Origin of the sequence: Mycobacterium colombiense (assembly GCF_003284935.1) — a bacterium.
Lineage (GTDB): Bacteria > Actinomycetota > Actinomycetes > Mycobacteriales > Mycobacteriaceae > Mycobacterium > Mycobacterium arosiense_A.
Window position 1 is genome coordinate 55,059 of record NZ_QMEV01000001.1, and the last position, 115,343, is coordinate 170,401.

103 protein-coding genes (2 of these 103 cut by a window edge) are annotated in these 115,343 nt (G+C 64.4%); 68 read left to right on the forward strand and 35 right to left on the reverse strand.

Features of this window, described 5'->3' with window-relative positions:
- The 28 genes from DQP57_RS00325 to DQP57_RS00445 all read left to right on the forward strand — a co-directional run.
- Nucleotides 1-313: the final stretch of a phage portal protein gene (locus tag DQP57_RS00325; RefSeq protein WP_205868992.1), read on the forward strand. The gene continues 1,217 nt to the left of window position 1, outside the view; the window shows 313 of its 1,530 coding nt (coding positions 1,218-1,530); the start codon falls outside the window, past its left edge; it ends in the stop codon at nucleotides 311-313.
- 2 nt (nucleotides 314-315) lie between these two features.
- Nucleotides 316-1,518, forward strand: a complete 1,203-nt coding sequence (locus DQP57_RS00330; RefSeq protein ID WP_112630632.1) for a hypothetical protein — start codon at nucleotides 316-318, stop codon at nucleotides 1,516-1,518.
- 20 nt (nucleotides 1,519-1,538) lie between these two features.
- Complete coding sequence (locus DQP57_RS00335; protein ID WP_112630634.1) at nucleotides 1,539-3,071, forward strand: phage major capsid protein; 1,533 nt, start codon at nucleotides 1,539-1,541, stop codon at nucleotides 3,069-3,071.
- 344 nt (nucleotides 3,072-3,415) lie between these two features.
- Nucleotides 3,416-3,652 (forward strand): hypothetical protein, encoded by a 237-nt coding sequence (locus tag DQP57_RS00340; RefSeq protein WP_112630636.1) that lies wholly within the window; start codon nucleotides 3,416-3,418, stop codon nucleotides 3,650-3,652.
- Entirely contained in the window at nucleotides 3,649-4,257 is a 609-nt protein-coding gene (locus tag DQP57_RS00345) for a hypothetical protein (protein WP_205868993.1), read from the forward strand. The genes DQP57_RS00340 and DQP57_RS00345 overlap by 4 nt, the downstream gene beginning before the upstream one ends.
- 120 nt (nucleotides 4,258-4,377) lie before the next feature.
- On the forward strand, nucleotides 4,378-4,722 hold the full coding sequence (locus DQP57_RS00350) for a phage head completion protein (RefSeq protein WP_112630638.1): 345 nt from the start codon (nucleotides 4,378-4,380) through the stop codon (nucleotides 4,720-4,722).
- 53 nt (nucleotides 4,723-4,775) lie between these two features.
- Nucleotides 4,776-5,180, forward strand: a complete 405-nt coding sequence (locus DQP57_RS00355; protein WP_133259200.1) for a hypothetical protein — start codon at nucleotides 4,776-4,778, stop codon at nucleotides 5,178-5,180.
- Entirely contained in the window at nucleotides 5,177-5,572 is a 396-nt protein-coding gene (locus DQP57_RS26525) for a hypothetical protein (RefSeq protein ID WP_133259201.1), read from the forward strand. Before DQP57_RS00355 ends, DQP57_RS26525 begins: the two co-directional genes overlap by 4 nt.
- A gap of 29 nt (nucleotides 5,573-5,601) precedes the next feature.
- Nucleotides 5,602-6,609, forward strand: coding sequence for a hypothetical protein (locus tag DQP57_RS00360; protein WP_133259202.1), 1,008 nt, complete (start codon nucleotides 5,602-5,604; stop codon nucleotides 6,607-6,609).
- Nucleotides 6,610-6,702: 93 nt separating this feature from the next.
- The gene (locus tag DQP57_RS00365; protein WP_133259203.1) at nucleotides 6,703-7,119 is read left to right on the forward strand and encodes a hypothetical protein; all 417 of its coding nucleotides are present in this window, start codon (nucleotides 6,703-6,705) and stop codon (nucleotides 7,117-7,119) included.
- A 17-nt stretch (nucleotides 7,120-7,136) separates the two neighbouring features.
- Nucleotides 7,137-7,505, forward strand: a complete 369-nt coding sequence (locus DQP57_RS00370) for a hypothetical protein (RefSeq protein WP_112630646.1) — start codon at nucleotides 7,137-7,139, stop codon at nucleotides 7,503-7,505.
- A gap of 9 nt (nucleotides 7,506-7,514) precedes the next feature.
- Nucleotides 7,515-11,945 carry a phage tail tape measure protein gene (locus DQP57_RS00375; protein WP_112630648.1) on the forward strand — a complete coding sequence of 1,477 codons (4,431 nt, stop codon included), beginning with the start codon at nucleotides 7,515-7,517 and terminating at the stop codon, nucleotides 11,943-11,945.
- Between the two features lie 820 nt (nucleotides 11,946-12,765).
- The gene (locus DQP57_RS00380; protein WP_133259204.1) at nucleotides 12,766-14,445 is read left to right on the forward strand and encodes a DUF7257 domain-containing protein; all 1,680 of its coding nucleotides are present in this window, start codon (nucleotides 12,766-12,768) and stop codon (nucleotides 14,443-14,445) included.
- Between the two features lie 128 nt (nucleotides 14,446-14,573).
- The gene (locus DQP57_RS00385; RefSeq protein ID WP_205868994.1) at nucleotides 14,574-16,184 is read left to right on the forward strand and encodes a hypothetical protein; all 1,611 of its coding nucleotides are present in this window, start codon (nucleotides 14,574-14,576) and stop codon (nucleotides 16,182-16,184) included.
- A 20-nt stretch (nucleotides 16,185-16,204) separates the two neighbouring features.
- Complete coding sequence (locus DQP57_RS00390) at nucleotides 16,205-17,053, forward strand: hypothetical protein (RefSeq protein ID WP_133259205.1); 849 nt, start codon at nucleotides 16,205-16,207, stop codon at nucleotides 17,051-17,053.
- Entirely contained in the window at nucleotides 17,050-22,854 is a 5,805-nt protein-coding gene (locus DQP57_RS00395) for a serine hydrolase domain-containing protein (RefSeq protein WP_112630656.1), read from the forward strand. The genes DQP57_RS00390 and DQP57_RS00395 overlap by 4 nt, the downstream gene beginning before the upstream one ends.
- Complete coding sequence (locus DQP57_RS00400; RefSeq protein ID WP_112630658.1) at nucleotides 22,851-23,231, forward strand: hypothetical protein; 381 nt, start codon at nucleotides 22,851-22,853, stop codon at nucleotides 23,229-23,231. The genes DQP57_RS00395 and DQP57_RS00400 overlap by 4 nt, the downstream gene beginning before the upstream one ends.
- Before the next feature lie 24 nt (nucleotides 23,232-23,255).
- Entirely contained in the window at nucleotides 23,256-23,756 is a 501-nt protein-coding gene (locus DQP57_RS00405) for a hypothetical protein (protein ID WP_112630660.1), read from the forward strand.
- Between the two features lie 927 nt (nucleotides 23,757-24,683).
- Complete coding sequence (locus tag DQP57_RS26530) at nucleotides 24,684-25,355, forward strand: hypothetical protein (protein WP_133259206.1); 672 nt, start codon at nucleotides 24,684-24,686, stop codon at nucleotides 25,353-25,355.
- Nucleotides 25,355-25,666 carry a hypothetical protein gene (locus DQP57_RS00410; protein WP_133259207.1) on the forward strand — a complete coding sequence of 104 codons (312 nt, stop codon included), beginning with the start codon at nucleotides 25,355-25,357 and terminating at the stop codon, nucleotides 25,664-25,666. The genes DQP57_RS26530 and DQP57_RS00410 overlap by 1 nt, the downstream gene beginning before the upstream one ends.
- A gap of 99 nt (nucleotides 25,667-25,765) precedes the next feature.
- Nucleotides 25,766-26,578 carry a hypothetical protein gene (locus tag DQP57_RS00415; protein ID WP_112630664.1) on the forward strand — a complete coding sequence of 271 codons (813 nt, stop codon included), beginning with the start codon at nucleotides 25,766-25,768 and terminating at the stop codon, nucleotides 26,576-26,578.
- Nucleotides 26,578-26,892, forward strand: coding sequence for a hypothetical protein (locus DQP57_RS26755; protein WP_165821718.1), 315 nt, complete (start codon nucleotides 26,578-26,580; stop codon nucleotides 26,890-26,892). Before DQP57_RS00415 ends, DQP57_RS26755 begins: the two co-directional genes overlap by 1 nt.
- Nucleotides 26,889-28,409: a GH25 family lysozyme gene (locus DQP57_RS00420; RefSeq protein ID WP_165821719.1), complete on the forward strand. Its 1,521-nt coding sequence runs from the start codon at nucleotides 26,889-26,891 to the stop codon at nucleotides 28,407-28,409. The genes DQP57_RS26755 and DQP57_RS00420 overlap by 4 nt, the downstream gene beginning before the upstream one ends.
- Nucleotides 28,406-28,759 (forward strand): hypothetical protein, encoded by a 354-nt coding sequence (locus DQP57_RS00425; RefSeq protein ID WP_112630668.1) that lies wholly within the window; start codon nucleotides 28,406-28,408, stop codon nucleotides 28,757-28,759. The genes DQP57_RS00420 and DQP57_RS00425 overlap by 4 nt, the downstream gene beginning before the upstream one ends.
- Nucleotides 28,756-29,274 (forward strand): NUMOD4 motif-containing HNH endonuclease, encoded by a 519-nt coding sequence (locus tag DQP57_RS27575; protein WP_112630670.1) that lies wholly within the window; start codon nucleotides 28,756-28,758, stop codon nucleotides 29,272-29,274. The genes DQP57_RS00425 and DQP57_RS27575 overlap by 4 nt, the downstream gene beginning before the upstream one ends.
- A complete protein-coding gene (locus DQP57_RS00435; protein WP_133259208.1) occupies nucleotides 29,271-30,170 on the forward strand; it encodes a hypothetical protein in 900 nt (299 codons plus the stop codon). Before DQP57_RS27575 ends, DQP57_RS00435 begins: the two co-directional genes overlap by 4 nt.
- A 62-nt stretch (nucleotides 30,171-30,232) precedes the next feature.
- Nucleotides 30,233-30,562, forward strand: coding sequence for a hypothetical protein (locus DQP57_RS00440; protein ID WP_112630674.1), 330 nt, complete (start codon nucleotides 30,233-30,235; stop codon nucleotides 30,560-30,562).
- The gene (locus DQP57_RS00445; RefSeq protein WP_205868995.1) at nucleotides 30,559-30,837 is read left to right on the forward strand and encodes a glutaredoxin family protein; all 279 of its coding nucleotides are present in this window, start codon (nucleotides 30,559-30,561) and stop codon (nucleotides 30,835-30,837) included. Before DQP57_RS00440 ends, DQP57_RS00445 begins: the two co-directional genes overlap by 4 nt.
- A gap of 662 nt (nucleotides 30,838-31,499) precedes the next feature.
- Here the strand turns inward: DQP57_RS00445 and DQP57_RS26535 are convergent.
- From DQP57_RS26535 to DQP57_RS00460, 4 genes are all read right to left on the reverse strand, one after another.
- Entirely contained in the window at nucleotides 31,500-31,745 is a 246-nt protein-coding gene (locus DQP57_RS26535; protein WP_133259209.1) for a hypothetical protein, read from the reverse strand.
- Between the two features lie 2 nt (nucleotides 31,746-31,747).
- A complete protein-coding gene (locus DQP57_RS00450) occupies nucleotides 31,748-32,122 on the reverse strand; it encodes a histone-like nucleoid-structuring protein Lsr2 (RefSeq protein WP_112630677.1) in 375 nt (124 codons plus the stop codon).
- Nucleotides 32,123-32,950: 828 nt separating this feature from the next.
- Entirely contained in the window at nucleotides 32,951-33,769 is an 819-nt protein-coding gene (locus DQP57_RS00455; protein WP_133259210.1) for a hypothetical protein, read from the reverse strand.
- Nucleotides 33,770-33,908: 139 nt separating this feature from the next.
- Complete coding sequence (locus DQP57_RS00460; protein WP_112630681.1) at nucleotides 33,909-34,307, reverse strand: hypothetical protein; 399 nt, start codon at nucleotides 34,305-34,307, stop codon at nucleotides 33,909-33,911.
- Between the two features lie 249 nt (nucleotides 34,308-34,556).
- Here DQP57_RS00460 and DQP57_RS00465 point away from each other — a divergent pair, with 249 nt between their 5' ends.
- The 21 genes from DQP57_RS00465 to DQP57_RS26545 all read left to right on the forward strand — a co-directional run bounded on the left by DQP57_RS00465 (nucleotide 34,557) and on the right by DQP57_RS26545 (nucleotide 46,733).
- Nucleotides 34,557-35,588: an alpha/beta hydrolase gene (locus DQP57_RS00465; RefSeq protein WP_112630683.1), complete on the forward strand. Its 1,032-nt coding sequence runs from the start codon at nucleotides 34,557-34,559 to the stop codon at nucleotides 35,586-35,588.
- 240 nt (nucleotides 35,589-35,828) lie between these two features.
- Nucleotides 35,829-36,029, forward strand: a complete 201-nt coding sequence (locus tag DQP57_RS00470) for a hypothetical protein (protein WP_133259211.1) — start codon at nucleotides 35,829-35,831, stop codon at nucleotides 36,027-36,029.
- 13 nt (nucleotides 36,030-36,042) lie between these two features.
- Nucleotides 36,043-36,420, forward strand: a complete 378-nt coding sequence (locus DQP57_RS00475) for a hypothetical protein (RefSeq protein ID WP_112630687.1) — start codon at nucleotides 36,043-36,045, stop codon at nucleotides 36,418-36,420.
- Nucleotides 36,421-37,413 carry a recombinase RecA gene (recA, locus tag DQP57_RS00480; protein WP_112630689.1) on the forward strand — a complete coding sequence of 331 codons (993 nt, stop codon included), beginning with the start codon at nucleotides 36,421-36,423 and terminating at the stop codon, nucleotides 37,411-37,413.
- A 348-nt stretch (nucleotides 37,414-37,761) separates the two neighbouring features.
- Complete coding sequence (locus DQP57_RS00485) at nucleotides 37,762-38,172, forward strand: hypothetical protein (protein WP_112630691.1); 411 nt, start codon at nucleotides 37,762-37,764, stop codon at nucleotides 38,170-38,172.
- Nucleotides 38,173-38,240: 68 nt separating this feature from the next.
- On the forward strand, nucleotides 38,241-38,552 hold the full coding sequence (locus tag DQP57_RS26540) for a hypothetical protein (RefSeq protein WP_133259212.1): 312 nt from the start codon (nucleotides 38,241-38,243) through the stop codon (nucleotides 38,550-38,552).
- Entirely contained in the window at nucleotides 38,549-38,716 is a 168-nt protein-coding gene (locus DQP57_RS26760; RefSeq protein WP_165821720.1) for a hypothetical protein, read from the forward strand. Before DQP57_RS26540 ends, DQP57_RS26760 begins: the two co-directional genes overlap by 4 nt.
- A 44-nt stretch (nucleotides 38,717-38,760) precedes the next feature.
- Nucleotides 38,761-39,681, forward strand: coding sequence for a hypothetical protein (locus tag DQP57_RS00490; RefSeq protein WP_205868996.1), 921 nt, complete (start codon nucleotides 38,761-38,763; stop codon nucleotides 39,679-39,681).
- Nucleotides 39,681-40,244, forward strand: coding sequence for a hypothetical protein (locus DQP57_RS00495; protein WP_112630695.1), 564 nt, complete (start codon nucleotides 39,681-39,683; stop codon nucleotides 40,242-40,244). Before DQP57_RS00490 ends, DQP57_RS00495 begins: the two co-directional genes overlap by 1 nt.
- Nucleotides 40,241-40,543 (forward strand): hypothetical protein, encoded by a 303-nt coding sequence (locus DQP57_RS00500; protein WP_112630697.1) that lies wholly within the window; start codon nucleotides 40,241-40,243, stop codon nucleotides 40,541-40,543. Before DQP57_RS00495 ends, DQP57_RS00500 begins: the two co-directional genes overlap by 4 nt.
- 148 nt (nucleotides 40,544-40,691) lie before the next feature.
- A complete protein-coding gene (locus DQP57_RS00505; protein ID WP_112630699.1) occupies nucleotides 40,692-41,045 on the forward strand; it encodes a hypothetical protein in 354 nt (117 codons plus the stop codon).
- A 543-nt stretch (nucleotides 41,046-41,588) separates the two neighbouring features.
- A complete protein-coding gene (locus tag DQP57_RS00520) occupies nucleotides 41,589-41,783 on the forward strand; it encodes a hypothetical protein (RefSeq protein ID WP_112630703.1) in 195 nt (64 codons plus the stop codon).
- Nucleotides 41,780-43,018 carry a replicative DNA helicase gene (locus tag DQP57_RS00525; protein WP_112630705.1) on the forward strand — a complete coding sequence of 413 codons (1,239 nt, stop codon included), beginning with the start codon at nucleotides 41,780-41,782 and terminating at the stop codon, nucleotides 43,016-43,018. The genes DQP57_RS00520 and DQP57_RS00525 overlap by 4 nt, the downstream gene beginning before the upstream one ends.
- A gap of 80 nt (nucleotides 43,019-43,098) precedes the next feature.
- Nucleotides 43,099-43,284 (forward strand): hypothetical protein, encoded by a 186-nt coding sequence (locus DQP57_RS27580; protein WP_430917515.1) that lies wholly within the window; start codon nucleotides 43,099-43,101, stop codon nucleotides 43,282-43,284.
- Entirely contained in the window at nucleotides 43,281-43,892 is a 612-nt protein-coding gene (locus tag DQP57_RS00535) for a hypothetical protein (protein WP_133259213.1), read from the forward strand. The genes DQP57_RS27580 and DQP57_RS00535 overlap by 4 nt, the downstream gene beginning before the upstream one ends.
- On the forward strand, nucleotides 43,892-44,125 hold the full coding sequence (locus tag DQP57_RS00540) for a DUF2829 domain-containing protein (protein ID WP_112630711.1): 234 nt from the start codon (nucleotides 43,892-43,894) through the stop codon (nucleotides 44,123-44,125). Before DQP57_RS00535 ends, DQP57_RS00540 begins: the two co-directional genes overlap by 1 nt.
- Nucleotides 44,125-44,343 carry a hypothetical protein gene (locus tag DQP57_RS00545; RefSeq protein WP_112630713.1) on the forward strand — a complete coding sequence of 73 codons (219 nt, stop codon included), beginning with the start codon at nucleotides 44,125-44,127 and terminating at the stop codon, nucleotides 44,341-44,343. The genes DQP57_RS00540 and DQP57_RS00545 overlap by 1 nt, the downstream gene beginning before the upstream one ends.
- On the forward strand, nucleotides 44,333-44,692 hold the full coding sequence (locus DQP57_RS00550; RefSeq protein ID WP_112630714.1) for a hypothetical protein: 360 nt from the start codon (nucleotides 44,333-44,335) through the stop codon (nucleotides 44,690-44,692). The genes DQP57_RS00545 and DQP57_RS00550 overlap by 11 nt, the downstream gene beginning before the upstream one ends.
- A 301-nt stretch (nucleotides 44,693-44,993) precedes the next feature.
- Entirely contained in the window at nucleotides 44,994-45,887 is an 894-nt protein-coding gene (locus tag DQP57_RS00555) for an AAA family ATPase (RefSeq protein WP_112630872.1), read from the forward strand.
- A gap of 203 nt (nucleotides 45,888-46,090) precedes the next feature.
- A complete protein-coding gene (locus DQP57_RS00560) occupies nucleotides 46,091-46,480 on the forward strand; it encodes a hypothetical protein (protein ID WP_112630716.1) in 390 nt (129 codons plus the stop codon).
- The gene (locus DQP57_RS26545; RefSeq protein ID WP_133259214.1) at nucleotides 46,473-46,733 is read left to right on the forward strand and encodes a hypothetical protein; all 261 of its coding nucleotides are present in this window, start codon (nucleotides 46,473-46,475) and stop codon (nucleotides 46,731-46,733) included. The genes DQP57_RS00560 and DQP57_RS26545 overlap by 8 nt, the downstream gene beginning before the upstream one ends.
- A 460-nt stretch (nucleotides 46,734-47,193) precedes the next feature.
- Here DQP57_RS26545 and DQP57_RS00570 read toward each other — a convergent pair whose 3' ends face one another.
- A complete protein-coding gene (locus tag DQP57_RS00570; RefSeq protein ID WP_112630719.1) occupies nucleotides 47,194-48,282 on the reverse strand; it encodes a tyrosine-type recombinase/integrase in 1,089 nt (362 codons plus the stop codon).
- A gap of 276 nt (nucleotides 48,283-48,558) precedes the next feature.
- On the opposite strand from DQP57_RS00570, the gene DQP57_RS00575 reads away from it, so the two are divergent.
- Nucleotides 48,559-49,161, forward strand: coding sequence for a type II toxin-antitoxin system PemK/MazF family toxin (locus DQP57_RS00575; protein WP_112630721.1), 603 nt, complete (start codon nucleotides 48,559-48,561; stop codon nucleotides 49,159-49,161).
- Nucleotides 49,162-49,251: 90 nt separating this feature from the next.
- On the opposite strand, the gene DQP57_RS00580 is transcribed toward DQP57_RS00575, so the two are convergent.
- Nucleotides 49,252-49,680 (reverse strand): CBS domain-containing protein, encoded by a 429-nt coding sequence (locus DQP57_RS00580; protein WP_112630874.1) that lies wholly within the window; start codon nucleotides 49,678-49,680, stop codon nucleotides 49,252-49,254.
- A gap of 168 nt (nucleotides 49,681-49,848) precedes the next feature.
- On the opposite strand from DQP57_RS00580, the gene DQP57_RS00585 reads away from it, so the two are divergent.
- Entirely contained in the window at nucleotides 49,849-50,691 is an 843-nt protein-coding gene (locus DQP57_RS00585) for a ribonuclease Z (RefSeq protein WP_112630723.1), read from the forward strand.
- Between the two features lie 17 nt (nucleotides 50,692-50,708).
- Here DQP57_RS00585 and DQP57_RS00590 read toward each other — a convergent pair whose 3' ends face one another.
- The 4 genes from DQP57_RS00590 to DQP57_RS00605 are packed head-to-tail and all read right to left on the reverse strand — an operon-like array spanning nucleotide 50,709 to nucleotide 54,946.
- The gene (locus DQP57_RS00590; RefSeq protein WP_112630724.1) at nucleotides 50,709-51,413 is read right to left on the reverse strand and encodes a hypothetical protein; all 705 of its coding nucleotides are present in this window, start codon (nucleotides 51,411-51,413) and stop codon (nucleotides 50,709-50,711) included.
- Between the two features lie 41 nt (nucleotides 51,414-51,454).
- The gene (locus DQP57_RS00595; protein WP_112630726.1) at nucleotides 51,455-52,294 is read right to left on the reverse strand and encodes a transglutaminase family protein; all 840 of its coding nucleotides are present in this window, start codon (nucleotides 52,292-52,294) and stop codon (nucleotides 51,455-51,457) included.
- Nucleotides 52,294-53,271 (reverse strand): alpha-E domain-containing protein, encoded by a 978-nt coding sequence (locus DQP57_RS00600; protein ID WP_112630728.1) that lies wholly within the window; start codon nucleotides 53,269-53,271, stop codon nucleotides 52,294-52,296. Before DQP57_RS00600 ends, DQP57_RS00595 begins: the two co-directional genes overlap by 1 nt.
- Nucleotides 53,258-54,946: a circularly permuted type 2 ATP-grasp protein gene (locus tag DQP57_RS00605; RefSeq protein WP_112630730.1), complete on the reverse strand. Its 1,689-nt coding sequence runs from the start codon at nucleotides 54,944-54,946 to the stop codon at nucleotides 53,258-53,260. The genes DQP57_RS00600 and DQP57_RS00605 overlap by 14 nt, the downstream gene beginning before the upstream one ends.
- A 145-nt stretch (nucleotides 54,947-55,091) precedes the next feature.
- Between DQP57_RS00605 and rpsT the strand changes: the two genes are divergently transcribed.
- Nucleotides 55,092-55,352, forward strand: a complete 261-nt coding sequence (gene rpsT, locus DQP57_RS00610) for a 30S ribosomal protein S20 (RefSeq protein ID WP_112630732.1) — start codon at nucleotides 55,092-55,094, stop codon at nucleotides 55,350-55,352.
- 23 nt (nucleotides 55,353-55,375) lie between these two features.
- Here the strand turns inward: rpsT and holA are convergent, their stop codons facing one another.
- The 3 genes from holA to DQP57_RS00625 are packed head-to-tail and all read right to left on the reverse strand — an operon-like array spanning nucleotide 55,376 to nucleotide 58,812.
- The gene (holA, locus tag DQP57_RS26980) at nucleotides 55,376-56,344 is read right to left on the reverse strand and encodes a DNA polymerase III subunit delta (protein WP_276310808.1); all 969 of its coding nucleotides are present in this window, start codon (nucleotides 56,342-56,344) and stop codon (nucleotides 55,376-55,378) included.
- A gap of 51 nt (nucleotides 56,345-56,395) precedes the next feature.
- A complete protein-coding gene (locus DQP57_RS26985; RefSeq protein ID WP_112630878.1) occupies nucleotides 56,396-57,892 on the reverse strand; it encodes a ComEC/Rec2 family competence protein in 1,497 nt (498 codons plus the stop codon).
- Between the two features lie 50 nt (nucleotides 57,893-57,942).
- Entirely contained in the window at nucleotides 57,943-58,812 is an 870-nt protein-coding gene (locus DQP57_RS00625) for a ComEA family DNA-binding protein (RefSeq protein WP_112630734.1), read from the reverse strand.
- A gap of 190 nt (nucleotides 58,813-59,002) precedes the next feature.
- Between DQP57_RS00625 and DQP57_RS00630 the strand changes: the two genes are divergently transcribed.
- Genes DQP57_RS00630 through DQP57_RS00640 form a run of 3 tightly spaced genes read left to right on the forward strand, consistent with a single transcriptional unit; the run spans nucleotide 59,003 to nucleotide 61,703 of the window.
- Nucleotides 59,003-60,163 (forward strand): acyl-CoA dehydrogenase family protein, encoded by a 1,161-nt coding sequence (locus tag DQP57_RS00630; RefSeq protein ID WP_112630736.1) that lies wholly within the window; start codon nucleotides 59,003-59,005, stop codon nucleotides 60,161-60,163.
- Between the two features lie 7 nt (nucleotides 60,164-60,170).
- A complete protein-coding gene (locus DQP57_RS00635; protein ID WP_112630738.1) occupies nucleotides 60,171-61,277 on the forward strand; it encodes an acyl-CoA dehydrogenase family protein in 1,107 nt (368 codons plus the stop codon).
- A 3-nt stretch (nucleotides 61,278-61,280) separates the two neighbouring features.
- Nucleotides 61,281-61,703, forward strand: a complete 423-nt coding sequence (locus DQP57_RS00640) for a PPOX class F420-dependent oxidoreductase (RefSeq protein ID WP_112630740.1) — start codon at nucleotides 61,281-61,283, stop codon at nucleotides 61,701-61,703.
- A gap of 2 nt (nucleotides 61,704-61,705) precedes the next feature.
- Here DQP57_RS00640 and DQP57_RS00645 read toward each other — a convergent pair whose 3' ends face one another.
- Nucleotides 61,706-72,727: a type I polyketide synthase gene (locus DQP57_RS00645; RefSeq protein WP_112630742.1), complete on the reverse strand. Its 11,022-nt coding sequence runs from the start codon at nucleotides 72,725-72,727 to the stop codon at nucleotides 61,706-61,708.
- Nucleotides 72,728-73,021: 294 nt separating this feature from the next.
- Between DQP57_RS00645 and DQP57_RS00655 the strand changes: the two genes are divergently transcribed.
- From DQP57_RS00655 to DQP57_RS00690, 8 genes are all read left to right on the forward strand, one after another.
- A complete protein-coding gene (locus DQP57_RS00655) occupies nucleotides 73,022-74,443 on the forward strand; it encodes a condensation domain-containing protein (protein WP_112630744.1) in 1,422 nt (473 codons plus the stop codon).
- Nucleotides 74,444-74,561: 118 nt separating this feature from the next.
- Nucleotides 74,562-77,585, forward strand: coding sequence for an RND family transporter (locus tag DQP57_RS00660; protein ID WP_112630746.1), 3,024 nt, complete (start codon nucleotides 74,562-74,564; stop codon nucleotides 77,583-77,585).
- Nucleotides 77,586-77,642: 57 nt separating this feature from the next.
- Nucleotides 77,643-78,755: an acyltransferase PE gene (gene pe / locus DQP57_RS00665; protein WP_112630748.1), complete on the forward strand. Its 1,113-nt coding sequence runs from the start codon at nucleotides 77,643-77,645 to the stop codon at nucleotides 78,753-78,755.
- 11 nt (nucleotides 78,756-78,766) lie between these two features.
- Nucleotides 78,767-80,503, forward strand: a complete 1,737-nt coding sequence (locus DQP57_RS00670) for an AMP-binding protein (protein ID WP_112630750.1) — start codon at nucleotides 78,767-78,769, stop codon at nucleotides 80,501-80,503.
- Between the two features lie 30 nt (nucleotides 80,504-80,533).
- A complete protein-coding gene (locus DQP57_RS00675; protein ID WP_112630880.1) occupies nucleotides 80,534-81,184 on the forward strand; it encodes a GAP family protein in 651 nt (216 codons plus the stop codon).
- A 70-nt stretch (nucleotides 81,185-81,254) separates the two neighbouring features.
- Nucleotides 81,255-82,313 (forward strand): NAD(P)H-dependent amine dehydrogenase family protein, encoded by a 1,059-nt coding sequence (locus tag DQP57_RS00680; protein WP_112630752.1) that lies wholly within the window; start codon nucleotides 81,255-81,257, stop codon nucleotides 82,311-82,313.
- A gap of 185 nt (nucleotides 82,314-82,498) precedes the next feature.
- Complete coding sequence (locus tag DQP57_RS00685; RefSeq protein ID WP_112630882.1) at nucleotides 82,499-82,918, forward strand: MmpS family transport accessory protein; 420 nt, start codon at nucleotides 82,499-82,501, stop codon at nucleotides 82,916-82,918.
- Nucleotides 82,915-85,815: an RND family transporter gene (locus tag DQP57_RS00690; protein WP_112630754.1), complete on the forward strand. Its 2,901-nt coding sequence runs from the start codon at nucleotides 82,915-82,917 to the stop codon at nucleotides 85,813-85,815. The genes DQP57_RS00685 and DQP57_RS00690 overlap by 4 nt, the downstream gene beginning before the upstream one ends.
- A 106-nt stretch (nucleotides 85,816-85,921) precedes the next feature.
- Here the strand turns inward: DQP57_RS00690 and DQP57_RS00695 are convergent, their stop codons facing one another.
- The 10 genes from DQP57_RS00695 to DQP57_RS00740 all read right to left on the reverse strand — a co-directional run bounded on the left by DQP57_RS00695 (nucleotide 85,922) and on the right by DQP57_RS00740 (nucleotide 96,765).
- Nucleotides 85,922-86,755 carry a DegV family protein gene (locus DQP57_RS00695; protein WP_112630756.1) on the reverse strand — a complete coding sequence of 278 codons (834 nt, stop codon included), beginning with the start codon at nucleotides 86,753-86,755 and terminating at the stop codon, nucleotides 85,922-85,924.
- Nucleotides 86,756-86,760: 5 nt separating this feature from the next.
- Nucleotides 86,761-87,561: a diglucosylglycerate octanoyltransferase gene (gene octT / locus DQP57_RS00700; protein ID WP_112630758.1), complete on the reverse strand. Its 801-nt coding sequence runs from the start codon at nucleotides 87,559-87,561 to the stop codon at nucleotides 86,761-86,763.
- Nucleotides 87,551-88,225, reverse strand: a complete 675-nt coding sequence (gpgP, locus tag DQP57_RS00705; protein WP_112630760.1) for a glucosyl-3-phosphoglycerate phosphatase — start codon at nucleotides 88,223-88,225, stop codon at nucleotides 87,551-87,553. The genes octT and gpgP overlap by 11 nt, the downstream gene beginning before the upstream one ends.
- Nucleotides 88,222-88,614 (reverse strand): ribosome silencing factor, encoded by a 393-nt coding sequence (gene rsfS / locus DQP57_RS00710; RefSeq protein ID WP_112630761.1) that lies wholly within the window; start codon nucleotides 88,612-88,614, stop codon nucleotides 88,222-88,224. The genes gpgP and rsfS overlap by 4 nt, the downstream gene beginning before the upstream one ends.
- Nucleotides 88,611-89,279 carry a nicotinate-nucleotide adenylyltransferase gene (gene nadD / locus DQP57_RS00715; RefSeq protein ID WP_112630763.1) on the reverse strand — a complete coding sequence of 223 codons (669 nt, stop codon included), beginning with the start codon at nucleotides 89,277-89,279 and terminating at the stop codon, nucleotides 88,611-88,613. The genes rsfS and nadD overlap by 4 nt, the downstream gene beginning before the upstream one ends.
- 140 nt (nucleotides 89,280-89,419) lie before the next feature.
- Nucleotides 89,420-90,868: a vWA domain-containing protein gene (locus tag DQP57_RS00720; protein ID WP_112630765.1), complete on the reverse strand. Its 1,449-nt coding sequence runs from the start codon at nucleotides 90,866-90,868 to the stop codon at nucleotides 89,420-89,422.
- Between the two features lie 10 nt (nucleotides 90,869-90,878).
- Nucleotides 90,879-91,766: an AAA family ATPase gene (locus tag DQP57_RS00725; protein WP_112630767.1), complete on the reverse strand. Its 888-nt coding sequence runs from the start codon at nucleotides 91,764-91,766 to the stop codon at nucleotides 90,879-90,881.
- A gap of 36 nt (nucleotides 91,767-91,802) precedes the next feature.
- Nucleotides 91,803-93,062, reverse strand: a complete 1,260-nt coding sequence (locus DQP57_RS00730; RefSeq protein ID WP_165821721.1) for a glutamate-5-semialdehyde dehydrogenase — start codon at nucleotides 93,060-93,062, stop codon at nucleotides 91,803-91,805.
- A 107-nt stretch (nucleotides 93,063-93,169) separates the two neighbouring features.
- Nucleotides 93,170-94,573 (reverse strand): mechanosensitive ion channel family protein, encoded by a 1,404-nt coding sequence (locus DQP57_RS00735; protein ID WP_112630771.1) that lies wholly within the window; start codon nucleotides 94,571-94,573, stop codon nucleotides 93,170-93,172.
- On the reverse strand, nucleotides 94,573-96,765 hold the full coding sequence (locus DQP57_RS00740; RefSeq protein ID WP_112630773.1) for an adenylate/guanylate cyclase domain-containing protein: 2,193 nt from the start codon (nucleotides 96,763-96,765) through the stop codon (nucleotides 94,573-94,575). The genes DQP57_RS00735 and DQP57_RS00740 overlap by 1 nt, the downstream gene beginning before the upstream one ends.
- A gap of 156 nt (nucleotides 96,766-96,921) precedes the next feature.
- Between DQP57_RS00740 and DQP57_RS00745 the strand changes: the two genes are divergently transcribed.
- Both DQP57_RS00745 and DQP57_RS00750 read left to right on the forward strand, forming a co-directional pair.
- The gene (locus DQP57_RS00745; RefSeq protein WP_112630775.1) at nucleotides 96,922-97,800 is read left to right on the forward strand and encodes a ribokinase; all 879 of its coding nucleotides are present in this window, start codon (nucleotides 96,922-96,924) and stop codon (nucleotides 97,798-97,800) included.
- A gap of 131 nt (nucleotides 97,801-97,931) precedes the next feature.
- Nucleotides 97,932-98,339: a hypothetical protein gene (locus DQP57_RS00750; protein ID WP_112630777.1), complete on the forward strand. Its 408-nt coding sequence runs from the start codon at nucleotides 97,932-97,934 to the stop codon at nucleotides 98,337-98,339.
- 54 nt (nucleotides 98,340-98,393) lie between these two features.
- Here the strand turns inward: DQP57_RS00750 and DQP57_RS00755 are convergent, their stop codons facing one another.
- A complete protein-coding gene (locus DQP57_RS00755; protein ID WP_112630779.1) occupies nucleotides 98,394-100,436 on the reverse strand; it encodes an NAD(+) synthase in 2,043 nt (680 codons plus the stop codon).
- A gap of 59 nt (nucleotides 100,437-100,495) precedes the next feature.
- Between DQP57_RS00755 and DQP57_RS00760 the strand changes: the two genes are divergently transcribed.
- Together DQP57_RS00760 and DQP57_RS00765 are read left to right on the forward strand one after the other, a co-directional pair.
- A complete protein-coding gene (locus DQP57_RS00760; protein ID WP_112630781.1) occupies nucleotides 100,496-101,041 on the forward strand; it encodes a cysteine hydrolase family protein in 546 nt (181 codons plus the stop codon).
- Between the two features lie 55 nt (nucleotides 101,042-101,096).
- The gene (locus DQP57_RS00765; protein WP_112630783.1) at nucleotides 101,097-101,945 is read left to right on the forward strand and encodes an SIR2 family NAD-dependent protein deacylase; all 849 of its coding nucleotides are present in this window, start codon (nucleotides 101,097-101,099) and stop codon (nucleotides 101,943-101,945) included.
- Here DQP57_RS00765 and DQP57_RS00770 read toward each other — a convergent pair.
- Nucleotides 101,942-103,219 carry a cytochrome P450 gene (locus DQP57_RS00770; RefSeq protein ID WP_112630784.1) on the reverse strand — a complete coding sequence of 426 codons (1,278 nt, stop codon included), beginning with the start codon at nucleotides 103,217-103,219 and terminating at the stop codon, nucleotides 101,942-101,944. The genes DQP57_RS00765 and DQP57_RS00770 overlap by 4 nt on opposite strands.
- A 106-nt stretch (nucleotides 103,220-103,325) precedes the next feature.
- Between DQP57_RS00770 and DQP57_RS00775 the strand changes: the two genes are divergently transcribed.
- Nucleotides 103,326-103,976 (forward strand): TetR/AcrR family transcriptional regulator, encoded by a 651-nt coding sequence (locus DQP57_RS00775; protein WP_112630786.1) that lies wholly within the window; start codon nucleotides 103,326-103,328, stop codon nucleotides 103,974-103,976.
- A 30-nt stretch (nucleotides 103,977-104,006) separates the two neighbouring features.
- Here the strand turns inward: DQP57_RS00775 and proB are convergent, their stop codons facing one another.
- The 9 genes from proB to DQP57_RS00820 form a co-directional block, all read right to left on the reverse strand.
- Nucleotides 104,007-105,110: a glutamate 5-kinase gene (gene proB / locus DQP57_RS00780; RefSeq protein ID WP_112630788.1), complete on the reverse strand. Its 1,104-nt coding sequence runs from the start codon at nucleotides 105,108-105,110 to the stop codon at nucleotides 104,007-104,009.
- Nucleotides 105,107-106,555 carry a GTPase ObgE gene (gene obgE / locus DQP57_RS00785; RefSeq protein ID WP_112630790.1) on the reverse strand — a complete coding sequence of 483 codons (1,449 nt, stop codon included), beginning with the start codon at nucleotides 106,553-106,555 and terminating at the stop codon, nucleotides 105,107-105,109. Before obgE ends, proB begins: the two co-directional genes overlap by 4 nt.
- Nucleotides 106,556-106,617: 62 nt before the next feature.
- Nucleotides 106,618-106,884, reverse strand: coding sequence for a 50S ribosomal protein L27 (gene rpmA / locus DQP57_RS00790; protein ID WP_007769830.1), 267 nt, complete (start codon nucleotides 106,882-106,884; stop codon nucleotides 106,618-106,620).
- A 15-nt stretch (nucleotides 106,885-106,899) separates the two neighbouring features.
- Nucleotides 106,900-107,211 (reverse strand): 50S ribosomal protein L21, encoded by a 312-nt coding sequence (gene rplU, locus DQP57_RS00795; RefSeq protein ID WP_007769829.1) that lies wholly within the window; start codon nucleotides 107,209-107,211, stop codon nucleotides 106,900-106,902.
- 202 nt (nucleotides 107,212-107,413) lie between these two features.
- Complete coding sequence (locus DQP57_RS00800) at nucleotides 107,414-110,293, reverse strand: Rne/Rng family ribonuclease (protein WP_112630792.1); 2,880 nt, start codon at nucleotides 110,291-110,293, stop codon at nucleotides 107,414-107,416.
- 343 nt (nucleotides 110,294-110,636) lie between these two features.
- Nucleotides 110,637-111,047 carry a nucleoside-diphosphate kinase gene (gene ndk / locus DQP57_RS00805; RefSeq protein WP_112630794.1) on the reverse strand — a complete coding sequence of 137 codons (411 nt, stop codon included), beginning with the start codon at nucleotides 111,045-111,047 and terminating at the stop codon, nucleotides 110,637-110,639.
- 75 nt (nucleotides 111,048-111,122) lie between these two features.
- On the reverse strand, nucleotides 111,123-111,503 hold the full coding sequence (locus tag DQP57_RS00810; protein WP_112630796.1) for a DUF4233 domain-containing protein: 381 nt from the start codon (nucleotides 111,501-111,503) through the stop codon (nucleotides 111,123-111,125).
- Nucleotides 111,500-112,951, reverse strand: coding sequence for a bifunctional tetrahydrofolate synthase/dihydrofolate synthase (gene folC / locus DQP57_RS00815; protein ID WP_112630798.1), 1,452 nt, complete (start codon nucleotides 112,949-112,951; stop codon nucleotides 111,500-111,502). The genes DQP57_RS00810 and folC overlap by 4 nt, the downstream gene beginning before the upstream one ends.
- A 6-nt stretch (nucleotides 112,952-112,957) precedes the next feature.
- Nucleotides 112,958-115,343: the 3' portion of a valine--tRNA ligase gene (locus DQP57_RS00820; RefSeq protein ID WP_112630800.1), read on the reverse strand. The gene runs 275 nt beyond the window's last position; only the last 2,386 of its 2,661 coding nucleotides appear in the window; its start codon lies off the right edge, out of view; its stop codon occupies nucleotides 112,958-112,960.

Here is a 115,343-nt window from a genome sequence, read left to right on the forward strand (position 1 = left end):
CCCCGTGCCAGCCCTCGCTCAGGGCAACAGCAGCAAGCCAGGCAAGCCACACTCGATACCCAAGAAGCCACCGACGCCCATTCCGGCCGGTGGTCAATCGGGTGGGCCGCAGCCAAGAAACCAGAACCCCTCATCCACACGCCCCAAGCACTTCCGCGAAGTGAACGCCCAAGTGGGCCGTGGCAGAACCCCCGAAGAACTCAAGGCTTTCGCCCTTGATCTGGCGGGCAAGTACCCCGACGAACTTGAGGACATTCTCGAATCGGTGCGTATGGCTATCGCCGAGCGCGATAAGAAAGGCAAGACAACTTAATAATGCAGGTCTACAGCAAGGCCTTCGCCTCTATCGAAGAGGTTGCAGAGAAGGACTACGGTCCTAACGGCGGTTTCACTGCCATTCTCTCCACCCCCTCCGAGGACCGCGACGGCGACGAACTGTTCCAGGAGGAGTGGAAGGACTTTACGTTCGACCGCTACCCGCTGGACATGGACCACGGCATGTCCGTGGCCGAGACTGTCGGCTCCTTCACGCCGTACTTCGACGGCCAGAAGATGATGATGGACGCCTACTTTTCGTCCATCCCGCGGGCCCAAGAGGTCCGCACCCTCGTGGACGAGGGTCACATCCGCACCGTCTCTGTGGCTTTCATGGTCGACAAGACGAAGAAGAGCGGTGAGAAGAAGCGCGAACTGCTGAATGCCGGCATTGTTGCGATCCCTTCCAACCGGGATGCGGTAATCCTCGCATCCAAGGCCGCCAGCGCCCTCAAGGACGCGTTTTCTGACGCCACCGAGGGTGATGTGCCCGACGAGGTCAAGAAGGCCGTCCTGGACGCTCTGGGCGTCAAAGAGGCTGCGGCTCCCAAGGACTCCGAGGGTGAAGCCAAGGCCGCTGTCTACGTTGACGTTCTCCCCCGAATCGATATGGATCAGTGGGAGAAGTCCATCAACGAGGCCGTCACCAAGGCCGGCGCCACCGCAAGTGGCATCGGCAGCGACGGCGCCCTCGTGCAGGCCATCCACGACGCATCCAGCCACCTGGGTGCCGCATGCCCGGTGATCGAGGTCGCCGACCCCGGCACGGGCGCCAGCGATGGTGCCAACAAGAGCACCGACGACGTCGAGACCAAGGATGTCGACGCCCACCAGGTCGTCGCTGGCCTGGACGCCATTATCGATGAGGCCGTTGACCTTTCGGCCACGGCTGACCGCTCCACGCTGCCCGAGCCCGTTGGGCAGGCACTGGACCTGTTGGTTGGGGCGAAGGAGGCTGTCGCCTCGCTCATGGAAATGCTCGGCATTTTCGACCCAGACGGAGACAAGTCCGTCGATCCCGCAGAGGCTTTCGCGAAAGCCCTGGATGAAGTTTTAACGCCAGACGAATCACCCGCCGAGGCCGCTGCCGCTTCCGATAAGGAACCCGCACCCGCCGATGACGCCGCTGAGACCAAGAAGGCGCAACGAGAAAGAACCGCGCAGCGATACGAACTGCTTGCGCGCACCAAAATCAATTCCTAATAGAAGGACCATAAAAGAATATGCCTACTAAGGCAGAACTGGACCACAAGGGTCGGGAACTCACCGACCGCTTGAAGAATTTCGCCACCGAATTTGAGGCGAATGACTCCATTACCGAGGACGAGAAGGAAACCGCGTGGAAGGCCCTTGAGGGCGAGTTCAAGGCGTGGGAATCCAACATGTCTCGTTGCGAATCCGCTTCGGAGATGGCCGCGAAGCTGGCCAACTGCGGTGAGGCTCTGGACGCCAAGTCCGGCAAGAGCGTTACCAAGTTTGAGGTCGCCAGCCCGATGAGCCGCGCCGGCATCAAGGCCCTGGCGCGCGAGGCCGCGAGCCACGAAGAGTTCGCCGAGGTCTTCGGCTTCAAGGACGGCTTCCGCAAGAAGCTGGACGTCAACGTCATGCTGGGCATGAAGAGCCTGTCGAACGACGCCACCGAGGCCCACAACCTGATGGGTGAAGGCCTGGACGGTAACGCTGGCATCGCCGCGGCTGCCGCGGGTCAGACCCCGTTCCTGGGCGGTACTTTCGGTCAGGGCATTCAGCCCGACTGGCGCCCGGGCATTGTGGAGCAACTGTTCTACCAGTTGACCATTCCGGACCTGATCAGCTCGTTCGCGACGACCGCTCCGAACATCTCGTACCTGACTGAGTCTTCGGACAACATGCAGGCCACGAGCGTGGCTGAGGGTGGGACCTTCCCGTTCTCCAGCATCGAAATCGCTCGCGAGTACGCGCAGATCGGCAAGATTGCCAACGCTCTGACGATCACCGACGAGGCCGTGTCCGACGCGGCCACCCTGTACAACTTCGTCCAGGGTCGCCTGCTGCTGGGCCTGCAGCGTCAGGAAGAGGTTCAGATCCTGGCTGGTACCGGTTACCCCGGTGTCGGCGGTCTGCTGAGCTTCGCTTCGAACTTCACCAAGTCTTCGGCTGGTTCGATCTACGGCGACACCCACGCGACGGCTGGTTCCGCTCTCGTGTTCCCGCCGGCTGGCACCTACGGTGCTGGCGCGCAGGCGATCTCGCTTTCGAGCCTGCCGCTGGGTCGCGTCGTGACCGGTGCGGCCGGCACCTCGGGCGACACCGCGGGCAAGTACCCCGACCCGCTGACGGTGTCGCTGAACCTGAAGGACGTTGCGGTCGATATCGAGTTGGCCGTCTTCCAGTCCCCGACCGCGCACATCATGAACCCGCGCGACTGGCAGTTGCTGGAAACTGCTCAGGACAATAACGGTCAGTTCATGAACACCTCGTACTTCGGTAACGTTTACGGTGTTTCGCGTACCCCGGTCAAGAGCCTGTGGAACATTCCCGTCGTGACGACCCCGCTTATGCCGAAGGGTCTGATCCTGACCGGTTGGTTCGACGCGCAGTCCGTCCAGACGGCTCGCCGTCAGGGCGTTCAGATGCAGATGACGAACTCGAACGAGTCTGACTTCATCGAAGGCAAGATCACCGTTCGTGCTGACGAGCGTCTGGGTCTGCTCTGCTACCGTCCGACCGCCTTCCAGTTGACGCAACTGGTCAAGGGCGCTAACTACAGCGGTTAGTCAATTGGCCCCCGGATGCCCACTTTATTTGGCGTATACCAACTTTGGTGGGCTCCGGGGCCACCGAAAGGAGAGCATTTACCCAAAATGATTACCATAGGCACTACCGCTACCACCCTTGTCACGGCCAGCACCGGCCTGCCGATTATCGTTCGAAATAATGGCCCGTTCACCATCTTCATCGGGGCATCCACAGTCACGGCGGATAATTCGCCCACTGGGGGGTTCCAGCTTCATCCCGGAGAGAGTTACCAGACACCCGTGGTACAAACACCATTCTCGCTGTACGCGGTGACGGCCACCGGGAACTCTTACGCCTCCACCCTGGACGGAGATTCCCTAGCATGAGCTACCCCATCACCCGCGTAGTGGTGAAGGATAACCCGCCACCGAAACGGCCGGTTATCTCGGTTGGGCGTATCTACCCCACCGTAATCAGCCCCGAGCCCGAGACCGTTTTCAGCACCGTGCGCCGCGAAGAGGACAGCGAGGCCGAGAAGTCGGCTGAGACTGAGACCAAGGTGGTTCGTGGTCGGCGTCGGCCGGCGCCGAAGGCTAACGAGGCCGCGGAGTCTAAGTGACGTTCGCAACCCAACTCGCTGAGGCGTTCACCCCCATCGGCGGTGTCTACGACGAGGCCAGCATTTCGCAGGCACTGAGTTGGGCGCAGTCCTTCATTGAGGAGTACTGCAACCGCGGCGACAACGGATTCGATGTAGTCGAGGACGATACCGTCTTCATTGACCCCAAGCCGTATCGCCAGGCGCTCCTGCCCGAGATCCCGGTTGTAAACGTCAGTGAAGTCCAGGCGCTCCTGCCGAGCCAGACTGGTGGCGGAATGGTGTGGACAACCCTCACCAATTACGCCTATGTCAATGACACCGGATTGATCTACGACACCACCGGAGAACCCGGTGTGATGCAGAGTTTCGGACCCACCTGGCCTTGGCTTCCCGGCAGCCTGAAAGTCACCTACGACCACGGCTATGAAACCGTCCCGAAGTCCCTCATCAACGCTGCCGTGCGCTTTGCGCAACAGTACCTGGAGAACCCAACCCTGAAGCTGCAGCGCAGCATTGGTGACGTTAACGACCGCTTCGCCGGCAACACTGGCGGCGTCGGCATCGTGATCGATGCGTTCGATGAGCGCATCCTGGACCGCTACACGCTGATATCTATCGCGTGAGCGAGGTGTTCTTCTGCGACGTGTGTGGGATCAGCTACGAGAAGGACTATCCACACGACCACCGCACTCTCGGGACCTTGAGTCCTGAAGAGGCGCTTGCGTATTGGAATGGGAGAAAGAATGCCCCAGAATCCCGGCGCACTCGCGATCACGTTTAACCCCCCCGGCGATTTCGTCGTAGACAAGTACCACACCGTGCCGGCGTCCGAAGGCGCATCCCCCTTTACCCAGGTGGGTTGCACCAAGCAGCCCATCTCGGTGAGGGACAAGATCGACAACACCGCGTACTCCGAGGCCACACACAAGATCTACACGCCGTACAACACCAATACGGCCCAGATCTCGGCTGAGTGGACGGCGGTCTACAACGGTATCTCCTACCGCGTCATGGGCATTGAGATCACCCCGGATGACTGGGGCCGGATCGACTTCTGCCGATTCATCTGCAAACAGCAGGAGGGCTAATGGCTACACAGCCACGCGATGACCGCGGGCGCTTCATGTCCAAGGCGGCTTTCATGGCCGAACTGGAAGCTTGTGGAGTTCACGCGGCCGACCTTGAGGGCTGGATCGTTGCATCCGCAATCGTGCAGGCCGCCAAGAGGGCCAAGGCCGAAGAGGTCAAGGAATACTGGAAGTCCATCGCCCCCGAGCGCGGCGACAAACCCACACACGGACGCGACGACGGACCAACGGCCTATGGGACGAACTGGCCCGAGGACTACCTCGAATCCATTCAGGTCCATGAGGATCCAGACGGTGTGATCACCGTTGGCTCAGACCTCATCCCGCTAGCCGACTGGCTGGAATACGGATCCATCCACAACCCCGAGCACGGGTATGGAATCCGAGTGCTACAGCACTTTGGAGGTGGCCCCGTTGACGAAGGCGCCCGCATCACCAATGCGTTGTTTATTGGATGATCGCCGCCGACGCTGAGGAACTTGTAGTCGCCTATCTCGCCCAATCATTTGCGAACGTCGGCCTAGACATGCCTAATACGCCCCCGCTGCCCTTCTATCTAGTGAACCGCCTCCCCAGTCCCAGTGACTGGATCACGGATCATGCATTGATATCGGTACACGCCTTCGCGGCCACCCGTACCGCAGCGGCCGAGGCGGCAAGGCAACTGGACGCCGTGATGAACCCTTGGGTGCTTACCCCCAAGCTGTCGTTCAATTTGAGCAATGGCCCAGCCTCCATAGACCGCATGTGCGTCTTGGAGCGGCCGGCTTGGCACAACTACGAGAACCCTAATCTTCAACGATACTGCGGTCGTTACCGCATCGAACTGAGGATGAATCAATCCTCTTGATAACTTAATATTTAAGGACACAACTTAATATGACCACAGGTGAATTGTGGACAGCATTTAATGAGGTCGACAGCAACAACATTCGTAAGTGGCTGTATGGCTCTGTGCTGGTCCGCGACTGGGACCCCTCAGGTACCACCTCCCTAGAGGGCTTCACGCCCTTCGAAACTGACGGCAGCCTGAAGTCGACCCTGTTCGACGCTGACAACCCCGGCGGCCCCTGGTTCGACATCGGCGCCATTGACGTCAACGGTGTGGACTTCACGCCGCGATACAAGACGTCCGACACTGACATCTGGCAGAACCGTTTCCCGCAGCGTACTGACGTTGACAGCGACGGTGAAGACATCCAGGTCGTCTGCGCCGAGACCAACGAGGTTGCGCTGGCGCTGTACAACAACCTGCCCCTGGTGGACGTGCCCGGTACCGGTGCCAAGTCCATCCTGAGTTCGGTTGGTGCCGCGGACTTCCGCGCCACCTACTCGCTCATTCCGCAGATCATCTACCGCCAGATGCTGATCCTCGGTGTCGACGGTGAGCTGTCCAACCCGATCTATGTTGCCGAGCTTCGCCCGCGCATCTCAATCACCAAGCTGGACAAGCGTCAGTTCAACGCCAAGAAGGCGGATGAATTCGGTCTTTCGTTCGGCACCTACCCTGACCCCGCCTCGGGCTTCGTCAAGGACGCCGTCTATGGCGGGCCGGCCTGGCTGGCGCTGGGTGGTCCGGTGACCCTTCCGACCGTCAAGACCGTTACGGCTACCGCCGTTGCGGGTGGCAAGGCGACCCTGGTGTTCGCTCAGCCGACGTCGAAGAACTCGCCCTTCACCTACTCGGTGAGCCAGACCACCAGCTCCACGACGACCGCAGTGTCGGATTCGGATCTGACCACGTCGGTTGCTTCTGACGGGACGGTCACCCTGACCGTTTCCGGTCTGACCGCCACCGATGAATACACCTTCACGGTGACCGCGACTGGCGCCAACCTGACGACCGCCGAATACACGGTGTCGAACAGCGTTACCGCCCTTTCGTAACAACCCATGAGAAAGGCCCCGCAATGTGTGCGGAACCGTATCAACGGAAGAGCACACACCGGGGCCTTTCTTCTATCCACATAGGAGAACTACATGGCCGAACGGCCGCAGAATTCACTTGCAGAACGTCGCCAAATGGGCCTGGAAGAGTTTCGACAGCAAGTCATCGAAGCTCAATCACAGCTCGCCTCCATTCGCTTGGAAATGCCCAATGAAGAGGTGTTCGAAATCCCCCACCCCATGCTGATCTCTGACGACGCGCAGAAGCGCCTGGAGATCGTGCAGTCCTTCCAGGATCTGGATAGGGACCGTAAGAATCAGATTGTGGACCCTCCACAGATCGATGGAAAGCCCGCTGAGCCGTTGCAGATCCGCATCGCCAGGGCACTCCTGGGTGAGGAACAGCACGAGAAGTTCATCGCGGCCGGCGGTCACTCCAATGATGTGACCCTCGCCTGGCAGTACCTGTCCCAGGAGCACCGGGCAAGGGCTGAAGCTGACCCAAAATAGTCGAAGCCGTTATCTACATGCGGCACTTCCCCCGAGAGATTGAGGCAGACTTACTCTTTCGGGGGATCGACATCTTCGACTGGCATCAAGGCCGGATGTCCAGTCGCCGGCTCCTGGTGCTTATCCGCGCACTGGAAGCCGATCACAAATCCACCTATTGGCGTGAACGCAACGATTGGGACTGGAACGAGGAGGAATACCTCCGCGCAGCCATTGTCAATGAGATAAGACTGCTGCGAGCCGATCAGGCTGCCATCCATGCCCAGCATGACATGAAAATCGACATGGTTTCCTCACCCGCTCAGAGGAAGGCCGAAATGGACCTGGCTGAGCGCACGCGTCAAGTTCGCGAACACATCATGAAACAACTGAATCCAACTAAATAAGGAGCGCCGATGGCCGAGGGCGGCATCTTTCTTGACATTTTGGCCAGACTCAACATGGCCTCTGTCGACCGCGTCCTCGCTGATGTCAGAACCATCATGCGCGACGCAGGTGCCAAAAGTGCCCGCGCCTTCGAAGAGGGTTTCAGGCTAGACGCGGCCACCAGCCAGTTCAAGGAACTAAGCGCTGCAGCCGATTTGGCTTATCGGGATATGCAGCGTGGCCTAGCCGATCTGCAGATCCAAGAAGCCCGAGTCAACGAGCTTCGCGCCCGTAACTTCAAGGCCAGCACTGACGCCATGATCTCGGCCCAGCGGGACCTGGATGCTGCCATTGCCAACTCGATGAAGCTCATGGAGACGGCGAATGCCCGTGCTGCAGAGCAGCGAGCGGCGGCGGTGACAGCGGTTCCGACCCGCGGGCGCTCCGGTGAAGAACCTGAACGCCGCGGGCGTAGTCAGGCCATCCCAATGTCGCGTGGTGCCAACATTATTGGTGCCGGCGCGGCGATTGGTACGGCAGTGGGCGTGGCCGAGGGTGCCCGGGTCTCTGCAGACACCTCACGGAATATGCAGCAGGTCAGGGCATTCCACCAGGACCCCACCCACACCCAGGACTACATAAACCGACAAACCCAGTCGATCTACCAGATGTCCACCCAGGTGCCGTATTCGCCGCAGGAGTTGTCGAAGGTCTATCAGGACATCGAGAACCACGGCTACACCGGCCAGGCCGCCCTGGACCTTTTGAGTACGGCGGCGAAAACCGCTGTGTCCACCCAGGCGGATCTAAAGGACACGACGGACGGTTTGATGACCACCGTCAAGGACTTCGGGGTACAGGCGCAACTTCAGAGCACCAATCTGGATGAGTACAAGAAGGGCCTGGAAGACCTGAACCAGATGGCCGGCCAGCTTGTCGGTACATTCGGTCAGCTCAAGGGTGTCAACCCCGATGAGTTCTTCCGGTCACTCGGTAGTGTTGAGCCGACAGCCATGAAGTACATGGCGAACCTGTCGGGCCCCGCGGCTTCCGCTCAGGTGAACTCGGCACTATCCCTCTTGGCTCAGGTCGGTATCGGCCCAGAGCAGGGCTCCCACAACGTTTCTCGGATCATGGCCCAGTTGGGATCCATCCCTCCGGGTAGCAAGATTTACAACATGCTCGGGCAGTTGGGCGTCAAGCCCGAGGATATCGTCACCACCACTCGTGATAAGGGTATCTTCGCCCCGCTGCAGATGATTCAGGGTGCCATCGCGTCCAGAACTAACGACGCTGGCATGGTCAACATCGGCTGGCGGTACAACAACCAGCAGGTGTCTGAGCTGGAGCAGCAGGGCTACCAGAACCTGAGCCCCGAGGGTAAGGCGTTTGTCGACTCCCACCCGGAGATCAGGCAGGGCCTGGCATCGAAGATGTCACTGCGCAAGGCGCTCAAGGGTACAGACCTTGGTGCCGGCGAAATCGGCGATATCTCCACCCTGGCCCAGTGGTACTCAATGTCCAACGGCCCCAACAAGTTCACCAAGCAGGGTGAGCCCACCGAGGTCACCCCAGGGCAGGTCTACCAGATTCTGTTCGGTACCGGTGACATCGCCCGTACCGGTGCGATCCTGGGTAACAGTGCCCAGGAAGGCCAGCAGGTCGCAGACCAGCTCACCAAGACTGGTTCAGATGCCCTGAAGAACGCCTTCAAGGACATGATGTCCCAGCTTCCCGAGCAGTGGAAGCAGTTGGGGGCGTCGCTACAGTCCCTGGCGGGTCAGATGGGTCAACACCTGCTGCCGGCCCTCACTCGCTTTGTGGGTGATCTGAACGGCGTTGCCGACTGGCTGGATCGCCACAAGACGGCCGAGGAAGCCCTAGTGGGCACCGTGGGTGCCATCGCGACGGCGTGGGGCGCAGCGAAGATCGTCAATATCTTCAGCGACCTGGCCGGTCCACTCGGCAAGCTTAAAGATGCCGCGAACACACTCGGCGGGATCATGAGTGACCGTCTGCCGACCCAAGTCGGGGGCCTGGGTACCGCCGCCGAGACGACGGCGGGCGAAATCAGAAAATCCGGCATCGGCTCTGCCCTGAGGGGCGCCGCCGCTAACGTCTCCGCCGCCTTCTCAAGGGGTGCATTGACGTTGGCGATTGCCCAGACTGTTGGTGGCGCTCTTGATGCCTCTGGCCTCCCTACGCCCGGTGAAATAACCCAACACCATCCCGGTGCGTCTACTAACCCTGTCCCATCGTGGCTTCAGGACCCCAAGTGGCTGCAGGGAATTGGAAAGTTTTTCGGAATGTATGACGGTCAGGGCGGCAAGGCACACGGCGGCATCGTCGGCTTCGATGACGGCGGTGTAACCAATCCCTACTCACAGCCGCTAATGAGCGTGCCCGACAAGGGTATTGACACAGTTCTCGGCATGTTGCCCAACGGAACCCCGGTCGGGTTGCGCGGTGGGGAGGGCATCCTCACCCCAGAGGCCGTGAATAAGCTCGGCGGCAAGGGTGCCATCGATGCGCTCAACAACCCTTGGGCCGACCCACTCAAGGTGGGTGCGACCTTCTACGGTTCATTCGCCAAGGGTGTGGCCAAGTACTCCCCATTCGGTAAGTACCTCACGGCCACGAGTCAGACCATTGACTCCCTAGTTGATGAGTTTGAGAAATCCAACGAGGCTCACGAGGCTGGCCACGGCCGTCACCACCGCAAGGGGCTGCCGAGCGAAATCGAGGGACTATTGTCCTCTGGGCTGTCGCCCGAGGAAGTTATGCAAAAGCTCGGCGTCAAGGCCGGAAAGCGCGGTGGGCTTGAGCTTCCAAGCGGACAGTACCTGTCCAACGAGGACCGTGCGCTATTGGGGCTCCCCGCGGCGAAGAGTCGCGGTGGCGGTGGCCCATCCTCGGGCGGCTTGATACCCGCCCTGCGGAGGGCCGGCATTGACCCGAGCATGTACCCGCTGCTTCAGGGGTTCGCAAAAACGGAGGGGGATAACCCCTCTGGCGTACCCACCCTGGGCTTCACCGACTCCCAGGCCGGCAGCTCGTTGGATGAGCATGCGCAAGCTTTGGCAAATCAGATCCGCAATCGTCAGTCAGTGGCGGGACCGTTCCCGGCCAATGGCAGCCCTCAGGAGCAAGCGTCCTGGATGGCTACTGTCGTGGGCCAGAACGGAGTGCAGAGCGACTGGCAGGGCAATGCCCAACCTTCCCGGCAGGATTACGTCAACCGTGTTGCGAGCGGTTTTGGCCCCAAGTATTGGTTCTCCCAGGGTGGCCAAATTCCCACCGGGGATCTCGGCCCCCTTTATGGGACCAGCCCTGGCCCCACGCCGGGTGGCCCTGGTAGTCAACTGTATCCAGGACCGGGTAGCGGTGGGATTAACAGCACCTGGGTTCCAGACTGGTGGAATAAGGCATTACGCAAAGGCTCTGGCCAGCATCCGTGGTGGCAGGCGCCCTATAACGGAAGTCCTCCCCCGCCAGCGAATGATCAGGGACCGCATCGACCGCCCGTTGATGATAATACGGAGCCGTTCGGATATTCGACCGGTGGCATTGTCGGTTTCGACGGCGGCGGCTTCGTGCCCACACCAAGCCAGCCCGGTGTTGGTGCAGCACAGGCATCTACAAACATCACCACCGCAGCACAGGCTCGGGGTATTGCACCCCAGGATGGCGGAAAGGCGCCCGATATCGCGCCTAAGGACATGCCGAATCATGTTCCGGCCCCCGGTAACACAAGCACCCCACCGCAACAGCTAAAGAATCAACCGCCACCCCCGGCCACACCCGACAGACGGCCTCCGGGCTCGGACAAGGGGCCCGACAAGGCCAAGATGCCACAGTTCACCGCCCCTGGCGGCAAGCCGGGTGACTACACAACTCCGGAAGACACCCGCAACCTGAACAACAACCCATCACGCGAGCCGGGTATCAACAACACCTCTAAGGGATTTGGGGTCAGTGGCGGCTTAATTGGCACGGCCGAGGGCGCTGCGGAGATGGCGGCGTCAACAGCCGCTAACGCATTCGCTCCCGGCTCTGGGGCTGCGGCCAGTCAGGCGATGAACATCGGGTTCCAGTTGGCCAACCGTGCGATGGGCTATGCAGGCCAATTGGCCGGCATCGGCATCGAAGGCATCATGGAAACCTTCCTGCCAAACGACTCAGCGCTGGGTGACCCGACCAACAACATCCTAGGCAAGATGGCCATGGGTATTGCTGGTGCCCACCCAAGTCCCAAGAACACCGCGGGTAATTCAGCAATGAAGCTGGACCCGAAGGAGAACTTGGACGCGGGTGCGATGGCTGGAAAGCAGCAGGCGCCGATCCATATCGAGAATGTTCATAATCATGGCCAACAGAGCTGGGAGGGCTTAGAGGCCGCTCAAAAGAAGGCGGTCTTCCAGGGGACCATGGGTAATTTAAATGGGGCTAGTTACCGCTAGTTGATGGGTTCGGGTACGGCGTCGAAGGGGATCTTTGCCCAAGTCTTCGAGTCGCCACCACACCCGCTGCCCTCCACCGTATTGGTCTGCATGCCGGCAAACGTTCCATCGGGTCGCGGGGTGAACACCCACTTAATGGTGAACTCCCCCGTAGTCCCATCCCCACAGTCGACAGACAGGTGGGGCGGAATGTTCTGCCACCCCCCATCAATGAATTGCAGTGTCGTATTAGTTGGACCCTTCGGAGCGTTCAGCGGCAGTGGATGGTCGGGGTCGGTCACTGCGGTCCCCACTGCGGTGCATACCCCATTGTCCGAGCAGGACGAATGAAATTCCCAGAGCCCGGATGTATCTGAGAGTCCCAGCGGGTTATTGCCATCACTGGTCGTCTCGCGACTGAAGTGCATCTGCAGTCGATAGACGCCATTGAAGGTGGGCCAATGCGGAGCTGGCGGGGACGGCCGCACAGTTGAGGGCGGTGGCGCTGGTGTCGGTGTTGACGTGGGAGCTGGGGCTGTGCGCCCCCCGTGCCACAGGACCCAGGAAAGCCAGCCCACTGCCGCCAAGGCCGCCACCAGCGCTATAGCGACGGGGATCCACCACATACCGCGAGGGCTCGACTCTGCCCACGCCTGCGTATCCGGCTCCTCCCGGGACCAGGCCAGTGCGGGCTCGATGGCCACCCCGGTCGGGGGATAGTCCTCCACTATCACCTCAGTGGGGAACACGAGCCCCATCTCCGTGGGTGGCAATTCTTCGGCTACAGCAGCCGTATCCCGTAACTCAGCCATACGCAAACAATAGCCCAAGGAAGGCTTCTTTGACCAGTCCCTTTGTCTATCCACCGGGCCAGATTTCTCAGTGGGGTATAAACCAGGCTCTCACTAACGAGAATACCTGGATCTCCTATATCGGCGCCGATGGAACGATCTTCTATCTCGCCGGCCCACTAGCCCCCGTAGCAGGGGCCCAGGATGGCGTGGTCCTCCTTAAGCACATGGGCTTGATGTCTCCGTTCCAGAACCTGGATCAGAGAGGCGCACGGCAAGACGGCGCCACCTGGAATGCGACCGTCTACGACCCGGGCGAGATCATGCTCGGTGTTGAGGCCTCTGGCCTTGCGCCGCAGAACATTCGGGATGTCATCCGGCACTGGATTAGCGCCTGGAAGCCGCGGGCCACCGGCATCTTCTCCGTCTTCACTCCCGACATGGGTGAGTGGTGGTGCCCGGTGCGCCTCGGTAAGCACATCAGCGACGAGTTCACCAAGGACTACACCTACTCGGGGCGCCAGGTCTTCACCTGGGAGGCCATCAACTATGACGCCTTTTGGTACTCCGTGGATTCGGTGTCTTCTTTCGGCGCCAACATCGTCACTAACACGGTTAATTTCACCCAGTTGCCCAATGCAACGACACTGCCCAACACCTTCACCAGTTTCATCACCCCAAGTACAGACGACGGAACTCAGGGAATCCAGAACGGCGCTGCCGTACTAATCCCCACCAACGGCCAGGTCTTTGAGGCCCAGAACATCTACAACACGGCGACGGACACTGATGACCAAATCGTCTCCATCACTTTTGCCGGCGCGACGCTGGCACACCTCTTCGATGTCTACGACCCGTTCTGCTATGTCGACGTCTGGGCCCGCTGCAGCAGTGACGGTAAGAACGGGATCCGCCTGCGCCTCTCAATGCTGACGCATGAGATCGCCGCGTTTGTCGACGGGGCGATGGTTTGGGAAGAAGTCCTAATCAACGTCGAACCGCCGCTATGGGGTGAGACTTTCACCCTTATCGCTGGTACCTCCACAAGCCCATACAACATCATGGCGCTTCGCGATGGCTTCACCTACTTCAATGTGCAGGACAACGCTCATCTATCCGCACTGGGTGAGGATTATCGACTCACCGGCTTCGGTATGACGTCGTCCATCTATCTGGGCCTCTACTTCAATCCTCAGCCCATCGCCGTGTTCTCCATGGGGGACAACACGACAATCACCCAGTCGGGCACCGTGCCCCTGACGAACATCGGTGATGAGGACGCGTGGCCAAGGTATTTGGTATACGGCCCAGGCACTTTCAGCTTCTCTAACGGCCCCGGTAGCCAGAGCATGATCACCTTCGGGCCACTTGAGGCGGGGCAGGTAGCCCTTGTGTGTACCGACCCGATGTTACGAACGATCACCGACCTAACACCCGGGCAGCCACCGCCTCCGACCGCGGCTCAGCAGAGCCTACTCACGGCCCTGCTCTCCTTCGCCCAAAACAACAACACCCCACCCTTCCTTGCGCAGTATCAGTCCGTCTTTGGCGCTGTCCCGCCGCAGGGAAACCTCTCCGCACTGGTCAGTGGCAGATTCACCAATCCGCTTCCAGGGGCGGTGTATGGCATCGCACCCAAGGAGCAGCACTTCAACGTGACTATCACTAATGGTGGACCCACAAGCAAGGTGGTGGCGGCTGTCACGCCCATGCGGCGATGGCCACTCTAAGCCGAGCAGAAGACTGGACTAACCCAACAAACTTACTTCCCGCACTTACATCTGGATCCCCAGAGCTGGCTTCGGCCGCATCATGGACCGCGGCGCTGGCCAATCAAGAGCCGGCCACGGATATCAGCGTGACGTTCTACACGTACACGTATGAATTCCTGGCGACCTGTGATTCCTATATCTCGCTGGAAGTCGAGTCTAAACGCAATGATATGGGCACGGCCACCCTTGTTCTCAAGGCCGATGACCCCTGCGTACAGATTGCCATGCAATGCACGACCACCGTCGTGCCAGTGGTTATCCAGTTAAATAACATCCGGTGGAGTGGACGCGTCAATTCGTACTCCAATGCGCTAAACAATCGCCTGCGTACATGCACCATTGAACTAATCGATGACTTCGCTTGGTTCTCCAGGATGCTCGTGTGGCCGAACTTTGAATTGCCCATTGAGATCCAGGTGCCTTCGAATGCCGTGTACGTTGGCCCCGCCATTAGCTGCGTCCTTACCATGATCGCCGAGCAGGCTTTTCGCCTGCAGTCGGGCATTTGGAACTTCATCAACGATCCCATTGTCTCGGTGTTGTCGCTTCCTGTCGCATGGCAGGACTTCTTGCAGAGATGGAATATGGCCGGCGGCAACCTGCTGCAATACTTGGCCGCCCCCATTTGCGTCATGTTCCAGAACCCGATATTCGACACCTCTCCGTGGGTGGCGCTTACCGGGCGCATGGACAAGATCTACGACCTGATCAAAGACACGCTGATGGATTATGGCCTGGCACTGCAGATCAACCTGTGGCTGCCCGGTGACCCACAGCCCGGTACCGAGGCACTGATGGCCTCCATGCTGCCGCTGGTGACCGAACTTACCGGCCCTACGCTGGTGGTTACCTGTGTCGACCGCCGTGGCGTGACGGGGCCCACGGGCACGTTTATCGACGGCCTCGTGGAGGACGTTGTCGACCTGGAGCACAGCCTCCTGGGCAACACCCTTTCTCCATTCCTGAATCCCAACAACGAGTACTACCCAGCCAACCTCGGTATCAATATTGCGCCGACATTGGGTGTGAACTTCGTGCCGTCCTGGGTCCTATTCAATGGCGACGATCCTAAATTCAGCGGACTCGATTCATTCAAGCTGACTGGTTATCACCCCCTCGCGCACACCGTGGTGGGCGGCGGCAAGAGCCCTAAGTGGTTAGATGACCTAATTAACGCTACTCTGGAATTTCTCATCGATGCCATCGAAATTACGGTGGGCTTCACTGGTATTCCGGACACGTTGCTGAATGGAACCTTTGACGACATCCTCTTGGCATTCCAGGAGCAGATCAACTACGAGCGCCGGCTTCAGCTAGGGCCATTCGGATTCCCCGAATACTTCATGAAAACCGGGGCATCTGCATACACCCTGGACGAATGGTTCGCCTTGATGCAGGGGATGTTTGATAGTCAAGGCTATACCTGTATTCAGCTTACTTGGCAGGATGGACGACCGTACGAGATTGGTCGGGATGTATTCCTGGGCGGACTTGTCTCTTTTGTGCTGGACGGTCTTCTCTACACGGACTATGTCTACTCCTTCAAGATTAAAGATGATCGTAAGACTCGCGCTCTAGTCGAAATCGTTGTCGGCGATGGAAAGCGTGAAGTTAACCCAATCCTGCGCGTGGTTCGCATGCTCACCGGTCTTGAACAAGTCGTGAACGTGGTGACGATGAGTCCCGCTGGCAACTAATTAAATAGGGAATTTATCAAGTGGCAATTACTGTCGACGGCAATAACCTCGTCTTTGAGGGTACTGTCACAATCACCAATTTCAATGCAACTCCAACCACTGGTGTTTGCACGCTGACCCTTACCCCCAGCGGCGGGGTGGGGTCTTTCCCGGCGTTGGCACCGGGCCTCCCCGGCATGGCGCCAATTCTGACCAAAGGCACCGTCACCACCCTGGCCGCGGGACAGCAGGCCACTTTCGACCTCGTTCAGACCAGCCCCGGCGGTGCCGGTGTGGCGTCGGAGTACACAGTCAATCTGGGCCTGCCCCAGGGCGCTGACGGAACCTCCGGAACCACCACGATTGGCACGGCCAGTGACGTCAGTGGCACGCCGGCCGCAGGTGATTTCATCTCGGTGTCGGGGGTTAATGGCGGCACTCCGTCATTCGAGTATGTCTCCTTCCCGTGGGGAAACGTCTACAACGCAACGTCATTCGACACGGTCAGCGAGAGCGGAAATACGCAGGGCACCCTGGGGACGATCAATATTCCGGCGCAGACGGCCGACTACTACCCAATCGTTTACGCGACGGCCATCGTCAATGGCACCGCCAACACCGTGGTGGAACTCCTAGCCTTGATTAATAGTCCGACCACGGGCCAGGTCGTGGCGCAGGTTCCGGGCTTGTCTGGCACTGCAAATCAGCGCCTGGTGATGATCCCCGGGTTTGGTGCGCTCATTGGTGCGTCCGGCTATGGCAAGGTGTCCGCGGGCGAGACTGTCGAGATCTACCTGGTGGCCCGTCAGACGGCCAGCGTTTCTGATAGCTGGGCGATTGAGGCCTCGACGGTCACGTTCACAGTCGAAACGCGCCCGGTGGCTTCGTGACGTCCCCAATCACGCCAGACCCCTCAATCCACAACGACCCCACCACCCCGCAGCAGCTCCCCAGCTTCAACCTTCAGCCACTGCTGAAGATGTTCGCCGACATCCCAGCCGAGATTATCGAGCTGATTGTCAACGCAGTCCTCAGCGCCTTTGGCCTAGGCAGGATTACAGGCTCGGTCGATGACCTAGTCAATCAACTGGAGAACGCCCTGCTGGATATCCCGCAGGGCAACATTGCGGGCCTAGTCGAGGCTTTGGCGCAGGCTGGCAGCGACATCATTGACGCCATCGTGGGCGCCCTTGGGGGTCCGACTTCAGGCAACGGGATTGCCGACCTCATCAAGTATGTCTCAGCGCTGCCCGAGGACATCTTCAACACCATCACCAGCATCCTGCAGGGAATTCCGGTTGTCGGGAATCTCATCACCTTTGGTGAATCCCTGATCGGTGGCCTGGTGAGCTGGGTGGCCAGTCTCCTCGGCTTGTTGGGGCATCCCATTATGACGTCGGGTGGCTCTGGTGCCACCACGAGCACTGGCGAGACACTGACGCAGAGTCAGGCCCTGAGCACGCTGTTGGGCCTGCTGCCTACCAACCAGCCCGTCCCCACCAATGTGTGGGCGGCACTGGCGCCGGCAGCAAGTCCGAACATCTACACCAGCCCAGCGTCTCAGTTCCTCAGCGGCGCTGGAATTCAGGGCCAAGGGCTTTGGATGTGGGATGGCTGGGTCGGTACGGGTGCCCCCAACGGGCCCATGGGCTCAATCGCTACCAGACGCCCCGGTCTGATCACCGTCTATGTCGCCCCCGGCACGCCTGGTGGCATCTTCACGCCAGCGTTCAAGTCTGGCGTGTTCATGGACTATCTACAGGACCCCGACACGGCCCACCTAGCCCTCGGATACCTCTTCAATCAGCTTGACCCTGAGTACTTCGAAGTCGTCTACGTTCCGTATCCCACCACGGGAACGATGTCCACTGCCGTTCAGCAGGGCATCAACTGGATGATCAACACGATAAACACGACTCCCGGTCCTTTCATTCTGGTTGGGCAGGGGCAGGGCACGCTCATCATGTCGGGCGTCTATGACCAAATCCGTTATGGGCAACTGACATCGAGGGACAATGACCTGCTGGCTGGTGTCATGTTCGGCAACATGCGCCGCGAGGAGGGTGCCGGCTTCCCTGGCTACACTCCCCCGGTTGGCACCTCGGGTGCTGTCGTGGATTGTGCAGCCATTGGGCCCTACGCGAATCAGGGCGACCCGACCAACCCGGCCGGCGGAAACCTGATCGACACCGAGCCGCGGTGGTGGGAGATGGCCGCTCCTGGTGACTATCTCAGTTGCTGCCCCGTCAAGGGAAGTGCCACGCAGGTCGGCATGCCGTTTGATCTCGCGAACGCGCCGGGGCCGGATCAGCCCATGTCTCCCGAACTCACTGGTGTTATCGATGCGATTGTCGAGCTGGGTCTGCTCATCGAGCCCACACCTGGCTTTACCCTTGGTATCTCGGGTCCCATGGGCTACTACTACAAGTCCTACGGATCTGGTGTAACCCTGGATGGTTTCCAGCGATTAGGTTCTGTCACTAAGGGATTCACCGCCACGGCAATCCTTATTGCAGTGGACGAGGGGCTCCTGACCCTGGACGACACCCTGGACACCTACGTCTCGGGCGTCGCCAACGGTGACAAGATCACCATTCGCCAGATGCTAATGCAGACCTCTGGTGTCTATGACACTGAGCAGGACGCGCTGGCATCGATTGGCTTCCTTATCAATCCCGCAGAGGGCATTGACGAGTACACCATGCTGGGGATCATCCGCGGCGGGACACCCAATTCGGAGCCGGGAACCGTTTGGTACTACACGGAATCCAACTTCATCCTACTGGGATTCATTCTTGAGGCGATCTACCCCGGGAAGACCGCAGGCGAAGTCATCACTGAGAAGGTGTGTGAGCCACTGGGTCTTACGGCCGAATTCCTCAAGGGTGTCGCAGCCGTCCCCTCGCCCGCCAACACCACCTATGTCCCGGTAATCCTTGACTACCTCGGCCTGCCCTTCGGCGACCAGGTGCAGGGCGCCGTGAATATGGACTACTGGTGGACCGCTGGTGCCATGGCCGGAACCATCTACGACCTGGTCAAGTTCGCAACCGCCTCTGGCGCGGGAACACTGCTCAGCGCGGAGACGCAGCTAGAACGGTTGAATACGTTCACTTCACCAACTGTTACTCCCATGGAAGTGTGGGCGGGGGCTACGGGCTCGGCCACCTATCAGGAGTGGGGACTGGGCTGGTTCCAGGTCGGCTCTTGGGTTGGCAACGACGGCTCCATCCCCGGCAACGACTGCTGCTGCATGTACGAGCCGGTGACTGGTACCACCATCGCCGCGATGGAGAACGTTGAGACCACCGCGCCGTATGTCCTTGCGGCCCTTAGTCTTCATTGGTACAACATCGCGTCCTACCTACTCCCCGGTTCCACCAACCAGCCCGGCTACTCCCCCGGGTCGCAAGAGGGATCTCTGAATCTTGTTGACGGTGGACAGTTCCGAAACTTCTTCCACTGGGTCATGCAGACCTATGCGGGCGGAACGCTAGGGGCGCCAGCCGGCGATACCCAATCTCTGACGCTAGAGAACTATTACATCGGCAATGTCGATAGCCCGCAGAGCGCCTACTTTCTCGGCCAGCCGTTGCTCGGGAAGGGTGATGGACGGTCCTACGCCCAGATTGCGGTGGACTACATCAACTCCTTTGCGGGTGGGGCGCATCCAGATGGCACGCCAATCACGGCACCGCCAGTCGAGGGGATTCGGCATCAGTTAATCCCCGGCCAGCCCGTCGCAGCCAAGCCCGGGCAGGTGATTCGTGCCGGTGCTTCGGTGATATGGAACAACATTGGGACGAACGGCGCATCAATCATTGTGGCCGTTAATGCCTACGATATCGACGGCAATCTCATCGGAACCATCACCGCCCCGCAGGCCACGCTGAGCGTTAGCTCACCGTCGAGTGGCTGGCTCTGGAAAGAGCTAGAAGCCGACTTCGTAATGCCCCCTGGTACATACAATGCCTGCCTGGTATTCGACGTCGAGGACTTGGCGATGACCACCGGCAAGGTGTGGTTCGCAGCGCCGATATTCGAAGTCACCAACCTGATTGATGGAAGCCTGATTGACCAGACCACCATCAACCAACTATCCGGCCTCCAGGTCACTGGTCCGCAAGGCATCGCCGACGTGGCGACAGCCTTCCAGAACATGTTTGACTCTATCGCGTCTGGAACGACTCAAACCGACCAGACGGGAACGGATTACGCCGCTGCCATGCAGGCCTTGGCGCAGTCGGTTATGCAGGCCCAGTTGGGTTATAACCTCGGCGTCGCCAACAACACCGTCCTGAGTAACCCGGCCACACAGCCTGGCTACAACGCCATCTCCCCGAGCGCGCAAGCCACCTTCCCCTACACGAGCCTGACGACGGGGACGCTGAATAAGATCACGGTTACGGCCGGCACAAGCGTTGTCGGGCATATCAACTGCAATCAGGCGCTGACCCTTGGCTTCGTCAGATTCGTAGCCACCGCAAGCGCGACAGTGAGCGGTGTTTATGTCAACGTCTACACGCTGGATTCCACCGGCACGTACACCAATAAGTGGTCATCTGGCGACATCGGGTCTTCCATCCCTGATGGATTTGAGGGCTGGGTCAGCGTCAATATCCCTGGCACAAGCCAGTTCGACATTGTCGCTGGCCAGTGGATCGCCATAGAGGTTGTTTCAGCCACCAACAACATCAGCATCATCGGGGAGACCTGGACCGTACCTAACCAACTCGGTTCTGTTCCGACCAACCTGGGTGCGGTACGCACACTGTCCAATACTGGTGGAAACACTCCCGCGACACTGACGGAATCGGACCTGACCTACAGTGGTCAGCTCGCCTACCTGTCATTCGACGTCTCCACGCTGCCGCCGGACTACCAGGCCCCACAGGGATGGAGTAAGACCTCCCACGGGACCTACACCTACACAATCCCCGAGTGGGTGCAGGACGGCGACTTCCTCGACGTCGTCTTGTGTGGAAGTGGCGGTTCGGGTGGTGACGCTGATGGGACGCTGTCCATCTTTGGCACCTACACCTCGGGTGGCAACGGACAGGGTGCAACCGGTGGTATTTGGCAAGCGCAAACATTCACCTATGGAACCGACATTCCGGACGGCACGACGAGCCTGACCGTCATCGTCGCTCCTGGCCCTCAGGCCATTAGCGCTGACGGCGCTACCTCCACGGTGGGTACCGGATTTGCTTCGGCACCCCTGTTCGACGCCAAGGGTATCGGAGCGTCGGGAGCGGGGACGTCCCTCACGGACAATATCACCGTCGCCGACAAGGCTTGTGTGATCGCCGCAGTCAATACCGGCTATGGCACGTTCAATGTCACCTGCGGTGGCAAGACTATGCATCCGCTTGGCCTTGTCTACAACGGCAATGCCGGATCCGGTGGCGCTACCGCACTCTACTGGTTGAATAACGTTTCCGCGGGTGACGTGGAGGTGGTGGCTACCTTCGCCACATCTACCTACGCCACCCTGGAAACGATCAGCTTCACTGGAGTTTCCTCGGCCGGATTGGTCACCTCAGTCTATGGCGTTTCCAACTCCCTGTCGCAGGAAGTTGTATGCGGCGAGAACCAGGTCATTGTCCAGTGTTTCGGTGCGCTATCAGCTCAGTTGGGTGAGTTCAGTGGTGGAACCAAAGAACTCTACGACTACACGCAGATCGCCTCTGGCGGCACGACGCAATTCCGTCAAGGGTTGTCGGTGTCCTACGCAACTGAGACCACAACGTTTAGTGCCACGGCGAACGTGGCCGACGACTGGGGTGGCATCTCTGTCGCGCTGAATGGTGCGCTCACCCCGCTGCTTGCTGCAGCCGGCGGTGCGGCCGGCGGCCCGGGTGGTGCTGGAAACTTCAACCCCGCCAACACTAACCAGACGTCGACAGGCAAGGGCCCAGGCAATATTGTCTGGCAGGGCCAGCTCCATGTGGGCGGACCCGACACTATATCGCTAGACCTTCCCGGCAACGCGCCCGGTGGTGGTAGCGCTGGTGGGGATTCCTCTGCTCCTACGCCGCAGTTTGGTGCTGATGGTGCAGCGTATATCACTGCCCGACAGGGGATTAAGTCCTCTGGCGGCGCTGCGGTGCAACCACCCGTGGTGGCCACCTATGAAACACCGGGAACTTACACATACGAGATCCCGGATTGGGCGGTGTATCTGGACTTCATTCTGCTGGGTGGCGCCTCTGGTGGCACTCCCGGTAGCAACGTTCAGGGTAATACCGGCAGTGGCGTTGGTGGTGTTCCCGGCTCATGGACGACGGCCACTATATCCACAACCTCTGGATGGCCCTCCGGTGGAACTATCACCGTCACGGTGGGATCTGGTGGTGCTCAATCCAATACCCAGGGTGTGAATAACAACGGCGCTGCCTCGACTGTTTCATCTCCTGGGATGACTACTTATACCGGCGCTGCCGGTGTGGGTGTTAATACTGGCACCGCCGATGGCGTCGGCCCTGGGGATCGGTCGTATAACGGATTCACCTTCGATGGCGGGGCTACAGTGCCTGCGCCCCCGCCGCCAACAAGCACCTCAAGCAATGCTCAAATCGATGGCAATGCCCCTGGTGGTGCCGGCGCGGGTGGTACATCCGATGGTGCCTTTTATTACTTCGGTGGTGCTGGCGCCGCTGGCGCTGTCTGGATCATAGCGAGGGCATCGTGATACTCACTACTGCTGGGCCTGCTGCGGCCGGAATCAACTGGCAGGCCGTCATTCTCACCAAGATGGGGCTCTTGGTTGAGCCGGATATCGTGATCAGAAATGATCCCCAAACCGGCTTCAACCTCGGCCTCCCCCCCAGCATTCAGATGCTGCCGCCGCAGGGCATGAGCCTGCAGCTTTCCTCTGGCATCAAGATGGTGTTCGGGACGGTTGGGACTGCCGGCTTCAACGTCGACGCCCCAATTTCTATTGGTGTCAACACCATTCCGAAAACCGCTCTCGATGTCCGCATTGAGCTTGGCATGTCCATGGAAGCGGTTCCGATCACTCCAGGGCGTCAGAACAATACCGCGGTTCAGCGAGCATCTACTTTCTAAAGCGTTTAGGAGAAACAACAAAATATGTCAGCCAGGCTTTATGTCGCCTATAACGCCGTTACCACGGCGCTGACCGCCCCCATGGCTGCGACTGCCACATCCGCCAGTACTAGCACTCCGAAGACCATCCTTCAGATCGCCCCCGGGTCACACATCCAGGTTATCGAGGCGGGTTACATGTTCACCTCGGTGCCATCAGCCCCGGTGACCATGGAGTTAATCGAGACGGGTTCGGTCTTTGCCACCGTTACGGCGGGAAGTATCTCGAATTACAACGCCCCTACAGGTCAAGCCTCCGCGGCGACCACGGGCACTTCGGCAACGGGTTTCAACGCAACAAATGAGGGGAGCATCACCGCCACGCGCCTCCTGGCCATGACGGTGGATCAGTCGTTCTATCAGAAGCAACAGTTCCCGCTGGATCGGGAGCCAGAGGTGGAGAGCGGCAAGTCACTTCGCATCAGGGCTACCCCCGGCAGCGCTGCCGCCGTAAACGTCATTTGCTACGTCATCTGGGCTGAGTAAATGGGGGCCCGTTCGGGACGTGCTTATCCCTTGCCGTTATTGAGGCCGATACCCGTACCCCCGGTCGCCTATAACGCAAAGGGGACAGGTGCCACAACTGGGGTTGCCACCAGCATCAGTTGGTCACATACCGCAACCGCAGGGGCATACGTGCTCGCCGCTTTCGTGAGCACCACCGCCGGGTCAACGCTATCTAATGTCAAATACGGCACCGCGAACATGGCGCTGGTCGGCAGCCAGAATATGGGCACCAACGGTCCGCTCTACATCTACGGGCTAGCGAACGCACCATCGGGTGCCCAAACCATCTCGGCCACTGCATCCACCAGCACAGTCATGAACGGATGCTCAGTGTCTTACCTTAATGTATCGGCCATTGGAACGCCAGTCGTTACATCGGGCAGTAACGCATCACCGTCGCAATCCGCGACAGGACCGCTTAACGGCATCGTATTCCAAGCATTCGGCTGCTATAACGCCTCGGTGACCAGCTACTCGGGAGGAACCCCGAGGTATAACGCGATAGATTCCACTGGATTCGCAGCACTCGCTATTCAGGATTCAGCAGCCAATAACCCATCGTTCAGTGCAGTCCTCAGTGGTTCCACCCCCTGGGCTGGTGTGGCTGTTCCGCTACTACCAATCTGACCACTTCGAAGACTCGCGGTGGGCGGTTTAGCCCGTAGCGCATCCGTCGCAGCGCACACCGTCGCCCTGCAATCTCCATCCCGGCGGCAGGCACTCCCGGATGCGCCTATCCGAATCGACGGGGTGGGACTTATCGGTGGCGCCGCAATTATCGCAACGCCACATCAGCAAAGCGCTCATGCCAGCGCATTCTAGCCGCTCACGAAAGGGAAGCCAACCCCCAGTTAGGCCGCGCTTCACCATCCGCTCAAAAGTTTTAAAAGGAAACAACAACTAAATATGGGTATTCCAAACACAACTCATCAAGTGGCGTCCAATGCCATTGCTGCCGAGGGTAACTGGATCTCCCTCCACCAAGGTGCAGGTGCTGGTACCACGGGCGCTAATGAAGCCTCGGGTGGCGGGTATAACCGTGTGCAAACCACATGGGCTCCTGATGGCGTAGGTGACAATAACGGCTCGCAGGTCAACATTCCTTGCGCCGCAGGCACTTACACCGAGGGTGGCATCTTCTCCACCCAGATCCTGACGCTTCTTCCCGCACCCTCCGGTCTTACCATTTCCGCCGCTAGTGGCGGAAGCCTAGTATCTGGGACCACTTACTACGTCACCGTCACTGCCGTTAACTTTGCCGGCGAGACGACCGTGAGCAATGAGCAGTCGATCACGCCGAGTGGAAGCAACCTATCGGCGTCCATCCACTGGTCGGCAGTCACGGGGGCGGCCTCTTACAACGTCTACCTGGGAACATCCGCTGGCGGCGAAAACGTCCGCATAGCCAACGTAACTGGCACCAGCTACACAATTTCTGCCACCACCGGCACCTCGGCCACCCCGCCCAACTCCAACACGGCATCCACCTTTGTGGGGTCCGCGGCCTTTACCGGCGGTTCGGTGACCGTCACCGGAACTGGTGCCTCAATCAACGTCACTCCATCCATTACGGCTTAATGAGAATCAAGGAACTAAAAGTAGAAGCAGACGCGCAGGACTATCAGATAGTCATCAACGGCCTTGAGCGCATGGTCCTCATCAATAACAGGACCGGGCGAGCCGAAGCGGTAGCCGAACGAACCGGTGGACACACGTGGGTTGTCCAGTCCGTCAATGGCGACCAACCTTCTGTCACCACCGCCGACCGCTCCGACGCGGTCACAGCCATCAATGACATGGCTACCGCCAACGCCGGCCGTGGCGTCGCCATCTGGGAACCGATCATCAAGTTCAACGATGAGCTAACCCCATTGCGCCAGTTGCCGTGAGCCATGCCCGGATTCAATCGGAGAAACGCCCTTAAGTTTCTCGGCCTGGCTACCGCGCTGGGCCTGATGACGAAAACCCCAACTTCACAGGGAGAAACATTGAACTACCGGCTCGGTAAGCACCCGGCGACTCCACACTACGGCCTGAAGCTGAGCGATTATGTGCGCCACTCCGACCTGCCATCGCTGCCGGAAGAGTTCGGTCACGGAAACCTGGTCTCCGACTGGGGAATGCTGGGAAACGACACTGTCGGTGACTGCGCAATCGCGGGGCCCTTCCACGCCGAAATGTTGTGGTGTACCGAGGGTGACAAGCCATTCAAGATCAACACCGAATGCACGCTTGAGATGTATTCGGCGATCACCGGATACGATCCGTCTGCCTATAACTGGTGGACCAACTCCAATCCCACGGACAACGGGTCCAACGTCCAGGACGTCGCCGAGTACTGGCGCACGACCGGACTGAAGGACGCTGCAGGAAACATCCACAAGATCCAGTGCTACATGGCGCTGGAGCCCGGTAATGTCGAGCAGCTTTTCCAGGCCATCTACCTGTTCGGCGCCGTAGGCATCGGGGTAGAGCTACCCGCCGAGTTCCAAGATGCGTTCAACCGCGGCGAGGTCTGGGATGCGTTGGAAGACCCGCATATTGAAGGTGGTCACTACATCCTCGGGGTGGGCAAGCGCGCCGGAAACATCGAGATCGTCACCTGGGGTCAAACCTGCCAGCTCACCCCTGCTGCATACGAGCAGTTCAATGACGAGACGTTCGTCTATTTCAACGAGGAAATGCTCGTCAAGGGCAAGAGTCTTGAAGGCTTCGACGCTGACCAGCTCATGGCCGACCTGGCCGACATCCACAACGAGACCGGTGGTGAGGATCCCGCGCCACAGTTATGCGGCAAGTGATGTCGGACAGATTGCTTGATCGATTCGCGGCCTGGTTCGCATCAGCCAGGGGCGTGTGGCAGACCCTAGTCGTCACACTGGCTGTCGTTGCCTTCGAGGTGATCCACCCCACTGCGGATCCCCAGATGCTCATCCTGATGGCGATATTGACCATCTACTCCGCGATCACCCAGCCAGCCCTGGCCTACGTCGGATGGCAGGCGGGTGTGCGAACAGACGCACTCCTCAACGAGGAATTGAAACTCATCAAAGAAGAACTACAACTATTGCGCCAGCTCACTGGCGACGACGAGGTGGAGGTGGGAAAAGAATGACTGTCCTCCAAAGCAGTATCAACTGGGTAATCACCAATTTCGAAGAGCGCCTTGGGGATCCGTATGTGTACGGCGGGGTGTACTCCAATGGCAATGTCAGGCAGGGCTGTGACTGTTCAGGTTGCGCCGGCTGGGTGCTAGAAGCCCTCACCAAGACCCCCGCGAATATGAGCTGGGCCCATAACGTTTCGACCGAGAGCTGGCCCTACGACTACAATACCAACACGCCGGCAGCGCCTGGCACCGTTGGTCCGTACGGGACCATCTCTGTGGGATCCAACCCGGCCGCACTGCCGGCCGATGCCGCCCTGTGGGTGAACATCATGCACGGCGGCGGTGGCGAAGACTCGCACATGAACACCATGCTGCCCAATGGATTCATCATGGAATCCAACGGGGACGACGGCACATGCACCAATGGCACTGGCGGGGCGGATCAGAACAACCCCGAGTGGACCGACCACTGGTACCTCCCTGGCCCGGTCACTGCAGATGTTACCCCGGTCACCCCGGTCACACCGCCTCCGGTTACCCCGGTCCTGTTTGGAATCGACATATCCAACAACAACTTTGGTGGACCCACCAGCCCCAACCTTGGGGCCATTCCAGGGTTCGTGGCCGAGGTTGTCAAAGAGGGCTTCTCGTGGATCGAGGCCAAGGCCAGTGAGGGCAGCACCTTCGCTGACCCCACCTTCCCCGCGATCTACCAAGCCTGCCTCGCTAACGACATCCCCGTAGTGGCATACCACTACGTGGACACCAGCAATCCCGATTCCCAGGCCAGTAACTGCAAGGCCGCACTCAATGGGGCCGACGTCGGAATCATGCTCGACTGGGAAACCAACGGCGGTGACTTCAGCAATTACGAAGCCGTCTGGCATGCCTTCACCAACGCCGGCTTGACCATCGTCCTGGAATACATCCCCCAGTGGTACTGGGAGAGTCAGGGCTCACCCGACCTGTCGGCGGTGAGCGTCAAGGGCATGGTCTCGTCCAACTGGGTCAACGGATCCGGCTACGCCTACAACCTTTACCCGGGTGATTCCTGGGGCGGTTGGGCGTCTTATGGCGGGGTCACCCCGGTGATCCTGCAATTCACGAGCCAGGCCCAGGTAGCCGGCATGTCCCTGGACGCCGACGCCTTCCGCGGCTCACTGGCCGACCTCAAGGCACTTCTCGGAACTACACCATCACAAGGAGATGACCCTCTCATGGCACTTTCATCGGCGCAGCAGGAGGACATGTACAACATGCTTCTGTTCCTGACGCAGAGCGTGACCGGAGACCTTAATCCGTCGATTACCCAGTTCCTACTGCCGGGTTCACCTACCCCGGTGGGCGCCGACTGGGGCACGCAGCCAAACGTGGGCGATCAAATCGCAACCGTCGCTAAGGCTGTCGCCGATCTGACCACTGCAGTCACCGCTTTGAGTGCTGACTTCGCGACTACGTCCACCGGCCTGGCCGTGCTCCAGAAGCTGGCCGACCTCAATTCGATCCTTCAAGGAACCAAATGACAGATCCCAATGTAAACGCGACCGCAGAATCGGTTTCGGACAAGATCGACGGCATTGACGGCGATGGCAACCAGCTCTCGTACCGCAAGGTGGCGATGTTCTATGACTCGCACCTGTTCGGTCGGGCTGTTGATTACGCCTTTCCGGAGGGCGCCAACGTGTCATCGTCTATGTGTGACCACGCCGCCAGTGAGGCGAAGCTGTGGACCAGAACGCGAAAGATGAGCGACGGAAACGATTACGACGCCCATGATGCGCTGTATACGTTGCTCAAGATCGCGCTCCAGGCCAACCCGCACATCAATGACGACGAGCCGCTGAGCGTCAACTACAAAGCCCCGGCGACGTGACGGAGCAGTGGCGAGCCGTCATCGGATACGAGGGCTCCTATGAGGTGTCTGATCTAGGCAACGTTAGATCAAGAAGGCGTGTTGTGCACTGCGCAGATGAGACCATTCGGATAGTGCCCGAGCGCCAACTCAAGCCAATAACGGCAGCACCCTCTGGCTACAAGTCCGTAGTTCTAGCTAAGGGTGGACGTACAAAAATGTTTCGCGTCCATCGTCTAGTGCTAGAGGCGTTCGTTGGGGGACGCCCTGAAGGCATGGAATGCCGCCACTTAAATGACATTCCCTGTGACAACCGACTAGAAAATCTGGCGTGGGGAACCTCATCTGAGAACAAATTGGACATTGTCCGTAATGGTAATCACCACTACGCCAAGCGCACCCACTGCGCCAAGGGGCATGAGTTCACGGTCGAAAACACCTTAGCCCGCAACGAAGTGCCTAGTGGTCGACGTTGCCGTACGTGCAAGAACGAGCGGGAACGGATCCGCTATCACAGGGAGAAGGCGTCCGCATGACAAGGCCGGTAATCATAACTTGCAATGGCACAGGTGATCCGGACCCCGCGGATACCACCGGATTTGCCGGAATGCTGGGCGCGATGGTCGGCGGGGTCAACCCCTGGCAGATCGTCGCCGACAAGCTGGATGGGCTAATACCCTCGCAGCCCCCGTGGCGCTGGCAGCCCATCGGCTATCCGGCCGCGGTGTTCCCGATGACCCCGAGCGTGCAGAATGCCCGCAAGCAGATCATTGCAGCGTTGGGTGGGCCGGCGTTTCCGGACTACCAGGCCCCGGTCTACGACTCTGGGCCGTTCTCCCTGGCGGGTTATTCGCAGGGCGCCTTGGCCACTGACATTGTCTGGGTCAATGACATCCTCGCCGAGGACGGTGTGCTGCATCACCGGCTGCCAGATTGCTATGCGGTGGTGAACTTCGGTGACCCGATGCGTACCCCTGGAATCTCCAATGGCAATACCTACCAAGGAATTCCAGTACCCGGGACGCAGGATGGTGAGGTCACTGGCGGTATCGCTGGCGCGCAGGATCTCACCGAGGAACAAACCAACTACCCCAATCCCCTGGGGAAGCCCACGGTGATGTCCTTCAACCTGCCTGGCGATCTCTACGGCAGTGCTCCGGTCGGTCCCCACCCTCAAACGGATGAGGCCGGCCCGGGCAAGATCGGCACCGCGATATACGACTTCGTGGAATCCGGATCCATCGTGGACTTCTTGAAGATTCCGGTGTCATGGTTCCGGCTAATCTCGGCGTTTGAAGAGGGCTGGAATGCCGCATCATTCTTCGCCGCCGGCACTAACGCAGCTCACTGGCAGTACGCCAACCAGGGCTGTGTAGCCGCGGCCGCGAGTTACCTGCTTGACATCGCCAACGCCCTGGGGGTGGCAGCATGACCCCAGGGCCCTCGGATGGCACCTTCTGGTCGCACGTCCCCCACTGGATGTGGCCTATTCTCATGGCCGGCGTGCTGGGTCTGTTCCTCTATGAGCTGATCAAGACGTCGGAAACGGTGGCCCGCATCTTCGGTAAGGCCGGCCGTGCTGTCTATGACCGTGTGAACGCACCGCGGCGCACGCTTCGGCGCGTCGAGCACATCGAAGAGCTTCTATCCCAGACCAGCGACAAGCTGGAGTGCGCCACCACCTACCTGGTGATTGATGCCGACTATCACCACCAGGAGGACATCATCCTTGCCGAGAATTGCCCCGGCGTCTTTCGACTACTGCCCAAGCGAATTCCCTTCACGGAGTTCTCGCGTAAATGGCAGGAGGGATGGCGCCCTTGATCGTCAAGCTCTACAGCCTGCCGGGGTCACAGTGCCCCGGATGTAAGGCCACCAAGCGGGAGTTCTCCCACCCGAAGAAACGCCATATCCCCTATGAGGAGATCCGCCTCGACACGACGCCGGGGGCGGTGGACTACGTGAAGTCCCTAGGCTATGTCCAGTCACCCGTTGTGGTGGTCGATTATGGCGACGGCGTCACCCTGAGCTGGTCAGGCCACCAGCCTACGAAGATCGATCAACTGAGAGCGACGCTGAGCGAGACGCTGAGCGATTAACGCTAGCTGGGTAGGGTAACTACACCCGAGAGGCCAGTTCTTCGCTCTACGATCCACACACACATGAAAAAGCCCGATACCTCAATTCCTGGGGTGTCGGGCTTTTTCGGTTTTCAGGGAGTTGGACGCGTCCCCACGGGGGTTGACGGGGATGTGCAGCGCCCCCGCGGGAACGTGATGCCTACCGTACCGGTACGAGATTACGTTGGCAAGCGCCGATAGGGCGCCTTGCGTAAGCCCGACTTCAGCCAAGGGGCTTCGTGCAAGTTTCCGGCGCAACAGTAGTGTATGGGGCAGCGTGAGCCAGTAGCAAAGCCAGTAATACCAGGGCCATTCGTCCATGGCGCTTTTGTGATGGGGTTTCATTTCCGCCCTTCCGATGCGCATTTTGTACAGCGGACAACGACCCAGAGTCGGCGAACGCCGCCTTCGTTCATGGTTGTGATTGGGTAGATCAGCAGTGATGGGAGTTGGCAGGTATCGCACCATCCCGCCGTGGGTGTTCCGTGATCTATTGTGAGGATCACTGGCACCTTCCTTTCGCCGATACGACCGCCAGAATGGGCGAGAGCCGGGACCGCTGTCGACAATTTGGGGCGCGATCCCGGCTCTCCTACCAACCCTCACAATGGAAGGTGAGGTCAGCATAGCACCCCTATATATCACTTGCCAAGGTTTACCAGCCAGGAAACAATCGTCGCCCTTTTATGCCTCGGACCAGTACGTTCCTGCAATTTCACATCGGTGATCTTCTGGAAGGTATATCGCCGGCCCTCTTCAATTGTCCCATCACGGCGGTAATCGATAGCAACCATGTGCTGACCACACACCAAGGTGTCCCGTCGAAACTCCTGATGGCAATCCCAATGGAACATCTGGGCGTGCTCGCGAATACCGACCGTGCTCACTGCTACCTCCCAGCACCCTCTTCAAAGGCCTGCAGAATAGCCAAGGGGATCCTTCCCCTGTCCGACACCTCATGGCCGTTACGTCGGGCCCATGACCGAATCTCGGCCAACTGCTCGGAGCTGTATCCAGATGACATAGGAGTCTGGACGCTGGGTGAGCGCGGCTTACGTGTCACGCGCCTGTTCCCACTATCAATCAAGCGGGCGTGCTCAATCCACGGCTTCAACTGACCGTCGAGCTTGGTGGCATTCTTCTTGCAAAGGTCGATCTCGTACTGTCGTCCCTGATAGCCGAAGATAACCGTGCCGGCGTCGGCCTCGATCTCTTCACCCTCTGCCATGTCATCGAACAGTAGATGGATAGTCTTTCTACTCACTGTGCTCTCCCGATCTCATGATTCTTGAGTATTGATATATTAGCAGAATACATAGCCAAAGCTATGCCGCGGTCGCTCGTAGTGGCTTCCGATAGGCCCATGTATCTGACAATCCTACGTCCGCACCCGACTCATCTTCACCGGTTATGTGGCCAGCTCCGTATATGGCACGCAACTTGTCACATATATTAGCGATAGGTGGGGAGCTTAACGCCAAGCCGCGGTGACGACACTCTTCAGTATGCCGAGATCCATGACAGCATGAGAGAATTGGCACATTTTCAAGCCTGTTATAGATCGGATGCTCACGGTTGATGGCACGAGACTCGGCAACCTCGGCCTGCCGGCGCGTACGGAACATATTATCCACTGACACAAAGCTCACATCACCCCACCACTTGCGGTGCCGATGACCGAGGGTGCACCGAAGACGCAAGTCCTTGGTGACACCAACATAGAGGAGCGATCCATCGCAACTAAAGAACCGATACACGACATGACCGGTGGTGTGCTTGCTGAAGTTTGTGATCGGCCGGCCACTAAAGTGTGACAGGACTGGAAGATCTAATCCGCACAGGTGGTGCACTGTCCATGTCGCATCCCTGCTGTTTGATGAGTTTGCAATGGACAAGATCACTGATTTACTCAGGTTCAGTACCCTCCCGGTTTTGGATATACCTATCTCACGGCAGGAGAACGCATGTTGAAAGCGCTGTATTGACGTCCCCAGATGTTGAATCGCGTACCCTGACGGCTGGGGGGAGATACAGAGGCTGAATCAACACTCCCTGGAAGATACTACTGGCGAGTGATGGGACCGTCTACCATTTACCCTGATTTATTTTTGTCACGATCACCATTTGGCGGGTCAGACCACGAAAGGCCCCCTGACCAGGTCACATGCTTGGTGAAGCTGCGCAGTCGAGTAATCCAGGAGAGGCCGGCCGCGTAGGCGAAAGTACAGATTGCGACCCCGGCAGGTATGGCCATGAGTGTCAGTACAGTAGGGGTATCCCACTGGGGTATGACCGCGGTAAGTATTCGCATGCCTAGACAGATCACCGCCGAGTAGCAACCCGCCAGATAGAGGTTGCACAACAAGCGTGTCTCGTCGTCTTTCAGGTCATGGAAAGCGCGTATCCCATGGTAAAGTAGATAAATCAGCATCAAGCTGAGCACGATCCAGTAGGCCGTCAGGTATGGATACCGGCCGTCGCTGGGATACGTGCCGAGGTTATACATGGGGTGCCTGTTAGCATCGCTGTTTGCGAAGAGGGCGGTGATGATGAGGGTGCCGATTGCGGTGGGGGTCTGGATCCATTTGAAGAACCATGAGTGAAACGTTTCGGTGCTGTGTCGGCGCGGTCGATCCAGCTTGGATACCGCGTTGTAGACGACAGCGCACATTGCACCCAGGGCGCAGAGATGCCCCAGCCAAAATTGGAGATTCCACACATGGGTGATGTGGTGGAGCTTGCACCCGACGAATGTACTTACGGGCGTCGAGGAGAGCATCAACACCGCGACAGCTAGAAGGCAGATACTGGTAGTACTGGCCGTTTCCCACTTGACACGCCAGGTATGACGCCTGGTCCAGAGCGCCCACGCGAGCACCCCCGCCGTTATTAACGAGATCGTGAAAGCCATCACTGTGTCGACTACATCCGTTTACGTTCCGGTGCTGGAGCGGAACCTTCGGGATGCACCCCCCTTTCTCCGACCGACCTGTTGTCAACTTTAAGGCTCGATGGTACTTGGGGTCTACTGCGCAGCCTAAAAATGCAGGTTACGGCGGTGGAGCGCCAGCCTTTCGCTTACGTCGGCTAAGCATCTTCGTCCTCGGGATCGCTATCGTCGTCGTCCCCGGACGTCGTGTAGGAAAAACCGGCGGGACGCCCCCGCCCTGCTCGACGTACTGACGTAGCCCGTCCTCATCCAAAAGCTGCAGCACGTCGGTGTCGAGGTATCCAAACGCAATCTGCAGCGCACGGGCGGACAGGTTGAAGTGGTTGCCGAACTGGTCCAGTTCCTCGAATGAGGGAAAGTCATCTGCGTCTTTGCGTCGGCTGTAGTTGGTGGGTGGGATGTCAAGTGCTAGGGCCAACTCCGAGTCTGTGAGGCGCCGCTGGCAAAGCCATTCGAGTACCAGCTTGACGTCTTTTCCGTCTTGGTTCGTTCGTGGCATTACCGCAGCCTATCACCACGCTGGGCTGCCTTAAACCCCGTGCGGAATGAATCTTTCGTTACAAGATCTACACTTTCACCAGCGAAAACACCCACACGCTGGGGGTATGGCCACTCCGTATCTGGAAGAACGCTTCCACAACCGGGATGCTCGGGTGTATCCTTCATCACAGCAGGTTATTTGACACGGGCCCAGCTAACGAGCGCCGGTCACGCAACTAGCTACTACCAACCCGAGGGGAGATGGGGCATGATACTGCCCAAATGTGATGTGCCAGTAGGCGATCTGACCAGCGCTAATCCGCTGATGATCTATGAAGCCGGTCCCAGCGCCGCAGCAAGACTATTGACAAAAACGACTCGATTGTGCTTGCGGAACACCTTGACGGCCGGATGCCGCGCCGCAGCCCTACCCTGGCCCTACGGGGCAATCGAGAAAGCCGCGAGTCTTGTTCCAAGTGTCGCCAGGCGCGCGGCCGTCCGTCTTCCCCATGTGACGGCTCAGCTTATCTGCGCACCTGGCGTCGTTGACCAGGGCGAACGCGTCATCCTTTACTGCCACGGCGGCGCCTTCCTGGTCTGTGGTCCCAACACGCATGGAGACCTGATTACCCGGTTGTCCCGAGTTTCAAACGGACCAATTTTGGCGCCCGACTACCGGATGTTGCCCAAGCACTCCATCGGCGATGCCGTGGCCGACTGCATGGATGCGTACCACCATCTACGGGAGACTTACGAGCCGCACCAGATCACGCTGGCCGGCGATTCGGCGGGGGGATATCTCGCCCTCACCGTGGCCGACCTGATCGCGACGTTCCTTTGCGAGACGCCCGCGGCGCTGGTGATGTTCTCCCCGCTCTTGGAACTCGATCCGGCCGGCAAGAAGGCCCATCCCAACATCGCGTGCGACGCCATGTTCGGCTCGGAGGCCTTCGATGCCCTGCACTTCTTGATCCGACGTTCCACCAAGGGCGGTGTCCTACATGAGCCCCTGGAGAGCTTGTCGCCCTATCTCCCGCCCGTCTTGATCCACGTCTCGGGGCAAGAGGCTTTGCTGCACGACACATTCCTTGCCTCCAGTCGACTGGCCGATGTCGGGGTGCCAGTGGAGGTGCATGTGTGGCCCGGGCAGATCCATGTCTTTCAGATTGCCGCGTCCTTTGTGCCCGAGGCGAGAAGGTCGTTGTCGCAGGTGGGGCGCTTCATCAAGGCCAAAACCACTGAATCTCGGAAATGTCACGAACATAACTTGACATTGCGTACGGGTACAGTAGGGTACTAACCAGAAGCCAATCGGTCGAGCCGGACTCGCGCAGTGATCATGAGATATTGCTGGCAGGCTTACAGCGACAGTGAAAAGCTGTATAGGGATATACCCACGGTATATCGCCCATGGACCCACCGCTTAGGTGGAGGCGAGACTTTGAAACTGTCAATGCACACCTCCTGTTTTTGATGGACAGCCGTGTTTGAGTCGGGCGTGTGCGCGCAAGCCCCTCTGGAATTGGGAGACATATTCCACATGCGTCGTATCAAGACCCTCGCAGATCTAACCGATGAGGAACGGGGAATCATCGCTCAGGTGATATCACTGATGCACAAATTACCCGATGAGCCAATCATCTATCTCCGCGCCATTGGCATGATGCGCGAAAAAGAGTTTGGGGTAGCCGGCCGCGGCCGTGGTGCGGTACCCAAGGGCTATATCAGGCCCAGGAAATGACGGGAGATATCCAATGAGGAATATTGCACTCCTTGAGGCGACACTGGCCAAGATCCAGGACCACCCCGAGCTGCATGACCAAAGCCTGGTGTTCCAGCGCAACGAATGCGGTACCGCCGCCTGTTTCATGGGCTGGGCCTGCATGCTCGCGGGCTACACCCCCGTGCTGACGGGGAGCTTCTTCGGACCCCACACCACCGGATCTGTTGTCGCGGACGCCCGTGGTCGACGGCACATCGCCCTCCTGACCGCCTATGACTTACTCGGCCTCACCACTGATGAGGGAGCGAAACTTGCCGCCCCCTACAACACCGTTCGCCAGCTTGAGCTGATGGTCAAGGCTCTGGTCAACGGTGAAGAGCTGGGTCACCCAGACGAATACAAGGACTAAATGATCGACCTAGATTCGGCCCTGTCCCAAATCGAGAAGGACTTCGGGCCCAATACCGTGATGCGCTTGGGTGATTCTCCCCGCCAGCAGGTAGACGTGATACCCACCGGATCCCTCGCCCTGGACAGGGCACTGGGTATTGGCGGCCTACCGCGCGGACGCATCGTGGAAATCTTCGGCCCCGAGTCATCGGGTAAGTCCACCCTGTGCCTCCATGCCATCGCTAACGCCCAACGCGCGGGCGGGACAGTCGCATACATCGATACCGAGCACGCCGTCGACCCCATATACGCCAAGAACTTAGGCGTGGACATCGACAACATGCTCATCTCCCAGCCCGATACGGCCGAGCACGCCCTTGAGGTGGCCGACGTCCTAGTGCGCACCGGCAAGATCACCACCCTGGTGATTGACTCGGTGGCCGCCCTCGCGACGCGCGCCGAGATTGAGGGTGACTATGGGGACAGCCATGTTGGCCTCTTGGCCAGGCTAATGAGCCAGGCAATGCGCAAGCTGACCGGGACATTGAGCAACACCAACACCTTGGCCATCTTCGTCAACCAGCTCCGCGACGTCATCGGCGGATTCGGGTATGGCCCGAAGGAAACCACCACGGGTGGACGCGCCCTGCGCTTCTACTCCTCCGTGCGCCTCGATGTGCGCCGGATCGAGACCGAGAAGTCGGGCGACGAGGCCACTGGTAACCGGGTGCGCGTCAAGGTCGTGAAGAACAAACTCGCCGCCCCGTTCAAGCAGGCGGAATTCTCCATCGTCTATGGCCAGGGGATCTCCCGTGAGGCTGAGCTGATTGATATCGGTACGAAGCTGGGCATCGTGAAGAAATCCGGTGCCTGGTTCTCCGTGCCGGATGGGGATGAATCGATTCGACTTGGCCAAGGTAAAGAGCAGTCCCGGCTCACGCTAGCCGGCGACCCCGCCCTGGCAGACAATATCGAACAAAGGATTAGAGACACATGGAACACCCCGTTCTAGTTGGGCAGCGTGGATAAATGCCGCTGCGGGCACTCCCAGTTTAGCCACGAAGGTTACAGCCAACGCTGCCTCGTTTGTGGATGCCCCGAGTTTCGACTACTCGAAACCGTGGACTCATTAGTCCTCGCGGGAACGACGGGAATTGCCTCGTAGGGCCTATCGCGAACACCTCGTTAACCGGGCGTATTTACTGCGTCAGAAATTCACACTGACACAAGACGTCGGCTATGCGCGTCAGGTTATTGACGACTTTGAGCATGTTCGCGAAGCACTGATTGAGAACTATGGGATCGTTCTAGATCCATTAGAGACTTCTGGGCAGGGTGCCCGGCAGGGAAAGGAAGTCCCATGAGCGAGATGGGACAGAAGATCATCGCGGAAGTTCGCAAGATCGCGGCAGAACGCCCCAACTTCGTTTACCCGCGCCTGAATTGTGCGTACCTGGATGAGTATGGTTGCCCGAGCTGCATCATCGGCCACGCCCTGTTCCGGCTAGAGGTCATCCCGAGCGTGCATTTGATTGAGGGGAAACCGGCATCCTTCACCCTGTCCGATCTTGGGATTGATTTGGACCACGACGAGGCCCGATGGCTAGATGAAGTACAGGCCGCCCAAGACGGTCGTGCCGGCCCACCTCCCCCGCGACCGGGGCTCTCCCCCGAGGAATTCAAGTCCAAGTGGGCAGAACATCCCGGCCGTTACCCCTGGGGTGAGGCAGTGAAGCACGCCGACAACATGGTGCCCGCGCTCGCGGCGTAACCATCCATTTGACCCCACGGCCTAATCGTCGTGGGGTCTTTTGTGTCTGACATTAATTCGAGGAAACAATGGACACCGAAGCCAGAATCAAGCACATCGAGGATCAGGTTGCCGCACTGCGCCGCGACCTTCGTAAAGAGAAAGAACTCCCCGTAGGGTCGGTGATCGCTCCAGGGAACCGTTCAACCGGTATCGCCTATCGGGTTGGACGTATCCACGGAGATGCGGGATCGGACGGACGCCAGCCCACCACCGAACCCGGGTGGGTCACCGTATTTAGTGACTTCTCCGGGTCTTACTACCGCTCTCTGCGCGAATTGCAGGATCGCATCAACGTCTTTCGGACCTACCGGGTACTCCGCAAGGGGTTCGACCAATGAGCATCGGTGTCATTCTTACCATTATCTTCATGGTGCTTAAGCTCACCCATTTCATCGCGTGGGCATGGTGGCAGGTGCTGATCCCGCTCTTTATTGAGGTCGGCTTTGACATCCTCTTGTTTACCGGCGGCCTCGCCCTGGTACTGAAAGTGCTCAAAGACTGACCGACTACTCCCTGAAGCGCAACTATTTCCAGCAGGTTCTGGTTATGCCACCGGATGCTGAACCCCTTGATGGCACATGGGTCACATCCAAGGATGGCAAGGACTACTTCCGCCCGTGCGATGCCCATAAGAAGCTAGCGATGGCTTATGGCCGCACCAGCAAGGCCGGCGAACACCTCAAGGGGGGTGGCGACGGCCTGGCCAACTGGAAAGCTTCCATGGCCGCCTTGGGTGTGCTCATGTCGGATAGTGCGCGCAGCGAAATCGTCAACCTCATCAACGAATACGACGGTGATCCGTACTATGCCGGCGATGACGGTGGATTCAAGTCCGGTAAGAAGCGCCTCCTGGAGGCTGTCGAACTAGCCTGCAAGGTTGCGGGATCGGACACTGCCTCGTCACGAGGCACCGAATTCCACAAACTGGGGGAGATGGTCAATAAGGGCCGCATCCCCCGCGTGGTCCAGGACCACCTCGTTGATTTCCTGGAGCATTACAAGCAGCGGGTGAAGCCGATCCATTTCCTGGCGCAAGAGATCCTGATCATTAACGACGAGATCCAGCGCGCCGGCTCCATCGATTACCTGATGGAGCTTCCGGCCGGTATCACCACACCGGACGGCATCACGCACGACGAGCCACTGGTGGTGGCTGGCGACCTCAAGACGGGAAAGTGGGACATTGATTACCCGGGTGGTGTTAGTGCCCAACTCGCTGGCTACGGTCTCGGATTCCGTTACGACCAAGCAACGAATACTCGGTATCCCCTGCATCCTCGATCTAGCGATAGATGGGCAGTCATTGTTCATTTTCCAATCGCGGAGAGGGACGCCGAAGTCTCCTTCTACTGGGTAGACATGCACGTCGGTTTGCAGGCTGCACACCTGAACAACCGGCTGGACCGCATGATTGCCCACTACAAGTCAGTGAAAGGTAAACCTATCAAATTCGAGTTGGCGGCTTAGTGGTAAATAAGCCGAACCTGGATGACTACTGCGACGTCCGCGAACGCATGGCTGAGTTCTTCGCCAAGCACCCCGAGGGCGTCTTCCAGTCTGAATGCCAGTTCATTCAGACCGATGGTAGATCCGCCGTGGTGGTCAAGGCCTACGCCTACCGTCACCCCGATGATCCCAAGCCTGGCACTGGCCTGGCCTACGAGTTCATCCCGGGTAAAACGCCATACACCAAGGACTCTGAGCTACAGAACGCTGAGACCGCGGCATGGGGCCGCGCCGTAATGGCTGTGGGTGCGGGGGATTCCAAGAAGCCCATCGCCACACGCGAAGAGGTCCGCAACCGCACCGCCGAGCCCGAAGACAACGTCATTGACAACATGGAGGGCCGCGGTGAACTCCGCAAGGTCTGCGAGGACCAGGGCCTGAACCCCAAAGAGGTGGCCCGCCGCTTCCAGCAGGAGTTCGGCTACGACCCCAAGACGGCCACCAATGACGTGCTGATCTCATTCGTGAACATGATCAAGGGCGGCGTGATCACCTTCGGCGATTCGGAGCCCGCCCCGGCGTGAGCACGTTAGTAGACGACGAGATTGATCAGCACAAGGGCCCGGGTACCGGCACGATGGACCCCGAATGGGAATCCTGGCTGGCCATGGACATCCCCTGTGTTGTCGAGGGCTGCGACGAGAAGGTCGAATGGATGGGCAACCAGCATGGTTGCCTCAAGGCATTCTCCTGCGATGCCCACACGATTCGGTTCGTGACCTTCATCCGTGCTGACATCTCCCGCCAGGGCTACACGGTGTGCAACTACTGCAAGAAGAGCTTTGACACCCTGGAGTCCTTCTTCAAGGCGGTGCGCGTATGAGTCACCTAAGCTTTGAGGCCCAGGCGAATGCCCTCTCTAAGGCCATTGAGCTAATGGAGGTGCGTGCAGGTAAGGGAATCCCAGCAAGTGTCACAGAACTCTTGCTGGCCAACATTGCGATCAGCCTCCTCATGGGCCTGGAGATGGCGTGAGCGACTGGAATCCAGCCACCGTCGAGGCGGCAATTCACGAATGCTCACAGCGAATTGCCAACGGCGTCATGAAAGCCGACGCGGCCTACCGGAAGTTCCTAGACTCCGACCACGCATACGATCTGGCCTTCGCCCGTGCCTACCTGGATGCTGATGGCCCCGCCCATGCGAAGAAGTACATGGCCGAGATCGCAACTGAGGCAGAACGTAAGGCGCGCAACGTAGCTGACGCTGCGTACAAGCTGATGGACCGGAACATGAAGGCCATCCAAAGCGAGCTTGATGCCCTGCGTTCCATCGGGACGTCGGTGCGCCAGGCCTACGCAGTCGCCGGCCGCGGTGAGTACTGAGAAGGAATGCCGCCGCACCATCGCCGAGCGGGCCCAGGGCTTCTGTGAGAGATGCGGACGCTGCGGACCACTAACCCTTCACCATCGCAAGAAAAAGGGTCAGGGCGGCGCCTGGGATCCAACCAACTGCGTACTGGTGGATGGTCATGGCACAACGGGCTGTCACGGCTGGATAGAAAGCCATCCCAACGCTGCTGAGGCTGAGGGATTCCACGTCCGGCCCTGGCGCGATCCCGCTGAGATACCAATCCTCTACCGCGGCGAGTGGGGATACCTCACTGCCGATGGGAAGGTGAGAATTGAACGAGAAGAAGTGGCCCCCGAAAGCGGGGACCTACCGCCAAGATGATGAAGACGATTACCGCCCGCGCTGCCGTCACCGCGGTACGCCGGCCGAGCCGTACGCCCACGAGGGACAATACGGACGCATCAACCGTGTAACCCCGGGCGAGCGTGGAGTTCCCGCGCAAGCCTTTGTCGACTGGGGTGATGGATTACTTACCTGGGAGCGTCTGACAGACCTCCTCCCACTGAGGGATCAGAGTGGAACCTAAAACCGAAAAGGAATACCAGGACAACAAACTCCCCTTCGTGAAAACCCAGTACGGGGTGTTCGACCCGAGCACGGGCAAGGTTGTGCCCTGCAAGAGTCGCGAATACGCCCACGGTATTGGTGGCCGGTTCATTCCCATGGTGCGCCATGTCAGCGAATGGCTGGAAGACAAGGGTGGTGAGTGACTGACCAACCAGCGAGCGACGCGCGCGCGGAGGAATCGGTCCTCGGTTCGATCCTGCACAATCCCGCGACCTTCTCCCAGATTGGTCAGCTAAGCACCGAACACTTCTTCTTCCCGCAGAATGCCCTGCTCTTCACCACACTGCAGGAGATGCACGTCGCGGGGGAAGATATTGACTCCGTCACGGTGTTCGCCAAGCTGCGGGAGCGCGGGGAGTTGCGCCGCGTGGGCGCACCCTACCTCAGCGAGCTGCTGCAGGCATTCAAGTCGATTGACAATGTCGGAACCTACGCTAAGATCATCATTGATCGCTGGAAGATCCGCACTATCAACCAACTTGGGGAACGATTCCGGCAGATCCACGACTCCGCGGAGGACATTCCCGCGGCACTGGAAGAGGCCCGCAGCTTCCTGGATGAAGTCGTTATCGACTCCGATAGTGTTGAAGACTTCGACTCGGCCTACGAGTCATGGGTTGACTGGTATAACACCGACACCGTCGTGATACCCACCCCATGGGCGGGTCTTAACAACATCTGCATGGGTGGTCTGCACAAGGGTCGGCTCTACACCTTCACGGGTAGACCGGGATCCGGCAAAAGTGCGTTGTGTCTCAATGCTCTAGCGGCCAGTGCGCGAGCTGGCTACCGGGGAATCATCTACTCCCTGGAGATGCCCAGCTCCGAATGCTTGTCCAGGATCCTTGCGGCCGGCGCCAACGTGCCACTGAAACACATCTTCCAGCACCAACTCGCCTCCGATGAGCGGCAACGCATCAAGGAGTTCGCGTCACAGCCGTGGCGCACCCGCATGATGATCGATGACAAGCCCACGCAAACCATCGCCAGCATCACCGCGGATGCCCGCTGCCGTCAGCGCGCCGGGGGCCTGGACCTGGTGGCCATTGACCACTCGCTACTCCTGGATCCCACGGATAGAAACGCTTCCGAAATCCAGCACATCAACACCGTGTCGCGGGGCGCCAAGATGCTGGCCCGCCGCCTGGACGTGGCGGTGGTGTTGCTCCATCAAATGAATAGAGAGAAAGAGGCAAATGGGCATCGTAAGCCCCAGATGCGCGACCTTTACGGCGGCGGGGAGAAGGATGCCGACGTCATCATCGCTCTCGACAGGGACCACGAACACATCGTGGCCTACCCGCTGAAGAATCGAATGGGCCCAACAAAGACGGCCGCCACCATGGTGGATGAGCTGGCCTATGGACGGCTCGGGTGACGGAGGACGAGGAGAGTTACTGGGAGCACGCAGCCAGGGCACTCGTCGGCCCCATTCGGGACACCTACGAGGGCGACTGGATGGACGCGGCGAACTGCCAGGTGGAACGCGTTGACGACAACCGGTTCCTCCGCAAGCCCCTCCCCGCTGAATCCCTGATATGGGAGGGGATCTGCAAACAATGCCCCGTCTCTTTGCAGTGCATGGAGTGGGCAGATAAGCACGAAGTCCGCGGAGTTTTCGCAGCAGGAGAGTGGCGAGAGTGAAGTACAACCTACTGGCGGGGATTAGGTGGGACGACCTTGACATGGACGCGGTGCTGGACAATTCCTACCGCGATTTCCACGTCAAGGGATTCGACTACCTGTGTCTACACCGCACCGATGACCTCACCATCAAGGCCTACTTCATCACCGATGCCATCCAGGATCTACCCGAGGTAGTCAACCCCCACGACCACCGCTACGACTTCCAGACCGAATGCCTTTCCGGCATGATCCGGAACAAGTGGTACACCAGGGAATTGAAGACACTACGCCCGGGCAAGATGTTCTCCGCATTCCTGTGGGACACCCCGCTCAATGGTGGTGAGGGCTTCCGCTACTCCAATCGGGCCATGTTGTGGCAGAACGGCATCTTCACTGCCGGCCCCGGCCGCGGCTACTCGATGCGCCACGACGAGATCCACACCATTCAGGTGCTCAAGCCCGAGACCTGCATCGTCTTGGCCCAGCACAAAGACAAGGTGCCGGTGGGCATGCCTACCCGTACCTATATCGATGGCGACGCCCCACCGATCAACGATCTCTACAACACCTTTACCGCCGACCAGGCGATGAAACGAATTGAACTACTAAAGGACCTTATTTCTTAATGGACTATTCCTTCGCACTACATGCTCTGCAACTAGGCCATGCCGTTGCTCGTATCGACTGGGACGGCGACGGGCTCCTGCAGCTTCAGCTTCCCGACGAGGATTCCAAGATGACGCTGCCCTACGTCTACATCACCACCGCCAATGGTGAGCGCGTGCCTTGGTCCCCCAGTCAGGCCGACCTGCTGGCTGACGACTGGTACACCATCGATCTCCCCCTGGCGCCGTTCTGATGTTCAAGAGCGACAAGGCCAAGAGCGTCGAGACCATCACAGCGAAGCTGGCTGACACCGTCAACGAGCTTGAGCGTCACGCCGACGAGCAATTGGAGAAGGCCGCAGCCCAGAAGGCCGCCGCATACGCTGCCGAGGCCGCACATGCAGCGCACAAGGCAGAACACCATCTAGCCAACGCCGTGGCATCCAACATCAGGGCATTGCTTGAGCCGTAGCCAACAAAAAGGCACCTCCTTCGAGACCCTTATTGCCAAAGGCCTGGCCGAGGCTTTGGATGACGACCGCATAGAGCGCCGAGCACGTAACGGCGTGAAGGACCGCGGGGATATCGGCGGCGTCCGACTCCGCGGCCAGCGTGTCGTCATCGAATGCAAGAACGAAGCCACCGGCAAGGTTTTCAAACTGCCCGAATGGGTGCAAGAGGCCCATGACGAGGCCGGAAATGACGACGCTCTTGTTGGCGTCGTGGTTCACAAGCGTTCAGGCACTACTGATCCCATGAAGCAATGGGTGAGCTGTACCGTCGCCGATTTCGTGGCGATTCTCACCGGAGAAAGGCAGTAAGAAAATGTGGCAGCGCGGCGTAGCGAAACTTCTCGGCATAACCCGGGAAGGTGTGACGGTGGAATGTCCGTTCTGTTCGGAACGGCACATCCACTCCAAGCTATCTCTCGGCAGTAAAGAGGTCGTGGCCGGCTGCCACGTCGGCGGGGATCGCTGCCGCTCCTACGCAATTCCACGCAGGCGCTCCCGGTGAGTGACTGGTGGACCGCCCTAATGACATTGCCGTGGCTGATTCCCATTGGCCTGTGCGTTGCCGTATTTCTTGAAGAGACTGGAAGACATAGTGGTCAAGCTAACCTGCATGCGTGGTTACTCGGGCAGTGGGAAATCCACAAAGGCACGGCAGATAGCCCAGGATACCGGGGCGGTAGTGGTCTGTCGGGACAACCTACGGAAGATGCTCTTAGGCGAGTACTGGACTGGCCGGCGCGAGGATGAAGATCGAGTTTCGATTGCCGAGGAAGCGCAGGTGCTCGCTCTCCTTGGAGCGGGGGTCCCTGTCGTGGTGGACGCGACCCATTTGGTACCTCAGTTTCTACGTCGATGGGCCCGAATCGCCACACGTCACGGTGTGGACTTTGAGGTGGTTGACGTTCACTGCGATCCTGCTGATTGCAAGCGTAATGACCATGGTCGGATGCTGGCCGGTGGTCGTTACGTGGGTGACCGGGTTATTGACGAGCAGGTGCGGAAGCATCCTGTAGAAAAGTGGCCGGTGATCACTGCGACGCCTTTCACGGTGGATCCCTACAGGCCCCCCATGATCAAGGGGTCAAAGCCCCCGGCCATCCTCGTGGATATCGACGGAACACTTGCGCACATGCAGGGGCGCTCACCGTACGACTACGACAAGGTGGGCACGGACGCTATTGATCCCGTCATCCGCGACCTGGTTAATGAGTGGAAGTATAAAGACCCCCGGAATCGCAATGTCATTGTGCTTTCCGGCCGTGACGGTAAGTGCTTCTACGACACGCGCCGCTGGCTGTGGAGATTCGGGGTTGATTACGACGCCCTGATCATGCGCGAGCGGGACGATAACCGTCCCGACTATCTCGTCAAGTACGAACTGTTCAATAAGTACATCCGCGACAACTACGACGTGAAATTCGTTCTCGATGATCGTCAACAAGTAGTGGACATGTGGCGGAAGCTGGGGCTGAAATGCCTCCAGGTAGCTGAAGGGAATTTCTGAGATGCGCCGCTTAATACGTAAGTGGTGGGAGCGTCGCGGGCTGGAGCCTGGCGATCCCGCAACTACGGAATGGCGCGAGTACCGGCGAGAGTGCAGAAAAGTTGTCCGATTTAATGCGGGGCCCGGTGGTTACAGGGGTGCTCCTATGCCCCCGGGAATGAAACTGCCGCCTATCCCGGCGGCCTGGAGACGAAGGGCAGACGATGAGTGAGATAGGCCAGAAGCTTATCGAGGAAACCCGCAAGGTTGCGGCCGAGTATCCCGACTTTATATTCAAGGACATCTGTCGGTATGTAAATGACGGCAAGCCGGGGTGCATCGTGGGCCACGCTCTATGGAATCTAGGCATGGTTGATGAGACCACCGAAGGTAAAGGCTTCAACGATGACGGAATTTGGGGTCTGGATAAATACCTGAACCTCAACCTCGATCCGTACGAATACACCTGGTTGCGTGCCGCCCAGGATGAACAAGACACCGGCGCTCCCTGGGGTAAGGCGGTAGCGGCGGCTGACGAGGTTGCCGCACGGGAAGACTTATACACACGGGATCTACTCGATTGCGAGCGCCGTGATTGCGAGCACGATGAATGAGTTGCCTTCCTGCCCAGCCGGCCCGCACACCCACAGCCTTTCCGAGGCATGCATTCTCATCGGCTGTGAAAGCGAGGATTGGTTAGTCGACCGGGTGCGTAACGGCACCTTCCCCGCGCGCAAGATCGTCCGTCAACTGCGATTCAGTGACGACGACATTGCCCGCATCATTGAGACCTGTGCAGTACCGGTGAAAATGCAGGGCACGCCTTTACCCACGCCCACCTCGCGCAGTCGTAGGAACGTGGCGTAGGGGCATGAGAGAGCCGGATTGCGGCGGTTGTAAAAGCCAAGGCGCGCACTCTCGGCGTTGTCGCACAAATCCTGGTTGGTTCTGGTACCGATTAGAAGATATGGCCGAAGAGTTGGGTGACACCATCGGGGGTAATGATCCCGAATCGGCAAATATGGCCTACACGATTCAGGCGCGCATGAAGGCACGGGCTATCGCCAAGAGCGTGGCTTAACTTTCCGCGAGGTTATCGGTACGAAAGAAAGGGAACGTCATGGATCAGATGGGTGCGGTAGACCCAATGGACCGCTACAGATTCGTAACCGATGATGGTGATGAAGTGGTGATCGAGCGAGCTTATGGGGGTTTCGTAGTAGGCGTCACTCCCGGATGGAGTAGCCTCTCAGCTCGGCGGCCGGTGGCATTTGAACTGACCAAGGCCGAGGCCGCAGATTTAGCGGCACACCTTACGTAAGGCGATTTATAGGTCGTCTAGAGCCGCGAGGATCCGTTCCTCGACGTCAGCCGCGGAATGCCCATAGATCGACAGGGTTGTTGTCACGTCACTGTGACCAAGGCGCTCCTGGATTGCATGCGGGGGCAAGCCCTTGTCGAAGAGCCAGCTTGCATGGCTGTGGCGAAGGTCGTGAATGGTCGGGCGCCGATGCTTCGGCAGTCCGCTCTTGGCCATTGCCGGCACCCAGACGTCTGACCGGAAGCTGTCCGCGTGGATGCGATTGCCCCGCTTATTGACGAACACATACTCGCCCGACAGATCGAGTTGGTCGAGAACTCGCTGCGGCACGGCAACTTCCCGGTCAGATCTCACAGTCTTCGTGGTGCCCAGTTGCCCCTTGCTGAAGCTCTTGCAGAAGTGAACCTTTCCGGTCTTCAGATTCACGTCGGCCGGCGTCAGGGCGAGCGCTTCACCGAGTCGACATCCGGTCTCCGCGATGAACTCCACCAGCGTCCGATGGCATTCGGGCACTGACTTCAACACCAGCGGGTACTCGTCGCGCCGATCCAGGAATACCGGTGGCTTCCTGCCGGCCAGTGTGCGTGGGATTCGAATCCCTTCAGAGAGCGTGCGCGTCGCCTTCTGTGCGGGGTTGGTGCGGATCTCGCCACGCCGGAAGGCAACCTCCAGTGACGAGAACAACAGGGCCCACGCTAGGTGGGTCGTGGAGGAACTGCACGTCCTCTCATTCACCCAGCTCTGGATCAGTTCTGGTGTCAATCGATTGATGCGGACGTCACCCAGCGTTGGGTTGATGTGAGTCTTGGCGCGACCGCGGTAGGTCTTCCTCGTGTTCTTGTTCGGCTTCTGCTCGATGTACCTCTCGATGCACTCGCGGACGGTGGGGCCACTGGCCACGCGCTTCGGCTCCATCGATTGGCCGATCATCCTCAGTGCTTCGACCGCCCCATAGTCCCCCACCATGCGGACGAATAGTTCGGCCTGGGCCTTGTCGGGGAAGGTGGTGGCGCCGGCACTCCCATCCGGAAACCGGTAGCGGGCCTTGTGCCCCTCGGGGAACCGCTTACTGGGGTGGGGATGAACTGATGCCATCCGGTGACTGTACCAGGCCCGAATGTGTCCTAATCCGTGTCCAGTCCTAAAGGCGCAGGTCAGACCACGTTAATCAGAAGTTCCGAATCTGCGCCGGCGCAGTGAAGGTCTTGTCGGCGAAACTGCTGATGGGAATCTCCTGGTGCGTGCAAGCTTGACGGGCGCTTTGCGGCCGTTTCCGGCGCGGTTGGCGGGTATGTCCAGCGTATCCAGACAGGGCCGCCGGGACCTAGTTGGACACAATCGCACCCCGCCGCTCGCGTCTATGCTGCGAATATGTCGTCTCCCCGGAAATCCCAGTGGAGGACGTTTCAGCGGTTCGCGGAGAATTTGGTGTTCAACGGCGCACCGCGCCTGGTCCGGACCGTGCAGAATTCGCAGACCGTGCTGCGCGAGCTGCAGCAGGCCGTGAAGATCACGGCCAACGTCATCGCGGCGGTGGCGCCACCTCCCCCTGACGCGCCCGTCACCGGCCGGCCGGTGACCAGCGGCAGCCTGCCGACCGCGCAGCGGGCCCGCAAGCTGGTGTACGCGCCGAGCCTGGACGGTCGGGCCGATCCGGGTGAGATCGTCTGGACGTGGGTGGTCTACGAGGACGACCCGACTCGGGGCAAGGACCGGCCCGTCCTGGTCGTGGGCCGGGACCGCAGCGTCCTGTTGGGGTTGATGGTGTCCAGCCAGGAGCGCCACGCCACCGACCCCGAATGGGTTGGAATCGGTTCTGGCTCTTGGGATTACGAGGGCAGGCAGAGCTGGGTTCGGCTGGACCGGGTGCTCGACGTGCCCGAGGAGGGCATCCGCCGCGAGGGCGCCATCCTGGATCGCGAGATCTTCGACGTGGTGGCCGCGCGGCTGCGGGCCGACTACTCCTGGCGCTGAACTCGTCGCGGGCGTCGCGCCGAGCGGAACCGATCAGCCCCGCCCGCCGACGATGCAGGCCGCGTGGCGGCCTGAGGAGGAGTCGGGCAATCAGCCCTGGGTGATGTAGGACTGCAGCTGCTGCTGCTCGGCCTCGAGTTCTTCCAGTCGGCTCTTGACCACGTCACCGATGCTGACGATGCCGATCAGCTTCTTGCCGTCCAGCACCGGCACGTGCCGCACCCGGTTCTTGGTCATCAACACGCTGATCGCGTCGACCTCGTCGGTCTTCGTGCACGTCGCCAGCATGGACGTCATGATCTTCGACACCGGGCGTGACAGCACGCTGGCGCCGTGGGTATGCAGCTGGCGCACGACGTCGCGCTCCGACACGATGCCGACCACACCCTCGTCGCCGACCACCACCATGGCGCCGATGTTCTGGTCGCTCAGCCCCGCAAGCAGCTCGCGTACGGTCGCGTCCGGGTTGATGGTCACCACCGCCGCGCCCTTGTTCCGCAAGACGTCCGCTATCCGCATCGAGGCCTCCAGCCGGGTTGTGATCCGCTTCACATCAGGCTACGGCTTCCTCGCGCGGCGCAAAAGCCACCAATAGAAGCTGCAAACAGATCGTGTCCTACCGGTGAAGGCCGCGCCGGATCGCGCGATTGGGCCACTGCGAGCACCGCGGGACTGCAAGATAAGGCCATGATCGAGGTCACGCTGCTGGGAACCGGAAGTCCGATCCCCGATCCGAACCGCGCCGGGCCGTCAACTCTGGTGCGCGCCGGCGGACAGGTGTTCTTGGTGGATTGCGGGCGCGGCGTGCTGCAGCGCGCCGCCGCGGTTGGGGTGGGCGCCGCCGGATTGTCGGCGTTGCTGCTGACCCATCTGCACAGCGACCACATCGGCGACCTGGGCGATGTGCTCATCACCCGGTGGATCAGCACCTTCACGCCCGATCCCGAGCCGCTGCCGATCATCGGGCCGCCCGGCACGGCCGAGGCGGTCGCGGCGACGCTCAACGCGTTCCGCCACGACATCGGCTACCGGATCGCCCATCACGCCGACATCAACGAGCCGCCGGCGGTGGATGTCCACGAATACACCGAGGGCGCCGTCTGGTACCGCGACGGCGTCGCCATCCGGGTGGCGCCCACCGATCACCGGCCGGTGGCTCCGACCATCGGCTTTCGCATCGACTATCAGGGCGCCTCGGTGGCGCTCGCCGGCGACACCGTCCCGTGCGCCGGCCTGGACGAACTGGCCGCGGGGGCGGGCGCGCTGGTGCACACCGTGATCCGCAAGGACATCGTCGCCACCATCCCCCAGCAGCGGTTGCAGGACATCTGCGATTACCACTCGTCGGTGGAGGAAGCGGCAGCGACCGCGGCGCGGGCGGGGGTGGGCACCCTGGTCATGACGCACTACGTGCCGGCACTGGTGCCCGGCCAGGAGGAGCAGTGGCGGGCCTTGGCGGCCACGCAGTTCGGGGGGCGCGTCGAACTCGGTGACGACCTGCACCGCGTCCAGGTCGACGCAGCCTCGTGACCGCCGGCCGCGGCCGCTCAGTCGGCCGCCGAATCTCGTTGCGCCGCATGGGATAGGGCAACGCCCGCCACCATCAGCCAGGTCAGCGCCAGCACCCGGGCGATAGGCAAGATGACGCCCAGCGCCGGCCAGATCAGCACCGCCGCCGCCAATTCGGCGAGGACGGCCGTCGCCACGCCCATCCGCGCGAGCGGTCCCGGCATCAACCGCCGGGTGAGACCGGGCGCGGCGATCCCGCCGACCAGCAGGCCCAGCGCCACGATGTGTCCCGGGCCGCCGGTGAGAAAGACCAACAAGTAGAGCGCCCGGACCACCGCCGCGTCCGCGGCGACATCCGGTATGGACAACGTCCAACCGAGCAACCCCGCCAGGCCGAGCGCACCGGCGGCCAAGGTACCGCCGCTCAGCGCGACCGCGCCGGAGCCGACCCCGAGTTGACGCAACCGGGCGCCGGCGATCGCCGCGTAGATCGCCAGCGGCACCGCCGACGCGAACGTCGCGACGGCGATGATGCGCACGGCCGCCGGCTGCGCGCGCACGTAGGCGCTGACGGCGCTTGCGGGACCGTAGGGCAACGGCATGACCCCGCCCACCGCGACGCCGACGGCAATGCCGCCGATGAGCAGCCCGATGCACAGCAGCGACAGCGCCGCCAGGGCCGAGCCGCCCCGCCCCGGCCGGTGCGCATCGAGCCGCGCGGCGGCTTTGGCCGAATCGTTCATTCCTGCAACGGTATCCCTGTGTCGACGGACCTCACCCCCGGCTAGGCGAGCCGGGTCACCTCCACGATCACGTCGAGGTCGGTGGCGCCCTCCCCGGAGTAGATGCCCTTCAGCGGGGAAACGTCGGCGTAGTCGCGGCCCACGCCCACGCCGACGTACTGCTCGGTGATCTCGGTGTCGTTGGTGGGGTCATAACTCCACCAGGCGCCCGTCCATGCCTCAATCCAGGCGTGGCTTCGCCCGTCGACGGTGTCGCCCACGACGGCGTCGCGCTTGGGGTGCAGGTAGCCCGAGACGTAGTGCGCCGGAATTCCCATGCTGCGCAACAACATCAGTGACAAATGCACGAAATCCTGGCAGACGCCCTTGCCCGCTTTGAGCGCATCCAGCCCGGACGAGTGCACGCTGGTGGTGCCCGGAAGGTACTCCAGTTCCTCGCGCACCCAATTGGCCGCGGCGACGACGGCTTCGGCCGGCTTGTGCGTCTTGCTGATCTTTTTGCCTACCGCCGCCACCCGCTTGCTGGCCGGGGCGTGCTGGGTGGGGCGCAGCAGATCGTCGTAGCGGTCGATCACCGCCTCGGATTGCAGGTCGCTCCAGCCCGCCTCCGCCGAGAGTGGCTCGGCCCGTTCCGTTTCCACGACCGATGACGACATCACCGTGAGATCGGTGTGCGGTGCGTGCAGGTCGAACGCGGTGACAGCAGTGCCCCAGTAGTCGATGTAGCGGTAGGACCGGGTCGCCGGGATGGTTTCGACGCGGTTGAGGATGACGTTCTGCCGGCTGTTCGAGCGCGGGGTCAAGCGCGCCTCGTTGTAGGAGGCGGTCACCGGCGATTGGTAGGCGTATCCCGTGGTGTGCACCACCCGCAGCCGCCACATCAGGCGTCCCCCTTCCTGCTGATCAACCGGGCGCGCTGGCCCGCGTCCGACCACGCCACCCAGGGCGTCACGTGGAAGTACTGCAGCGCCAACGCCTCTCCGACGTCGCGGCAGGTGCGCTGCAGCCCCGCCAGGCGGTTCTCCAATGATTCCAGCAGCACGCCGGGCTGCACGAATTCCAGTTCGCTGCGGGCCTGGCCGAGCAGTCGCTGCGCCTCGGCGGTGGAGCCGATCCGGCTCTGCCGGTGGTGGACGAGCTCATCGAGGTTGTGTTCGGCCAGTCGCAGCGAATAGAACACCGAACGTGGAAACAGCCTGTCCAACAACATGAATTCGACCACGCGGCCCGCGTCCAGCACACCGCGGTAGGTGCGCAGGTAGGTGTCGTGCGCCCCCGCCGAACGCAACAGCGTCACCCACGCCGGGGACGAGGCGCTGTCGCCGACCCGCGACAGCAGCAGCCGCACCGTCATGTCGACCCGTTCGATCGCCCGGCCCAGCACCATGAACCGGTAGCCGTCGTCGCGGGACAGCGTCGAGTCGGCCAGGCCGGCGAACATCGCCGCCCGCCGCTCGATGAACGACAGAAAATCGTGTGGCCCAAGGCGTTTGGCGGCACGCTCGCGTTCGGGCAGGGCGTGGTAGGTGGTGTTGAGGCACTCCCAGATCTCGCTGGACGTCACCTCGCGGGCCGACTTGGCGTTTTCACGCGCCGAGGTGATGGCGTCGACGATCGAGCAGCCGCCCTGGGTGTTGGTGCTGTAGGCCACCAGATCGGTCAGCGACCACACGTCCAGGTCGTGATCCGGCGGGTCGATCCCGAGCACGCGGAGCAGCAGGCGGGACGCCTGGTCCGGGTCGACGCTGGAATCCTCGAGCAATTGATGTAGCGCCACGTCCAGGATGCGGGCGGTGTCGTCGGCGCGTTCGACGTAGCGGCCGATCCAGTAGAGCGCCTCGGCGTTACGTGCCAACATCGCGGGCCGCCCTTTGCTGTTGTTGTTGCTCGAGCTGTTCGCGCTTGGGCAGTTCGGTGGGCTGCGCCTGCTGAGACGTCAACCGCGGGGCGTCGTCGAGCATCGGGTCCGGCATGGAGGTGGGCAATGACCGCACCACCTCCGCCGCCTCGAGCTCGTGGTCACCGGCCGACGCCCGCGACGCCAGCACCCAGGTGTCCTTGGAGCCGCCGCCCTGGCTGGAGTTGACCACCCGCGACCCCTCGACCAGGGCCACCCGGCTCAGCCCGCCCGGCAGCACCCAGACCTCGTTGCCGTCGTTGACCGCGAACGGCCGCAGGTCGACGTAGCGCGGCGCCAGCGTGTTGCCGATCTGCGTCGGCACCGTCGACAGCTCCATCATCGGCTGCGCGATCCAGCTGCGCGGATCGTCGCGCACCTTCTTGGCCACGGCGGCCAACTCCTTCTCCGAGGCCTCCGGACCGAAGACGATGCCGTAGCCGCCGGACCCCTCCACCGGCTTGAGCACCAGCTCGTCGATGCGGTCCAGCACCTCTTCGCGCTCGTCGTCGAGCCAGCAGCGCAGCGTCTCCACGTTGGCCAGCAGTGGCTTCTCCCCGAGGTAGTACTCGATCATCGTGGGCACGTAGGTGTAGACGAGTTTGTCGTCACCGACGCCGTTGCCGATCGCGCTCGAGATGGACACGTTGCCCGCGCGGGCGGCGTTGACCAGCCCGGCCACCCCCAGCATCGAATCGGCGCGGAACTGCAGCGGGTCCAGGAAGGCGTCGTCGATGCGCCGATAGATGACGTCGACCTGACGCTCCCCCTCGGTGGTGCGCATGTACACCTGGTTGTCCCGGCAGAACAGGTCGCGCCCTTCGACCAGCTCGACACCCATCTGGCGGGCCAGCAGCGAATGCTCGAAATAGGCCGAGTTGTAGACACCCGGGGTCAGCACCACCACCGTCGGGTCGGCCTCGTTGGTGGCCGCGGAGTTGCGCAGCGCCCGCAGCAGATGCGAGGCGTAGTCGTCGACCGCGCGCACGCGGTGGCTGGCAAACAGGTTGGGGAACACGCGCGCCATGGTGCGCCGGTTCTCCATGACGTAGGACACACCCGACGGCGACCGCAGGTTGTCCTCGAGCACCCGCCAGGTGCCCTTGTCGTCGCGGATCAAATCGATGCCGGCGACGTGGATCCGCACGCCGTTGGGCGGGACGATGCCCATCGCCTGGCGGTGGAAGTGCTCGCACGACGTGATCAGGCGGCGCGGGATGACCCCGTCGTTCAATATTTCCTGGTCACCGTAGATGTCATCGAGGTACATCTCGAGCGCCTTGACCCGCTGGGTGATGCCGCGCTCTAGGCGGGTCCACTCGGCGGCCGAGATGACCCGCGGCACCAGGTCCAGCGGGAACGGCCGCTCCTGGCCCGATAACGAGAAGGTGATCCCCTGGTCGAGAAAGGCGCGGGACAGCGCTTCCGCGCGAGCTTTCAGCTCCGAGGCGTCCGACGGCGCGAGTTCGGCATAAATGCCCTTGTACGGGCCGCGCACGGCGCCCTGCGCGTCGAACATCTCGTCGAACGCCATGTCGTAGGCGTCCGAGGACACGTTGTATCCGCCGAAGATGCGCTCAGAACGCGCAGCGCGAAAACCCCGCTTGGTGTGGTCAAGCTGGTCCGGAAGACTCACTGTTCAGATGCTGCCTCAAGTCGACGTTCTGGCAGCCCACGTGTTCCCGTTTTGGGAGAAAACGTAACTCACTGATAACCTGGGCAATCGCTGTGGTGATATCCGGCGCCCCACAAAAACGTCGAATCGAAGAAGGAACTCCCGCGTGGCCAACATCAAGTCGCAGCAGAAGCGCAACAAGACGAACGAGCGCGCTCGCCTGCGCAACAAGTCGGTGAAGTCGTCGCTGCGTACCGCTGTCCGCGCGTTCCGCGAGGCCGCCCACGCCGGCGACAAGGAGAAGGCCGCCGAGTTGCTGGTGGCGACCAACCGCAAGCTGGACAAGGCGGCCAGCAAGGGCGTGATCCACAAGAACCAGGCGGCCAACAAGAAGTCGGCCCTGGCGCAGGCCCTCAACAAGATCTGACGCTGTACCGGCCGGCGCCGCCTCTAGTGGTGGCGCTGCGTGGCTAGCTCGGCGACCTGCCTGACCGCCGATTCCAGGGCGTAGTCGGCGTCCACCACCGCCCCCTTGACGTTCGCATTCAGCGCGGCCACCACCTTCATCGCCGTCGCCACCGAGTCACGCGACCAACGCCGGGCCTGTTTCTGGGCCTTCTGCACCCGCCACGGCGGCATCCCCAGCTGTGACGCCAGCCGGTAGGGGTCGCCCGACAGCGGGCCGACCCGGCCGATCGTGTGGATCGCTTCGGCCAGCGCATCCGCCAGGACCACCAACGGCTCGCCGCGCATCATCGCCCACCGCAAGGCCTCGGCGGCGCCTTCGACGTCGCCGGCCACCGCCTTGTCCGCGATGTCGAAACCCTTCACCTCGGCCTTGCCGCTGTGATAGCGGTGCACCGCGTCGGCGTCGACCGCCCCGCCGGTGTCCGCGACCAACTGGGAGCAGGCGGAAGCCAACTCCCGCAGATCGGAACCGACCGAATCCAGCAGCGCGGTCACCGTCTGCTCGTCGGCCTTCACCCGCAGGCCGCGAAACTCCTTGCGGACGAAATCGACGCGTTCGCTCAGCTTGGTGATCCGCGCGCACGAATGCACCACGGCGCCAAGGGATTGCAGCTCGGTGGCCAGCGCCTTGGCGCGCCCGCCGCCCGAATGCACCACCACCAGCACCACGCCGGTCGGCATGTCACTCGCGGCCGAAACGATCACCGCGGCAGCGTCTTTGCCCGCTTCACCGGCGGCCTCCAGCACGACGATGCGCTCGTCGGCGAACAGCGACGGACTCAGCAGCTCGGCGAGCTCATAGGTGCTGACGTCGCCCGCCCGCATCCGGTTGACCGGAACGTCGTCGGTGCCGGCCCGCTTGCGCGCCGCCCGCAGCACGTCGGCCACCGCCCGCTCGACCAGCAGTTCCTCGTCTCCCAGGACCAGGTGCAACGGCGAAACCTCGCTCACCCCACGATGGTGTCACGCCCCACCGACCGCGCCGCTCGGGGGACACCGGCCCTACCCCAGTCCGGACAGGGCCCACGCCAGCCCCGCGAGCGCCCCCACCCCGGCCACCACGCGAAACGGCCGCCACCGCCACAGCACCACCGCCAGCACCGTGACACCGCCGACGATCAGCGTGCCGGGCATCCCCTCCGGGACCGGCATCGTGGCGCCGGGCATGTTGGCCGCCCAGTGGGCCACGCCGTCCACCCACCACAACTCCGGACCGGTGAACCGGATCAGCAGCCGCGCGGCGCCCGGCCAGATCGCGCAGAGCGCGGCCGCCCCGGTGCCCAGCACGGTGATCGGGGCGATCACTGCGGCCACCACCAGGTTCGCCAGCGCGGCGACCACGCTGAACCGCCCGGAGATCGCCGCAACCAGCGGCGCGGTCACCACCTGCGCGGCCCACGCGACGGCGAGCGCGTCGGCCAGCGGCCTGGGCCACCCCTTGGCCGCCAGGCGCCGCGACCAGACCGGCGCGACGACGATCAGCGCGGCCGTGGCCAGCACCGACAACCCGAACCCCACGTCCACGGCCAGCGCGGGGGCGACCGCCAGCAACACCAACACGCTGGCGGCGAGGGCCGGAATGGCTTGCCGCCGGCGCGAAGTCAGCATTCCCGTCAACGCGATGGCGCCCATCACGGCCGCCCGCAACACGCTCGCCGTCGGCTGCACGACGATGACGAAGGCCACCAGCGCCAGCGCGGCGAGCACGACGGCCGCGCGGGGGCCGATCAACCGGGCCGAGAACAGCACGGCGGCACACACGATCGTCACGTTGGCACCCGACACGGCCATCAGGTGCGTCATGCCGGCCGCACGAAAATCGCGGCTGGTGTCGCTCGGCACCGCCGACGTGTCACCGAGCACGAGCGCGGGCAGCATCGCCGCCTGCTCGCCGGGCAGCGTGGCGCGGGCGGCGGCGGCGAAGCGGCTGCGCACGCCGTGCGCGGCCGACTGCACCGCGCCCGCGGTGCCCATGGTCGGCGGGCCCGACGCGTTGAGCACCGCGACGGTCAGGTCCCGGCGGGTCGGCCGGGTGATCCGCGCGGTGAACCGCACCGGCTGGCCCACCGTCACGGCGGCGAAGTCCGAGGCGCGCGCGAAAACGACGACCCGGCCCGTTATTTCGTCGGCGCGCAGCCGTTGCAGGGCGGCCCGAAACATCAAGCGGCTGCTGCCCAGCGACACCGGGCTCTCGGTGGGGGTGACCGTCACCGGGGCGCTGGTGCCGAAGGCCGCGGTGATCGGGTGGTGACCGACCGCGTCGGCGCGCAGCGCGATCGCGAAGCCGTATCCCGCCCCGACCACACCGACAGCGGCGAGGCCCGCGCTGATCGTGCGCAGCCGCGCCGGCCGGCCGGGCCGGCGCGCCGCACGCCATGCCAGCGCCCCGGCCGCGACGGTCAACCCGACGCAGCACCAGGCGAGGATCCGCCCGGCCGACCACCAGATGCCACCGGCGGTCACCGCCCAGCAGGCCAGCGCGGCCGGCACCAGGCGCACGTCGACCTGCCCGGACGGCGCTCCGTCCGGACCGGGATTGCGCACCGGGGTCAGACACGGACCAGCGCGCGCAGCTTCTCTAGCCGCGCCGGACCGATGCCCTCGACGTCGGCGAGCTGGTCGACGCTGGTGAATTTGCCGTTGGCCTGCCGCCACGCCACGATCGCGGCGGCGGTGACCGGCCCCACGCCGGGCAATGCGTCGAGCTCCGCAGCGGTCGCGGTATTCAGGTCGACCGCCTGCCCGGGCTTCGCCTTGACCGATCCCGACCCGGGCGCTGGCGCCTTGGAGGTCGGCGTCGTTGCGGTGGCCACCGAACTACCCAGCGCCGCCGGCTGGCCCGGAACGGGAGCGAGGCCGACCACGATCTGTTCGCCGTCCCCGAGCGGACGGGCCATGTTCAGGCCGATCGTGTCGGCGCCGTTCACCGCGCCGCCGGCGGCCTGCAGCGCATCGGCGATGCGCGCCCCCGGCGCCAGGGTCACCAACCCCGGCGTGCGCACCAGGCCGACCACGCTGACCACCACCGGGCGGTCGGGGCTCGCTGATTGCGCGGCACTCGGGCTCGCCGACGACCTGGGGCCGGCCGTCGACACCTTCTCCACCGGTGGCAGCTTGGCCGACATCACCGGCGCAGGCCGGTCGCGCAGCAAGGTGAACACCGTGACCAGCACCGCCAGCGCCGCCACGATCGCCAGCCCGATGGCGCCGGCCCGTCCGGGGTCGGCCCGCACCCGGGCCACCCAGCCCCGATCCCGCGACGCGTCGGGAAGCCACCGCGGTAGCAGCGAGTTCTGGTCGTCGTCCGGGGCATCCCCCGTCGAGCCCGACCCGGCGTCCCCGGACTCGGCGGCGCCATCGGTCTGGGGTTCGGCGTTGAGCCGCCGGTGCAGGCGCTCCGCCGGAAGTTCTGTTCGCATGGGCCGACGGTAGGTCCGCGGACCGTCACAACGGCACCGCGTCACGGCGATCTGTGCATTAACCCGAGGCTGTGCACGATGCCCACGCGGGATGGGTCAAGATGGAAGTCGAGCGAACGACCAGCACCGCCGGAAAACAGCTCTGGGCGCTGCGTCGTCACGGTCACCGAAGAAACGACAGGAGGCTGCCATGCAACTGGCGCTCACGCCCGAGGAAGCCGCGTTCCGCGACGAACTCCGCACCATCTACACGACCAAGATTCCCGAGGAGCTGCGCGAGCGGGTACGCCGCGGCTCGGCCGAGGTGAACCACGACGACATCGTCACCAGCCACAAGATCCTGCACGAGCACGGCCTGGCGGTGCCGAACTGGCCGGTCGAGTGGGGCGGCAAGGACTGGACGCCGACCCAGCATCAGATCTGGGCCGACGAGATGCAGCTGGCGTGCGTCCCCGAGCCGCTGAACTTCAACACCAAGATGGTGGGCCCGGTGATCGCCGAATTCGGTTCGGAGGAGGTCAAACAACGCTTCCTGCCCCCGACGGCCAGCCTCGACATCTGGTGGTGCCAGGGCTTCTCCGAACCCGAGGCGGGCTCGGACCTGGCGTCGCTGCGCACCACTGCGGTGCGCGACGGCGACGACTACGTCGTCAACGGCCAGAAGACCTGGACCACGCTCGGCCAGTACGCGGACTGGATCTTCTGCCTGGTCCGCACCGACCCGCAGGCACCCAAGCGGCAGGCCGGCATCTCCTTCCTGCTCTTCGACATGAAGACGCCGGGCATCACCCTGCGGCCCATCAAGACGATCGACGGCGGCCACGAGATCAACGAGGTCTTCTTCGAGGACGTCCGGGTTCCCGCGAATCAGCTTGTCGGAGAAGAGAATCAGGGCTGGACGTACGCGAAGTTCCTGCTGGGCAACGAGCGCACCGGCATCGCCGGGGTGGGGCGGACCAAGGTGCGCCTCGCCGAGGTGAAGAAACACGCCAAGGCCACCGGGGTGCTCAACGACCCGCTGTTCGCGGCGCGGCTGGCCGAGGCCGAAAACGAGCTGCTGGCACTGGAACTCACCCAGTCGCGAGTCGTCACCGACTCCGCGGACGGGCAGCCCAACCCGGCGTCGTCGGTGCTCAAGCTGCGCGGCAGCCAGTTGCAGCAGGCGGCCACCGAACTGCTCGTCGAGGTGGCCGGGCCGGATGCGCTGCCGGCCAACGGCGAAGACATCGCCTCGCCCGACTGGGCCCAACACAGTGCGCCGCACTACCTCAACTACCGCAAGACGTCGATCTACGGCGGCAGCAGCGAGGTGCAGCGCAACATCATCGCGTCGACGATTCTGGGATTGTGAGGCAGTCATGGACTTTCAGCTGAGCGACGAGCAGGCCCTGCTCCGCGACACCACCCGCGACCTGCTGTCGCGCACCTACGACCCGGAAAGCCGCAACAAGATCATCGGTTCCGATCTCGGCTGGAGCCGCGAGGTCTGGAGTCAGCTCGCCGACACCGGGATCCTCGGCCTCGGCTTCGATCCGGACGAGTCCGGCCAGATCGAGATCATGGTGGTGCTCAACGAGGTCGGGCGCCGGCTCGCCCCCGAACCGGTGCTGCACGCCGCGCTGGGGCCCGGTGCGCTGATCGCCGAGCTGGGCACCGATGCGCAGAAGGAACTGCTCGACGAGGTCGCGGGCGGGCAGCGGCTGCTGGCGTTCGCCCACCTCGAGCCGGGGCAGCGCGATCCGTCCGCCGAGGTGAGCACCAAGGCTGCGCAGCAAGGTGATTCGTGGACCGTGAGCGGTCGCAAGAACCCGGTGCTGGCCGGGGACTCCGCCGACACCTTGGTCGTCAGCGCCGCCCTGCCGAGCGGCGGCACCGGGCTGTTCCTCGTCGATGCGGCGTCGGTGACCAGGCACCCGTTCCGAACCTTCGACGGACAGCGCGGCGCCCAGATCGACCTGGACTCCACGGCCGCCGAGCCCCTCGGCGAGGCGGCGGACGCATCGGGCGCCATCGGCGACGCGATCGTGCGCATCCAGTCGGCCCTGTGCGCCGAAGCGCTGGGCGCGATGGAGGAATCGCTACGCCTGACGACCGATTACCTCAAGACCCGCAAGCAATTCGGCGTCACGCTCAACAAATTCCAGGCGCTCACGCAGCGCGCGGCCGACATGTACGTCTCGCTGGAATTGGCCCGCAGCATGACCCTGTACGCGGCCATGTCGATCGCCGACGGCACCATCGACCCGGTGATCGCCTCGCGCGCCAAGCTGCAGATCGGCCGTTCGGGCCGGCACATCGCGCAGGAGTCGGTCCAGATGCACGGGGGCATCGGGGTGACCGCCGAATACCCGGTCAGCCACTACGCCGCCCGGCTCACCGCGATCGAGCACACGCTGGGCACCTCGGGTGAGCACCTGCACAACCTGATCGACCACCTCGGCGACTACGACCTGGTTCGCCTCTAGCGCATGGCCGAGCTGAGCGAAAAGGTCGTCGAGTTCCTGTCGGCCGGCACCCGTACCGGGATGCTGGGGTATGTCGCCGCCGACGGGAGACCCTTGGTCGCTCCGGTGTGGTTCGTCGTCGACGACGGGCAGCTGGCGTTCAACACCGGTCGCGACACGTCGAAAGGCCGTGCGCTGGCCCGTGATCCGCGAGTGGTGATCTGCGTCGACGATCCTCATCCGCCGTATTCGTTCGTCCAGGTGCAGGGCGTCGCCGCGGTCAGCGAGGATCCTGCCGACGTGCTCGACATCGCGACCCGCACCGGTGGCCGCTACATGGGCGCCGACCGCGCCGACGAATTCGGCCGGCGCAACGCCGTTCCCGGCGAACTAGTGGTGCGGCTGCGTCCGACCAAGGTCATCACCGGATTCGACGTCAGCGCCTGAGCTCATCGCCGCTCCGGCGCGGCAACCGATTCCGCTTCGCCCGCTGGCGGGCCCGGCTCCGAGTCCGCGTCGGGCAGCTGACCCACGAGGTATTCGGCGAGCCCCCCGATGGTCGGATAGTCGAAGACCGCCGTCGCGTTGATGGTGAACTTGCCGCCGAACTGACTGTGCAGCCGGTTGCGGAGCTCGATCGCCATCAACGAATCCGTGCCCAGGTCCAGGAACCGGCTACTCGCCGCCGGCGGCGACGCGAGCCGCAGGAAGTTCTGCACCTCGCGCTGCAGGAACTCCGTCACGAAGCCGGCGCGCTGCGGCACCGGAATCTCCATGAGCTGCTTGAGCAACTCGCTGTCGCCGGTCACCTCCCCGACGGCACTGGGCAAAACCAGGTCGAGGATCGGTGGACGCGAACTGCCCAGCACCTTCGCGGCGCGCTGCCAGTTGGCCTTGAGGACGGTGGCCTGGCCGGTTCCGTTCGCGACGACCTCGGCGAGCGCACCCAGGGCCGCCGATGGTTCCAGCGGAATCAGGCCCTGCGCACTGATGTTGGCGGTCGCGGCCTCCGAGGAGGCCATGCCACCTTGGGCCCAGGGACCGAAGTTGACGCCGGTGGCCGGTAGGCCCCGCGCCCTTCGCTGTGCGACCAGCCCGTCGAGCAGCGCATTGGCGGTGGCGTAGTTGGACTGACCGGGCGAACCGAACAAGCTCGACACCGACGAGGACACGATGAAGAAGTCCAGCTGGTCATCGCGGGTCAGCCTGTCCAGGTGGCATGCGCCGAACGCCTTGGGCGCCAACGTTGTCCGGAACCGTTCCAGGTTCTGCTGGGACAGCAGCGCATCGTCGAGCACGCCTGCCAGATGCACCACACCGGCCAGCGGTGGCAGCTCCGCGCGGATGCGCCCCAGCAGCTCGGCGACCTCGGACTCGTCGCCGACATCGGCGGCGAAGACGTGGATGCGGCACTTGTAGCGCTCGGCGATCTCCTCGATCGACCGTTGCGCGTCCGCGTCCGGCGCCCGCCGGCTGGTCAGCACGAGGTCACCGGCGCCGACTTGGGCCAGATACGACGCCGTGTGCAGACCGATGGCACCGAGCCCCCCGGTGATCAGGTAGCTCCGATCGGGCCGCGGCTGCAGCGGATTCGGTATCTGCACCACGATCTTTCCGATGTGCCGCGCCTGCTGCATGCGGCGGAACGCGGCCCGCGCCTCGGTCAGGGGGTAGATTTCGGCCGGCAGCGGTGTCCATTCGCCGTTGGCCAAGCCCTGCGACACCTCGGTCAGCAAGCTCCGAATGCGTTCGGGCTCGGACAAGGTCACCGTGTCCAGTGCGACGATCTCGTAGGCGATGTCGGGACGGGCCTGCGCCATCTGCTCGGGTGTCCAGATGTCGCGCTTGGCGATCTCGGCGAAGCGGCCGTTCTGGGCCGTCGCCCGCACGGTCGCTTCGAGGTACCCCTCACTGGTCAGGCTGTTGAGTACCACGTCGACGCCGGCGCCGTCGGTGTCGGCGAGGATCTGGTCGGCGAAATCGGTTGTGCGCGAATCGTAGACGTACTGCACACCCAACTCGCGCAGCGTCGCCCGCTTGAAGGTGCTCGCGGTGGCGAAGACGGTGGCACCGCACTGCTGTGCCATCTGGATCGCCGCGAGGCCCACACCACCGCTGGCGGCGTGGATGAGCACGCGGTCGCCGGGCTGCAGGCGCGCCCAGTCGAATGCGAGCCGAACCGTCAGCGCCGCGGCGGGAATGGTGGCCGCCTCGACCGCACTCACTCCGGCTGGGATTGGTGCGAGCAGCTGGGCCGGCACGTTGAACCGGCTGGAGAACGCCCCCTGCATGAAGCCGTAGACGCGCTGGCCGACCTCGAGTCCGGTGACGCCCGCGCCCAATTGGGTGACGACGCCGGCGAAGTCACCGCCGATCGGGCCCGGGTCGCCCGGGTAGAGGCCGAGGACGTTGAGCACATCACGGAAGTTGAGGCCCGAGGCTTCCACCCGGACCTGCACATAGCCCTCGGCCGGGGGTGTCACGTCCACTTCGGTGAGCCGCAGGTTGTCGATCGCGCCGCGTTCGGTGGGCGCCAGGGCGTAGTCGCCCGCCCGCGGCACCGTGAGATGACCGCTGCGTGCCCATGGCAGCAACCGGGATGCCAGCAGCTTCCCTTGTCGCACGGCGAGTTCCGGTTCGTCGATCGCGGTGGCCAACAAGTTGGCTACCGCGTGCACGGCCTCCGGTGATCCGTCGCAGTCGACCAACTTGGCGCGCAGCGCCGGTTCCTCGTTGATCGTGGTGCGCCCGAGGCCCCACAGCGCGGCCTGCACCGGATCGACCGGCTCGCCGGATTCGCATGCCACGGCCCGCTCGGTGACGATCCACAGTCCCCCAGGCAGTTTCACGTCACCGCCCTGCACCGCGTGCACGGCGTCGAGCAGATTGGCGATCTCGCTCTCGAGGCGCGCCGCGGCGTCCGCGCTGGACTCGTTCCCGTTCGGCGCCTTGCTGCGCCACACCACGCCGGAGAACGGGAGCCCCCGCTCGGCGGCCTGAGTCAGCACCCGCCCCAAGGACTCCGGATCAGTGCGGCGATCGAACGGCACGCAGGCCGGCACCTTGGCGGCCAGTTCGTCGAATCCGGCGATCAGCCAGGTACCGCTGGTCTCTCCGGCTTCCTCGCCCGAGGGCGCCGGAACCTCGTGCCAGCCAAGGGTGTACAGCAGCCGGGTGGCATCGCCGCCGAGCCCGCGCAGCAGCGCCTCGCGCGGTGCGCGTTTGACCGTGAACTCACGGATCCCGCCCAACTGACGGCCGTCCCGATCGACGAAATCGAGGTCGAAGACCTGGGTTTCGCTGTTGAGTTCGCTGCTGTGCCACCGCGCACGGCAGTAGAACCGCCGGGGCATCTTCTCCCGCAACATCACCTGCCCGTACCGCAGCGGCAGGAACAGATCGTTGACGCCCTGTTCGGCGGCCAGCAGCGCCGGGAAGGCAGGGAAGGCAACCCCGGTGCACAGGTCCATCAGCACCGGGTGCATCGGCTCGCTGCCGAGCTGTTCCGCGAGTTCCGCACCGACGAGGATGTCGCCGACGGCCTCGCCGTCACCGAGCCACAGCGACTTCAGGGAACCGGACCAGGTCGGCCCCCAGGCCAGCTCCAGGTCGGCGAAGGTCTCGAACAACTCCTGGGGACGCATGCGGTTCAGCCGCTCGAGCTCTTCGTCGAGCGCGTCACCGTCGGACACCGGCTCGTCGGTGACGTCGTCCACACCCGCGACCACGGTGCCTTCAGCGTTCAACGACCACTCGGCGCCGCGTTCCCCGTAGGGGCGGCTGTGCACCTGGAAGGTGGACTCGCGGCCGTCCTGCAGCGGGTGCAAGGTCAGCTGTACCTCGCGAGAACTCTTCTTCGGCAAGATGATCGGTTCGTAGAAGAAGACGTCCTTTGCCCGCGCCGGTGTGCCCACCGCGGCCAACGCCATCGCCGCGTACGTCGCCCCCGGCACGACGACGGTGCCGTAGATGACGTGATCGGATAGCCACGGCTGGGATTTGACCGACAACCTGCTGGTGTAGACGCAGTCACCCGAGGCGAGGTCTTTCGCGCTGCCGAGGATGCCCGAAGACGGGCCCGCACCGCCGGCCACTTCGATCCCGGATGTCTTGGGCCAAAACCGCCGGCGTTGGAACGGATAGGTGGGCAGTTCGATGCTGCGGCCTGGTTGACCATGCAGCGCAGCAAAATCCGGACGATGGCCACCGACGTAGGCCGCGGCCAGCGCGTCGGCCATCTGGCGCCGATCGCCGACGCCCTTGCGCAGCGAGACGATCGCCCGCGGTGCGGTCAGGTGCTCCGGCCAGACCTGCACCGCAGCACCGGTCAGCACCGGTTGCGGGCCCATCTCCATCAACACCGAGCAACCCAGCGCCGCCGCGGTGCGCACGCTTTCGGCGAACTGCACCGGCTGCCGGGAATGGCGCCGCCAGTAGGCCGCGTCGAGCGGGGTCTGGCCCGTGAGCACGGCGCCGGTGCGGTTGCAGATCAGCGGCATCGTCGGGGCGGCGAACTGCAATTGCGCTGCGTAGGACTCGAATTCGTCGAGCACCGGATCCAACAGCTCGGAGTGGAAGGCGTGGCTGGTCTGCAGCCAGGTGCACCGGATCGCCTCGTCACCGAACCTGGCGACGATCTGTTCGAGATCCTCCCCCGGCCCCGACAGCACCGTGTTCGGTCCGTTGTACGCGCCGACCGACACTCGCGGGAATCCGCCGGCGATCTCCTCGACGTGTTTGGCGTCGGCGAACACCGCCACCATCCGCCCGCCGTCGGGCAGGCTGCCGAACATCCGGCCGCGCTCGGCCATCAGCCGGGCGCCGTCCTCGAGACTGAACACCCCGGCCACGCACGCCGCCGCGTATTGGCCGACGCTGTGCCCGAGCACCACATCGGGTTCGATCCCCCACGACTGCCACAGCCGGGCCAGGCCCATCTCGACGGCGAACAGCGCCGGCTGCGCAAACGACGTGTGCCGCAGCCTTTCTCCGGCTTTCCCACCGGTTTCGCGATCGGTGGCGAACAGCACCTCGAGCAAGGGGTGCGGCACGATGTCGCTGACCGCGTCCGCGCACCGCGTCACGGTTTCGGCGAAAACCGGTTCGGTGTCGAACAACTCACGCGCCATTCCCGGGTACTGGCTGCCCTGCCCGGTGAACAACCATGCCGTCATCGGGCGGTGCGTGTGCTCGCCACGGACGACACCGGGCCGCAGGCGATTCTCGGCCAACTCGGCGAGGGCCTCGCGCGCACCCTGGACCGAGTCCACGACGAGCGCGGCGCGGTGTTCGAAGTGCGAACGGCCCGTCCCGGCGGTGAGGCACACGTCGGCGAGGTCCGCATCCGGGTGGGCGGCCAGCCAGGCCTCGTAACGCTGCGCCAAAGCCACCAGCGCTTCGGGTGACCGCGCGGACAGCGCCAGCACCGCGACCTGGCCGGCGTGAGCTTGCGCCGCCGGCCGCGTCGCGGCGTCGTCGGCGGATACGGCGCGCGCCGGCGCCTCCTCCACCACGACGTGCGCGTTGGTTCCGGTGAACCCGAACGAGCTCACGCCCGCGCGCCGCGGTCTGCCGTCGGGCTGCCAGGGCATCGCGTGGTCGACGACCCGCACCGGCAGTGAATCCCACGGAATGTGCGGCGAGGGCTGCTCGAAGTGCAGGCTCGGCGGCAGGACCCCGTGCTGCAGCGACAGCACGACTTTGATCAGACCCGCCGCGCCCGAGGCCGATTCGGTATGACCGATGTTGGTCTTCACCGATCCCATCAGCAGCGGCCGGTCGGCGTCGCGCGAGGCGCCGTAGGCGGCGGCGGCCGCCTGTACCTCGATCGGATCACCCAGCGGGGTGCCCGTCCCGTGCGCCTCGAGGTAATCGACGTCCCCGCCGGCCAGGCCCGCGCGAGCCAGCGCCGTTCCGATAAGTCGTTGCTGCGCACCACCATTGGGCACGGTCAAACCGCTGGACGCCCCATCCTGGTTGACCGCGGTGCTGGCGATGACCGCGCAGATCCGGTCGCCGTCGCGCTCGGCGTCGCTCAACCTCTTCAGTACGAGGACGCCGCAGCCCTCGCTGCGCACGTAACCGTCGGCCGAGGCGTCGAACGTCTTGCATCGTCCCACCGGGGAAAGCATCCGCGCGCGCGAGGCCGCGATGACCGTCACCGGACTCAACAAGACATTCACGCCGCCGGCCAGCGCCATGTCGCAGTCACCGAAGCGCAACGCCTGGCAAGCCTGGTGCACGGCCACCAGCGCCGAACTGCATGCGGTGTCGATCGCCACCGCCGGCCCTTCGAGTCCCAGCGCGAAGGCGACCCGGCCGGAGATGGCGTTGAGCGCATTGCCGGTGATGAAATGCGGTTCGATCTTGTCGATCGACTCCGAGGACAGCAGATGGGCGTACTCGTTGGCCGCCACGCCGGTGAAAACTCCGGTCCGGCTGCCGCGCAAGGCGGCCGGCGAGTATCCGGCGCGTTCCAGGCTCTCCCATACCGTTTCCAGGATCAGCCGTTGTTGCGGCTCGATCCAGACCGCCTCGCGGGGTGAGATGCCGAAGAATTCGGGGTCGAACCCGTCGATCTCGTCGAGGAACCCGCCGAAGCGCGTGTAGGTCTTGCCCGCGGCGTCCGGATCCGGGTCGTAGAACTCGTCGATGTCGAATCGGTCCTCCGGGACCTCCCGGATCGCATCCACACCCCCGGACAGCAGCTGCCAGAACGCTTCCGGGTCGGGCGCGCCGGGGAAGCGGCACGACACCGCGACGATCGCGATCGGTTCGTCCGTGCGCGTCGGCGCCGCTGCCGCCGGCTGGGTTCGTGTTCTCGACGACGCCTGATCGCTGAGCTCGAGTACGTCGCCGAGCAGGTAGTCGGCCACGTCGGATAGCCGTGGGTGATCCATCGCCAGGGTGGCCGGGACCTGCTTACCCACCCCTTGCTCGATGCGCCGACGCAATTCGACCGCCATCAACGAATCCATACCGAGATCGAAAAAGCCCGCATCCTCACGGATTTCGATGGGATCGACGCGGGTCACCTCCGCAACGGCATCACGCAGATAGTCGGTCAGAATTTTCTTGCGCTGCTGCACCGGCGCCCCCGTGAGCTGCTCGACCAACGGGGTCTTTCCGGCCGGTGTCACCGCTGGTACCGCATCGGGGACCTCGCGCTCCAGCTCCGCCAGGAACGCCCGCCTACCCGCTTGCTGGTAGAGCGGCAAGAAGCGGGCCCAGTCGACCCGGGCCACCACCCCGTGGGCGGGGCCCCGCGCCGAAGCGGCCGCCGCCACATCGGAGAGGCCCGCAAGCGCATCGGCCGGTGCCAGCGTGCGGATTCCACGCTGGTCCAGGCGCGCACGGGATTCCGCGTCGGCCATGCCGGCCGACCACGGCCCGAAATTGACGCTGACGCCGAGGATGCCTTGCTCACGCAGGCGCCACGCCAGCCCGTCGAGGAAGGCGTTCGCCGCGCCGTAAGCGCTCTGGCCGAATCCACCCCATACCGAGGCGATCGAGGACGTGCTGAGGAAGAAGTCGAGCTTCAGGTCGGCCGCCGCCTCGCTCAAATGCCATGCGCCCCAAACTTTCCCGGCAAAGACGCGATCGATCTCATCATCCTGCAGGGCGCTCAGGGGGGTGGTGCCGATCTCCCCCGCGGCGTGGACGATGCCGGCCAACGGCGGCAGCTCGGCCTGCACGCCTGCCAGCAGGCGTGCGACGTCGTGCGCATCGGCGACATCGGCGGCCACGACCCGGATTTCGCAGCCGTGCGCCTCACCGAGCGCGTCGATGCGCTGCCGGACGGCATCGGTCGGCGCCCGGCGGCCGGTCAGAACCAGATGCCCGGCGCCGTTCGCGGCCAGGTGCCCGGCGATCTCCAGCCCGACCGCGCCCAGCCCCCCGGTCACCAGATACGTTGCCTCATTGCGCAGTTGCAGCGACGCGCCGCTCGGGCTCTCGGTGCGCCGGACCAACCGGGGAACGTAGACCGCCTGATCACGCAACGCGAGCTGGTCTTCTTTGACCGCCGGGTCGTCTGTGCCGATCCGGTCGATGAGCCGAGACCATTCGCCGGCGGTCCCCGCTGACAAGTCCGCGAGCCCACCCCAAACCTGCGGCAGCTCCAGCGATGCGGCCCGACTGAATCCCCATAAGCTGCTCTGCTGCGGCGCAACGGAATCCGTATCGGTGACGCGCTGCGCGCCGCGCGTGACCACCCAGATGGGGCTGCGCAGCTCGGCGGCGGCCGCGGCCCGAAACAGCCGCCGCGTTCCGCCGAGGATCCGGTGTTGCATGCGCAGCAGCGAGCGCATCGATGGCGTGGTCCCGGCATCCAGGCCCGCGGCATGCACGATGCGTAGCGTCGAATCCTGCGCGGCGGTGCGCAGCACGCCCGCCAGCCGTTCCTCGTCCGCGTCGGACACCGGCAGGCCGGTGACCTCGAATCGGTGGTTGCGAGCGGTCAGCGCGTCGATCAGCGGCTGAATCGGGTCGGTTTCGTCGGCGACGACGATCCAGCGCGCTTCCCCGCCCACGTCCGCCGGGGAAAGCTCGGCGGTCGATGTGTCCCAGCGGATCTCGTAGCGGTCATTCTCGATGGACCTGGTGCTGCGCTGTTGATTGTGTTGCGCGGCAAGCTTGGTGAGCACCTGCAAGGTCTGATGATCGTCGCTGCCACCGTCGAGCATGGTCGCGAGTTCCTCGATCCGGCCGTCCTCGAGAAGGCGGACCGCCTCGGTGCGCGGTCCACCGACGTCGCGCCGTTGGTCGGTGCGCTCGCGATCCTGGAACCAGTACTGACGGCGCTCGAAGGGATAGGTGGGCAAGTCGAGCTTGCGCGCGTGGGCCTGCCCGAAGGCGGCGAAGTCGGGCAGGTGGCCCGCGACATACGCATCGGCGAGCGCTTCGGTGATCTGGCGGTGGTCGGCGGCGTTGCGGCGCAGCGACGCGATCGCCCGCGGTGCGGTCGCCGGGTCGGGCCACGCGCTCAGCGCCGAGGCGGTAAGCACCGGTCGCGGGCCGATCTCGAGCAACACCTTGCAGCTCAGCTCCGCAAGGGTGCGCACGCTCTTGGCGAATTCGACCGGCTGGCGCGCGTGCCGGCGCCAGTAAGCGCCGTCGAGCTTCACGCTGCGGCCGAGCGCGGCGCCGGTGCGGTTGTCGATCAGTATTCGTTGCGGCGCTGTGAACTCGAACCGCCCCGCATACGATTCGAATTCGTCGAGAATCGGGTCCAGCAGCGCCGAGTGGAAGGCGTGGCTGGTGTCCAGCCAGTCGCACCGGACACCGTCGGCCGACACCGCGGCCACCGCCCGCTCCAAGTCCGTTGCGGGCCCCGACAGTACCGTGTTGGCGCCGTTGTAGGCGGCCACCGACAGGCTCGGGTAGTCGTCGGTGAGCCGCTCGACCCGCTCGGCGGCGGTGAACACCGCGACCATCCGGCCACCGGAAGGCAGGCTGCCGAACAGGCGACCCCGTTCGGCCATCAGCAAGGCGCCGTCTTCGAGACTGAACACGCCCGCCACGCAGGCCGCCGAATACTGGCCAACGCTGTGGCCCAACACCACGTCGGGCTCAAATCCCCACGACTGCCATAGCCGGGCCAGGCCCATCTCCACCGCGAACAGCGCGGGTTGCGCGTAGGAGGTTTGCTGCAGCGCCCCTTCGGCGTCCGGGCCGTCCGCGTCGAAAACGACGTCCAGCAACGGCCTTTCGAGAACGTCTGCGACCGCGGCGGCGCAACGGTTCAGCGTCTCGGCGAACACCGGCTCGGTGTCGAACAACTCGCGGGCCATGCCGGGATATTGGCTGCCCTGACCGGTGAACAGCCACGCCGTCTTCGGTGGCTCATGGGATTCTCCGCGGAACAACCCCGGCGCTGGGCGGTCTTCCGCGAGGGCGCCGAGTAGCTCCATTGCAGATTCTCGCGAGTTGACCACCAGCGCGGCCCGCTGCTCCAGGTGAGCCCGGCCCGCCCCGGCGGTGAAACACACGTCGGCGAGGGTGGCTTCCGGGTGCGCGCCCAGCCAGCTGCGGTAGTCGGCCGCGAGCTGTGCCAGCGCGGCGGGCGTGCGCGCCGAAAGCGGGAGGATGCTGAACCGGCGGTTGCCGGAATGCTCGACCGGAAGCGGTGCAGGGGAAACCCGTTCCGTTTGCTCGGGCGCTTCGGAGAGGATGACGTGAGCGTTGGTGCCGGCGAATCCAAACGAGCTGACTCCGGCGATCCGCGGCTCTCCGTTGCGTTCCCAGGCCGTGGCCTGCTCGACAACCTGCACCGCAAGCCGGTCCCACGGGATGTGGGGCGAGGGGTTCTGGAAGTGAAGGTGTTGCGGCAGCAGCTCGTTCTCGAGCGACAGGATGACCTTGATGACCCCGGCGATGCCCGCGGCCGCTTCCAGGTGACCGATGTTCGTCTTCACCGAGCCCATCAGCAGCGGCCGGCCGGGGTCGCGACCGGCGCCGAGCACCGCACCCGCGGCCTGAGCTTCGATGGGGTCACCCAGCGAGGTCCCGGTGCCGTGCGCTTCCAGGTAGCCGACGTCACGGGGTTCGAGGTCGGCCCGCTTGAGCGCATCGGCGATAACCCTTTGCTGGGCAACGCCGTTGGGCACGGTCAAGCCGCCCGAAGCGCCGTCCTGGTTGATCGCGCTGCCGCGGATCACGGCGCGGATCCGGTCGCCGTCGCGGATCGCGTCCTCGAGGCGCTTGATCACGATGACACCGCAGCCCTCGCCGCGCACGTAGCCGTCCGCGGCAGCGTCGAATGTCTTGCATCGCCCGTCGGGGGCGAGCATGTGCGCGCTGGAGAACGTGATCATGGTCGCCGGGGTGAGCAGGACGTTCGCACCGCCGGCCAGCGCCAGGTCGCATTCCCCCAGGCGCAGCGCCTGGCAGGCCTGATGGATGGCCACCAGTGACGAGCTGCACGCCGTGTCGACGGCGACGGCCGGACCCTGCAGCCCCAGCCGATAGCTGATCCGGCCGGCCGCCGCGGCGTTCGATGTCCCGATGGCCAGGTAGGCCTCGATTTCGGGGTAGGTCAGCGCGTCGGATGCCATTCCCAGGTAGTCGTGCGTGGCCAAACCGACGAAGACACCGGTATTGCTGTCCGCCAAATCGGTTGGCGCAGTGCCTGAATGCTCCACCGCGCGCCATGCCGTTTCCAGCAAGATGCGGTGCTGCGGGTCCATCAACCTGACCTCGCGGGTCGACATGCCGAAGAACGGCGCGTCGAATCCCGTGACGTCGTCGACGAAACCGGCACGACGGGTGACGACCTTGCCGGGCGCGCCCGGTTCCGGGTCGAAGAATTCGTCGACGTCCCAGCGGTCCTGCGGCACTTCGGATATCGCGTCGCGCCCGTGCCGCAACACATCCCAGAACTCATCGGCGTCGGCGGCTCCCGGGAATCGAGCCGCGTAACCGATGATCGCAAAACCCGATGCCGGCTCTCCCGGACCTTCGACGGATGCCATGCGCTTGTCCTCTCTTGGCCGGTCACGATCGATCCCCACGGGAGGCCGGTTGCGCCCGGAGAATCGTTTCCTGAGGCCGGCACTGCCACCGCAGCGCCCGCACCGCGCAACGACGGCCGGTGCGGCCGCCGCCCTGCGTCCCGTCCGGCCGTTCGATCGCTACAACGGCCCGCCGGATCCGTGAGCGAGTGTAGGCGGTGGCCGCGCACGCCTGCGACGGCGATCACCCCGAGGGTTTATCTTGGTCTCGCCGCCAGGGTGGCCGTGGTCGTTTGAACCGAGGAGGACGAAGTTTTGCGCATCGGGAAGATTACGATCGGCGCACTCGGCGACTGGAAGCTCACCCCGGGATCGGTCATTTCCTGGCATCCGACGGCCGCGGCGGCCGAAAAGGTCCGACAGGCGCCGGTCAGCTCGGTGCCGGTCAGCTACATGCAGAGCCAACATCTCCGCAATTACTGTGAACGGACCGCCGCGGGGCTGAATTTCTCCCGGCAGATCATCGCCACCTGTGAAGTGCCCGGGAAGTGCGACGTTGCCGCCATGAACCACGCCGTCAACGCGTATCTGCGTCGGCACGACACATTCCGCAGCTGGTTCGAGCACACCGGCGACGGAGAGTTCGTCAGGCACACCTTCAGCGATCCCGCCGATATCGAGTTCGCTCCGATCGAGCAGGGCGAGATGACGGCCGACGAAATACACGCTCACGTCGTGGCCATTCCGAATCCGCTGAAGTGGGGCTGCTTTACCTTCGGGATCATTCAAAGCGAAAGTCACTTCACCTTCTTCGCCGCCATGGATCACGTCCACGGTGACGCCACCTTGATCGGCACCACGATGATGGAGGCCAACGGCATGTACACGGCGTTGAGCGGCGGCGGTGAGGCCCTCGCTCTTCCCGATGCCGGCAGCTTCGATGACTTCTGCACCCGCGAACGCGAATTCACGTCAGCGCTGACCGTGGATTCCCCGGAGGTGCGCGCGTGGATTGACTTCGCCGAGAACAACGATGGCGGCTTTCCCGAGTTCCCGCTCCCGCTCGGTGACCCGCGGGAGTCTCATAGCAGCGACATGACCTCCCAACTGCTGATGGACGCGGCGCAGACGGAACGGTTCGAATCGGCCTGCGCGGCGGTCGGTGCGCGCTTCGTCGGTGGCCTGTTCGCCTGCCTTGCCTTGGTGGAGCACGAATTCACGGGTGCCCTCACCTACCACGGGCTCACTCCCAGGGATTCCCGCAAAGCCACGGACAATTTCATGACGCAGGGCTGGTTCACGGGTCTGATCCCCATCACCGTGCCCATAGCCGCCGCCTCGTTCGGCGAAGCCGCGTGGGCGGCGCAGGCGTCCTTCGATTCGAATCTGGACATGGCGAAGGTTCCCTATTACCGCGTGATGGAACTAGCGCCGTGGTTGCGCTGGCCGCAACCGAACTTTCCGGTGTCGAATTTCTTTCATGGCGGCGCCGCTCCGCTCAATGCCATTCTCGCCGCGGCCGACCTGGGACTCGCGAACAACATCGGAATTTATCCCGACGGCCGCTATTCCTACCAACTGACTATTTACATATTCCGGTATGGGGAAGGCACGTTCATGGCGATCATGCATCCGGACAACCCGGTCGCCCGCAAATCGGTGGTCCGCTACATGGAAGCTATGAAGTCGGTCTGCGTGCGGGTCGCCGGCAGCGGGAGCTGGGGACGCGTCGCGTAGCGTGGAGCACTTCGATGGCTCGTGAGGCGAATGTGCATGGTGTGACCGGGCTCGGGCGAACGCGGCCGAGAGTCCCCGGCGGGCACACCCGACGGCGCCGAACGGGGATGAGGGCGATATGCGGCGGCTAGCCGATTTCGTGGTGCGCTGGCCCTGGGCGGTAGTGGGGATCTGGATCGCGATTGCGGTCGCGCTACCTCTGAGCTTCCCGTCACTGGGTGAGATGGCCGAGAAGCATCCGCTGGCGATCCTGCCCAGCGACGCGCCGTCGAGCGTCACCGCCCGCAAGATGACCGAAGCGTTTCACGAATCGGGGTCGGAGAACCTGTTGTTGGTCGTGTTGACCGACGACAAGGGGCTCGGCCCGGCCGACGAAGCCACCTACGGCAAACTCGTGGACGCGCTGCGCTGCGACACGCGAGATGTGTTGATGCTGCAGGACTTCGCCAGCACGCCGGCGTTGCGCTCCGTCGTCACCAGCAAGGATCACAAGGCGTGGGTGCTGCCGGTCGGCGTTGCGGGCGAGTTGGGCACCCCCCGCTCGTACGCCGCCTTCAACCGGATCGGCGACATCGTCAAGCAGGCTCTCGCCGGCACAGCGCTGACGGCGAACCTCACCGGCCCGGCGGCGACCGTCGCTGACCTCACGGCCGCGGGCGCTCGGGATCGCCTCCCGATCGAGCTGGCGATCGCGGTCATGGTGCTCATCGTCCTGCTGGTGATCTACCGCAGCGCGGTCACCATGCTGCTGCCGTTGCTGACCATCGGGATATCCCTGGTGATCGCGCAGGCGGTGGTAGCGGGCTACTCCCAACTGACCGGGTCGGGCGTCTCGAACCAGGCCGTCGTGTTCTTGAGCGCCATCATGGCCGGAGCCGGAACGGATTACGCGGTCTTTCTCATCAGCCGCTATCACGACTACCTGCGGTCGGGTGCGACTTCCGACCAGGCGGTCAGGCGCGCGATGTTCTCGATCGGAAAGGTGATCGCCGCATCCGCCGCCACCGTCGGGGTCACGTTCCTGCTGATCAGCTTCGCCCGAATGGGTGTGTTCAAAACGGTCGGGGCGTCGTCGGCGATCGGGATCGGTGTGGCGTTCCTCGCCGCGTTGACGTTGCTGCCGGCGATTCTGGTGCTTGCGGGGCGGCGCGGCTTGGTCAAGCCGCGGCGCGAGCTGACCGCCCGATTCTGGCGGCGTTCCGGCATCCGCATCGTGCGACGCCCGAGGGTCAACCTGGTCGCCAGCGTGCTCGTGTTGATCGTCCTGGCCAGCTGCGCCGGCCTGGTGCGTTACAACTACGACGACCGCAAGGCGCTGCGGCCTTCCGCGCCGAGCTCCATCGGATACACCGCGCTGGAGCGGCACTTCCCGGTCAACCAGTCCATCCCGCAGTACATCCTGGTCCAGTCCCCGCGCGACCTGCGCACGCCCAAGGCACTCGCGGACTTGGAGCAAATGGCGGACCGGGTCAGTCAACTGCCGAATGTGGCTGCGGTCAGCGGCATTACGCGCCCCACCGGCAACGTGCCGGAACAATTCCGAGCCACCTACCAGGCGGGCGCTATCGGCACGCTGCTGGCCGGCGGGTCCACCCTGATCAAAGACCACACCAACGACCTGAATCGCCTGGTAGACGGGGCCGGCACGTTGGCCGACAACCTCGGCGACATGCGGGGCCAGGTGATTCAGCTCGCCGCCGGCGTCCAGGAGCTCGAGACCGCGTTCTCGTCGACGAAGAACCAGTACACCGGCGATGCGCTGGTGAAAGAGGTCGATCTCGCGGCCCAGCTCGTGGACCACGTCAACGCGCTCAGCAACGCCATGGGCTGGAATTTCTCGGCGGCCAAGAACATGTTCGCCTGGATCGGCCCGGTGCTGGGGGCGCTGCAGGGGAACCCCCGATGCGACGTCGACCCGTCGTGCAGCGCCACCCGCGGGACATTCGAGCAACTCGTCGGCTCGCGCGACCAAGCAGACCTCGACGCGATCAATGACTTGGCTCACCAACTGCAGGAATACCCGGACAAGCACGCGCTGAAAGCGTCGTCAGACCGCCTGCGCGCCGCGTTGGCAAAGCTCACCAACGTGCTGCATTCGCTGGGCATGGACAAACCCGGTGGCCTGCAATCGAACCTGAACACCTTGCAAGACGGCGCAAACCGGTTCGCCGGTGGCAGCCGCCAAATCGCCGACGCGGTGGCTCAGGTCGTCGACCAGGTCAAGCAGCTCGGCAGCGGCCTCAACGAGTCGGCGGCGTTTCTGCTGTCGCTGAAACGCGACGCGGCGCAAACCTCGATGGCCGGATTCAACATCCCGCCCCAGCTCCTGCACCTGGCGGAGTTCCAGAAGGCCGCCAAGGCATTCATCTCGCCGGACGGTCACTCGGTGCGGTACCTGGTTCAGACGAAACTCAATCCGTTCAGCACCGACGCCATGGATCAGGTCAACGCGATCGAAGCGGCCGCGCGGGGTGCCCAGCCGAATACCGCACTGGCGGACGCGACGGTGTCGATGGCCGGGTACACCGTGGCCCTCAAGGACACGCGCGACTACTACCAGCACGACATCCGGTTCATCATCGCCGTAACCCTCTTGGTCGTGCTGGTGACCCTGGTCGCGCTGCTGCGTGCGATCGTTGCCCCGCTGTATCTCGTTGCCTCCGTGGTCATTTCGTATTTGTCCGCGGTGGGAATCGGGGTGCTGGTAATCCAGTACCTGCTGGGGCAGCAATTACATTGGAGTGTGCCCCCGCTGGCGTTCGTGGTGCTGGTCGCGGTGGGAGCCGACTACAACATGCTGCTCGTCTCGCGGATGCGGGAGGAGTCGCCGCACAGCATGCGGTACGGCATCATCCGGACCCTGGGTTCGACGGGCGGCGTGATCACGGCGGCGGGTCTGATCTTTGCCGCCTCGATGTGCGGCCTGTTGTTTTCCAGCATCAGCACCGTGGTCCAGGGCGGTTTCGTGATCGGGGTGGGAATTTTGCTGGACACCTTCTTGGTGCGCACCATCACGGTTCCCGCGATCGCCGCCCTGGTCGGACGCGCGAATTGGTGGCCCTCCCGAGCGGCCGCGCCGGCGGGCGGGCGGCTCGCGGCCTCGCCGCTACCCCAGGGACGCGCCGAGCCGCAGCCCGGTTAGCACCCGCAGGGGATGTGTGTGAGACTACGAGGCGAATTCGAGCGGTCAGGAGTAGGGATGAAGAAGCTGCTCGCAGGAGTTACGACGCTGGTAACCGTAGCTGCCACAGGCTGTTTCGGCGTCAACACCGCGACGGCTGACGACGCGCCGATCGGCGGTCCGCCGACCCCGGGGGCACCGGGCGACCAGACGGCGTTCGCCCTCGGCGGCGCTCACGTTGCGGGCATCCCCTACGACGAATACATCCGTCAGGAAGGCGCCCAATGGTTCCCCGGCCAGAAGCGCCAGATCGTTCCCTACCCCGCGGGCCAGATCCAGGGGCACGTCCTCGAGCGACTCTTCCCGGGCATCGGCAAGCTCGATGAGCAGTTCCCGGGCCTGGGTGTGGACGGCCCCAGCATCGGCGAGTCGGTCGTCGAGGGCATAGACAACCTCGATGCGGCGGTCCGCACCGGCCGCCCGGGCACGGCGATCGGCTTGTCCGAGGGCGGGTTCGTGGTCGACGGCGAACAGGCCCGGCTGGCGACTGACCCGGCCGCTCCCCCGCCGGACAAGCTGAACTTCGCCACGTTCGGCGACCCGATCGGGCATCACGCCTTCGGCCAGAGCTTTCTGACCGCCATGTTCCCGGTCGGCAGCGTCGTTCCCGCGCTCGACTACACCATGCCACCGCAGTACGAAAGTCAATACGACACAAACAGATTCGTGGCCGCCTACGATTTGATCGCCGACTTCCCCGACCGGCCCGACAACATGTTCGCTCTGGCGAACACGCTGCTGGGCCTGGCCACCGGCCACACGGCGGTGGCCTTCACCAACCCGAGCATGGTGCCCCCGCAGAACATCAGGACGACGATCAACTCGAGGGGCGCCAAAGACACGACGATCATGGTCCCCGAAAAGCACCTGCCGCTCGTCATGCCGCTGAAATACATCGGGATCGACGAAGGCACGCTGGACAAGCTCGACGCGATCCTGATTCCCCGGGTGAATGCGGGCTACTCGCGCAACGACGACCCGGCGACCGCGCCGGTCCAGGTGGACCCGGTGCACGGCTTCGACCCCGCGGAAGTCATCGCGCCGGTCAACCAGGCCGCACTGGGCAGCGGCGACCCGCTGTCACAGCTCGTCAGCGGCGCCACGTCCGCGCTGTCCCAGGGCACCGGCTAGACGACGCGCCTATGTCTGGATCATCGATTCTCGCCATGCTGCACGGGCGTGCCAGCCTGCGGCCCAACGATGTGGCATACACGTTCACCGATTACCAGGAGGACTGGGAGGGCATCCGCCAGACCCTCACGTGGGCACAAATATCCCGCCGAACCTTCAACGTGGCGGGCGACCTCGGCCAGCACGGGTCGGTCGGCGACAGGGCGGTGATCCTGGCGCCGCAGGGTCTTGACTACATCACGGCGTTCCTCGGGTCGATGCAGGCCGGGCTCATCGCCGTTCCGCTTCCGCTGCCGCACCGCGGCTCCAGCGACGAGCGGGTGAGTGCGGTCCTCGCCGACACGTCGCCGTCGGTCATCCTCACGACGTCCGCGGTCGCCGAAGATGTCGCCGAGTACGTCGACCGGGCGCGCTTGGACGATGTCCCGAAGATCGTCGAAATCGATTCGATGAATCTGGACGCCGATCGCGGAACCACAGTGCTTGCAACCGATTTGCCTGACGTCGCGTATCTGCAATACAGCTCCGGTTCGACCCGGACCCCGACGGGTGTGATGATTTCGCACCGCAATCTGCAGGTGAATTTCGAGCAGCTGATGCGCAGCTTCTTCGCCGACTCCCACACGAAAGCCCCGTCGGACACCACGATCGTTTCGTGGCTGCCCTTCTATCACGACATGGGTTTGGTGCTGGGGGTCTGCGCGCCGATCCTGGGCGGCTGGCGGGGCGAGCTGACGAGTCCCGTTGCGTTCCTGGAACGGCCGGCCCGATGGATGCGATCCCTGGCCGCGAATACGTCTTCATGGTCGGCGGCCCCCAACTTCGCCTTCGACCTGGCCGCCCGCAAGACGGGTGACCGCGATCTGGCCGGACTCGACCTCGGCGGTGTGCTGGGCATCATCAGCGGTGCCGAACGCGTCGAGCCGGCCACCCTGAGTCGCTTCGTTGATCGGTTTGCGCACTTCAACTTTCGGGACAACATGATGCGCCCGTCGTACGGGTTGGCGGAGGCCACTGTCTTCGTAGCCAGTGGCACCTGGAGTGACTCGTCGACGGTTCACTTCGATATCGACGAGCTGTCCGCGGGCCGCGCCGTGCCCTGCGCGGCCGGGACCGGCTCGTCGCTGGTGAAGTACGAACTGCCGCACTCGCCGGCGCTGCGAATCGTCGACGGCGACACCGGCCGCGAGTGCCCGCCGGGGGTGGTCGGCGAGATCTGGGTACGCGGCGCCAACGTGGCCGAGGGCTACTGGCGCAAGCCTCCGGCAGAACAGCGCTGCTTCGGCGCGACGCTCATCGAGCCGTCGCCGGGTACCCCGGACGGGCCGTGGCTGAAGACCGGTGACCTGGGTTTCGTCCACGACGGCGGGCTGTTCATCGTCGGCCGTATCAAGGATCTGCTGATCATCCGCGGACGCAATCACCATCCCGAGGACATCGAGGCGACGGTCCAAGAGATCACCGGCGGCCGGGTCGCGGCGATATCGGTTCCGGTGAACAGCACCGAGAAGCTGGTCACCGTCATCGAGTTCAAGAAGCGGGGCGATTCCACCGAGGCGGCCATGCACGCGCTGACCTGCGTCAAACGCGATGTCACCTCGGCGATTTCCAATGCGCACGGCGTGAATGTGGGAGACCTCGTGCTGGTACCGCCCGGCTCGATTCCCACCACCACCAGCGGCAAGATCCGCCGCGCCGCCTGTGTCGAGCAGTACCGCCGGCAGCAGTTCGCCCGGTTGGACGCCTGAGCCGGGGTACGGGCGCACTCCACGATGCCGATGTTGGTCACCGTCCTGGTGATGGCCCTCGCCGTCAGCGTCGAACCCTTCCGCGTCGGCATGACCGTGCTCATGCTGAACAGGCCGCGACCGGCGCTGCAACTGCTCGCGTTCCTGTCCGGCGGTTTCGCCATGGGAACGGCGGTGGGTCTGGTTGTCTTGTTCGCCTTCCGACGCGCCATGGGCGGCTCGAACTACTTCGCGCTGCCCACGGTGCAGATTCTGGTCGGCCTGCTGGCGCTGACCGTCGCCGCGGTCGTGGCCGCCAATCTCCCCGCGCGGTTGGGTGTGCGCCCGACAGGACTGCCGTCGCCGATCCGACGATTGCTGAGCCGGCATTCGCTGACGGTTGCCGGCATCGCCGGTCTCGGCATCGCCTTGCCGTCGGTCGACTACCTGGCCGCGCTGGCCGTCATCCTGGCGTCCGGGGCGACGGCCCTGACGCAAGTGGTCGTGCTGTTGATGTTCAACGCCGTGGCCTTCGCGCTGATCGAGATTCCACTGCTGGCCCACCTGCTGGCGCCCCAGGCAACCGCCGCGTGGGTGGCGGCGCTGCACGGCTGGATCCGTTCGCGCCGACGCGTCGACGTCGCGCTCCTGCTGGCCGCCGCCGGCTGCGCTTTCCTCGCCGTCGGCGCGGCCGGGCTTTGAAACCCTTCGTCAAATGCCGCGTCACCGCTGAGGCAATAATGAGTCCAATCCGACCGGCAAAGGAGCCGCGATGAGCAAGGCAAGCACCGACCGTCCGCTGCGTGTGATCCAGTGGACGACCGGCAACATCGGTCGGCGTTCGCTGCACGCCATCATCGGACGACCCGACCTGGAACTGGCCGGGGTGTACGCGCATGGCGCCGACAAGGTCGGCGTCGACGCCGCCGACCTGGCGGGCTGGCCGGAGCCGACCGGGGTGCGCGCGACCAACGACATCGACGCGCTGCTGGCCCTGGGCGCCGACGCGTGTTGCTATAACCCGTTGTGGCCCAACATCGATGAGTTGGTGCGGCTGCTGGAATCGGGAGTCAACGTGTGCACCAGCGCCGCGTGGATCACCGGCGGAAAACAGACCCCGCAGGACCGCAAACGCATCGAAGATGCTTGCCGGAAAGGCAATTCGACGATCTTCGGCAGCGGCGCGCACCCGGGCATGACGAACATGGTGGGCATGGTGCTGTCCGCCTCGTGCGAGCGAGTCGACGAGATCCGAATCACCGAGTCGGTGGATTGCTCGACCTACGAATCGGCGGAAACCCAGACGGCCATGGGCTTCTCGCAGGATCCCGACACCCCGGGGCTGGCGGAGAACGTCCGGCGCGAAAGCGAGGTCTTCGCGGAATCGGCGGCGATGATGGCCGACGCGATCGGGGCGAAGCTGGACAGGATGACCTTCGACGTCACCTTCACCGCGGCCACCGACGACTCCGATCTGGGCTTCATGAAAATCCCCGCCGGAACGGTCGGCAGCGTGTACGGCTACCACCGCGGCTGGGTCGGCGATCGCAACGTTGTCAGCGTCGGATTCAACTGGACGATGGGCAGGCACGTCGTCCCGCCCAAGCCCCTCGAGCACGGGCACGTCATCCAGGTGTTCGGGCTGCCCAACATGCGGACCGTGCTGCACTGCCTGCCACCCAAGGACTGGACCGAGCCCGGGTTCATGGGACTGGGAATGATCTACACCGCGATGCCGGTTACCAACGCCGTCCCGGCGGTGGTCGCCGCCGAGCCCGGGATCGTGACCCTGGCGGATCTGCCCCCGGTCACCGGGCGAGCAGCCCGCTGACGGGTATGCCGTTCGCCACAAGTGGCGCCCCGGGAGGAACGCTTGCGTCCACTAAGGTTACTATCCCTAACTGAGCAAAAGTTCCGTTGACAGTGGTGTCGTCGCGACGGTTGGTGAGCTTTGCGGAAGGCGGTCAGGTGGTGACTAGTTCAGACTCGGGCACCCGCCCCGGCCTTCTCACCCGGGTGCTGAAACGAGCGTGGATCCCGCTGGTGCTGGTGGTCGTTCTGGCGACCTCGGCGCTCATCGTGTCGCGACTGCACAAGATCTTCGGCTCGGAAGATCTCAACGCAAACGCCGGCAAGGGGATCGAGATCGTGCAGTTCAACCCGAAGGTCGTCGTCTACGAAATCTCCGGCGCCCCGGGCACCACGGCGAACATCAACTACTGGGACGAGAACGCCAACACGCACCAGGTCAACAACGCCCCGCTGCCCTGGTCGACCACCATCTCGACCACGCTGCCCTCGGTGAGCGCGAACATCATGGCGCAGAGCGACGGCAGCACGATCAGCTGCAAGATCACCGTGGACGGCGTCCTGCGCGACAATCAGAACTCCGCCGGCCATAACGCCCAGACCTTCTGCCTGGTGAAGTCCGCATGAGCGACGCGGGCAATCAGACCGAGCGCGACCTGAGCGCCGCCGACACCGGCCCCATCACGACCCGGGGCTTGTCGAAGGCCGAACGCGGCCATCGGCCCTACCTTCCCCACGCGATCCGCATCTTCGCGATCCCGATCATCATCGGCTGGGTCGCGATCACCGTGTTGGTGAACGTCATCGTCCCCACGCTGGAAAAAGTCGGCGAGGCGCACTCGGCGCCGATGACACCGCTGGACGCGCCGTCGATGAAGGCGATGATGCGCCTGGGCCACAACTTTCACGAGTTCGACTCCAACAGCACCATCATGATCGTGCTGGAGGGTCAGCACCCGCTGGGCCCCGATGCGCACCAGTACTACGACAAGCTGATCCGGCAACTCCGCCAGGACCCCAAGCACATTCAGCACATTCAGGACTTCTGGGGCGACAGGCTGACGGCCGCGGGCGCGCAGAGCGCCGACGCCAAAAGCGCCTACGTGCAGGTGAACCTCGCCGGTAACCAGGGCACCACGCTGGCCAACGAATCCGTGGACGCCGTGCGCAAGGTCATCGACGAGAACAGGGCACCGCCCGGTGTGAAGGCCTACGTCACCGGCCCCGCGGCGCTGTCCGACGACATGCACATCATCGGTAACGCCAGCCTGGCCAAGATCACGCTGTTCACCCTGGGCGCGATCGCGATCATGCTGCTGCTGGTCTACCGGTCCATCGTCACCACGCTCGTGCAGCTGTTCATGACCTTTGTCGCGCTGGCCTGTTCGCGCGGGGTGGTCGCGGTTCTCGCCTATCACAACGCATTCGGGCTCACCACGTTCGCCGCCAACATCCTCACCATGTTGGCGATCGCCGCGGGGACGGACTACGGCATCTTCCTGATCGGCCGCTATCAGGAGGCGTTGGCCGCGGGCGAGGACCGAGAAACCGCGTACTACACCACATTCAAGGGCGTCGCCCCGGTCGTCTTAGGCTCGGGCCTGACGATCGCGGGCGCGACCTATTGCCTCAGTTTTACCCGGCTGCCGTGGTTCAACACCATGGGCGCGCCCGTGGCGATCGGGATGATCGTCGTGGTGCTGGCCGGCGTCACGCTGGGGCCAGCGGTGGTGTTCGCCGGCAGCCGCTTCCACCTGTTCGAAAAGCAGGCCAAGCGTGGCCGGCTGTGGCGCCGGGTGGGTACCGCCGTAGTACGCTGGCCGGCACCAATTCTGGCCGTGAGCGCCGCGGTCGTGCTGGTCGGCATGATCGCCCTGCCGAGCTTTCACACGAGCTACAACGACCGCCATTACCTGCCGTTGTCAGCCCCGTCCAATAAAGGACAAGAGGCCGCGAACCGGCATTTCTCCGAGGCCCGAATGAACCCCGATCTGCTGATGATCGAGTCCGATCACGACATGCGGAACCCAGCCGACATGCTGGTGTTGGACCGGGTCGCCAAGAACGAGATGCGCACACTCGGGATCGCCATGGTCCAGGACATCACCAGACCGCTGGGCATCCCGATCCAGCACAGCTCGATACCGTTCCAGAACAGCGCCCAAAGCCAGACGACGATGCAGAACATGAGCTTTCTCAAGGAGCGCATGAACGACATCCTCAAGATGGCCGACGATCTGCAAACCCAGATCGACACCACCCAGCGCCAGTACGAGGTATCGCTGGACCTGGCCAACGCCGCCGACGACAGCGCGAAGACCACGGCGGTGACCTCGCAGATCACCGACAGCCTGCGCGACCACATCGCCGACTTCGACGACACCTTCCGGCCGATCCGCAGCATTTTCTATTGGGAGAAGCACTGCTATGACATCCCGGTGTGCTTCGGGCTGCGGTCCCTGTTCGACACACTCGACGGGTTCGACCAGCTCGCCGAGCAGTTCCACTACCTCACAGCCGACATCCAGCACACCGCCAAGGCCTCACGCGATTTGACCGCGCTGTTTCCCACGCTGATCACCACGCTGAAGACCACGCGGGGCATCACGCTGACCCTGTATCAGACGTTCAAGGCGATGATCGATCAGATGGAGGCGATGAGCAACACCGCGATCGTCATGGGTCAAAGCTTCGACGCATCGAAGAACGACGACTTCTTCTACCTGCCGCCCGAGGCCTTCGACAACCCGGATTTCCAGACCGGGCTCCGGATGTTCTTATCGCCGGACGGTAAATCGGCCCGGTTCTTCATCACGCATCAGGGCGACCCGATGTCGCCGGAGGGCATCGCGCAAGTCGACGCCGAACGCACCGCCGCGCAGGAGGGACTCAAGCAATCGTCGCTGTCCGACGCCCGCGTCTATCTCGGCGGAACCGCCGCGACGTTCAAGGACATGGCCGACGGCGAGAAGTACGACCTGATGATCGCCGTGGTGTCGGCCCTGACGCTGATCTTCATGATCATGCTGCTACTTACCCGGAGCGTGGTGGCCGCGTTGGTGATCGTCGGCACCGCGGCCAGCTCGATCGCGGCGTCATTCGGCCTGTCCGTGCTGATTTGGCAGGACCTGTTCGGCATCAGGATCCACTGGATCGTGATGGCGCTGTCCGTGATCATCCTGCTGGCCGTTGGATCCGACTACAACCTGTTGCTGGTCTCCCGGTTCAAGGAAGAGATCCATGCCGGCCTCAAGACGGGGATCATCCGGTCGATGGCCGGCACCGGTGGTGTGGTGACGGCGGCGGGTCTGGTGTTCGCCTTCACCATGGCGTCCATGTTGGGCAGCGATCTGCGGGTGCTCGGCCAGTTCGGCTCGACCGTGTGCATCGGTCTGCTGCTCGACACGCTGATCGTGCGCACGCTGCTGATGCCCTCGATCGCCGTCCTGCTCGGACGGTGGTTCTGGTGGCCGCAGGTGGTGCACCCCCGCGGTGACAACGCCCGACGGCCGGTGAGCGCCTAGCCAGATGGTGGCGACCCGCCGCGCCCGGCTACGCCGCGCTTGCGATCGCCACTAGCCAGATGGTGGCGACCCGCCGCGCCCGGCTACGCCGCGCTTGCGATCGCCACTAGCCTTCGGCCAGCGCCACGCTCACCGCCACCGCGCCGGCGCCGACATGTAGCGCGAGCACCGGTCCCAGCTCGGTGATGATCGCCGGTTCGCACGCCGGCAGCCGCTCGCCCAGCGCCGTCGCCACCTCCCGCGCGCCATCCGGGTTGTTGACGTGATGCACCGCCAGGGCGGCGGCGTCGTGGCCGACGACCTGGCAGACCCGATCGATCATCGCCTCGGTGGCGTGGCTGACGGTGCGTACCCGTTGGGCCAGAACGAGTTTGCCGTCGTCGATACGCAACAGGGGCTTGAGCGCCAGCGCGGTGCCCAGCCATGCCTTCGCCCCGCCGATGCGTCCGCTGCGGCGCAGGTTGTCCAGTCGGTGCACCACGATGAACGCATGCCCGCGGTCCACGGCCGCGCGTGCGGCGTCCGCGACGGCGTCGAGGTCTGCCCCGTCGGCCGCGGCCCGCGCCGCGGCCAATGCGACGAAGCCGGTGCCCATCGCGGCCGATTTGGAGTCGACGACGCGCACGTTCGGATCCAGGTCGGCCGCGGTGCGTTCGGCGGCCCGGCAGGTTCCCGACAGCGCCGACGAAATGTGCACGGCCACAACGCCGTCGGCGCCGCTGTCGGCCAGCGCCTGCTGATAGGCGTCGGCGAGTTCGGCGGGGGTGGCGGCCGCGGTGGTGGCCGCGAGCTTGTAGATGTCGTCGGGGACGTCGTCCACACCGTCACGCAGGTCGGCGCCGTCGAGCAAGATGTGCAGCGGAACGACGCGTATCCCCCACTTTTCGAGCAGGTCGGCGGGCAGACGTGCCGACGAGTCGGTCACCACCAGGACGGTCACGAGAGCTACCCGCGGGGCTTCCCGTGCGGCACGCCGGCCTGATTGCGCGGCTTCTCCTCATCGCGCTGCGCGCGCTGCATCGTCGCCACGCCGGCTTCGGCGAGCGCCTTGAGCATCAACTCCGCGACCGCCTGGTGGGCTTCGAAATTCCAGTGGATGCCGTCGGGGTTTCCCCGTCCGCTCATCACCTGTTCGGCGACGGCGGCTTTCAGATCGACCAGGGGGACGTTGTGGTTTTGCGCCCAATCGGTGATCGCGGCCGCCGTCCCGGCGCGGCCGTGGTGGGCCCGGCCGTAGGTGTCGGCGATGTGCACCGACGGCAGCGAGGCCACGATCGGGATGCCGGGTCGGTTGAAATCGATTGCGCCGCGGGTCTGTTCGAGGTAGTCCGCGCTCAGGTGCGGCGGCAGCGCCGATCTGGCCACCGGTGAAAGCCTCGGCTGCAGCCAGCCATAACCGTCGCGGACCCAGCGCCGCAGCCACGGCGGGCGCACATAGCGGATCAGCTCGCGCAGCGCGGTGGGCAGCACCGACGGCAGTGAATCCATGCCGCCGGTCGCGAAGATGACCGCGCCCGCCCTGGGCAGCGCCGCCCAGGCCCGCGGATCCTGGGTCGCCGCCCACCAGATGTCGCGGCACGTCCAACCAATGCGGCCGATTAGCTCGACGTCCCAACCCAGGTGCGCCGCAACGATGTTCGGCCAGATCCGGGGGTCGTCGGCGGGCAGCCCGCCGGTCGGCCCGTAGTAGGCCAGGGAGTCGGCGAAAATCAGCAGGGTCGGCTTCGACGGCCGTTCAGAGGACATCGTTGGACACCTGCGCCGAAGCGTTCCACACATCCAGACGCCAACGGATGCTGTCGAATTCGTCGGCCGGATCGTCGTTGTGGCCGGAGAGCTGGACCCAGCTGGCATTGCCCATGCCGCCCAGGATCGGCCAGTTGGCGACCGGAAGCTTCAGCAGCGCGGCCGACAAAGCGGCGATCAGCCCGCCGTGGGCCACCAGCACCACCGGGCGGTCGGGCCCGTCGGGCTGGCCCCATTCCGGCTCACCGGACACCAGTTCGGCGACCAATGGCACGCTGCGCGCGGCGACGTCGACCCTGCTCTCGCCGCCGTGCGGGGCCCAGGTGGCGTCTTCGCGCCAGGCCAGCCGGGCGCCGGGGGCCTGCGCGTCGACCTCGGTGTGCGTCATTCCCTGCCAGTCGCCGAGATGGGTTTCGCGCAAGCGCTGGTCGACCCGGATCGGCAGCCCGGTCAGCTCCCCCAGCCGGACGGCCGTGTCGTAGGCGCGATGCAGATCCGACGACACGATGAGCAACGGCTGCAGCTTGCCCAGCACCTCGGCGGCCGCGATCGCCTGCGCCCGGCCGAGTTCGCTGAGTTCGGAATCCAGCTGACCCTGCATGCGGCTGCCCGCGTTGAACTCGGTTTGCCCGTGCCGCAACATGATCAGACGACGAACCCTCATGACGCGCCCTCATCGGAGTTGGCGCGGTCCTCGTCCAGGTTTACCGGCACCACCGGGCAGTCGCTCCACAGCCGGTCGAGGGCATAGAAGTCGCGGTCCTCCTGGTGCTGAATGTGCACGACGATGTCGCGATAGTCCAGCAACGTCCAGCGGCCTTCCCGCGTGCCCTCGCGGCGCGCCGGCTTGTACCCGGCCTTGCGCATCTTCTCCTCGACCTCGTCGACGATGGCGTTGACCTGTCGCTCGTTGGACGCCGAGGCGATCACGAAGCAGTCCGTGATGGCCAGTTGCGCGGAGACGTCGATGACGATGACATCGTCGGCAAGCTTCGAGGCGGCGGCGCCGGCGGCCACCGTCGCCATGTCGATGGCCTCCTGGGTGGCGCTCATGGGTGATCCCCTGCGCTCATGCGTGTTTCGCTGTCCGGCACCGACGGCGCCACGTCGTCGCGGTAGAGCCGGCGCTTGGAGACGTACTGTACGACGCCGTCGGGCATCAGGTACCACAGCGGGCGGCGTTGCGCCGCGCGGCGACGGCAATCGGTCGAGGAGATGGCCAGCGCCGGGATCTCGACCAGGGTCAGCGCGTCCTCGGGCAGCTCACCGAGCACGCCGGTGACGTGTTCGCGGCGCAGCTCGTAGCCGGGCCGGCTGACCCCGATGAAGCGGGCCAGCTCGAAGGCCGTCTCCCAGCCCTGCCACGACAGGATGGAGGCCAGCGCGTCGGCGCCGGTGATGAAGTACAGCTCGGAGTCCGGATTGAGGGCGTGCAGGTCGCGCAGGGTGTCCTTGGTGTAGGTGGGGCCGGCGCGGTCGATGTCGACCCGGCTGACCGTGAAACGGGGATTGGACGCCGTGGCGATCACCGTCATCAGGTACCGGTCCTCGGCGGCCGAGACGTGCCGATCCTTCTGCCAGGGCTGACCGCTGGGCACGAACACCACTTGGTCGAGGTCGAACAGGTCAGCGACCTCGCTGGCGGCAACCAGGTGGCCGTAATGGATGGGGTCGAACGTCCCACCCATCACTCCTAACCTGCGAAGCTGCTTTTGCACGATGTGCCAGCTTACTTGAGCCGGTGTTACGGCCCGATTTCCCAGGTGTTGGTCACACGGGCCACACCAGTCTCTGCTTCGGGTGGCGTGTGTTGTGCCCGCCTCATAGCGACAAATGCTTTCCGCGGCGTCCGCGAGCCCTAGACCGGCAGCAGCTGGTCGATCACCGCGGCCAGCTGCTTGGCGGACCGGCACTCGTGCATCGTGATGACCTCCTGATAGCGCGGCACCGCCGAGTCGCCGCTGCCCCACAGGTGCTTGGGCTCGGGATTCAGCCAGTGCGCGTGCCGGCTGGCGGTCACCATGTGGCTCAGCAGCTCGATCTCCGGATTGCGGTAATTGGTGCGGCCATCGCCGAGGACCAGCAGCGAGGTGCGCGGGGATAGCACGTTGGGGAACGCCTGCACGAACGACGCGAACGCGTTGCCGTAGTCGGAGTGCCCGTCGCGACTGTAAACGCCGGACTCGCGGGTGATCCGCTGAATCGCCACGGCCAGGTCGGCTTCCGGGCCGAACATGTGGGTCACCTCGTCGGTCGTGTCGATGAAGGCGAACACGCGCACGCGTGAGAACTGTTGGCGCAGAGCGTGAACCAGCAGAAGGGTGAAATGGCTGAATCCGGCGACCGAGCCGGACACGTCGCAGAGCACCACCAGTTCGGGCCGCGCCGGGCGGGGCTTGGCCAGCACGACGTCGATCGGCACCCCGCCGGTGGACATCGACTTGCGCAGGGTCTTGCGCAGATCGATCGTCCCGGTCCGGCTGCGTCGCCGCCGCGCGGCCAGCCGGGTCGCCAGCGTCCGGGCCAGCGGCGCCACCACCCGGCGCATCTGGCGCAGCTGCTCACCGGAGGCGCGCAGGAATTCCACGTTCTCGGAAAGCTGTGGGATGCCGTACATCTGAACGTGATCGCGGCCCAGCTGCTCCGCGGTGCGCCGTTTGGTCTCGGCGTCGACCAGCTTACGCAATTGGGTGATGCGCTGCGCGGCAAGCGCTTTGGCGATCTCTTCCTGGCTGGGTGTCGGTTCGTCGCCGTACGAGACGAGCAGCCCGGCCAGCAGCTTGCCCTCGAGTTCGTCGAGCGCCATCGCCTTGAGCGCCTGATAGGACGAGAAGGACGGGCCGCGGCTGGAGCTGTATTTGCCGTAGGCCTCGACGATCCGGGCGATCATCGCGACCAGGCGCTCGTCCATGTCGGCGAGGTCGGGGTTCTGCGTCAGCAGATCCGCGAGCATCTGGCGCATCGCCTCGACGTCGTCGGGCGGCAACGCGCCGTCGTCGGGCGAGCCGTCGGCCTCGTCGTCGGTGACCACCGCGCGTGCGCCCAGCGCCGCCGGAAACCACAGGTCGAACATCGCGTCGTAGGTCTCGCGGTGATCCGGGCGGCGCAGCACGGCGCACGCGAGGCCCTCGCGCAGCACCATGCGGTCGCCCAAGCCGAGCGTCGCCATCACCCGGCCGGCGTCCACCGTCTCCGAGGGTCCGACCGAAATCCCCGCCCCGCGAAGCGCTTCCACGAATCCCACCAGATGGCCCGGCAGCCCGTGCGGGGCGAGCGGCCGGCTGGGTCGGACACGGCGGGTGGCCATCGCAGACTTCCTAATTCAGCCGCAGCTCGCCGGTCGCGCGCTGCTGGTCGGATTGATGTTTGAGCACCACGCCCAGCGTGGCCGCGACGACGGCGTCGTCGATGGTGTCCAGGCCCAGCGCGAGCAGCGTGCGGCCCCAGTCGATGGTCTCGGCGATCGACGGGACCTTCTTGAGCTGCATCCCGCGCAGCACGCCGATGATGCGGACGAGCTCCTCGGCCAGGTGCGCCGGCAGCTCGGGGACCCGCGACAGCAGAATGCGGCGTTCCAGGTCGGGACTGGGAAAGTCGATGTGCAAGAACAGACACCGACGCTTGAGCGCCTCGGACAGTTCGCGGGTGGCGTTGGAGGTCAGCACCACCAGCGGTGTCCGCTCGGCGGTGATGGTGCCCAATTCGGGGACGGTCACGGCGAAGTCCGACAGCACCTCCAGCAGCAGGCCCTCGATCTCGATGTCGGCCTTGTCGGTCTCGTCGATGAGCAGCACCGTGGGCTCGGTGCGCCGGATGGCGGTCAGCAACGGCCGCTGCAGCAGGAACTCCTCGCTGAACACGTCGTCCTTAGTTTGGTCCCAGTCCCCGTATCCGGCAGCGTTGCTGGTTTGAATACGAAGTATCTGCTTGGCGTGGTTCCACTCGTAGAGCGCGCGGGCCTCGTCGACGCCCTCGTAGCACTGCAGGCGCACCAGGCCCGAGCCGGTGGCCTGGGCGATGGCGCGGGCCAACTCGGTCTTGCCTACGCCGGCCGGCCCTTCCACCAGCAACGGCTTGCCGAGCCGGTCGGCCAGAAACACCGCCGTCGCGGTGGCGGTGTCGGGCAGGTAGCCGGTCTCGGCCAGCCGCCGCGAGACGTCGTCGATGTCGTCGAACAACGGCTTGGACCGGGCGGGCACACTCACAATCGGTTCTCCTAAAGCACTTCCTGGACGCGGGTTTCAGACCGGACGGGTCTGTCCGTCTCCCCACGCGATCCATTTGGTCGAGGTCAATTCGGGCAGCCCCATCGGGCCGCGGGCATGCAGTTTCTGGGTGGAGATGCCGATTTCGGCGCCGAAGCCGAACTGCTCACCGTCGGTGAAGGCGGTGGACGCGTTCACCATCACCGCGGCGGCGTCGACGCCGTCGGTAAACTTTTGCGCCGCAGCCATATTGGTGGTGACGATGGCCTCGGTGTGTCCGGTGCCGTACTCGTTGATGTGGGCGATCGCGGCGTCGATGCCGTCGACCACGGCCACCGCGATGTCCATCGACAGGTATTCGCGGCGCAGGTCGTCCTCGTGCGCATCCTTGGAGAATCCGCCGTGCACCGTCACGCCGGCGTCTTGCAGGGCGTTCACCAGCCGGGGCAGTGCCTCGTCAGCGATCGCGACGTCGACCAGCAGCGTCTCGGCGGCGTTGCAGACGCTGGGCCGACGGGTCTTGGAATTCAGCAGGATTCGCTCCGCCACATCCAAGTCGGCGCCGTCGTGCACGTAGACGTGGCAGTTGCCGACGCCGGTCTCGATGGTGGGCACCTGCGCGTCGCGAACCACCGCGTCGATCAGGCTCGCGCCGCCGCGCGGAATCACCACGTCGACCAGGCCGCGGGCCTGGATCAGATGCGTCACGGTCGAGCGGTCCTCGGCCGAAAGGAGTTGCACCGCATCGGCGGGCAGATCCTCGCTGACCAGCGACGCCCGCAGCACCTGGACCAGCGCCTGATTGGACCGGGCCGCCGACGAACTTCCGCGCAGCAGCACGGCGTTGCCGGACTTCAGCGCCAAACCGAAGGCGTCGACGGTCACGTTGGGCCGGCCCTCGTAGATCATGCCGACGACCCCGAGCGGAACCCGCTGCTGACGCAGCTGCAGCCCGTTGGGCAATGTGTAACCGCGCAACACCTCCCCGACCGGGTCCGGCAGGCCCGCGACCTGACGCAGGCCGGCGGCGATGCCCTCAACGCGCTTGGCGTCCAATGCCAACCGGTCCAGCATCGCGGCGGGCGTGCCGGCCGCCCGGGCGGCCTCGAGGTCTTCGGCGTTGGCCGACAGGATCAACTCGGTGTGCGCGGTGATCGCGTCGGCCGCAGAGCTCAGCGCCTGGTCCTTGGCAACCGTCGGCAACAACGCGAGGACTCGGGATGCGGCCCGGGCGCGCCGCGCGGCGTTGTGCACCTCCTGGCGCAAGTCAGGAAGCGATGGTGCTTGCAGACTCATTGAACCAGGGTATCCGGCGGAAAAAGCCAGGGTGAGGCGGCCCGGTGCGGGCTAGCCCCGAGGATGGCGACCCGCTTCGCCCGGCGCCGCCGCGCTCGCGATCGCCACTACCCCACCCGCTCACCGCGCCGGACGCTGCGCACCTTGCTGCGCCGCTCCTCGATGATGTTGCCGAAGTTCTGCAGCAGCAGCGGCGCCCGCGTCACCAGGTGCTCGATGTGTTCCCGGTCGATCTCCAGCGCCGTGACCTCTTCCAACGCATACGCGCTGGCCAGGTTCGGTTGCCGGGTCAGCGCCGTGAGCCCCAGGAACGACCCCTCGTCCAGCGTGCTGATCGGCACCATCGACCCGTCGTCGGCGGTCGCGGTGAGCTGCACGCGCCCGGCGACCAGGAATGTCATGGTCGTGGGCACCTGGCCGGCGTACTCGACCACCTCGTCGGCGCCGTATCGCACGATCCTCGCGGCGGACCGCAGCGAGCGCTGCTCCTCGGCGCCGATCCGCAGCGCCGGAGCCACCACCGTGTGCAACGCATGCTCGACCCGTTCGATCGTGGAGAAGTCGTCGTCGGCGTCGTCGAGGTGCAGCTCCTCCCGTCGCGCCGCATACCAGGCCCAGCGCAGGAAGATGGCCTTGGCCGCGCCGGCATCCGCCGGCGAGTTCAGCCCGATGGTCGTGCGGTACTCGCCCGCCCCCACCGGGACCGTCCGCGGCACACTTCCGGCCCTGAGTTGAGGCAGCCCCTCGGCGATCCGCGACAGCAGCGCACACACCCGGTCCGGCGGGTCGACGCTGGAGAACGTCGTCGTCACCGCCAACTTGTGCGCGCCCGGCGGGCGGCTCAGATTCGTGAACGCAGTGCTGGCGAGCATGGCGTTCGGCATGACCCGAATCCCGCTGCCGGTATCGATGTGCACGGCGCGCCAGTTGACCTCGACCACCCTTCCGCGCGCGGTGCCGGTGTCCAGCCATTCGTCGATGCGGAAGGGCTGCTCGAACAGCATGAACAAGCCCGACACGATCTGGCCGACGGAGTTCTGCAACATCAGACCGATGACGACCGAGGTGACGCCCAGCGCGGTGAAGATGCCGCCGATCCGCACACCCCAGATGTAGGACGACATCACCGCCAGGCCGACGCCGATCACCACCAAGCGGGCGCAGTCGAGAAAGATGCCGGGTAGCCTTTTGCGCCAACTCGTTTCGGGTGCGCCCGCGAACATCGTGGCGTTGAGACCGGACAGCACGAGGACGAGCACGAGCAGGCCGAAAACCGTGGTGAGGACGCGCACCGGAACGTCGCCGGCCGGCACCTGCGAGGCCTGGACCAGCAGCAGCAACAGCGCACCGAGCGGCAGCAGGTAGTTGCGCAGCAGGCCCACCTGCCTGGCCAGCGGACTGTTCCTGCGCAGCAGGGCGTCGTGCAACTCGGTGAGGACGATCAACCCGAGCGGCAACCCGACCGCGATGCCGATCGCCCAGTAGAACCACGACGAGTTGAAGAGGTTCATCAGCGCTCCAGTAACCGGTAGATGGCCTGATCGGTACCGCCGACGGAGATGGTGCCGGCGGGGGTGAACTGCCGAACGTCCCGCATCGCCTCGTACACCTGGGAGCTGACGTAGATGCCCGGTTGCGGTGCGCCACTGTGCATTTGATAGGCCAGGCTGACCGCGCCGCCCCACATGTCATAGACCAGGCCGGACCGTCCGACTAGCCCGCTGACCACGTTGCCCGTGTTGACTCCGACGCGCAGACCCAGCTGGTGCGCCGCCTGGCTGTTGAACCGATCGATGATGCGACCGATCTCCAGGGCGAAGTCGACGGCGCGGTGGATGCTGTCCAGCCGCGGTGTGACCACGCCACAACTGGCGAGATAGCCGTTGTGGAACGTGCGGATCCGTTCGACGCCAAGGGCTTCGGCGGCCGAATCGAATTGCCGGAAGAGGTCGTTGACGGTCGCGACCAATTCGTCTTCCGGCACGTCGCTGGAGACCTCGTCCAGGCCGACGATGTCGGCATAGATGACGGCCACATCCTGATGTTTCTGGGCGATGGTCTCCTCGCCCTCGCGGTAGCGTCGCACCACCGACTCGGGCATCAGCGCCAGCAACAGCCGGTCGTTTTCCCGGCGCTGCTCGTTGAGCAGCTCCTCCTTGATGGCCAGGTTTCGGCTCATCTCGTTGAAAGCGGCTGTGAGGTCACCGATTTCGTCGCGTCGCACGACGGGGATGTTGATCTCGTAGTCACCGGAGCTGATCTTGCGGGTGCCTTCCTCGAGGCGTCGGACCGGCCGTACCGCGGCCTGGGCGACCAACATCGAGGCGACGCAGATGGCGAAGATCATCGCGGCGACCGCGATCACCAGCGTCTTGCTGAACCTGCCGAGCCGGGCGAACGCGTCGGAGTTGTCGCGGGTCGCGAGGATCGACCAGTGCAGGTCGGAATTGGGGATGCTCAGCGGCGCATAGGCTTCCAGCTCCCTGTTGCCCAGGTAATCGGTGGCGCTCACCACCCCAGTGTCGCCGCGCTGGGCGGCGCGCAGGCCGGTCGTGTCGACGGGTTGCACCAGGGTGGTGGTGCCCAGCCGCAGCGCCCGGTCCGCCACGTCGGGCGGCGTGCCGGCGTCGATCGCCTGGCGCCGGTAGTCCTTCGGGTCCTCGATGAAATCCCGTGAATCGGAACGCATCAGGTCGTCGGGGCCCGCCAGATAGGTCTCCGTCGCCGGCCCCATCCCGGCGGCGTCCCAGCGTTTGTCGGCGGTCATGATCTTGTTGATCTTTGCGACCGGGACCGGCAGTGCCATAACGCCTTCGAATTTGCCGTTCATGCCGACCGGTGACACCACCCAGGCCGTGGGGGTGTCGAGTGCCGGCTGATACTGCTGGAAGTCGGTGATCCAGACGAAGTCCAGATCGTTGGAGGCCAACGCTTTCTGGTACGCCTCCTGCAGCTTCGATTCGCGGTACGGGCCGGTCAGGATGTTGGTCCCGAGATCGGGACCCTTCAATACGCTGTACACGACATTGCCCTGCATGTCCAACAGCAGCGCGTCCCGATAGTCGAAACGATTGACGATCCCGCGCATGTAGAAGTCGAAGCGCGCGTTCGCCGCCGACCAGGCACTGCCGTCGCCGGCGTCGAGGACTGGCAGGCCATCGGGGTTCGTTCGGGGGCCGGCGGTGTAGTGCGCCTGAATGTATTTCTGCGCGTTGGAACTTGGCAGGACGGCCCTGATGTCGATGGTGTCCCCGGTGATCTGCTTGATCGGCTTGATCATGTCGTTGTCGTAGTAATTGACCAGCGACTGCTGTTGTTCCGGCGTGATCGTCGCGTTGTTCAATTGAGCGAAGTCCGCTGTGAGGGCCGTCGTCGCCTGGGTGATGCCGAATCCGCCGCTCCAGGTGACCAGCGAATTCGACACCTCGCGGAACAGCGCCTGCACCGCTCGCTTCTGCAGTTCGCGCATCTCGATCAAGCGTTCGGACTCGACCTGCCGCAACGCGTTACGGCCGGAGACGGCCCCGATGAGGCCGATCACCGCCACACCCAAAATGCTCGACAGCAGCATGGTGATCAAGATCTTGGACTGGATGCCGAACCGGAAGCGGTCCAGGGCGCGCCGCCGCGCGCGCTTTGCGGCCGGTTGCGCCGGGCCGGGATCGGTATGGGGTTCAGCGTCCGTTAACTCGCTCGTGGTCAATCGCCTGCCCTTTTCTCATTCGATCCAGCACCCCTAACGCAGCAGAATATCGCGCGGACATCGAGATATTCGGCGTTTGCCGTGACGCGATTCCGCGTCGGAAGTGGCGGCGACTCTGGCGTGCTTTGCCCTCCCGGCCCGACTAACGTCGGCGGCATGGCGCGCGTTTGTGTAGTGGGCAGCGTGAATCTCGATCTGTCGCTGGGCGTCGACGCCCTTCCACGGCCTGGCGAAACGGTTTTGGCGTCGTCGTTGACGCACGCCCCCGGCGGCAAGGGCGGCAATCAGGCGGTGGCGGCGGCGCGCGCGGGCGCGCGGGTGCAGTTCGTCGGGGCGCTCGGCGACGACGCGGCCGCCGGTCAACTGCGCTCGCATCTCGAGGCCAACGGCGTCGGGTTGGACGGGGTCGTCGAAATCCCCGGGCCCAGCGGCACGGCCATCGTGGTGGTCGACGCCAACGCCGAGAACACCATCGTGGTGGCCCCGGGCGCCAACGGTCGTTTCACGCTCAGCGGCGACCGCGCCCGCTCGGTCGTCGGCGACTGCGATGTGATGTTGACCCAGCTCGAGATTCCGGTGCCCACGGCGGTCGCCGCCGCGCAACGCGCGCGTTCGGCCGGGGCGGTCGTCCTCGTGAACGCTTCGCCGGCCGGTCAGGACCACGACTCGTTGAGTGACCTGGCGGCCGCCGCGGACGTGGTGATCACCAACGAAGAGGAAGCCGACGAATGGTCATGGCGTCCAGATCATTTGGTGGTCACGCTGGGCGCGCACGGCGCCCGCTACGTGGGCACGGACGGCGAGTACACGGTCCCGGCCCCGGAGGTCGATCCGGTGGACACCACCGGGGCCGGCGACGTGTTCGCCGGCGTGCTGGCCGCGCATTGGCCATCCCATCCAGGTTCGCGGGATCAGCGTCGGCTCGCGTTGCAGCGTGCGTGCGCGGCGGGTGCGCTGGCGACGCTGGTCGCGGGCGCCGGTGATTGCGCACCGGACGCCGGCGCGATCGAGAAGGCACTGCGGGGTGCGTCCTAGCCGTTCCGACCCGACCTGGGTCACCGCGCTGACCTGCGGTTGGCAGTGTTTGGCAGCGGGCGGCGTCGATCTGGCAGCGGCTGGAGAGCAGCGTCGACGGTGATCGCAGTCCGCCTTGAGAAAGGAACATCATGTCCGCTATCACGATTGACCGCACGGGTACCCGGGACGGCTTGCTTCGCCTCGCCATGCGCGCCGACGCCGCCATCAGCGGGCTGGTCGGTCTGGCCGGGCTCCCGTTCGCCGGCTGGCTCGCCGACCTTTCGGGCACCACAAAGGCCTTCGAGTACGGCATGGCCGCGTTCTTGATCGCTTACGGCGTGGTGGTCTTCGGGCTGGCCACGTTGCCCTCGGTGCGGCGCGCCGGCATGGCCGTCATCATCGGCAACGTGGCATACACGGTGGCCGCAATCGTTCTGGTGCTCGCGGACGTCTTCCCGCTGACGTCGGCCGGTGTGGTGCTGAACCTGGCGGCCGGCGTGGGCACCCTGGTGTTCGCGGAAGTGCAGTATCAGGGCTGGCGTCGCGCCAGGGCCTGAACCGAAACGCCGCGGGCCCGCCCGGTGATCCGGGCGGGCTCGTGAGCCCGCAGGCTAATCCTTGGGGACTTCGCGTTCGATCTCGTCGAGCCAGATGCGTGCGGACATGTCGGATGGCGCGCGCCAATCCCCCCGCGGCGACAGCGAACCGCCGTGCGACACCTTGGGCCCGTTGGGCAGCGCCGAGCGTTTGAACTGGCTGAACGAATAGAACCGCTGCACGAACACCTGCAGCCAGTGCCGGATTTCCTTGAGCGTGTAGGACGGCCGCTTGTCCTCGGGGAAGCCGGGCGGCCAGATGCCGTGGTCGGGATCGTGCCAGGCGTGCCAGGCCAAAAACGCGATCTTGGACGGCCGGAATCCGAAGCGCAGCACGTGGAACAGCGAAAAGTCTTGCAGGGCAAACGGTCCCACCTTTGCCTCGCTGCTCTGCAGCTCTTCTTCCTCGCCGCTGGGAACCAGTTCCGGGGTGATCTCGGTGTCGAGCACCGACTGCAGCACCTCGCTGACCTCCGGCTCGAACTGTTCCGACGAGATCACCCAACGGATCAAGTGCTGGACGAGCGTTTTGGGCACTCCGGCATTGACGTTGTAGTGCGACATCTGGTCGCCCACACCGTATGTCGACCAGCCCAGCCCCAGCTCGGACAGATCACCGGTGCCCAGCACGATGCCGCCGCGCTGGTTGGCCAGCCGGAACAGGTAATCGGTGCGCAAACCGGCCTGAACGTTTTCGAAGGTGACGTCGTACACCTTCTCGCCGCGCGCGAAGGGGTGATCCATCTCCTTGAGCATCAGCTCCGCGCTCTGGCGAATGTCGATCTCGGCGAACGTCACACCCAGCGTGCGGCACAACTCGGACGCGTTGCGCTTGGTGCGGTCGCCGGTGGCGAAGCCGGGCAGCGTGAACGCCAGAATGTCGCTGCGCGGCCGTTGTTCGCGATCCATCGCGCGGGCGGCCACGATCAGGGCGTGCGTCGAGTCCAGCCCACCGGAAATCCCGATGACCACCTTCGGGAAATCCAGCGCGCGCAACCGCTGTTCGAGGCCGGCTACCTGGATGTTGTAGCCCTCGAAGCAATCCTGTTCCAGCCGTTGCGGATCGGCCGGCACGAAGGGGAAGCGCTCGATGTCGCGCCGCAGTCCGATGTCGCCGCCGGGTGGGTCCAACCGGAACTCGATGTGCCGGTACGCGTCCGTCGTCGTCCGGTGGTGGAGCCGGTTGTCGTCGAAGGTGCCCATCCGCAGCCGCTCCGAGCGGAGCAATTCGACGTCGACGTCGGCGATGCTGCGCCGCTCCCCCTTGGGGAAGCGCTCCGACTGGGCCAGCATCACGCCGTTTTCGAACACCATGGTCTGACCGTCCCAGGCCAGATCCGTCGTCGATTCGCCTTCCCCGGCAGCCGAATAGACGTAGGCGGCCAGGCAGCGCGACGACGCTGAACGCGCCAGCAGGCAGCGGTCCTCGGCGCGCCCGATGGTGATCGGGCTGCCGGACAGGTTGGCCAGCACCGTCGCGCCCGCCAGCGCGGCCTCGGCGCTGGGCGGAATCGGGACGAACATGTCCTCGCAGATCTCCACGTGCAGCACGAAGCCGGGCACGTCGGAAGCCGCGAAGAGCAGGTCGGGACCGAACGGCGCCTCGACGCCCGCCAGCCGGATGGTGCCGCGCTCGTCGTCGCCGGGTGCGATCTGGCGGCGCTCGTAGAACTCCCGATAGGTGGGCAGGTAGGACTTCGGCGCCACCCCGAGCACGGCGCCGCGGTGGATCACCACGGCCGTGTTGTAGATCCGGTGCCGATGACGCAGCGGGGCGCCGACGACCAGCACCGGCAGCAGCTCGGCCGACGCCGCAACGATCTCGTCGATGGCCTTTTCGACGTCATCGAGCAAGAGATCCTGCAGCACGATGTCCTCGATGGAATACCCGGACAGCGTCAGCTCCGGGAAGACGGCTAGCGCGACCGCGTCGTCGTGGCACTCCTGGGCGATCCGCAGGACGGTCTCGGCGTTGGCGGCCGGGTCACTGATGGCGGTGTGGTGGGTGCATGCGGCGACGCGGACGAAGCCCTGGCTGTAAGCGTTGTAAAAGTCCATCGCCCTTCCATTGTCGTCGCGGGCGTGTCAACTCGCCGCCGCCGGGTATCCCCGACGACATGAGCGACACTGCGGTCCTGGTAGTCGACATGATGAACACGTATCAGCATCCCGACGCTGAAAATCTAATACCCAATGTCGAGAAGATCATCGAGCCTTTGAGCGATTTGGTTCGCCGGGCCCGCGAAGCCGACGGCGTCGACCTGGTCTACGTCAACGACAACTACGGTGATTTCACCGCGCACTTCTCCGACATCGTCCGGTCCGCATGCGACGGGGCCAGGCCCGATCTGGTGAAGCCGATCCTGCCGTCCGACGAGTGCCGCGTGATGACCAAGGTCCGCCACAGCGCGTTTTATGCCACGGCGCTGGCGTATCTGCTGGGCAGGCTGGAGACCAAGCGGTTGATCATCGCCGGGCAGGTCACCGAGCAATGCATCCTCTACACCGCCCTGGACGCGTACGTGCGCCACTTCCCCGTGGTGATCCCGACCGATGCCGTCGCGCACATCGATCCCGACCTGGGCGCCGCGGCCTGCAAGATGATGGAACAGAACATGTCCGCCGAGCTCACGACGGCCGCGGACTGCCTCGGCTCGGCCTGATCGTCCTCTTCGGCGGTCAGACATCGTCGCACGACGACTCCGTACTCTGGACAAGGTGACCGCCGCCTGCGCAGAATCCCCGGAACTGGTCACGGTGTTGGCCGGGCGCCGGATTGCGGTGCTGACGGGCGCGGGCATGTCCACCGATTCGGGCATCCCCGATTACCGCGGGCCCGATTCGCCGCCCGGCAATCCCATGACCATCCGCCAGTTCACCGGCGATCCGGCGTTTCGGCAGCGATATTGGGCACGCAACCACGTCGGTTGGCGCCACATGGACGACACGCTGCCCAACGCCGGCCACCGGGCGCTGGCCGCGCTGGAGGACGCGTCGGTGGTCACCGGCGTGATCACCCAGAACGTCGACCTGTTGCACTCCAAGGCGGGCAGCCGAAACGTCATCAACCTGCACGGCACCTACGCGCAGGTGATCTGCTTGAGCTGCGGATCCACCGTGGCCCGCGCCGCGTTGGCCGAACGGCTCGAAGCGCTCAACCCCGGATTCATCGAGCGCGCCGAAGCCATCGGCGGGCTGGCGGTGGCACCCGACGCCGACGCCGTCGTCGCGGATACCGCGTCGTTCCGGTATCTGGATTGCGAGCGCTGCGGCGGCATGCTCAAGCCCGACATCGTCTACTTCGGCGAAAGCGTCCCCAAAGACGTTGTGGCACAAGCATATACATTGGTCGAGGAGGCGGATGCGCTGCTGGTCGCCGGCTCGTCGCTGACCGTGTTCTCCGGCTACCGGTTTGTGCGGCACGCCGCCGCGCTGGGCATCCCGGTGGCCATCGTCAACCGCGGCGGTACCCGCGGCGACGACCTGGCCACCGTCAAGGTCGATGGCGGCTGCTCGGAGCTGATGGTCCTGCTCGCCGACGAGTTAGCGCCGCTGGCAACGCATTAGAAGGTGCACGGCATGCTGCGGATGGCGTGCACGAAGTTGCCCGCCAGGTAGGACGGCTCGCCCGCCTGGATGTCGGGCAGTTGACGGAACAGCTCGCCGAACACGGCCCGCAGCTGCGCGCGGGCGACGTGCGCACCGAGGCAGAAATGCAGCCCGCCGCCGCCGAAGCCGACGTGGGGATTGGGGTCGCGGCTCAAGTCCAGACGCTCCGGATGGTCGAACACCTCGGTGTCCCAGTTGCCGGACGGATAGAACATGACCACCTTCTCCCCCGCCCGGATGGTCTGACCGCCCAGCTCGATATCCGTTGCCGCGGTGCGGCGGAAGGTCATGACCGGCGTCGCCCAGCGGATGAACTCCTCGATAGCCGTGCCGATTCGGTTGTCGAAATCCTCGAGCAGCCATGCCTTTTGGTCGGGAAAATCGGTGAGTGCCCGCAGGGTATGACTGATGGTCTGGCGGGTGGTGTCGTTGCCCGCCACGGAGAGCAGGACGAAGAACGCCGCCACCTCCGCGTCCTGAAGCCGGTCGCCGTCGACTTCGGCGGTGACGAGGCTGCTGATCAGGTCGTCGCCCGGGTGCTCGCGACGCTCGGTGGCCAGCGCGCCGACGACTTGATGCAGGTACAGCTGGTTTTCCACCAGGACTTCCATCGCCGGGCGGCCGCCGAGGAATTCCGGGTCCGCCCAGGAGACCAGGGCGTCGGTGGCGTGCGCCATGCGCTCGCGCTCGGATTCCGGGATCCCCATCATGTCCGAGAGGGTGCGGATGGGCAGTTCCTTGGCGCAGTGGTCGACGAAATCGGCGCCGCTGCCGGCGGATCGCAGCTCTTTCACGATGGTGGTGGCGTTGGCCTTGATCGAGTCCTCGATGCGGCGGACCTGGCGGGGGCTCAGCGCGGCGTGGGCGAGCTTGCGCAGCTTGGTGTGTCGCGGCGGGTCCATCGCCAGAAAGGATTGCGACGCCTCGAGCAACTCGACCGGGATGCTCTCGAACATCACGCCCTGGCCGGACAGGAAGACGTCGTTGTTGCGGCTCACCGCGACGATGTCGGCGCGCCGGGTGACCGCCCAGAAGCCGGGATCGGCCGGATCGGGCATCAGCGAATCCTCGACCGGGGGATGCCAGCTGACCGGCCGCTCGGCCCGCAGCACCGCGAAGGAGCGTTCCCGATCCGCGGCCGTGGTGGACCAGAACGCCCGCGACGACAGATCGATCTCGTCGTAGGCCCGACCGGACTTGTCGGTCCCGGACTTACCCGTCAGCACGGCCATGGTGGTGATCCTCCGTCTCGTATGACCCCGGTCACAGGCTCCCCGCGACGATATGCCTAGACACTGTGTCTAGTCAACGTGTCAATATCTCGGTTATGCTCGGCCCATGCCGTCGCTCACCCGTAAGCCGCCAGGCCACCGGAGCCTGGGCCGCGAGCAGCGACGCGAACAGATGGAGCGCCGGCTGCTGGACGCCACCGAACGGCTGATGCGCGAGGGCGCCAGCTTCACCGAGCTCAGCGTGGATCGGTTGTCGAGCGAGGCCGGCATTTCGCGGGCCAGCTTCTACATCTACTTCGAGGACAAGGGTCACCTGCTGCGCCGGCTCGCGGGACAGGTGTTCGGCGATCTGACCGACGGCGCGCGGAGCTGGTGGAGCGTGGCCGGGCGGCATGACCCCGACGACGCGCGGACCGCGATGAGCCGCATCATCGCCACCTACCGGCGGCATCAGGCGGTGCTGGTCGCGCTCAACGAAATGGCCGCCTACGATCCGCCGACGGCGGACACGTATCGCGAACTGCTGACCGGGATTTCGGAGCAGCTCACCCGCGTCATCGAAGACGGACAGGCCGACGGCTCGATCCGCCCCGGGCTGGCCGCGCTGACCACCGCCAGCGCGCTGACCTGGATGGTCGAGCGGGCCTGCCAGCAGAACCTGCCGGCCAAGCCTCCCGACTACGACGCCGAACTGGCCGCTACCCTCGCCGAGATCGTCTGGGGCGCACTGTATCTCAAGCCCACCTCGGAGCATTGATCGCGTCGGTCCGGACCGCGCCGGGCTCTGCTACACCGCCACCAGATCGTCGGCGTGCACCGCGGGCCGGCGCAGCTCACCGGGCAGCTCAGAGGTCGACCGGCCCATCATGGTGACCAGTTCGGTCGCGTCGTAGGCGACCACGCCGCGCGCCACCATCACCGCGTCCGGGCCGCGCAATTCCACGACATCGCCGGCGTAGAAGCGGCCGGCGACCGCGGTGATCCCCGCGGGCAGCAGCGAGCGACGCTGCCGCACCACCGCGCGCACCGCCCCCTCGTCCAGCGTCAGCTCACCGGCCGCCTCGGCGGCGTAACGCACCCAGAACCGGCGCGCCGACATCCGCACCGGGCGCGCGGCGAACACCGTGCCGACGGAGGCGTCGGTGAGCGCGGTCGGCGCGTCGGCCGCCGCGGCCAGCAACACCGGCACACCGGCGTCGGCGGCCAGCAGCGCCGACGACATCTTCGAAGTCATCCCGCCGGTACCCAAATCGCTTCCGGGCCCGGCGATTACACCGATCAGATCCGCGGAGTCCGACACCTCCGGGATGAACCTGGCGCCGTCGGTCTTGCGCGGATCCGAGTCGTAGAGGCCATCGATGTCGGACAGCAACACCAACGCCTCGGCGCCGACCAGGTGCGCCACCAGCGCCGACAGCCGGTCGTTGTCACCGAACCGGATCTCGTTGGTGGCCACCGTGTCGTTCTCGTTGACGATCGCCACCGCGTGCAGTGCGCGCAGCCGATCCAGCGTGCGCTGGGCGTTGGTGTGCTGGGCCCGCATCGAGATGTCGTGCGCGCTGAGCAGCACCTGCCCCACCGTGCGGCCATAGCGGGCGAACGCGGCGCTCCACGAATTCACCAACGCCACCTGGCCGACGCTGGCCGCGGCCTGCTTCGTCGCCAAATCCCTGGGGCGACGCGATAATCCGAGCGGCTCGATTCCGGCGGCGATGGCTCCCGACGACACGATGACGACGTCGGTGCCCGCCTTCATCCGCGCCTCGATCGCGTCGACGAGTCCGGCCAGCCGGCCGGCGTCGAACACTCCCGCCGGTGTGGTCAGCGCGTTGGTCCCCACCTTGACGACCAGGCTGCGGGCAGTGCGGATGGCGTCGCGGTGCTCGCTCACGACTCCTCACCGTGTTCGCGGCGCTGGCGCCGGGCCGCCTTGCGTTCGGCGGCGCCGATGCGCTCGGTGCGCTCCAGCCGCGCGTCGGTCCCCCTTCCGGACAGCGCAACCTGTTGCCCGGCGGGCGTTTGCGGTTCCCAATCGAACGTCATATCCCCGATGGTCACTTCGCAGCCCGGTCGCGCACCCAGCCGCAGCAATTCCTCTTCAACGCCCAGGCGCGCCAGCCGGTCGGCGAGGTAACCGACGGCCTCGTCGTTGTCGAAGTTGGTCTGGCGGATCCACCGCTCGGGGCGCGCGCCGCTGACCACGAACGCGCCCGGTTGCCGGGGATCGGGCTCGACGGAAAAACCGCTGTCGTCGACGGCCACCGGGCGAATCACCGGACGGCGCGGCACGATCTCGGGCTGGGCTGCCTTGTACTCCAAGATGATCTGCCACAACCCGAAGATCAACGGCTGCAAGCCTTCTCGCGCGACCGTCGACACCAGAAACACCGGCCAGCCGCGCTCGGCGATCTCGTCGCGGACGAACTCGGCGAGCTCGCGCGCCTCGGGCACGTCGATCTTGTTGAGCACCACGGCGCGGGGCCGCTCGGCCAGGTCACCCAGCGTCACGTCCCCTTGCAGGGTGGGCGTATACGCGGCGAGTTCGGCCTCCAGCGCGTCGATGTCGGAGATCGGGTCCCGGCCGGGTTCCGCGGTGGCGCAGTCGACGACGTGCACCAGCACGGCGCACCGCTCGATGTGCCGGAGGAAGTCCAGACCCAGGCCGCGCCCCTGCGATGCGCCCGGGATCAGGCCGGGCACGTCGGCAACGGTGAAGGTGTGCTCGCCGGCCGACACCACGCCCAGGTTGGGAACCAGCGTGGTGAACGGATAGTCGGCGATCTTGGGCTTGGCCGCCGAGATCGTCGACACCAGCGACGACTTGCCCGCCGAGGGGAAACCGATCAGGCCGGCGTCGGCCACGGTCTTGAGTTCCAGCGTCAGGTCGCGGGTCTGGCCCTGCTCGCCCAACAGCGCAAAGCCGGGAGCCTTGCGGGCCCGCGAGGCGAGCGCGGCGTTGCCCAGCCCGCCGCGTCCACCCGCGGCCGCTTCGAAGCGGGTGCCCGCGCCGACCAGGTCGGCGAGCAACCGACCGTTCTCGTCGAGCACGACGGTACCGTCGGGCACCTTGACTTCCAGGTCGGCCCCGGCGGCGCCGTCGCGGTTGTTGCCCATCCCCTGCTTGCCCGAGGGCGCGGTGACGTGCGGATGGAAATGGAAGTCGAGCAGGGTGTGCACCTGCGGATCGACGACGAGCATGATGCTGCCGCCGCGCCCGCCGTTGCCGCCGTCCGGGCCGCCGAGCGGCTTGAACTTCTCGCGATGGACAGAGGCGCAGCCGTTACCTCCGGCACCGGCGCGCGCATGGATGACGACGCGGTCGACGAACCGAGGCATCGTGGGTCCTCTCACCTACCACCGGGCGCCGAAATCACCGGGCTTGGCCCGGAAAACACACCTCAGTCAGTGGCTTGTCCGGCGGCCACGATGTTGACGGTCTTGCGGCCGCGCTTGACGCCGAACTCGACGGCGCCGGCTTCCTTGGCGAACAGCGTGTCGTCCCCGCCCCGCCCGACGCCCACGCCCGGGTGGAACTTGGTGCCGCGCTGCCGGACGATGATCTCGCCGGCCTTGACGACCTGGCCGCCGAATCGCTTCACGCCGAGCCGCTGTGCGGCGGAATCGCGACCGTTGCGCGAGCTGGAAGCGCCCTTCTTGTGTGCCATGTTGTGTCGCCCTCGCTACTTGATTCCGGTGACCTTCAGGACCGTCAGCTGCTGACGGTGTCCCTGACGCTTGTGGTAGCCGGTCTTGTTCCTGAACTTGTGGATACGGATCTTGGGGCCCTTGGTGTGCTCGAGCACCTCGCCGGTCACCGCGACTTTGGCCAGGGCGGCCGCGTCGGTGGTCACCTTGGCGCCGTCCACCACCAGGGCGACCGGCAGCGACACGTTCGAGCCGGGCTCGGATTCGAGCTTCTCGACCTTGACGACGTCCCCGACGGCGACTTTGTACTGCTTGCCGCCCGTCTTCACGATTGCGTAGGTCGCCATCGTCGCTCCTGCTCCTTCTTCTAGCCGCTGCTCTGCGCGTCGGGCGCGAACCAGCCGCGGTGCACGTGGTGGGTCTGGGTTGCGGGCCTGCGCCGATTACCCGGGAGTCCCGCTGCCGCCGGCCGAAGTTTTCCGCGCCCGGCCTGACGACAACTGTCCAAGGGTACGTGACCAGCGGCTACAGGGTCAAACTGACACCGGCTCAGTCCGCGTGGATCGGCGGTCCGGCCGGCCTGCCCGCAGCGCGCCGTCGGCGGGGGCGGGCCGGGCCCGCCTGCTCGGGCCCAGCGGAGCCCTGCCCGTCGGTGTCCTCGGCATCGTCGTCTTCGGTGTCCAGCTCGTCGTCGTCGAGCTCGAGATCCTCGTCGTCGTCGCCGAGGTCCTCTTCGTCATCGATGTCCTCGTCGTCGTCATCGAGGTCTTCGTCGTCCGAGTCTTCGTCGTCCGAGTCCTCGTCGTCGATGTCCTCGTCGTCGGAGTCCTCGTCGTCGGAGTCCTCATCATCAATGTCCTCGTCGGTGTCATCGAAGTCCTCTTGATCGGTCTCTTCGACGCCGCCGGCGCGCGCCGCCTTCTTCTGGTCGAGGTCGTCGGTGGCGTCAGTGGTCTCGTCGGATTCGTCCTCGGAGTCCTCCTGCGTCGAGAAGCCCGCCGCCATGGCCTTGAACATCGGGTGCTCGCCGGGAGCGTGGGCGGGCACCTTGGCCACCACCGGCTCTTCGGCCTTGCTCTTCTTGCGCCTGCCCCGGCGGCCGCCCCCACCGGATTCGGACTTGCGCCCGTTCGACGAGGCCGAATCCACCGGGTCGGTGTGCAGCAGAATCCCGCGGCCACCGCAGTTCGGGCAGGACGTCGAAAACGCCTCGATCAGGCCGGTGCCCAGCCGCTTGCGGGTCAGCTGGACCAGGCCCAGCGACGTCACCTCGGACACCTGATGGCGGGTGCGGTCACGGGCCAGCGCCTCGGTCAGCCGCCGCAACACGAGATCGCGGTTGGACTCGAGCACCATGTCGATGAAGTCGATCACCACGATGCCGCCGATGTCGCGCAGCCGCAGCTGGCGCACGATCTCCTCGGCCGCCTCGAGGTTGTTCTTGGTGACGGTCTGCTCGAGGTTGCCGCCGGACCCGGTGAACTTGCCGGTATTGACGTCGACCACCGTCATGGCCTCGGTCCGGTCGATCACCAGCGTGCCGCCCGACGGCAGCCACACCTTGCGCTCCATCGCCTTGGCCAGCTGCTCATCGATGCGATGCACCGCGAACACGTCCGGCCCGGCCTGTCCTTCCGGCCCGGCGGGCGCCTCGTACTTGGTCAACTTCGAAACAAGGTCGGGCGCAACGGAATTCACGTAGTCGTTGATGGTGGTCCAGGCTTCGTCACCGGAGACGATCAGGCCGGCGAAGTCCTCGTTGAACAGGTCGCGAATGACCTTGACCAGCACGTCGGGCTCTTCGTAGAGGGCCACCGCGGCGCCGGCGGCCTTCTCCTTGATCTCGATCGCCTTGGCCTCGATCTGTTGCCAGCGCTCCTGCAGGCGGGTGACGTCGCTGCGGATGTCCTCTTCCTTGACGCCCTCGGACGCCGTGCGGATGATCACCCCGGCGTCGGAAGGCACGACTTCCCGCAGGATCTCTTTGAGCCGCTGCCGTTCGGTGTCGGGCAGCTTGCGGCTGATCCCGGTCGACGACGCCCCCGGCACATAGACCAGGTAGCGGCCCGCCAGTGACACCTGGGTGGTCAGCCGCGCGCCCTTGTGCCCGACCGGGTCCTTGCTGACCTGGACGACGACATAGTCGCCCGGTTTGAGCGCTTGTTCGATCTTGCGGTCGGATCCGCCGAGCCCCGCGGCTTCCCAGTTGACCTCGCCGGCATAGAGCACGCCGTTGCGGCCGCGGCCGATGTCGACGAACGCCGCCTCCATCGACGGCAGCACGTTCTGCACGATGCCCAGGTAGATGTTGCCCACCAGGGAGGCCGACGCTGCCGACGTGACGAAGTGCTCGACGACGATGCCGTCCTCGAGCACCGCGATCTGGGTGTAGCGCGCCCCCTGATGCGGCGGCTCGGTGCGGACCCGGTCGCGCACGACCATCATCCGCTCGACGGCCTCGCGGCGCGCCAGGAACTCGGCCTCGGTCAGCACCGGCGGGCGGCGCCGCCCGGCGTCGCGGCCGTCGCGGCGCCGCTGCCGCTTGGCCTCCAGCCGGGTGGAGCCGTTGATGCCCTTGATCTCGTTGTTCGCGCTGGCGGAGTCGTCTCCGCCGCCCTTGCCGCTGCGCGGTGCCCGCTCGTGCACCACCGTGTTGGGCGGGTCGTCGGGCGACGAGCTCCCGTCGTTGTCGTCACCGGATCCGGATTTGCGGCGGCGGCGCCGACGGCGCCGGCGGTTGCCGCCGTCCGCCGAACCGTCATCACCGTTGTCAGAGTCGTCGGAATCGTCGGAATCGTCCGAGTCGTCGGTGTCGGGGCCGTCGGAGTCCTCGGAGTCCGCGGAGTCCGCCTGGCCGCCCTTCCTGCCCCGCGGCGGGCCCTCGTCCTCGTCGCCGTCGTCGCCCTGGCCGTCCGATCCGCCCTGCTCACCGCGTCCACGACCGCGACCGCGGCGGCCCCGGCGGCGCCGCTTGTTCGACGGACGGTCGGCTTGCTCGTCATCGTCGGTGTCGGCGTCATCCGAGTCGTCACCCTCGTCGGTGCCGGCGTCGTCCTCGCGGGCATCGATCGGCTGCGGTGCGACGAACAACGGCATGTAATGCGGCCGCTCGGCGGCGGTGTCCGGGGTCTCGAGCAGCAGCCGGGATTCGGGCTCGTCGGCTTCGGCGGCCGGCGCGGTGTCCGGATTCTCCTGGGTTTCGGAGGGCTCGGCGGCCGCCAGCAGGTCTCGCACGCGTACCGCATCGTCGCGGTCCACCGTGGAGTGCGCGCTGCGGATTCGCCCGTCGAGCTCGCTGAGTGCATCGAGCACCCGTTTGCTGGTGGTACCCAGCGTCCGGGCCAGCGAATGAACTCTCAAGCGGTCCGGCAGTTCCTCGGGCCGAGTCGATTCTTCTGATGGGTCTGCAGTCGGTGCACCGTCTACCACGTATTCTCCTCAAGCCCCCGGGCGCGTCGTTGCGACGCGGCCACGCGAGGGCTTCGCTATGGGCCCGGGTCACTTCTCCCGGGCTTGTGATGGTCTCGCCCCGAGCGGCCCAGGATTAGGACCCACTCGGCGCCGTGCTGAATGACGGCCTGACATGCAGCGAACCAAGGCGACGGGCTATGGTCGCGCTTGTCTAAGTCTTCATTCGGGTGTCTGTCACCGGTCCGGCGACGTTCACCCGAGACCAGTATCCCACATCACGCGGCGGTCCCAGCCACACCTGAGGAAGCCCGCGTCGGCGACGTTGCTCCGGCACCGCGCCGCCGCGGCTATCGCCGCAGGTCTACGCGTTGGGAAACCAGAGCGCGATTTCACGCTTCGCGGACTCGACCGAATCCGACCCGTGCACCAGATTGAGTTGCGTCTCGAGCCCGAAGTCGCCGCGGATGGTGCCGGGGATCGCCTTTTCCACCGGGTCGGTACCGCCCGCGAGCTGCCGGAACGCGGCGATCGCGCGGGGGCCCTCGACGATGGCCGCCACCACCGGTCCCGAGGTGATGAACTCCAGCAGGGAGTCGAAGAACGGCTTGCCCTCGTGTTCCGCGTAGTGCTGGGCGGCGAGGTCGCGGCCGACCGCCCGCAGCTCCAGCGCGGTGATCAAGAGGCCTTTGCGCTCGATGCGGCCGATGATCTCCCCCACCAGCTGCCGCCGGACGCCATCGGGCTTGATCAGTACCAATGTCCGTTCGGTCACGGCGGACAGCGTACATAACCAGGCGGCGAAGGGTCGGGCGGCGGCGGTCGGGAGGCCGTCGCCGTCCCGTCGCCGCTATCCCTGCCGGCGCCGGACCTCGGCCCGGAAGTAGGCGATCAGGCCCCACAGCCCGCTGAACAGCACGCCGATGAAGCCCACCCCCGGGTAGACCGCGAAGCCCGCGAGCAAAATCACCTGCACGCCCAGGTTGGCCCAGATCGCCCAGGGTTTGCGCTGCACGCCGGTCATCAGGATCAGCAGCACGGCCAGCCCGACCAGGTAGGCCAGGGACAGCGTGGTCAGGCCGCCGCCGACCGCACCCACCACCGGGATCGCCAGCAGCACCACGATCGCTTCCAGAAACAGCGTCAACGCCATCACGGCGCCGAAGCTGCGCCACGGGTCGCCCGGTGGCGCCGGGGTGCGCTCGTCGGGGTTCTCGGGGACGTCAGTCATTGCGGATCACGACCAAACAGGGTCCGGGCCGCCCCGGCGGTGACCACCGAGCCGGTGATGACGATGCCGGTGCCGGAGAACGCTTCGGCCGTCCCGTCCGCGGCGCCGTCGTCCACCAGCGCGGTCGCGACGTCGATGGCGTCGCGCAGGTTCTCGGCGGTGCTCACCCGATCGGGCCCGAACCGCTCGCGCGCGGCCAGGGCCAGCGATTCGACGTCCAGCGCCCGCGGGGACCCGTTGTGCGTCACCACGACGGCGTCGAACACCGGCTGCAGAGCGGCGAGGATGCCGTCGACGTCCTTGTCGGCGAGCACGCTGAGCACCCCGACGAGATAGCGGAAGTCGAACTCGGCGGCCAGGGTCTGCGCGAGCGCGGCCGCACCGGCCGGATTGTGCGCCGCGTCGATGAATACCGTTGGGGCGCTGCGCATCCGCTCGAGCCGACCGGGGCTGGCGACGGCGGCGAAACCGGCGCGCACCGCCTCGACGTCGAGCTGACGCTGGGCCCCGGCGCCGAAAAACGCCTCGACCGCGGCCAACGCCAGCACCGCGTTGTGCGCCTGATGTTCGCCGTGCAGCGGCAGGTAGACGTCCGAATACACGCCGCCGAGGCCCTGCAGCTGCAGCACCTGGCCGCCGATCGCGACCTGACGGCCCAGCACGGCGAACTCCGAATCCTCGCGGGCCACCGCGGCATCGGCCTGCACGGTTCGGTCCAACAGCACTTCCATCGCCTCGGGCGACTGGCGTGCGATGACCGCGACGGTATCGGGGGCGCCCTCGGGCGCGCGGGTGATGATGCCGGCCTTCTCCCGCGCGATCCCGGCGAGATCGTCGCCCAGGTACTCGACGTGGTCGATGGAGACCGGGGTGATGACGGCGACGGGGGCGTTGATCACGTTGGTGGCGTCCCAGCGTCCCCCCATCCCCACCTCGACGACGGCGACGTCGACCGGGGCGTCGGCGAACGCGGCGAAGGCCATCGCGGTCAGCACCTCGAACTTGCTCATCGCGGGCCCGCCGTCGGCTTGCGACTGCGCGTCGACAATCTGGACGAACGGCTCGATCTCGCGGTAGGTCGCCACGTACTGGGCCGGGCTGATCGGCTTGGAGTCGATCGAGATGCGTTCCACCGCCGATTGCAGGTGCGGGCTGGTGGTGCGCCCGGTGCGCCGTTGCAGCGCGGTGATCAGCGCGTCGATCATGCGGGCGACCGACGTCTTGCCGTTGGTGCCCGCCACGTGGATCGACGGGTAGGCCAGCTGCGGTGAGCCCAGCAGGTCCATCAGCGCGCTGATCCGGGTCAGGCTCGGCTCGATCTTGGTCTCCGGCCAGCGCTGGTCGAGCAGGTGCTCGACCTGCAGCAGCGACGCGATCTCGTCCGGGGTGGGGACCGGGTCGGGAAGCTCGGTGGGAACCTCGTCCTGCGGCCACTCGGGCTCAGTCATCGGCGCTCACTGCAGTCCGGCTAGCCGCGCGTTGATCCGCTCGGTTTCCTCCTGGGCCAGCCGCTGACGGTCCCGGATCTTGTCGACGACGTTTTGCGGGGCCTTGCCCAGGAAGTCCTCGTTGGCCAGTTTGGCGGTGGTCGACGCCAGCTCCTTGTGCGCGGCGGCCAGATCCTTTTCCAGGCGGTGGCGTTCTGCGGCGACGTCGATGGTGCCCGAGGTGTCGAGCTCGACGACGACGGTGCCGCCGCGCAGCCGCACTTCCACCGACGCCGACGGGCGGAACTGCGGGCCCGCGTCGGTGAGCCACGCCAGCGATGTCACCGCGCTCACCTGGGTGCCCAGATCGGATGCGTCGACGCCGGCCAGCCGGGCCGGCACCTTCTGCCGGTCCGCCAGGCCTTGGTCGCTGCGGAACCGCCGCACCTCGGTCACCAGCTTCTGCATGTCGGTAATGCGCTGCGCGGCAACGTGCTCCAGGCTGATCCCGGACGGCTGCGGCCAGTCGGCGATCACCAGCGACTCGTGCTGGGCCTCCTCGCCGGTCAGCGCCTGCCACAGGGCCTCGGTGATGAAGGGAATCACCGGGTGCAGCAACCGCAGCAGGGTGTCCAGTGTGGCGGCCAGGACGGCGGTGGTGTGCGTGATCCCTTCGGCCAGCTGGGTTTTGGCCAATTCCACGTACCAGTCGCAGAATTCGTCCCACGCGAAGTGGTAGAGCGCCTCACAGGCGCGACTGAACTCGTAGCTGTCGAAGGCCGAATCGACTTCGGCGCGAACCTCTTCCAGCCGCCCCAGGATCCAGCGGTCGGCGTCGGTCAGCTCGGCCGTCGGGGGCAGCGGGGCCAGCTTGGCGCCGTTGAGCAGCGCGTAGCGGGTGGCGTTGAACAGCTTGGTGCAGAAGTTGCGCGACGCCCGGACATGGTCCTCGCCGATCGCCAGGTCACCACCGGGGCTGGCGCCGCGGGCCAGCGTGAACCGCAGGGCGTCGGCCCCGAAGAGGTCCACCCAGTCCAGCGGGTCGATGACGTTGCCCTTGGATTTGCTCATCTTGCGGCCGGACTCGTCGCGGATCAGCCCGTGCAGGAAGACATCGGTGAACGGCACCTGCGGGCCCCGGCGCCCGTCCAGGGTGATGGCCTCGTCATCGCCGACAAAAGTGCCAAACATCATCATCCTGGCCACCCAGAAGAACAGGATGTCGTAGCCGGTGACCAGAACGCTTGTGGGATAGAACTTCTCGAGCTCCGGGGTCTTGTCCGGCCAGCCCAACGTGGAGAACGGCCACAGGCCCGAGGAGAACCAGGTGTCCAGCACGTCGGGGTCCTGCTCCCAGCCGTCCGGCGGGGTTTCGTCGGGACCGACGCAACGCTGTTCGCCGTTGGGGCCATACCAGATCGGGATCCGGTGTCCCCACCACAGCTGACGCGAGATGCACCAGTCGTGCATGTCGTCGACCCAGGCGAACCACCGCGGCTCCAGGCTGGCCGGGTGAATCACGGTGTCGCCGTTGCGCACCGCGTCGCCGGCGGCCTTGGCCAGCGATTCCACCCGCACCCACCATTGCAGTGACAGCCGCGGTTCGATCGGCTCGCCGCTGCGCTCGGAGTGCCCGACGCTGTGCAGGTAGGGCCGCTTCTCCTCGGTGATCCGGCCCTCGGCCGCCAGCGCCTCGCGCACCGCGACCCTTGCCTCGAATCGGTCCATGCCGTCGAATTGCGTTCCGGTGTCGGTGATCCGGCCCTTGGTGTCCATGATCGAGATCATCGGCAGCTGATGGCGCAGTCCGATCTCGAAGTCATTGGGGTCGTGAGCGGGCGTGACTTTGACTGCGCCAGTGCCGAATTCGGGATCCACATGCTCGTCGGCGACCACCACGAGCTGACGATCCACGAACGGGTGCGGCAGGGTGGTGCCGACCAGGTGCCGGTAGCGCCCGTCGTCGGGATGCACCGCGATCGCGGTGTCGCCGAGCATCGTTTCCATCCGGGTGGTGGCCACCACGATGTGTGGCTGCGAGTCGTCCATCGATCCGTACCGGAACGACACCAGCTCGCCTTCGACCTCCTGATAGTCGACCTCGATGTCCGAGATCGCCGTCTGCAGCACCGGCGACCAGTTGACCAGCCGTTCGGCCCGATAGATCAGCCCGGCGTCGTAGAGCCGCTTGAAGATCGCCCGGACCGCGCGCGACAGACCCTCGTCCATGGTGAACCGGTCACGGCTCCAGTCCACGCCGTCGCCAAGCCGGCGCATCTGGCCACCGATGGCGCCGCCGGACTCCCGCTTCCAGTCCCAGACCTTCTCGATGAACAGCTCTCGGCCGAAGTCCTCTTTGGTCTTGCCGTCCACGGCGAGCTGCTTTTCCACCACGCTCTGCGTCGCGATGCCG

Coding starts and splice junctions, on each gene's coding strand:
- DQP57_RS00330 (WP_112630632.1), top strand. CDS start 316: ATGCAGGTCTACAGCAAGGCCTTCGCCTCTATCGAAGAGGTTGCAGAG.
- DQP57_RS00335 (WP_112630634.1), top strand. CDS start 1,539: ATGCCTACTAAGGCAGAACTGGACCACAAGGGTCGGGAACTCACCGAC.
- DQP57_RS00340 (WP_112630636.1), top strand. CDS start 3,416: ATGAGCTACCCCATCACCCGCGTAGTGGTGAAGGATAACCCGCCACCG.
- DQP57_RS00350 (WP_112630638.1), top strand. CDS start 4,378: ATGCCCCAGAATCCCGGCGCACTCGCGATCACGTTTAACCCCCCCGGC.
- DQP57_RS00355 (WP_133259200.1), top strand. CDS start 4,776: ATGGCCGAACTGGAAGCTTGTGGAGTTCACGCGGCCGACCTTGAGGGC.
- DQP57_RS26525 (WP_133259201.1), top strand. CDS start 5,177: ATGATCGCCGCCGACGCTGAGGAACTTGTAGTCGCCTATCTCGCCCAA.
- DQP57_RS00360 (WP_133259202.1), top strand. CDS start 5,602: ATGACCACAGGTGAATTGTGGACAGCATTTAATGAGGTCGACAGCAAC.
- DQP57_RS00365 (WP_133259203.1), top strand. CDS start 6,703: ATGGCCGAACGGCCGCAGAATTCACTTGCAGAACGTCGCCAAATGGGC.
- DQP57_RS00370 (WP_112630646.1), top strand. CDS start 7,137: ATGCGGCACTTCCCCCGAGAGATTGAGGCAGACTTACTCTTTCGGGGG.
- DQP57_RS00375 (WP_112630648.1), top strand. CDS start 7,515: ATGGCCGAGGGCGGCATCTTTCTTGACATTTTGGCCAGACTCAACATG.
- DQP57_RS00405 (WP_112630660.1), top strand. CDS start 23,256: ATGTCAGCCAGGCTTTATGTCGCCTATAACGCCGTTACCACGGCGCTG.
- DQP57_RS26530 (WP_133259206.1), top strand. CDS start 24,684: ATGGGTATTCCAAACACAACTCATCAAGTGGCGTCCAATGCCATTGCT.
- DQP57_RS00410 (WP_133259207.1), top strand. CDS start 25,355: ATGAGAATCAAGGAACTAAAAGTAGAAGCAGACGCGCAGGACTATCAG.
- DQP57_RS26755 (WP_165821718.1), top strand. CDS start 26,578: ATGTCGGACAGATTGCTTGATCGATTCGCGGCCTGGTTCGCATCAGCC.
- DQP57_RS00420 (WP_165821719.1), top strand. CDS start 26,889: ATGACTGTCCTCCAAAGCAGTATCAACTGGGTAATCACCAATTTCGAA.
- DQP57_RS00425 (WP_112630668.1), top strand. CDS start 28,406: ATGACAGATCCCAATGTAAACGCGACCGCAGAATCGGTTTCGGACAAG.
- DQP57_RS00435 (WP_133259208.1), top strand. CDS start 29,271: ATGACAAGGCCGGTAATCATAACTTGCAATGGCACAGGTGATCCGGAC.
- DQP57_RS00440 (WP_112630674.1), top strand. CDS start 30,233: ATGGCCGGCGTGCTGGGTCTGTTCCTCTATGAGCTGATCAAGACGTCG.
- DQP57_RS00455 (WP_133259210.1), bottom strand. CDS start 33,769: ATGGCTTTCACGATCTCGTTAATAACGGCGGGGGTGCTCGCGTGGGCG.
- DQP57_RS00460 (WP_112630681.1), bottom strand. CDS start 34,307: ATGCCACGAACGAACCAAGACGGAAAAGACGTCAAGCTGGTACTCGAA.
- DQP57_RS00465 (WP_112630683.1), top strand. CDS start 34,557: ATGATACTGCCCAAATGTGATGTGCCAGTAGGCGATCTGACCAGCGCT.
- DQP57_RS00470 (WP_133259211.1), top strand. CDS start 35,829: ATGCGTCGTATCAAGACCCTCGCAGATCTAACCGATGAGGAACGGGGA.
- DQP57_RS00475 (WP_112630687.1), top strand. CDS start 36,043: ATGAGGAATATTGCACTCCTTGAGGCGACACTGGCCAAGATCCAGGAC.
- recA (WP_112630689.1), top strand. CDS start 36,421: ATGATCGACCTAGATTCGGCCCTGTCCCAAATCGAGAAGGACTTCGGG.
- DQP57_RS00485 (WP_112630691.1), top strand. CDS start 37,762: ATGAGCGAGATGGGACAGAAGATCATCGCGGAAGTTCGCAAGATCGCG.
- DQP57_RS26540 (WP_133259212.1), top strand. CDS start 38,241: ATGGACACCGAAGCCAGAATCAAGCACATCGAGGATCAGGTTGCCGCA.
- DQP57_RS26760 (WP_165821720.1), top strand. CDS start 38,549: ATGAGCATCGGTGTCATTCTTACCATTATCTTCATGGTGCTTAAGCTC.
- DQP57_RS00490 (WP_205868996.1), top strand. CDS start 38,761: ATGCCACCGGATGCTGAACCCCTTGATGGCACATGGGTCACATCCAAG.
- DQP57_RS27580 (WP_430917515.1), top strand. CDS start 43,099: ATGGACGCGGCGAACTGCCAGGTGGAACGCGTTGACGACAACCGGTTC.
- DQP57_RS00540 (WP_112630711.1), top strand. CDS start 43,892: ATGGACTATTCCTTCGCACTACATGCTCTGCAACTAGGCCATGCCGTT.
- DQP57_RS00545 (WP_112630713.1), top strand. CDS start 44,125: ATGTTCAAGAGCGACAAGGCCAAGAGCGTCGAGACCATCACAGCGAAG.
- DQP57_RS00555 (WP_112630872.1), top strand. CDS start 44,994: ATGCGTGGTTACTCGGGCAGTGGGAAATCCACAAAGGCACGGCAGATA.
- DQP57_RS00560 (WP_112630716.1), top strand. CDS start 46,091: ATGAGTGAGATAGGCCAGAAGCTTATCGAGGAAACCCGCAAGGTTGCG.
- DQP57_RS26545 (WP_133259214.1), top strand. CDS start 46,473: ATGAATGAGTTGCCTTCCTGCCCAGCCGGCCCGCACACCCACAGCCTT.
- DQP57_RS00570 (WP_112630719.1), bottom strand. CDS start 48,282: ATGGCATCAGTTCATCCCCACCCCAGTAAGCGGTTCCCCGAGGGGCAC.
- DQP57_RS00575 (WP_112630721.1), top strand. CDS start 48,559: ATGTCGTCTCCCCGGAAATCCCAGTGGAGGACGTTTCAGCGGTTCGCG.
- DQP57_RS00580 (WP_112630874.1), bottom strand. CDS start 49,680: ATGCGGATAGCGGACGTCTTGCGGAACAAGGGCGCGGCGGTGGTGACC.
- DQP57_RS00585 (WP_112630723.1), top strand. CDS start 49,849: ATGATCGAGGTCACGCTGCTGGGAACCGGAAGTCCGATCCCCGATCCG.
- DQP57_RS00590 (WP_112630724.1), bottom strand. CDS start 51,413: ATGAACGATTCGGCCAAAGCCGCCGCGCGGCTCGATGCGCACCGGCCG.
- DQP57_RS00595 (WP_112630726.1), bottom strand. CDS start 52,294: ATGTGGCGGCTGCGGGTGGTGCACACCACGGGATACGCCTACCAATCG.
- DQP57_RS00600 (WP_112630728.1), bottom strand. CDS start 53,271: ATGTTGGCACGTAACGCCGAGGCGCTCTACTGGATCGGCCGCTACGTC.
- DQP57_RS00625 (WP_112630734.1), bottom strand. CDS start 58,812: ATGCGAACAGAACTTCCGGCGGAGCGCCTGCACCGGCGGCTCAACGCC.
- DQP57_RS00630 (WP_112630736.1), top strand. CDS start 59,003: ATGCAACTGGCGCTCACGCCCGAGGAAGCCGCGTTCCGCGACGAACTC.
- DQP57_RS00635 (WP_112630738.1), top strand. CDS start 60,171: ATGGACTTTCAGCTGAGCGACGAGCAGGCCCTGCTCCGCGACACCACC.
- DQP57_RS00640 (WP_112630740.1), top strand. CDS start 61,281: ATGGCCGAGCTGAGCGAAAAGGTCGTCGAGTTCCTGTCGGCCGGCACC.
- DQP57_RS00645 (WP_112630742.1), bottom strand. CDS start 72,727: ATGGCATCCGTCGAAGGTCCGGGAGAGCCGGCATCGGGTTTTGCGATC.
- DQP57_RS00660 (WP_112630746.1), top strand. CDS start 74,562: ATGCGGCGGCTAGCCGATTTCGTGGTGCGCTGGCCCTGGGCGGTAGTG.
- pe (WP_112630748.1), top strand. CDS start 77,643: ATGAAGAAGCTGCTCGCAGGAGTTACGACGCTGGTAACCGTAGCTGCC.
- DQP57_RS00670 (WP_112630750.1), top strand. CDS start 78,767: ATGTCTGGATCATCGATTCTCGCCATGCTGCACGGGCGTGCCAGCCTG.
- DQP57_RS00675 (WP_112630880.1), top strand. CDS start 80,534: ATGTTGGTCACCGTCCTGGTGATGGCCCTCGCCGTCAGCGTCGAACCC.
- DQP57_RS00680 (WP_112630752.1), top strand. CDS start 81,255: ATGAGCAAGGCAAGCACCGACCGTCCGCTGCGTGTGATCCAGTGGACG.
- DQP57_RS00690 (WP_112630754.1), top strand. CDS start 82,915: ATGAGCGACGCGGGCAATCAGACCGAGCGCGACCTGAGCGCCGCCGAC.
- octT (WP_112630758.1), bottom strand. CDS start 87,561: ATGTCCTCTGAACGGCCGTCGAAGCCGACCCTGCTGATTTTCGCCGAC.
- gpgP (WP_112630760.1), bottom strand. CDS start 88,225: ATGAGGGTTCGTCGTCTGATCATGTTGCGGCACGGGCAAACCGAGTTC.
- rsfS (WP_112630761.1), bottom strand. CDS start 88,614: ATGAGCGCCACCCAGGAGGCCATCGACATGGCGACGGTGGCCGCCGGC.
- DQP57_RS00720 (WP_112630765.1), bottom strand. CDS start 90,868: ATGGCCACCCGCCGTGTCCGACCCAGCCGGCCGCTCGCCCCGCACGGG.
- DQP57_RS00730 (WP_165821721.1), bottom strand. CDS start 93,062: ATGAGTCTGCAAGCACCATCGCTTCCTGACTTGCGCCAGGAGGTGCAC.
- DQP57_RS00735 (WP_112630771.1), bottom strand. CDS start 94,573: ATGAACCTCTTCAACTCGTCGTGGTTCTACTGGGCGATCGGCATCGCG.
- DQP57_RS00745 (WP_112630775.1), top strand. CDS start 96,922: ATGGCGCGCGTTTGTGTAGTGGGCAGCGTGAATCTCGATCTGTCGCTG.
- DQP57_RS00750 (WP_112630777.1), top strand. CDS start 97,932: ATGTCCGCTATCACGATTGACCGCACGGGTACCCGGGACGGCTTGCTT.
- DQP57_RS00755 (WP_112630779.1), bottom strand. CDS start 100,436: ATGGACTTTTACAACGCTTACAGCCAGGGCTTCGTCCGCGTCGCCGCA.
- DQP57_RS00760 (WP_112630781.1), top strand. CDS start 100,496: ATGAGCGACACTGCGGTCCTGGTAGTCGACATGATGAACACGTATCAG.
- DQP57_RS00770 (WP_112630784.1), bottom strand. CDS start 103,219: ATGGCCGTGCTGACGGGTAAGTCCGGGACCGACAAGTCCGGTCGGGCC.
- DQP57_RS00775 (WP_112630786.1), top strand. CDS start 103,326: ATGCCGTCGCTCACCCGTAAGCCGCCAGGCCACCGGAGCCTGGGCCGC.
- obgE (WP_112630790.1), bottom strand. CDS start 106,555: ATGCCTCGGTTCGTCGACCGCGTCGTCATCCATGCGCGCGCCGGTGCC.
- rpmA (WP_007769830.1), bottom strand. CDS start 106,884: ATGGCACACAAGAAGGGCGCTTCCAGCTCGCGCAACGGTCGCGATTCC.
- rplU (WP_007769829.1), bottom strand. CDS start 107,211: ATGGCGACCTACGCAATCGTGAAGACGGGCGGCAAGCAGTACAAAGTC.
- DQP57_RS00810 (WP_112630796.1), bottom strand. CDS start 111,503: ATGACTGACGTCCCCGAGAACCCCGACGAGCGCACCCCGGCGCCACCG.
- folC (WP_112630798.1), bottom strand. CDS start 112,951: ATGACTGAGCCCGAGTGGCCGCAGGACGAGGTTCCCACCGAGCTTCCC.